Here is a 115343-nt window from a genome sequence, read left to right on the forward strand (position 1 = left end):
AAATGAAAAGTACCTACTACCTTCTTCTGATAAGTTAAAACCAGAAGTTCCATTAGTACTAGATAAGTTAGGTGTAAACTGGAAGCAAGCAACCTTTTATAAAACTGTCGTAAGCGACCTATCTCATCTTGAGAATGTTTTTTATGATATACTTGTTTTTTTCAGCCCTAGCGGGATAGAATCTTTATTTCAAAATTTTCCCAATTTTAAACAGAATGACACACGTATTGCTGTTTTTGGAAATACGACAGTAAAGGCCGCAAAAGAAGCTGGGTTAGAAATCAATATTATGGCTCCCACACCAGATACCCCGTCGATGACGATGGCGATCGAAAAATATATAAAAGAAGTGAACAAGAAATAACACCTCTTTTCACAACACATAACCCCGCTTCTCTTCTTGAGAAGCGGGGTTATTCTTTTTTACGCTTTCGCGAAAGCAAAACCACACGTCTTAAAGGCTATGTAAAACCCTCACAAAGTTCTATTAACATCTTGATCTCTATAAATAGCTTGCTCTTATTTTAAAAGAAAAGCTATTGACCTTAACGGAGAAAAATTTAAGGAAATAATGAATGATGATAACTTTACCAGCTTTTATGGCACTTAAGATCGTCTGGAAGATAAACTTAAAACAGCTCCCAAAGGATATGATAGAGATCATAAACACATTGATCTTTTAAACTCTAAGAGCTTTACGGTTTACCACGATCTTACTACTGAAGAGGTAACAAGGTGAAAAATTTATGCAAATCACAGAAAAAGGGTTCAAAATATTACAACCCTTTTTAAATTTTCTCGGTGAAGCGATGGAATAACAAACGGTAACTCAATCCTAACGATTACTCATTTAGACTCCATAAGCTCTTTTACCATTTCCTTAAGCTCCTTAATTTCATTTCCCTGTTGTTCAATAAGTTCGTGCTGTTCTTGAATCGCTTTTATAATGATAGGAATCGTCTCAGTATAATTTATGCTCAACGACTTTGCCTTATCATCTCCTACAGACACGAGTTCTGGCAATAACGCTTGAAGTTCTTGTGCCAAGAAGCCATAATGTGTTTTATTATTATCTTCAAAAATGTAATTATACTCGTATACCCTCAACTTATTAAGCATGTCAGATCCGTGAGAAATGGCTTTAATGTTTTTCTTTAATCGCTTATCTGAAGGTGTAAAGGCGGACACCAAGTAAAGGTTGTTCCAAAAATTTCCGTTTCGGCCTAAGTCTTTTACTTGACTTGCTACTGGATAAAAGGCAAAATCACTAAATATATAATCAGATTGCGCACCGCCACCACTACCAATGCTTATTCCTAAGCCACCATCTACGTCATCATCGTTTGTATGCACACCACGTGTGTACATCCGTCTATAATGACGATCAAAACGACCTAAGTCTAATGCTCCTGTTACAAAAGGGCTTGTAGCATTTACAGATGGCCATAGGGCACTATTTGAAAAACCAAAACGCGTAGTGTTATTAAATCTAATCACAGTTGTGCCGCTTATCGACGAATTATTTACAACAAACGTTCCTCCTCCGCTTACAGGCTCGGTTAGCAATTGCGCATTAAAATTATCATTAGAAATATTAATACCGTCAGAAGATAGTCCAGCCGCATTAATATCCAATTGTTTTGAGGGAGCAGCTGTATTTATTCCAACTTGTGCAAAAATACCGGTAGTAAAAATTAAGGCACAAAATGACAGCCTAATACTTTTTGTAATGTTACTTCTCATAATTTGGGGTAATTTAGTTCAAAATATAAACGAAAAAATGCATTAGGCGGTTTTCTAAATGAAGAAAAAAAGTTCTTCATATTTTTAAAAAAGGAAAAACATACAAATCCTAATCTCATTTATTTACCAATAGTCTACACTTAAAGTAAAAACTTACAAACTGTAGAATTTTGCTTAAGAAAATCGTTCAAGTAAAAATGACAATTAGTTATACTAACAAAGAGAAAAGAGAGCAATTACAACTTTGACGTGACATACAGCAGGTCATAAATAGAAGGTAGACTCAATATCATTGACCATTTTTTTGAGAGCTTAAACTAAAAAATTTTAGTTAGATTTCTATTTCGAAGATTTGAAGTTGCCTTTATTACCCTTATGGAAAAGCGTACCCTTTTCAACCTCGACTAAATAGAATTGTTTTATCAAAATCCCCAACTCTGCAAAAAATAAAAGTAGTACACTACAATTTCATCCATTAAAAAACCCTCTCCAGTAAATGAAAAGGGTTTTAATGTTGACCCACTAGGGCTTACCGCGACTGCGCTCGACATAAACTTCTCGCCCTAGTGTGCACTATGCTTGATTTTCAAATATATTTAAAATAAAAAATCCCGATCTTTTTCAAGATCGGGATTTCGTTGGCCCACTAGGGCTCGAACCTAGACTCTTCGGTACCAAAAACCGACGTGTTGCCAGTTACACCATAGGCCATCCTTGTGTAATGCGGGTGCAAATTTAACCGAATCTTTCTTTTTGCCAAACGTTTTTAGAAAAAAAATCGCATTTAACAAATATTTTTATCACCATAAGCGTTCCCCAAAAAAATATAGTGCAAATCACGCCTAATCCGTAACTTCGCCACATTGCAAAAACAACCCTTATGACAGACTTCAACTTTACGAAGTGGAATAAAATAATAGGATGGGTCGCTTTCTCCATAGCGCTCATCACATTCTCGCTTACCGTAGAGCCCACAGCCAGTTTCTGGGATGCGGGAGAGTACATATCTACATCTTCTAAGCTGGAAATAGGACACCCACCAGGAGCACCGCTCTATCAGATTATGGGCGCTTTTTTCTCAAACTTTGCTCCAGATCCAAAGTATATAGCACTTGCAGTAAACTTTATGTCTGTTATCTCAAGTGCTTTTGCGATTCTTTTTATGTTTTGGTCACTTACGTACCTCATCCGTAGGATGATAGTAAAAAATAAGGAAGTAATCACAGCACAAACCGAAAAAGCCATCCTTGCCAGTGCATTTGTAGGAGCAACAGCTTTTACATTTACAGACAGTTTCTGGTTTAACGCCGTAGAGGCCGAAGTTTATGCAGGCGCCATTTTTATAATGTCCCTTCTCTTTTATCTCGGACTCCTGTGGGAACGCGATATGCACAAGCCTCGCGGTAACCGCTGGTTGATACTTATTTCCTTTGTCGTAGGATTATCTTTTGGGATTCACTTTATGGGACTTTTGACGATTCCAGCCATCGGGTTTCTGTACTATTTTAAAAACACAGAAAAAATTACGGTCAAAAATTTTATCATAGCAAATGTGGTCGTGGTGGCCATCTTGATGTTCATTTTCAAGCTACTACTACCTTATACGCTCTCATTTTTCGGATATCTGGAAGTATTTTTTGTAAACAGTGTTGGGCTACCTTTTAATAGCGGGACCATTATTGCGGGACTGATTCTTATTGCGGTTTTTTATTATGGGATTACGCTTTCGCGAAAGCGGAATTACCCCATCGCAAATACCCTACTCCTCTGTACATTGTACATCTTCATAGGTTTTTCTTCTTGGATGATGTTGCCCATACGTGCAAACGCGGGAACGACCATAAACGAAAATAATCCAAACAACGCTCGTGAGCTTCTCGCCTACTATAACCGCGAGCAGTATCCTGAAACACACCTGTTCTACGGACCTCAATTTACCTCTGACTACGCAGGACTAGATGCTGATAACCCGTACAAAGACGATAAGAAAAAGTACGAGCAGAATAAGCGTACAGGAAAATATGAAGTAGTGAACGAGTGGAAAAACACCGGTCAAAACTTAGATGACTCGCAAAAAGGTTTCTTGCCTAGAATGTGGAGTCCAGAAAATAATGTGAACTATTTACAATATACAGGACCGCTTGCATTTACTATAAAACCGGAGTATGCTAATAATCCTGATTTACAAAATGCTGTTTCCCGTTTTCGAAAAGCTTTTGCAGAGGGACGTGTAGATCTAGAAGGTTATGATGCATTTTTAAAACAATACGGACAGGAATATCTGGATGTAGAGAAACCATCCTTTGGGGCCAATATGGATTTTATGTTCCGTTTTCAGTTTTCTTATATGTACTGGAGGTATTTTGCGTGGAACTTTATAGGCCGTCAGGATGATATACAGGGAACGGGTGATAATTTTCACGGGAACTGGCTTAGTGGGATAGATTTTATAGATAGTATGTTTATAGGTCCTCAAGAGAACTTACCTTCTGATGCGCTTGAAAACAAAGCACGCAACACCTATTATTTCTTACCATTTTTACTAGGACTATTTGGTTTTATATTCCAATTATCAAAGGACAAACGCAATTTCTGGGTAATGCTGGTGTTCTTTCTCTTTACGGGAATTGCCCTAAAAATCTACCTGAACGAGCGACCTTTTGAACCTCGAGAACGAGATTATGCGCTCGTAGGCTCCTTTTACGTTTTTGCGATGTGGATAGGCTTTGGAGCATTTGCGCTCTATGAAAGCTTTAGCGAATTCCTGAGCAGAAAAATTGCACTTCCCATAGTCACCGTACTTTGTTTACTGGCGGGACCTATCCTACTTGCCAGCCAAAACTGGGACGACCACGACCGCTCTGGCCGAAAGACTGCCCTTGCAATGGCGCGTAAATATCTGGATTCGGTCGATGAGAATGCGATACTGTTTACCATAGGTGATAACGATACATTTGCCCTTTGGTACCTTCAAGAGATAGAAGAATACCGCACCGATGTGCGTGTAGTAAACACCAGCCTCTTTAACACAGATTGGTATATAGACCAGATGAAACGTCCGGCCTATGAGAGTGCTCCTATCCCTGGACAATTGCGCCACGACCAGTATGTAACAGGAACTCGCGATGCGATTTGGTATGTACCCGTAAGTGACTCTACAGATATTAAAACGTGGCTTAACTGGGTTGCGAGTGATGACCCGAGAACTAAGGAAGAACTGCGCAACGGACAATCTGTAAGTACTTTCCCAAGTAAAAACATCCGTATTCCTGTAGATAAGGAGTCTGTGATGAAGAACAATATCGTCGCTGTAAAAGATGCAGATAAGGTTGTTCCGTACATCGATATTGAGCTTAAAGGAGATATTCTGTACAAGAACCGTCTCGTGATGCTGGACGTGATTGCAAACAACAATTGGGAACGCCCTATTTACTTTACTGGTGGAAGTTTTGGCGATGATGATTACTTATGGATGAAAGACTTCCTGCAACTGGACGGTGTTTGCTACAAACTTGTACCTATCTATACCCCTGTAGACCCTAGAAATCCTTATGATATGGGTCGTGTAGATTCCGAAAAGATGTATAATATCGTGAAGAATTGGTACTGGGGTAATAGCGGTAGTGACGACATTTATCACGACCGTGAGACCAGAACGAACGGCATCACCTACCGTGGCAATATTGCACGCCTAGTAGAACAACTTTTAAATGACGGCGAACCAGAAAAGGCAAAAGAAATGCTGGATCTTGCTATGGAAAAAATGCCGGTAGATAAATTTGAATTCTACACACTCCTTGAACCTTATATTTCTGGATATTATGAAATAGGAGAAAAAGACACAGCGCGCAAAATATGGACAGATGTAGCCCGCAAGTATCAAGAACAACTCACGTATTTGAGCTCTGTATCAGAAGAACGCCAAATTCAATATGCAGAAGAAATCTATACAAATATTGAGCGTTACCGTGGTCTTCTAGATCTTTTAATCATTAGTGGTGATGAAGACCTCGTCAAGGAAAAAGCAGATGAGTTTAATAACTATCTCAAGCTATTCTCCCTCTTTTACGACGATGAAGACATAGAAGAAATTGAGCGTTCAGAAATGCTAGAAACATTAGAGCAACCTACTATCCCTATCCCGTCAGATACGCTGGGAACGCTAGATACAGCGACAACAAATTAAGATGAACTTCTTCATCCCATTACCTGTACGGGTACCACGATTTATAAAATGGTGGTACCCGTCTTGGTATATTTGGGACAGGAAAACAAATAAAAAAACGGTCTATCTCACCTTTGATGACGGTCCTATTCCAGAAGTGACGGAGTGGGTTTTAGATACGCTTTCGCGAAAGCGTATACCCGCAACATTCTTTTGTATAGGAGATAATGTACGCAAGCACCCCACTATTTTTAAGCGCCTCATCGCCGAAGGTCACAGCATAGGCAACCACACTTTTAATCACCTAAAAGGCTGGCAAACCGAAGATAAAACCTACCTCAAAAACACCCATCTCGCTGACCTGGAAATGCGAAAACACGTTGATATTACTCCCAGTGAACTCGCCACAAACCTCTTTAGACCTCCGTACGGAAAAATAAAGCGTGCTCAAGCCAAAGCGCTTAAGAAATTAGGCTACAAAATCATTATGTATCGCGTGGTCGCTTATGATTGGGAATCAACCATCACACCAGAGCAATGCTTAGAAAATGTAATTAAGAACACGAGAGATGGAGATATTATCGTTTTTCACGACAGTGTTAAGGCCTCTGAAAATATGAAATATGCCTTACCTAAAGTTATTGACCACTTTTTAGAGCACGGATTTACATTTGAGAAACTCTGAAGAAGTCGAAGTTGAACTCGAACCTGAACCTGAACCTGAACCTGAAGGTAGACATGAAATTTTTAAAATTGGAATCAGTCATTTCGACAAAGCGTAGCGCCGAGAAATCGCATTACAGTGAGCAAGTTTGAATGAGCTACTCTTCTTAGCAAGATTCCTGAGCCAGATTATGGGATTTCTCCTATCGTCGAAATGACCACAATTTTGTCATTTCGACAAAGCTTAGCGCCGAGAAATCACATCACAGTGAGCAGGTATGAGTGAACAAGTTTGACTTAGCTAGGTTATGCGATTTCTCCTATCGTCGAAATGTCTATAGCCCGAACCCTGAGCGTAGCCTAAGGGTCGGTTTCATTAGGAAGTATATTCCTGCATAATCCCGATAAGCGTGTTTGCGTCTTGTTCACCGCTCTGGCGCCATTTCATTTCGCCTTTTTGATAAATCATAAGCGTGGGAAGTTGCTTAATGCGTAAGGCTTCGGCGAGTTCGTTATTTTTATCGACGTCTATTTTTATGACTTTTCCTTTGTCACCTACAGCGGCCGCAACGTCTCTTAAGACAGGGTGCATTGCAACAGAATCTTCATTCCACTCCGTATAGAAGTCCAGTAATACGGGGATATTGAGGTCTATAAGTTCGCCAAATTTTGACATAATACTCAGGTTATTAATTAACCGTCAGACGGTTATGTGTATCAAATATAACTTTTTTTCTTCACTAGGCAGTTGCACCGCCTTTTTTGAGTTCGATTACTGTAATCTCTGGCCAGATGCCCACGCGTCCTGGGAATGCGAGATATCCAAAACCTCTATTCACATTAATATATTGTCTAGAATCCTCATAAATTCCTGCCCAGTATTTGTAGCGCCACTTTACAGGGCTCCACTTAAACCAGCCCGGAATCTCAATCCCAAACTGCATCCCGTGGGTGTGACCGCTCAGCGTTAAATGAAAATGATCCGGATGATCCTTAACCTCAAACTCCCAATGTGAAGGGTCGTGGCTCATTAATATCCTAAAGTCGTCTTTGTTTAATCCTGTGATTGCCTTATTTAAATCACCCGCTTTTTTAAAACCGCCTGCACCCCAATTTTCTACACCTACAATGGCCAGTCGCTGTCCGTCTTTTTCGATAAAGCGGTGCTCGTTAAGCAAGAGGTTAAAGCCCATATCCTTTTGTATGGTTTTGAGGTTGTCTAGATTTTCGACCTTGGCCTCAGCGCTTTCCCAATCTACATAATCGCCGTAGTCGTGGTTTCCTAGGACGGAAAATTTACCGTCTTTAGCTTTCAACCTACCAAATGATTCCTTCCATGGCTCCATCTCGCTGGCAAGGTTGTTTACCATATCCCCAGTAAATAGAATGGCATCACTTGCTTGCTCGTTAATAAGGTCTATTGCATAGTCTACTTTTTCCTTGTTATCAAAACTCCCACTATGGATATCGCTTATCTGCGTGATTTTATAGCCGTCAAATGCTTCTGGCAAATCGTCAAAGGTGAGTGTATACTTCAGCACCTTAAAATTGTATCTTCCTACAATCACTCCATAAAGAATAGATGCAAAGGGTATCGAAGCAAGACCCAGCGCGAGCTGACTCACAAACTTTCGGCGTGAGGGAAAATAAAATGAATCACTGTTGCGCTCCTGCCTGCCGGCAGGCAGGTTCGCGAAAGCGGACTTAAAAAACCTGAAAATATCTTCCCCAAACATCGTTGCAATAATGACCAGCTTACAAACGATCAGAATGACGAAAGAGACGATAAAAAACTGAGTAAGCACACTCATATTGCGTCGTCCACCTGTAGAAAACTGATACACCATCCCACCAATTATGAAAACGGTAATTAAAAAGTATAGGATGGTGCCCCACCGGCCTTTTACCATAAACCTAAAGGCTTGAAAGGCATAAATATCTAGGGCGAGAATTATGGCAATAAAAATGAAAAATCTAAGCACGAAAATTATAGTTTTAACAAAAATAAGTCTGTGAGTATTGTAAGCGGGCGGTTTCACGTTTCTTTAACGGTGGCTCGCGGTATTTCTTAGACGTAAAGGTATGGCAATTGTTACGCAACGGCTATTTTTGTAGGGTTATGCTTAAGATTAAGGAGGTACTTTTTCATATTTCGCAACGGTTTACGCTGGGGCCTATTGACCTAGAAATTGCTCAAGGTGAACACGTTGCGCTCATAGGTGAGAGTGGTTGTGGGAAAACGACGTTGCTTCAGTTAATTTACGGACTATACGATTGGGACAGCGGTTCCATAAGCTGGAACGGTCAAGAGGTTACGGGACCTAAGGAAAACCTTATCCCTGGGATGCCGTATATGAAGTATCTTGCGCAAGATTTTGATCTGATGCCATTTACCTCGGTGGCGGAGAATGTGAATAAATTCTTGTCCCGATTACAACCTGAGGCTAGTTTGCAACGCACGGACGAGTTGCTGGAGGTGGTGGAGATGACCGCTCTTGCAAAAGCTAAGGTAAAAACCCTCTCTGGCGGTCAGAAGCAACGTGTCGCCCTCGCACAGACCCTAGCTCGCGAACCTGAACTTCTCCTGCTGGACGAACCTTTTTCACACATAGACAACTTCAGAAAAAACAAGCTCCGTCGGAGGTTATTTGACTACCTAAAAAAACAAAATATCACCTGCATCGTCGCCACCCACGATAGTACGGACGTGCTGGCCTATATGGACAGAACTATCGCAATGCGTGGCGGAAAAATAATTGCTCACGACAAAACGGATGTGCTTTACAATAATCCTCCATCATATTATGTTGGATCTCTCTTTGACGATATCAACGAGTTGCCTCGATCTTGGTTTTATGAGCATTTTGAGGGCGACGAGACTGTGTTGCTCTATCCACATCAGATTGCCGTTGTAGAAAATGGGATTTCGCTTACTGTAACTGATATTTATTTTATGGGGTCTCATTATCTTATTGTGGGAAATGCAGACGACAGGACTGTTCTTTTTAATGCTCAGAAATCTTATCCTTTACAGACCGTTTTGCATATTGGGTTGAAGGGGTAGGTTTGAGTTTAGGCTGGAATTGAGCAGTTGTTAACATCCCATACTAGCCTTTACTTTGACAGGTGATTTTTTAGGTATTGGCAAATACAGCAAAAAACCTTTTCATTATGCCTTCCTCTCGCAAAAGGTCGTAGGAGGCAAGAAGTGGTGACTTTTTCTGAAATAAGCCAATTTCCACTCCCTTTAGGGCGGGAAAAATGGAAATTGGCGACTGGCAAACTAGCAAATATTGAAAAAATCGCTTCCAACCACTTCCCTAACTCAAAAGTCTACTTCCCTCATTGGCTGTTTTTGTGAGTGGTGTTGATGTCTAGTTTTGAACACATCAACACCAACCAAATATGAAAATAGCACTACACTTACTCTTTCTTTTCTCTTTAACCACAATGTTTGGACAACGAGGAATCGTATCGGGCACCCTGGAGGCAGATGGTGGTCCACTCCCAGGCGCAAACGTGATTATCAAAGGTACAAGCATTGGTACTCAAACTGATTTTGACGGCAATTATAGCATTGAGTGTCAAGTGGGCGATACGCTCCTCATCACCTTTGTAGGTTATGACACTAGAGAAGTCCTGGTAACGCCAGCGCTATTAGGTTTTGAGGAAATTCCATACTCTGCTCCTCGTGAAGCAGTCCCGATGATTAAATCGATTGCATATAGCGATGCTGTTCAGAGAGCTAGTGACTCTTTACATAGTATTCCCAGTCTCAACTCATCTCCTTATATGTATACTAAAAGAAATGGCTATCGGTCATTTAGAGGAATCAAGAGTATTAAACAAAGTAAGAATATCGTCACACTTAAATATAGCGATGGTGAATTGTATGTTGATGGAACGTACAAGGGCAGTATGCAATTGCGAACTATTACTGACAAAAACTTACCTAGCAACGGCATAAATCCATATGCTTCTGTTTTGAGTACCAATCATAGGGTAAATACTTCTATTTGGGACAATAATATAAGAGGCGGATTGAGTTTAAATTACGGCATAGGCAATGATAATTACCTAAGCACCGTATTCCATAACGAGGGTATTTCTGCTAACTTCAATACACAAGGGTCTTATAAAATCCCGTTGCAGATTCAGCTGGGGTATAACTCGGCGACAGATAATCTGGCAAATCTTAACGGGTATCAAAATTTGCTTCTCGGTCGTCAACTTACAAACGCGCAATTTCAGGAAAATCCGCTACTAGCTTTAAATGGTAATGAAAGTATCTCGAAGAGCAAAAACTTTAGAACGGCTGTAAGTGCAGAAAAATCTTTTGGATTAGATTTCAAATTGATAGGAACACAAAGCCTTGTGATTTCTGATAGGGATGAAGAGTACAGACTCAACGCTGGCAGTTTTGGCTATGAAAGCGATTATCGTTCAGGTAAAAGATTTAATAACCTACAGAGCAATACGGCATTGACGTTTCAGACAAATTTTGAAATTTTAAATAGCATTGGAGTAAACACAACTTCAAAAATCCAATGGCAACATTCAGAAATAGACTATGATTTTAATGAAGTGGGCAATGAAAATCCGCTCAGAACATCGCAGGAGCTCAACCAAGGTATTTTTGAAATGCAACACAATATCAATTTAGATTATAACAATCACGTCTTCCTAAACTTGACCAATACGAGTATTGCAAGCACGCGACAAGCGGGCGCACTCCTAGTGCCCCAAGTCTCAATCTCGGCGGTACCCACGGAGATCTGGTATGGACTAGACAACGGCTTTATAGATTACATTAATGTGAGTGCTCGCTACGGCGAGACGGTGAGCGCCTCGGGACTGTTTTATGACAATTATGCTCATCAATCCTTGCTACTGGAAGACACTCAGGCTTTACAACTTCTAAATAATCGGGATTTATTTTATCCAGAAGATTTGGCTTTGGAGAGCGGTCGTTCTTTTGAGGTGGCGACGGAGTTTCGACTTTTTTACAATCGCTTAAGGCTTGGTTTTACTTACGAAAACAGAAAGGATGATCACGGTATTTTTCCAGTACGTTTAGGTGATGGTTTTGTGTTGGATAATTTGGCAAATACTAGAACGAAAGGCTTTGACATTTCGCTAAGAACAATCAATATAAATGGATACGATGATAGTGCGAGATGGACTACTGAGGTTACGCTTTCGCGAAAGCGCACAAAAACAAGTTCCCTGCTCAACGGCTCAGACCGTGTTTCCATCGCAGGATTTTCTAATGTAAATGCAAATCTTATCCCTGGAGCTTCGGCTGGAGTTATTGTTGGAACGGCATTCGAAAGAAACGATAATGGAGTAATTGTAACCGACAGTCAAGAAAACCCAGTAATTGCCGAAGGGGTGCGCATCATAGGAGACCCGACTCCCGATTTTATTCTTGGCATCACTAATCATCTAGATATTGGTCGTTGGAATGTTGCGCTATCTGTGGATTACCAACAGGGAGGTGACATCTGGAACGGCACTCAAAAAGCGCTCAACAATTTTACAGACGCTGATGAATCTTACGTTGAGGAGGCCACTTTCATCAACATAAAATCACTTTCGGCAACCTACGAACTTGTCGATGAGAAAAAGTGGAATAACAGCGGGCACTTGCCATTTTTTAATTCTTTTAAGATAAGTGTGTTTGCAAACAATCTTGCGACCTCTACGGCATACAGAGGCGCCACCCCTTACAGTTCGGCTTTTGACAATCAATCTGCTATGGGAATTCAATATTTTAATACGCCACTTCAGCTAGAAACTGGCTTTTCAATCATCGCAAAAATATAATTTTATGAAAACTATACTTTACATCTTGCTTTTAGCTTTTGGTATTTCGATGTCCGTTTCTGCCCAGCAAGAATTGGCACAAACCAAAGCCCCAGACCGTGTAGAAAAAACCTATCTGCACACCGACCGTCCATTTTATTTTCCGGGGGAAACGATTTGGTTCAAGGCTTACATCACAAATGCCCACCATAAAGTCACTACCCTAAGTGACGTACTTTACGTAGAACTGGTTTCGCCAGAAGGAAACGTCGTGCGCACCGATGATTATAAGATAGGTACGGGATATTCCTACGGGCAGTTCGAGCTAGATAAGAACTGGGTGGGTGGCATCTATACTATAAAAGCCTACACAAAGTGGATGAAAAATAATGGAGAGGAGTCCTTCTTCTCTAAAAAAATCACGATACAAAAAGTAGTGCAACCTAGACTTCAAATGACCTTTGACTTCATAAAAGAAGCCTACGGTCCTGGCAGTAATGTCCAAGCCAAAGTAAAACTCGAAGACCTAGAAAACAACCTCCTTAAAAACAAGCAATGCAATTACACCCTATCTATAGACGGGAAAGTTAAAGTTACCGAACAGGGCACTACAGATAATGATGGGATGCTCTATCTCAATGTGTCCCTTCCTGAAGGTTTAAAAACAACGGACGTAATAATCAATGTGACCATACCCCACGAGGGGAATACGGAAGCTATCTCGAGAAGTGTCCCTGTGACTCTAGATAACATTGACCTACAATTCCTTCCAGAAAGTGGAATAATGCTAGCCGATTACAAGAACACCATTGTCTTTAAAGCGCTCAATGCCTATGGAAAACCTGCAGACATTAGCGGTGTGATAAAAAACAACGCAGGTCGAGTGGTTGCAAATTTCTCGAGCTATCACAATGGGATGGGAAGTTTTGACTTAACACCTCAAGCTGGTGAAACCTATACTGCTCATATCACCGTTCCATTTGTTTCCAAACAAACGTACGTGCTACCTGAGGCGCAGAACAACGGTATTACGATGCACCTAGAAAAAATCTCTAACAAGAAGGCAACCTTTACGATAACCGCCAGCAAGGCGTACGACATAGAATTGTGTGGAAGTGACGCGCAGGAAACGATTTTTAGCAATGGATATTCCTTGAAAAAAGGGAGTCAGCAGGTGGAGGTTCCTATTTTCGCTTTCGCGAAAGGGATTACCAAATTTACCTTACAGACCACGTCTGGAGACCATATCGCAGAGCGTCTCGCTTTTGTCCACTATGATCAAAAACTAGATATTACCATTACCCCAGACAAGGAAACCTACGGCACCCGCGAAAAAGTAGATGTGCTCATCACCACTAAAGACCAGAATGGCAACAACGTGCCCGCAAACCTTTCGGTTGCGGTAGTGGACAATAAACTACTAAGCTTTGCCGATGACCGTCAGGATACTATAGAGTCCTATTTTCTGATGTCTAGCGAACTCCAAGGTAGTATCTACAAACCTAACTTTTACTTTAATCCAGAAGAGAAAAAAGCATCTCGAGCGCTCGATTACGTATTGCTTACCCACGGTTGGAGATCTTATATGACTGAGAAGCCGTTTGATATTCTTGAAGCTACGCACAAACCTGAGCAACTGTATTTGCAATCTGGTATCGTAGTTAATATGAACGACAAGCCTACAAAGGCCGAACTACTTTTATTTGATGCAAACACGGACCAAGTACTTCCTTTTGCAACAGACGAGAACGGAAAGTTTATTTTTAAAATGGAACAAAGTGCATATCGTACTTTGATTGCTTACAATAATAAAGGCGACAAGTTAAAGATAAAGCTGGATCCCTCACACAATGTCCAGACTTATAATGATTTTCGCAAGAGAATAGCTGTTGAAGCCGTCGTCGAAGAAAATGAATTACAAGAAGTAAAAAAAATCGCCAGACCTAACGCAAAACCTATCGTCCAACAAGCTCAAAAAATAACAAATGCGTCTGTTACGCTCAATGGAAGCAACACTTTAGAAGAAGTTATTGTAACTGCTCAGGGCATTAAACGAGAAAAGAAAGCATTGGGGTATGCTGTAACAAGGGTAGAAGCAGAAGCTCTAGATGAGCCAGCTCAAGACCTTGGGAGAATGCTTCAAGGGCGTGCACCAGGTGTAACCATAAATAATCAGGACGGAGCTTCTGGAAGTGCCTCACAAATAATAATTCGAGGCTACAGTTCTATCAACGGAAGTAATAAACCATTATTTGTCGTAGACGGTGTTCCCTTTACTGATGAAGGTAACGGTGTAGACGGCACATTATTAGATATTCAGCCAGATTCCATAGAATCTGTAAGTGTTTTAAAAGGTCTTTCGGCAACAATGCTATATGGCAGTCAGGGTCGTAATGGTGTCATCATCGTAAACACCAAAAATGATGCGTTTAAGAACAACCATTACAAGAAAAAAATAGGAGGAGCAAACTTTAAGAATTATGCTGTACAGCATTTTTACAATTATCAGTCACGCAACTTTAATAGCGCTAAGGAATTTTACATTCCTAAATACGACAGCAAGAAATTGCCAAAAGAGCGCACAGATTTCCGCTCTACGATTTATTGGAATCCGGTCGTACAGACCGATAAAAATGGGATTGCAACTTTTGGGTACTACAATTCAGACGCCACGACATCCTTCAGCATTATTGCCGAAGGTGTGGACGCCACAGGCCAGTTAGGTCGTAAAGAACAAAGCTACAGCGTGACAAAACCATTGAGTATCGATTACAAAATGCCCGCATACCTGTCCGTAAATGACAAAGTCACGCTTGCGATTACCGTTAAAAATTCAACTACGGAAGATGTTTCGGGTGCTTTAGAGATTGAACTTGCTGATGAGTTCGCTTTCGCGAAAGCGCACAAAACCCAAAAAACCACCATTCCTGCCAATGGATTTAAAGTCATCCCAGTAACCGTTATTCCAAAGCAACAGGTGGTTGATGCATTATTAAGTGTAAATTTTATAACTGACACTTATAGCGATTTCTTAACCCGAAAAGCAACGATTATAAGTCCATATTTCCCGACGCAAATATCTATTTCTGGAGCCAAAAGCGAGCAGTACGTTGTGGATATTAACAACATAGTTGATAGCTCACTAGAAGCAGACTTTACCGTTTACACAGACATCGTGGGTGACGTGATGAATGGTATTGAGTCACTCATAAGAAAACCTTCCGGTTGTTTTGAGCAGACCTCATCAAGCACCTATCCCAACATTATGGTACTCAAGTACCTAAAAGAATCTGGCAAATCGAACACCGACATCGAGCAAAAAGCCTTAGGTTTTATCGCCGAAGGGTATAAGAGACTGATTTCATTTGAAACAAAAGAAGGCGGGTTTGAATGGTTCGGAAAAACCCCACCGCACGAAACGCTCACGGCTTACGGCATTCTGGAGTTTACCGAAATGAAAGAAGTGTATCCAGAAGTGAGTCAGAAAATGATAGACCGCACCGTACAATGGTTAATGAGCAGAAGAGATGGTGAAGGCGGATTTTATAAAAGTCAAAGAGGATACGACAGTTTTGCAAGTAGTCCGGAGGACGTAGCAAACGCTTATATCGTGTATGCCTTGAGTACTTCAAAAGTGGACGTAAATCTAGACAAGGAATATCAAACTGCACTAGCCAATGCACTTAACAGCAACGACAGCTATAAACTTGCACTTATGGCTAGAGCTTCAAAAGCACTCAACAAAATGAGCGATTATGAGAAGCTGATGACAGTAATAAAAGCGAATATTTCTGAGTATTCGTTTGATAAATTACCTGTAAAAAACACGATTACTCGTTCTTACGGCAATGACAAACAGACGGAGACCCTAGCTTTTACCATTCTCGCATTGTTGATGGAAGATAATCGAGACGATGCCCTTATCGCGCAGGCAGTAGAACAGCTTTTACTGGCCCGCCGTCACGGAACCTTTGGGTCTACACAGGCAACAGCAATGTCACTTAAAGCACTCATCGAATACACCAAAACGCAAAAACAAAAGCTCGTACAGTCTAAAGATACTGTGACCTTGGTTATTAATGGCAAAAACCTAAAAAATACGCTTACCATTTCAGACAATGGAAAAGTCCAGATTGCAGGGATTGCAAAATATCTCAAGGAGGGAAAAAACACCATCGGTATTCAATTTTCTAATGCAGAAAATACGTTCCCATACGGCCTCGACCTTAACTGGAAGAGCACGCTACCCACTTCGACAAGTGATTGTCCGCTGGAGCTTGAAACGGTCATTGGGGACTCGGCAATTGCGGTTGGAGATAACCTGAGAATGACCACAAAGGTTACCAATTTAAAAAATGATGGTCTTGGAATGGTAACCGCCATCATCGGACTTCCCTCTGGTGCGAGTGCACAGCCATGGCAACTCAAGGAACTTATCGAAACAAACAAAGTTGCCTTCTACGAAGTTTTTGACAATAACATTGTTTTGTACTGGCGCTCCTTCGAGCCTAGCGAATCCAAAGTCATCAACCTAGATTTAAAAGCCGAAGTTTCGGGAGATTACACCGCTCCGGCTAGTTGTGCATATTTATACTATGGAGAGGAATTTAAAATTTGGAAGAAAGGGGTTACTGCTAGTATTCAGTAGATACGTTTGGTTGGTGTGAAAGAAAGAGGAGGCTCATTTTATGACCTCCCCTTTTGATATTACTATGGCAATAAATCTTTCTCAATAAACAGAGGTAATGGTAATATCGCTTTCGCGAAAGCGTACCACATCCCCTTTTTTCTTACCCAACAGTAATTGTCCCATAGGAGAAGAAAGCGCCACCGCGTAAAAGGGACGTCCATCCACTTTAATCTCACCTGCCGAAACAGCAATAAAAAAACGATTTGTAGTCGTGTGCACCACACTCCCCAATCGCACATAATCACTTTTTACCTTAATATCTACCTTAGAGAGTGCTTCTTCTATCTTACCGATTTCCTTAAGCTGTTCTCCTGCTTGCTCACGATCTATCTGCAACATTGCACGTCCTGTCTCGTGCTTATCTCCTGCAGAGCTTTTGGTCTCGTCTTCCAGCGACTCCATAATATCGGAAATTACGTTTTCAACCTTGGTGCGTCTATTTGCAATATGTAAATGACATTTTTCTAGTAATGCAGATTTTATTTCTAAGTGGTTCATAAGTTGTGCAGAACAGTTTTAAGATGTGAATAGCCCTGTTATACGTTAAATATCAAAATAAGTTACAGGCTAAAAAAATAAAAATGAGATTAGAAGTTATAAATAGAACACTTAGCCCTTCGGATTCTGAGCGTTGCCGAAGGCCATATCTGCCAGCTCCTTCCCTACTAGACTTCCTATAGCTACGCCCATACCGCCTAATCGAACTCCGCAATAAACGTTTGCCGAAAGTTGCTTTACAATGGGTTTCTTTTGGTTTCCCACTCCCATTATTCCGCTCCAGCGGGAGTCGATTTCATAGGATATGTTTGGGAGAATGACCTCGCTGAGTAGACGTTCTAATTTGTTTTGAATGATTTCAGTTTCTCCAAATTCGGTAGTTTCTTCGGTTTTAAAATCTAGGTTTCGGCCACCTCCGAGGAGGATGCGGTTGTTTATGTTTCTGAAGTAATAATAACCTTTGTCTAGGTGAAACGTTCCTTTAATTTCTAAATTCGGAACGGGCTTCGTCACAAGTACTTGTGCCCTGGCAGGTTTTACTCTTGGAATTTCTAGGTTGCGTGCAAATCCGTTAGTTGCAATAAAGAGATTTTTGCTTTTGAAGGTAAAGCGCTGGGTTTGGATTGTCACCCCATCATTGGTTTCATCATACGACTGGACTTCTGTACTGTTGAGTATCTGGATGTTTTGCTTTTGAGCTTGGGCAATTAAGGCTTGCATCATTTTTCCTGTATCGATTTGTCCTTCGTATTGGTTATAAATACATTCGGGCAAAACATTTTGAAATGAGGACGGTGCTTTCTTGATAGCATATACCGGCGCATCAAAAAGCGGTTGCAACAGTTCGTTTACCATTTCTAGCTTGCTCACACAGGTCTCAAACAAGTCCTTATCATCTTCCGTAAAAATCTCGTAACCGCCCAACTCTTGATAGTCTATCACCTCATCGCCCAGTCTATCCCTTAAGATTCCCAGCCCGTGGATGCGCTGTTTTACGAGGGCGACTACCTCGGCTTTTGTGTGGGTGTTTAGGTCGTCCAAGATTTCGGAGACACTTCCGAAACAGGCAAATCCTGCGTTTTTTGTGCTGGCTCCTTGTGGTAAAATGCCTTTTTCTAGGATGAGGATTTTTGCGCTGGGGAAACTTTCGCGCAAGCGTAACGCACAAGTTAATCCTACGATACCGCTTCCTACGACCGTAAAATCGACACGGGACAACCACGTTTCTTGCTCCCAATAACTAGGCTTCATAATCATCTTTTTGTAAAAATAAGATTCTCGGTGTTAGTCTCTGTCATAACATTCGTCTAAACGCTTATGCTTATCAAATTACTCACTCTTTTTTTTCTGTTTTCAGCTCCCGTTTTAGATGGAGGCTCCAAATCCTATGAAAAGCTGTATGATGACGCCGGAAATATTACTGCCGAGGGCTGGAAAATGGGCGAAATGCGGGTGAAATACTGGAAATTCTATCACCCCAATGGACAAGTTGCTTCTAAGGGGCATTACGAGAAAAACAGAAAAAATGAATACTGGTATTATTACAATCCTGAAGGCAAAATCATAAAAGAAGGTCATTACGATAAAGGAACGGCCGAAAATTGGTGGATTTTTTACGACCTTGCGACGCGCGAAAAACGCAAAGTGCAATTTAAAAATGGACTACGCAACGGTTTCTGTCTTGTTTATAAAAACGGTAGCCTCAAGCAAGTAGAACGCTATAAAAATGACAAAAAAAATGGTGTCTGGAATGATGTCACAAGTTTTAAACGGGATAACCCAGATGTTTCATTCTAGCCAGCCCAACTGTTAATGACACCCATTATAAAAGTTATCATCCCTGCCTACAACGAGCAGGATTCCATAGGTCACGTGCTGCAAGACATCCCGCACATTGTGCAGGAAGTCATTGTGGTGAGCAACGCTTCTACCGATAATACTGAAGAAGTCGCTAGGGCAAACGGCGCAACTGTGTTACAAGAAAACAATCGCGGTTATGGCTATGCTTGTTTAAAGGGGATGGCGCATATTGCGAGCTCAAACCCAAAGCCAGACATCGTCGTATTTCTAGATGGAGATTATAGCGACTATCCAGAACAGCTCACCGAAATTGTGGCACCCATTATTGAAAATGACTACGATATGGTAATCGGGGCGCGGGATAAACGCTTTCGCGAAAGCGGGTCAATGACCGTCCCACAAGTTTTTGGAAACTGGCTTGCGACGACGCTTATGACACTATTTTTTGGGGCAAAATTTACAGATTTAGGCCCTTTTAGAGCGATGAAATATGAAAGCCTCCTCGCGCTGGAAATGGAAGACAAAACCTACGGCTGGACGGTCGAGATGCAACTCAAGGTTCTAAAAAAGAAAATGAAATACACCGAAGTTCCCGTAAGATATCGCAATAGAATAGGTGTTTCCAAGGTTTCTGGGACGGTAAAAGGCGCTATCTTTGCCGGCGTAAAAATCTTGGGGTGGATCTTTAAATACAGCTTTAAAAAATGATTTTAGAAATCGCCATTATCGTCATTTATACCATCTCGCTGGTCATTATTTTTGCCTACAGCCTCTCGCAGTTGAACCTCTTGTTCAACTATTTAAGAGCGCAACGCAAGAAAGATGATGCACCAAAATTCAACTTTAAAGACCCTGAGCAAATTCCGCTCGTGACCATCCAGCTCCCTGTCTATAACGAGCTATATGTGATGGAGCGATTGCTGGACAATATTGCTTTGCTAGAATATCCACCAGAAAAGCTGGAAATTCAAGTCCTGGACGACAGTACGGATGAGTCTTTTGACACCACACGATTACATATAGACCGCTTGCGCGAAAAAGGGCTCGACATCAAGCACGTTACTCGCGATGACCGTTCGGGATTTAAAGCGGGAGCACTCAAGGAAGGGCTTAAAATTGCCAAAGGAGAATACATCGCAATTTTTGATGCAGATTTTCTTCCAGAGCCTAACTGGCTCAAGCGTACCATTCCCTATTTTAAGGATAGAAACATCGGTGTCGTTCAAACCCGCTGGGGACATATAAACAGAGATTATTCTTTGCTAACTAAAGTTCAGGCCTTTGCGCTGGATGCGCATTTTACACTCGAGCAAGTAGGAAGAAATAGCGAAGGGCACTTTATTAATTTTAATGGCACAGCCGGCGTATGGCGTAAGCAATGCATTCTGGATGCCGGAAACTGGGAAGGTGATACCCTGACGGAAGACCTCGACCTGAGCTATCGCGCCCAACTCAAAAACTGGAAATTCAAATATCTGGAAAACGTAGAAACCCCTGCCGAGCTTCCGGTGGTGATAAGCGCTGCGCGCTCACAGCAATTTCGATGGAATAAAGGTGGAGCCGAGAACTTTCAGAAAATGTCTAAGAAAGTAGTGAAAAGTAAAAATATTTCTACAAAAACCAAGGCTCACGGGTTATTACATTTATTAAATAGCACGATGTTTCTCAATGTGCTCATCGTGGCATTATTGAGTATCCCAATGCTCTACATTAAGAATGAATATTCCCACTTAAAGCCGTACTTCTATGTGATGAGTTTCTTTGTGGCGAGTACCATTATTTTCTTTGTGTGCTACTGGTATATGTTTAAGAGTATTTATGGCGGTGGCTTCAAACAGTTCATAAAATATATCGGGATGTTTTTTACATTCTTCAGCATCGCGATGGGATTCTCATTGCATAATTCTATTGCCGTGATTGAGGGGCATTTAGGTAAGCGAAGTGATTTTATAAGAACGCCTAAGTTTAATATTAATTCGCTCAAAGACTCTTGGAAAGGCAACAAATACTTAAAGAAAAATCTTTCGGTCAATGTGATTTTTGAAGGTCTTTTGATGCTCTATTTTGGTTTTGGAATGTACTCTGCTTTTGTGGTAGGAGATCAAGGAGGAGATTTCGGACTTTTTCCGTTTCACTTGATGCTTTTTGCGGGATTTGGTTTTGTATTTTTTAAGTCGCTTACGAGTAAGGCATAATTACAACGGAGATTTCTCACTCAAATACTTCCAATACCTTTTAGGCACGTGTCTAAGGTGTAACCTCATATTCTTACGGGAAGTGATATTCGTGCTTTTAAAGTAATTTTTCCAAAGGTCTTGATACAGCATTTCCTCCTCAGTAAAATACATCGGGGCTTTGAGACTGGAGTTTATGTCTCGTGAGATTTCGAGATCTACAGTTTCTAACTTATGTAGATCATAATAAATTCCATAGTTTCTATTCAGGTCATAAATGAGCCACTTTTGGTCTGCATAACGATTTTTAAAGTGTGAAGCATTGAGCGGTAGGACATTAAAATCTGGTTCGACGGTGGCAAAATAGATATTATCCCGTGTCTTTCTGAACCGTACAAAAGCATCCATTCTGTGCTTTTCTCTTCCCACCTCCTTTACAATCTGATTGAGCTTGAGCACATCAAGATCAGAAAAGTCATCTACCACATTGCGACCATTAAAGCCTTTTCTGATAATTGCTTGAAGTAAGCGTTCCATCTCTAATTTCTCACTTAAAAATGCACGATATATAAGTCTGGATGCTGGTTTACCGATTTTAGTTAGAATACCTTTCCAGACACGGTCTGCCTTTGTCATATCCGTCCAGACTTTAAACGTCTCGTCAAAAAGGTTTTCTGAAGCGAACTGCTCTCTCTCAATTTTGGCAATGGCAGGCCTGCGCTCGTATATCTCAAAAATTGCAGTGAGATATCCCTCAAAAGTACCATCATATATGAAACGCTCTACCATAGCTTATACAGGCAATGCGGGATTATCAAATAGATTGAGTTGTGCGCTATAATTTCCCCGAAACTTGGAGGAGCTGTTGCTCAATATCAAACTCTTGAGTTGCGCTGGAGTGCGATCTTTAGATTCAAACCTTGAGGAATCACACACAAGAAAGTACTGTGCTCTATTCATTGAGATACCAATAGCTTTGAGGTTATCCCAATTCAACCGTCTGTAGCGTCTGGCATTTATAATTTTATGGACAGATTTCATCCCGATGCCCGGAATACGGGCAATCATCTTTCGGTCTGCGCGGTTAATATCTATGGGGAATTTATCCAGATTACGGAGTGCCCAACCCAGTTTTGGGTCGATGTCCATATCTAAATTCGGATTTTCTTTATTTAAAATCTCCCGCACATCAAATCCGTAAAACCGCAGTAACCAGTCCGTCTGGTATAACCTGTTCTCCCGCATCATAGGCACCTCTGTCCCGATGGAAGGCAACCGCTCATCATAACTTATGGGAATATAACCCGAATAGTATACCCGTTTCATATTAAACTGCTTGTAGAAATATGCACTTGTGTACATAATCTGTGCATCTGTCTCTCCGCTTGCACCTATGATCATTTGGGTACTCTGACCGGCCGGAGCATAAACAGGTGTACTCTTAATGAGCTTTTTCTCGCTTTTGTACTGGATGATTTCGTTGCGCACCTTTTTCATTGGCTTGATAAAATCTTCTCGATTTTTATCTGGCGCTAGTAATTTGAGCCCTTTCTCTGTTGGAATCTCGATATTTACAGAAAGTCTATCTGCATATAAACCCGCTTCTCGCATTAATTCATCACTTGCGCCAGGAATAGATTTTAAGTGAATGTAACCGTTAAAGTTTTCTTCCTCCCGTAATTTTTTCGCCACAGCGACGAGCCGCTCCATCGTATAATCGGCATTTTTAAAAATACCGCTGCTCAAAAACAGTCCTTCGATGTAATTGCGCCTATAAAAGTTAATCGTAAGATCGACCACTTCCTGAACCTTAAAAGCCGCACGTTTTACATCGTTACTTTTACGCGTCACGCAATATGCACAATCAAAAATGCAATGGTTGGTTAGCAGAATTTTGAGCAGAGAAACACAACGACCATCTTCTGTATAGGTGTGACAAATCCCCATCCCGCTGGAATCTCCTAAGCCTTTATTCTTGTTCGTGCGCTTGCTTCCGCTAGAAGAGCAGGACACGTCGTACTTGGCCGCATCGGCAAGGATATTGAGTTTTCTTTAATTCTTTCAAAGTTCACAGCAGGGATTTTATTCAAAATTATGGAATATTTCCTAATTAATGCGTTTTATCCAAATGATTGTGAACGCAATTGATGGTTTTTAATGCCGCTTTCCTTGAGACAAGTTCAGGATAAATCGCGAAATAAATTTGAGATAAATCGCGAAAGCGTATCCCCTATTATTCGACTATCCCTTTGTATTTTTAAACCAAACTCCGAAATATGTCACAACCCAACCACCTCAAAGTAGCCCTCGCCCAGATCGCACCCGTGTGGGGTAATCAAAAAGCGACGCTCGAAAAAATAAAAACCTCAATCATCGAGGCTTCGGAAAATGGAGCGGAGCTTGTCATTTTTGGAGAAGGGCTTTTGCCGGGATATCCTTACTGGCTCTCCTTAATGGACGGTGCTGCTTGGGATAAAAAAGAAGTCAAAGAATTGCACGCCCATTATGCGCGCAATGCGGTGGATATTGAAAGAGGGGATTTAGAAGAAGTTTGTACGCTTTCGCGAAAGCATAATATCGCAATTTATCTAGGCGTCATTGAGCGTCCTCAAGATCGTGGCGGTTCTAGTCTATATTGTTCCTTAGTTTATATAAATCAGGAAGGTGAGATACAATCTGTACACCGAAAGTTACAGCCTACCTACGACGAACGCCTCACCTGGGCGCCTGGTGATGGTCACGGTTTACGTGTGCATCCGCTTAAACAGTTTACCGTAGGCGGACTCAACTGCTGGGAAAACTGGATGCCGTTGCCACGTGCAGCGATGTATGCACAAGGCGAAAATCTACATATTGCTGTATGGCCGGGAAGCGACTACAATACAAAAGACATCACGCGATTTATCGCTCGGGAATCCCGCTCCTACGTCATATCCGTCTCCAGCCGAATGGCCATCGCTACCGATTTCCCCAAAGACACACCTCATCTAGACACCTTATTAAAAAATGCTCCAGAGCGTTCCTCAAATGGAGGTTCCTGCATCGCTGGTCCAGATGGGGAATTTATTCTCCCTCCAGATACAACCTCAGAAGGGCTAATTTACCATACCCTAGATTTTAACCGCGTGTATGAGGAGCGTCAAAACTTCGATCCATCAGGACATTATTCTCGTCCTGATGTGACACAGCTTACCGTTAATCGTGAACGGCAGACTACGGTAAAGTTTGAAGAGTAGCTGTTATAGTCGGTAGTTTCGATACGATTTTATCTTTCGCTCAGGCAAAAGACAAAATCACTCGACCGCTTTGAAATCGAAAACGAAAACGAATTTGAACTGGAAGATGTAATTTAAGAATTAAATTAAGCCATTCTCCTTTAAAAAAAATTGAGCTTATTGAGCTACGTTCCTGAGTTTGTTTATGCGATTTCTCCTATCGTCGAAATGACCAATCAAATCGTCATTTCGACAAAGCAAAGCGCCGAGAAATCGCATTACAGTGAGCAGGTTTGAGTGAGCAACTATGCTGAGCTATATTCCTGAACTATACTACGCGATTTCTCCTATCGTCGAAATGACTAAAATTTTATCATTTCGACAAAGCGCAGTACCCCAAAGTATAGGGAGTCAAAATGAACGGTTTTTTTCAAATCCTTTGCTTTGTTTCGGTCTCCGTAATAATCATCGGGTACATATCTTTAATACGGTTGAGTTGTGATTTTACTTTTTCCAGATTTCCGTCGTAAGAGCCAGCTTTTACCTGCGCTTGGATTTCTGTGAAGTCCCAGCCGTATAATTGTTGCGATGTTCGATCACGCAAGGTGTTGTAAGCACTTGTTATGATGTTCTGTACAGCAATATAATCACCGTATTTTGTATCACGATTTGATGTGATTGCAATAACGGCCTTTTTTGGATGATCAGATGATGTCGCGTCTCGCACGCCCTCACAATAGTCACAGAATAAATCTGAAGATTCTTCGATTATCCCACCGTTATCTATAAAGTCTATTGCTTGTTGAGCTAATTCACTCACAGGCAACAATTCCTGATTAACAAGTAATTCTCCATCGCTATTAATATTTACAACCATAATATTGCGCATACTCACTTGACCTTCATTTTCAGTTTTATCTGGTGGGAGTTGTCTAAAAATTCCTTTGTCTTTATCTATGGTCGTGGTGACCAGAAAGAAAATCAGTAATAAGAATGCGATGTCTGCCATAGAGCCAGCATTCACTTCGGAAGTGTTACGTCTTGCCATAATTAAAAGGTTTTAAATGTTGAACACTTAAAGGTCATCAAGGTCTGTGCCATTAGGGTTTAGCGTTGTGGTTTTTACGCTTTTGCGATTTATCTCGAATTTATTCCGCGAAAGCGTAACTATTACCATTCACTTTACCTTCTTATATTCTCAGAACACATCATACTAAATGCTACCTTTGCACCAAATATCAAGTATTTATGTCAAGAGGAGGAGAACGTAACGGAAAACAAAAACCGTCAGGTCGTGGTGATGCAAAAGGTCGCTCTAAAAGTAGTGCCCGTGGGAATGCACCCATTAATAAAAAAGGCAATCCAAAAAATGCCGAAACAGCAAAGAAAGCAACGACGTCTAAGCGCGCTGCAGATGGTAAGATACGTCTAAACAAATACATTGCAAACTCGGGAATGTGCTCCCGTCGTGAGGCAGATATGTACATCTCTATAGGGAACGTGACTGTAAACGGGCAAGTTGTAAACGAGATGGGATATAGAGTTAATATGGATGATGATGTACGTTTTGACGGACGCCGTATCAATCCAGAACCTAAGACGTATATATTACTAAACAAGCCCAAAGGATTTGCTACCACAACAAGTAATGAAAAAGGAATGACCGTTATGGATCTTGTTGCAAAAGCAACTACTGCAAGAATTAAACCTATAGGTAGACTGGGACGTAATGCTACTGGATTACTTCTTTTTACAAACGATGAAGCAGTCGTAAGCAAGTTTACAAATTCCAAAAATGGAGTGACTAAACTATACCACGTTGAGCTTTCTAAAAATCTCAAAATGGCAGACAAGGATCGTATTCTTGAAGGGCATAAGGTAGAGGGGAAAACGATACAGGTGGAAGAGCTAAGTCACGTAGAAAATGCCAAAAAGAGTGAAGTGGGAATTAAAATAAAGCACCGTGGTCATAGTGTAATACGCGAGCTTTTTGAAAGTCTAAACTATGAAGTAATACGGATAGACTGTGTGGGTATTGCAGGTTTGACAAAGAAAGACCTTCCTAGGGGACATTGGAGGCATCTTACTAGTCAAGAAGTAAACAATCTCGCAATGCTCTAATTATTAGTCTATGGAGTATCGCTTAACCATCGTAGTTCCTGTTTACAATGAGGAGGACAATCTTCTAAGAGTCGAAGCTGAATTTTTGAAATATTTTAAAACCGCAGTCGCTAAGAGTAAAGTACTCTTTGTTAACGACGGTTCAAAAGATAATAGCCAGCATATTATTGAAGAAATTTGCTCACGTAATAGTGATTTTGAATTTATCTCTTTTGTTGAAAATCGAGGCCTGAGCGCTGCTATTAAAGCTGGGTTTGATAACACAGACACGGAGCTCGTCGGGTACATCGATAGCGATTTGCAAACTGCTCCAGAAGATTTTAATATTCTGATTAAGGAAATAGGCACTTATGATCTGGTTACGGGTGTACGTGCAGACCGGAAAGATAGCTTCGTTAAGAATATGTCTTCTAAAATTGCAAATGGTATACGCCGCTCCTTTACTCACGACGGGATGGATGATACAGGCTGCCCACTTAAAATAATAAAAACGGACTACGCACAACGTATCCCGATGTTTAAAGGGTTACATCGTTTTCTGCCAGCGATGATCTTATTGCAGAACGGAAAAGTAAAACAAGTTCCGGTACGTCACTTTCCTCGTATTGCTGGGGAAGCAAAATTTGGACTTTGGAATCGCTTATTAGGACCTCTTATGGACTGTTTTGCATACTTATGGATGAAAAAAAAATACATAAACTATAACATAGGCAAAAGTAGTCGTGGATAAACTTTCCATCATTGCGGTGATTGCACAATTGCTTTTTGGAGCGAGGATGCTCTCGCAATGGCTACTTTCTGAGAAGCAAAAAAAAGTGGTCACGCCACTTACCTTCTGGTGGCTGAGCCTTTCTGGTTCTTTTGTGCTCTTTATATATGGGTATCTGAGAGTAGATTTCCCCTTAATGTTAGGGCAAGTTCTTGCATACATCATCTACATAAGAAATTTACAGATTCAAAAGCAATGGAATATCTTACCCAAATGGACACAACTATTTGTAGTAGGAATCCCCATTGCCATTGTTATTTATGGCTACAACAACGGCAAATTTGACATCTCCGCCTTATTTTCTAGAGAAGAGATGCCCCAATGGCTCTTAATACTAGGAATCGTAGCACAAGTGCTATTTACACTCCGATTTGTTTATCAATGGTTTTATGCAGAAAAAAATAAAGTTGCCACATTACCTTTAGGGTTTTGGCTATTTTCCTTTACGGGTGGCTTACTTTCACTCGCATACTTTACCTTAAGAACTGATTATGTGATGGTAATTTCCTACGGACTAGGTACTTTTATTTATACCCGCAATATTTATTTATATTTCAAGTCACAATAGTGATTAAACTACTAGAAAAACGCCCTATCCTTACTATCATTAGCTTGGTAGCATTACTGATTTTTCCTATTCTAGATATACTTGAGGTGAGTATTATGGAGGCTCGCAATTTTATTTCGGCAAGGGAGATGCTTGTAGATAGCAATTGGGTACTTACTACTATGAGCGGGGAAGCAAGGTATCAAAAACCTCCCTTACCTACTTGGCTCACGGCAATTTCGGCAAGTGTCTTTGGATTAAAGAATATTTGGGGATTACGACTTCCTGCGGCACTTATGGTAATGCTTCTGGGAAGTATGGTTTTTACGCTTTCGCGAAAGCTAAAACTCTCCAAAAACCAAAGCCTAGGTAATGGATTAATCGCTGTAACCTCGTTATACGTCGTGCTCATCATCTTTGAAGCTCCGTGGGACATTTACGCACACGCCTTTATGCTTACGGGTATTTACTTTCTGGTCAAAATCTTAAACGCCGAGAGAAACTCGATTCTAAATACTATTTGTGCTTCATTATTCATAGGCTGCTCGATTTTAAGTAAAGGACCAGTTGCACTATATGTACTTTTGCTTCCTTTTATATTGAGCTATATAGCCATTTATAGAAAAAACGCAAGCTCAAAAACGTGGTCGTTAAGTATTTTAAGTATTGTCTTAGGTTTATTTATAGGATTTAGTTGGTACTTATATGTGCGCTACGCAGATCCAGCGACATTTAGTCGAATGGCTGAGAATGAGACAGGCAACTGGACCAGTTACAACGTGCGCCCTTTTTACTACTATTGGAGTTTTTTTGTTCAAAGTGGCGTATGGACATTACCTGCGTTTATCAGTCTTATATATCCTTATCTAAAAAGCCGAGTTTCTGATCTTAAAGCATATCAATTTACTTGGCTCTGGACGATTCTGGCGGTTGTATTATTATCTATTATCCCTGAGAAGAAGTCTCGTTATTTAATGCCGATTTTAATCCCGCTGGCCATAAATTGCGGGTTTTACGTAGATTATTTAATGCGCAAGTTCAACGGATTAAGAGATAGGAAAGAAACGATTCCTGTCTATTTTAATTTTGGGTTACTAGGTACAGTATTTCTTTTATTAAGTGTTGCGGGAATTGTAAGTCCATTCATACTTGAGGGTGTGTCTTGGTGGCTTTTGCCATTATCGATAATTTTGATTTTTATCTCCGTTATACTACTGCGTAGTCTTATTAAAAAGAATTTTGAATATGTTTTTATGTTTTCACTCTGTGCCTTAATTATAAGTCTCTTTTGTTTTACTCAGGTTCAAAAGTTTGAGATACCTTGGCAGGAAACATCAATAAATAATAACAGCTCCAACACCGTAGCCACTTTTGAAGCGTTTGAAAGTAAAGAAAAGCTTCCCATTTATATTTTTGACGTAAAGTCTCCAGAAATGATTTGGGCATCTGGAAGAATTTTACCTCAAATCTATGACGATAAAGCAGTACTGCTACCCCCAGAAGATAAATTTTACCTACTCGTTTTTGAAATAGAGTTCTCAGAAGTAAGTAAAACTCTTCAAGGATATGAGACAGAATACCAGTTTACAATAGACCTGAATAAAGTCCCTAAAACTTCCCGCAACTATACGGGCAGAAAAAGAGCAGAAGTCTTTAAAGTAGAAAAGTTAGATAGATAGCGCAACATCATTTGGTTTTCTAAAAAGCTCCCAAAAAAAGTATCCTATTACAAGGGCATATTCTGTGGCGACGAGCCATAGATTTTCTTGAAATCCGCCATCAGTATACGCACTATAACTAAGCATTATCGTAAAACTCCAAACCAGCGGAAATCTATATCTGGTAAATACGCAAAGTAACAAAGGAGTCGCCACATACCACGGATGCACGGTTGTAGACAGTAGAAAATAAAAAGAAATCCCAAAAAGCATTGAAGTAATCATTTGGCTCATCGTTACATTCTTTCTAAAAAATGCCAGAAGTATCAAAAAAATTACTACAAAAATGGGCAATTTAGGCCCTACATCCCAGATAATATTCCACCCCACAAGTTCATAACCTATCCACCTTATGATATAATAGACACTCGCGTTAAACTCAAAATTCTTGAACCAAAGCGCAATCGATGCGCCAAAATTTTCGGCAAACTGACCTGTTAGAAAAGGGAGGAATGTCAGGAACACTGTGAGTATTACTATGAGGTAAAAGTAAATGAGGCGAGGGAGGTTTTTTACGCTTTCGCGAAAGCGGTATCCCCAAGGGTAAGAGCTTCTAAAGTGTGATTTACGTATCCCTCCACCTTCCGTTAAGAAGTACTGTAAAAACAATGGCAGTAATAGCAACGGAATAAGCTTGGTCGAAACTGAAAGCGCCAGCACAATCGCACTTAAAACCCATTTTCCTTGCGCCAAAAGATATAGTGACCACACCACAAAAAACAACATTACAGATTCAAAATGAAGATTTCCTGTCATCTCGATGATGATGAAAGGATTAAGCGCATACCAAAAGATATGGTACGGTTTCATCCCCAGACGCTCCAGCAATTTTTTTCCAAAGTAAATAATCCCAACATCTGCAAGAATAGTGGATATTCTAAAGACCATAACAGACCCAACGATGCTCTTGCTAGAAACTAAAGCCGCAATACTGAACAAAAGCTGGTTGACTGGAGGATAGTTTGTAAAGTGTTTCCCGTTAAGCATTCCCATCCCAGCATACAATTCCTGTGCTTGGGCAACGATTGAGAAGTTCCCAGCGTCTATATAACTGAGCGGTGTTGTGAGATAAGGATTTAAACCCTGAACGAGCAAACGCCCATCCCATATAAACCGGTAAAAATCTTGTGATAAGTTAGGAATCGCAGGAATAAAAACCAGCCGAAATAGTATGGCTAAACCAGCAACTGCCGAGAACCCTGCTCTCCATTTTTTAAGGTAAAGAACAAATAAAAAGAAGAGCCCTCCATAAAGTGCAAGGAGTTGAGGAAAATCTGCTCGCTTTAGGTTATAAGCAAAAATTACATAAAAAACACAACTAAACGTTGCAAATAGTATAGTAAATCTGTGTTGCTTAAAATGAGAGAATAATTGCAAATGATGCGTATTTAAGAATTTGTCCCTATTTGAGACTGCAAATTACAAATTACTAAAATGCCGAGGCTAGAAAATTCTGTTAAGCACAACACTTGCATCTAGTAGGATGATACAGAAGACTCCCGCCACAATGATAAACTTTAAAATATTATGAAGAATTATATAATGTGTCCTAACCTTAGATTGCCAGAGAATTCCTAAAAAAATGAGCAATAAGACCACACTTCCATAAAAATAAAGGTTCATATACCCTATAGCAAAATGATTTATTAGAAAGTAAATGGGAATAATTGTTAATCCCGCGAGGGCGGTAAGCAACCATTTTGAAGTGAGCACACCGTAAATCACAGGAATGGTCCTGTAGTTTTGGGCTAAATCTCCTTTCAAATTTTCAAGATCTTTTACCATTTCTCTCATCCCAATAACTAAAAACAAGAAACTCCCGTGTACAAAAATTACCGGAGCCTGATTACCGTAATAAATAAAAATCGCAAAGAAAGGAATAACTGCCAGCGTTGCGGCCACAAGATTTCCGAGCAAGGGTACCTTCTTGAGCTTATGAGAATAAAACCAGATTCCAAAAATATACAGTGAAAAGAAAACAACTGCTCTAAAGGAAATAGCGCTCGCTATAATAACAGCACTGAAATTCAGGACAAAGTAGACCGCAAGCTTCGTTTGCTGGCTCACGAGCCTATCCAGCATTGTTTTAGTAGGCCTATTGATCAGATCTTTCTCAGAATCGTAGAAGTTATTTATGATATAACCGCCCGCGATGGTCACTGCAGATGCCAGAACAAGCAAGAATAAATAGGGATCAAAAATTACATCCCGCAATGGTAATTCTGGAGCAAGAATGAAAATAGATGTAAGGTATTGAGCCAGAACGATTACAAGAATATTGTAACCCCTCACCACCGAAAACAAACTAAATATCTTGAGAAGAAGGCGTTTGTTTTTTCGCGAAAGCATAAAAAGCCTTTTAATTCATAGCTAACTAGAAGTTGTAAACGACCTCTAGCTTATAATCTTTAAGCGCAGCTTGTGCCTTATCGATATCCTCCGTAAAACCGAGCATATAACCGCCTCCACCAGAACCACATAGCTTGAGATAATAATCGTTAGATTCTATCCCTTGTTTCCACAATTTATGGAATTGTGCCGGTATCATAGGCTTAAAGTTATTAAGCACCACTTTAGAGAGTTGCTTCACATTGCCAAAGAGTGATTTTACATCGCCCTTAAGAAAATCCTCCACGCAGGCATCCGTATGTTTTACAAATTGATCCTTGAGCATCGCTCTAAAACCCTCTTGCTTCATACTTTCCATAAAGATATTTACCATAGGAGCAGTTTCTCCTACAATACCGCTGTCTAAAAGAAAAACAGCACCCTTTCCCTCTTTTTGAGATGGGATCCCAGCAGGTTCTATATTGTCTTGACTATTAATTAAAATAGGAAGGCTTAAATAACTGTTAAGTGGATCTAATCCAGAAGACTTACCGTGAAAGAAAGACTCCATAGCGCCAAAAATAGCCTTGAGTCGCAACAGCTTTTCCCGAGTTAGATTTTCTAAAACCGTAATCTTATCCAGAGCATATTTATCGTAAATAGCGGCAACCAGTGCACCGCTACTCCCCACACCATACCCCTGAGGGATGCTAGAATCAAAATGCATACCTGCAGCTACATCTGCATTGAGCGTATCCATATCAAAAGTTACTAAACTTGCATCTAAATCCTTGAGATATGTCGCAAACCTAGCGAGATTCTCGTTGGATTTTTTAGCTTCGGCTGTTTCAGCATCTTCTGTTTTGAGAGCTCCGTTATAAAAGTTATAAGGAATGGCAAGACCTTTTGAGTCTTTTATAATACCATATTCTCCGAAGAGAAGGATTTTAGAATAAAATAGGGGTCCTTTCATATAGGCAAAATTAACGTATTATTCTTAAAACACGACCGCTGTTACAGGGATTAGCCTAGATTTAACGTAAAACAATCGCTTTTTACAAGCACATAAACGCAATTTAAAGATAAGAATTATAAATTAGCACCTGTATGTCCTCACAACCATCATCGCTCAACCGTATCGTGACTGCCCTTTTCTTAGCGGCCATTCTGGTGGCTGTATCCTTACCGAGTAGTTCGACATTAGAGCCTGGAGACACACAATGGCTATATCTAAGTTGTATAAACATCATAGGGCTCGTGGTGCTTTTTACGCTTTCGCGAAAAATATCTTGGCATAAAAACAAGCTCACAAAATATTTCTTTTTGAGCTTTTTAGGTTTTCTATTTTTTTCTTGTCTATCACTTATCACAGCAATTAACGTTCCCGAAGGTGTTCTCGCCATCGCCAAAGTTGCAACAACACTCGCAACAATAACCATTATCTATGGTCTTGCACAACTACAGAGCACATCCCTGATTAAAACTGTAGCTCCACTGCTCGCCATTTATATACTATTTCTTGCCATTCCCGTAATTTGGATATTCTTAAAAGATCCTACAATTGCCCGTAGTACCGCACTACTAGCTCCTGCAAAATTGAATTTCGGGAATCGCAATATAACGGCAGCGGTTTTAACCTGTTGCATCCCTTTTTGCTATTATGGATTAGGAATTTCTTATAATAGAGCAAGGTGGCTTTTTAAAATTCTTTATGGTACGGGCCTTATTCTCGGACTAACAGCAGTATTCTTTATTGCCTCCCGAACATCCTTTGTTTCATTAATTACGCTTGGGTTTATTGCCATAATCAGCGCAATGTACCAAGCACATAAAACAAAGTTTTCAAAGCCTCAGTTACTAAAAAGACTTGCAGTCATCATTACTGTTCCGTGCATTCTACTATTTCTTGTGCTACAGACAAATAAAATCACACCAGATACTCCAAATACAATAAGCCAACTACTCATAACTCCGGAGACGACTAAAGATGTGCAACAGCCATCACTTACAAATGACGAGGTGGGGAATGACAATGCCAGGCTTATGTTTTATAAAATTGCCTTAGACGACTTTAAGCAAAATCCCATACTCGGAGTAGGTGCTGGAAACTGGAAACTTTCTGACAAAACAAAATTTTACAAAACCTTTAATCGTAATACCATTCTGAACCCGCAACGGGTGCATAATGACTTTTTACAGGTACTGGCAGAGATTGGGGTTTTTGGGTTCTTATGTTTTGTAGGGCTTTTTACAATACTATTTCTTACTATTATTCGGCTGATTAAAAGTGAAGACGAGACAGGTCTTGGGTTTTTACTTTTGGCGGGTTTGTCGGTATATGCTATCGATGCTTTGCTCAATTTCCCGATGGAGCGACCGCAGTTGCAAGTTTTCTTTGGATTGCTGAGCGCGATGGTATTGGGAGGGGTTACGCTTTCGCGAAAGCGTAAAAAAGAACATTTCATATCTACCCAAACATCTTTAGCTGTTTTAGGAACGGTTTGCCTACTCTTACTCGGCGCGACTTACGTAGACTATTTAAAATTCGAGGATTCACGTAACGACCGCTACGTACATTCAGACTACAAGTTTAAGGACTTTCTTAACGGAGATAAATTCACCCTTTCTTATGATGCGGCCTCTCAATTACTGGATGGATATTTTGACATTAATGGTGACGGAACAGCCCACGACCATATTTTAGGAATGTATGCGATGAGTGAGGAAAAGATGGATAGAGCGCTGTATCATTTTGACAAATCAATAAAAGTCGCGCCGTATGGCTACAACTCGCATATGCTCAAAGCGATCATTTATAAAGACAAGAAAGTAAATCTGGACAGTGCGGTGTATTATGCAAAAGAAGGAGTTGCACATAGACCGTCATTGCGTAATAATTACACAGTATTGCTCAACACCTACAAACTGCAAAAGGATACTTTAAACTATCTGTCCACCTCTGAAAAATATCTGGAATATTACCCTAGCGATGTCAATGTATGGAGACAGCGAGCACTGCAAACACTTTCTAAAACAAAGGATTTTACTAAAACCCTTGAAATAATAAATAGCGGATTAAAAGCAAATCCAAAAAACCCTGTGCTTTCAAATCTTGAGGAGCTCGTTATTTCTAAAAAACCAGGAGCTGTGGTAAAAAGGACAAATCAACAGCGACTCAACCTGGCATTAGGTTATGCGAAGCAACGAAAATATATTCTCGCCAATAAAGAATTGGCCCTTATTCTAGAGAACGACCCGAACCACTATCTTGCCTTGTTCAATTTAGGCTTTAACGCATCAAGACAAAACCTTCATCAAGAAGCCATAGCTTATTATACTAGAGCAATAGCAACTGGACAATATAAAGATGGAATTGCCGAGTATAATCGAGGCCTAGCTTATGAACGTTTAGGATTAAAAGAAAAGGCTGCTCAGGATTATCGAAAGAGCAAATCCCTAGGATATAGGGTCGCACAAAGACTTCCTGCCAGCAAACTCAACCCTAACTAATATACCTTAGCTTGAACTTCTATAATTGCACAGCTCCCTTTCCTGCAAAATCTTCGATAAATTCTTGATCCTTGCAGTATTGAGAAAGCTCCCCTGCGATAAATGCGAGAACATTTTCCTTTTCACTTTTAGGGTATAGCACATGTACGTTTGCTCCCGCATCCAGAGTAAAAGAAACCTTTGAACCAGACTGTGCTCTATACTCCCAGATTTTATTGATGATCTCAAGTGTATTAGGTTTCATTAAAATGAAGTAAGGTTGGCTGGTCATCATCATTGCATGCAATGTGAGGGCTTCACTTTCTACAAGCTCTATAAAAGCATCCAGATCACCAGTTTTAAAAATTCCTTTTAGCGCTTCTAGATTGTCATTTGCCTGTGTAAATCGTGCCTCGGCGTAGGCGTGATTTTTCATAAGACCGTGGCCTACAGTACTACTTACTTGCTTTTCACCTTTATCCACAAGGAGAATAGTATCTTGGTACTCCTTAAAAACCTCGTGAATTTCAAAAGGATATGGTGTCCCATACAACTGGCTACTACCTTCTATCTCCGCATGTGTTCCCCAAACGATTAAAGGTCCTCCTATACTCCTACTAGCGCTTCCAGAGCCGAGTCTTGCTAAAAATGATGCCTTTTTCTTAAAAAAGTCATCCGCCATATCGGGTTGCAATCCCTTCTCAATGGTCATCAAACATAATGCGAGCGCACTCATTCCAGAAGCAGAGGATGCAATGCCAGAACTGTGAGGAAAAGAATTAGAAGTCTCAATGGAAAATTTATAATTCTTTATAAAAGGTAAGTATTGCTCAATGCGTGTAAAAAAACCCTCAATTTTCTCTCTGAATTCTGGCGCGGGATTTCCGTCTAGAAAAATTTCAAAGGTCGTCTTTGCAAAGGGATTCTCAACAGGTTCGTAGTTTAGAGTCGTTACGGTATGGCAATTATTTAAGGTAAAACTTACACTAGGATTTTTGGGCATTTGCTCGCCGTATTTTCCCCAGTACTTCACAAGCGCTATATTACTGGGAGATTGCCAAGTCACACTGCCCGAGGATGCCTTAACGTCGTATCCTTGTGGAAGAAATTGTTCTACCGTCATCTAGTTAAATTTTACACAAATATACCGCATTAGACTGCGCTAGACGAAAGGTTAAAATGCATTTTTTTACCTTCGATGTTTTTAGCATTACTATGAAAAAAGGACTTAGAACAAAACTACTCATCGCTATTGGGATTTGCTTGCTCGTAGGACTCATTGGTTCGATGGCAACCCAAACGAGTGTTTCTGGTTGGTTTGAAACCTTAGAAAAACCATCTTGGAATCCGCCCAGCTGGCTATTTGCACCTGTGTGGACATTACTTTATATTCTTATGGGAGTCGCAGCAGCACTAGTCTGGAACAAAGGTTTCCATCAGAAAGGAGTTCAGAAGGCACTGTATATCTTCGGCTTTCAGCTTCTTCTCAATGCGTTTTGGAGTATTATCTTTTTTGCTTTGAGAGCTCCTTTATGGGCATTGGTAGAGATTGTGATTTTATTTATAACCATAATTCTCACTATAAAAGCTTTCAAACCTATAAGTAAAACAGCAGCTTACTTATTGATTCCCTATACACTCTGGATAGCATTTGCAACATTATTAACCTTAGAAATCGTGAGGCTCAACTAGCCATTTCAAGAAGTTTGGACATCGTACGATAATTACGGGCAGTGGCATTTACATTAAGTTTGCGCTCTATAATATTCCCTGTAAGTTTTGCTCTTCCATATCCGTTTGAGGCAAAGAAATAGACGCATCTGGACGTGATATGGAATTCTTCATCAGCATAAACTTCAGCGTTGAGCGTTGCTGTTTTTTCTTTGGTCGGCGGGTTGTCCAGTAAGATAAAATAAGACTTTTCTTTCTGTTCTTTTGGGAACGGACAATCTAAGATTATTTTTTGAAGAGTCTGCAGGTCGAGCACAAGGGTCAAGACTTCGAAGTTGTAGGACTGTTTGATTTTTTCTTTTATTGCTTTCGCGAAAGCGGACACATCACCCCCACAACTCTCGAAAACCACATTGCCGCTTTGAATGTGTGTCTCCACATTTTTAAATCCCAATTCTTGAAAAAGTACTTTGAGGTCTGCCATTAGTATCTTCCTGTGACCACCTACATTTATGCCTCTAAGCAGGGCGATGTATTTATTCATTTTTTATCTCATTGCGTCGCATAGGCATCGTGTCTATAAGGTCAAAGAATCGCTGTGGTTCCTGAACCGTACTACTCTCAAACTTCACGCCTCCATCCAGACCGACTAAGAAAACTTTAAACCCCTTAAACTCTTCAGTAATGTCCACAAATTTTACTTCACCAAAATCTGTGCGCTCTCCTTCATTAGTATGTTCAATAAACACCAACTTATAATCGTCAAATTTAGATTTGACTTCCTTGAGCTTCTTAGCTTGAGATTGCGCTTTCTCGTCGTCAAAACTGGGAGCATAAACGACAATCGCTCTTTTTTTCCATTGTAGCGACTTAAGATTCTGGGATATCATTGTCATAGGAGCAAAGATTAAAAGGGTTAAAAAAAATTTCACAGTTTCTTTTTGTTTACGATAGCCTGCGCCACGATGTAACCGCCCGTCCACGCATTCTGAAAATTAAAACCACCTGTAATAGCGTCTATATTAAGGACTTCTCCTGCAAAATACAAATGTTCACACACTTTGCTTGCAAACGTCTTAAAGTTCACCTCCTTAAGGTCTACACCGCCAGCGGTTACAAACTCTTCTTTAAATGTACTTTTCCCGCTTACGCGAAAGATGCCACTCGTAAGTTCATTACTCAAGGACAACAACTGAACTTTGTTCAAATCTGCCCATTTCATGTCATTTGAAATACTCGATGCCAAAAGTAAGTTTTGCCAAAGTCTTTTAGGCAACTCAAACTGTGCGTACGTGTGCGGTGACTGCTTTGCAAACTTTATTTTGAGTTCGCTCAGAGCATCCATTGCATCCTCTGGAGAAAAATGCACGAGCCAGTTTACCTTTACGTCAAAATTATATTTGGTTGCCGCGAGTTCCTGAGCTCCCCACGCAGATAACTTTAAGATTCCTGGTCCACTCATTCCCCAGTGTGTAATGAGCAATGGCCCCTGTGATGCGAGTTTTGTTCCCATTACCTCAACCGAAGCTTCGGTTGCCAGCCCCATTAAATCTTTTATTCTGTTATCTTTTATATTAAAGGTAAATAACGATGGTACAGCTGGAGAAACAGTATGCCCCACAGATTGTAGCAGTTTCCAGACTTTAGGATTACTCCCAGTCGCAATGACAAGGTCGTCACATAGAAAGTCACCTTGAGTAGTTGATATTTTCCAATGAGAAGAGGTACCTATGTATTCAAACTCCTGAACAGAATGATTCTTAAGTACAGAAATGCCTAAATCTTGCGAATCTTTAAGAAAACAGTCAATAATAGTCTGTGAACTGTCAGAAGTTGGGAACATCCTTCCATCCTCCTCAATTTTTAGTTCTACACCGCGCTCTTCAAACCAAGCAATGGTATCTCCAGTCATAAATGTGTGAAAAGGCCCAAGCAGCTCCTTCTCTCCCCGAGGATAGTTTTCCGACAAGTCTTTTGGCACAAACTCTGCGTGCGTCACGTTACAACGACCACCGCCAGATATCCGGACCTTAGTCAATACTTCCTTGCCCCGCTCTAATATCGAAACGCGCAAACTCGGGTCACTAGACGCTACATTTATCGCCGTAAAAAAACCAGCCGCACCACCTCCTATTATAATTACATCGTGTTTATTCATTATCGGTACTGGGGACTACAGGAAGTTCAAACTCTATCTTTGATTTCGGTTTATAAATATTGAATTTCCAAGGTGCGAGTGTTACCTGAGTAAAGCCCTCCATTTTAAGCTCATTACCAGTGAGTGCGTTTACGAAATCACCTTTAAAATCAAAATATGCCGTAGCGTTCTTACCAGAAAAATTTCCTACAAATACAAGTTGCTCATCATCTTTATCTCTGGCAAAACTCAAAATTGAGCCATCCTTTTGATCTATCTTAATAAGTCCCGCGTTATTCTTACCGCCGTGCAGAGCCGGATTGGTATTTTTTAATTGCCCTAATTTCTTTAGAAGTTCAAAGTAGGTTCCTCTATTTTTCGGTATACTATCTTTTTCAAAGAAAGCCAGTCTATGGTCAAGGTCGTATTCCTGTCCACTATATATAAGAGGCATTCCCGGCAGCATATAAGTAAGCGTTGTAAAAATTTCTTTATTCTCGGGCATACGTTCACCCAACGTCCCTGCCCAAGAATTCTCATCGTGATTTGTAACGAAATACATATTAATGTCGTCCCCGCCCAGCGTCTGATCGTATTTTGCAAGTAACGTCCAGAAATCTACAGTAGAGCGTTCCTCTTTTGCCATAGCATTTAAGAGATGGTGCATCTCCCAGGCGTAGTGCATATCAAAACCATTTGCCATTAAATCGGGCTGTTCTGCCTCGGCAAGCATAAAAATAGGCTTGACTGTTTTCAGAGTGTCCACAGCTTCTGCAAAAAACTCTACTGGAACCTTATGCGCAACGTCCATACGGAAACCATCTAAGTCGTGCTGTGTGACCCAGTATTTAAGATCTGCAATCATCTGCGCTTGCATATCCTTATTATTGTAATTCAAATCGGCAACATCTGTCCAACCGAAGGATTCACCTGTATCTGTATTTATAGGGTCTACAATCTCTCCTTTATCATTTGTAGTGTACCATTCTGGGTGCTGGGTAATCCAAGTATGGTCCCAGCCAGTATGATTAGGAACCCAGTCTAATATAATGGCAATGTCGTTTTTATGCGCTTCGGCAATCATTTCATCAACATCCTCGAGTGTTCCAAACTCAGGATTTACTTCCCTGAAATCAGAAACTGCATAATAACTTCCTAATGAACCTTTGCGTTTTGTTTCGGAAATGGGGAAGATGGGCATTACCCAGATTATCTTGACGCCAAGTTCTTTGAGCACAGGAATATCCTTTGTGAACGCATCAAAGGTGCCTTCAGGCGAGTACTGTCTAATGTTTGCCTCATAAATGACCGCTTTCTCTTCGGTTGCGTGGTTAAACGGTGTTAACGATTTTGTTTCCGCTTTCGCGAAAGCGGACTTCTCATCAGCACTATTCTTACAACTGAAAATGAGAAAAGACATCACTGAGATGTATGCAATTTTTTTAAGCATTTTTATGATTTTTTATCCTATACGAAGATACCAAATGTTAAGAACGAAAAGCACCTCACTTTCATTTCCATTCTCATATCGTGAATTTAAAACCTAAATTATTGTGTAATTCTAACTTTAGCTGTATTCTATTGTGTATATTATAGGTAAATACGACTTGAAAACACGAAAACGTTTTCGTAACTTTATCGTTGTAGTGTAGTTGGCTTAACACAATTTTTACATAAATTTAACCCTTACATATGGCTCATAATGTCATATAATTAAACTAAGCAAACTAATTTTAAACAAGAATCTTATGAAGAAAGTATTACTTAAAAGTATGCTACTCCTCGTTGCAACCCTCTTTGCTGGCATTTCGTATGCTCAGACGGTAACTGGAACAGTGACTGAAGAAAATGGTCCGCTTCCAGGAGCTAATGTAGTAGTTAAAGGCACCTCTAACGGTGCAACTACCGATTTTGACGGTAATTACACCTTAAACGAAGTACCAAGTGATGCTGTACTAGTTTTCAGCTACGTAGGCTATGCTTCTCAAGAAGTGGCAGTGGCAGGCAGAAGTGTTGTAAATGTTGCTATGGCATCAGACAATGCACTTGATGAAGTTATACTTATAGGGTATGGATCAACAACAATTAAAGATGCAACTGGATCTGTTACCGCAGTTACTTCAGAGGATTTTAACCAAGGGGTTATTTCTTCTCCAGAGCAATTAATCGCTGGTAAATCTGCCGGAGTTCAAATTACAGAAACATCAGGTTCCCCTGGAGCTGGTATTAATATTAGAATACGTGGTGCAAGTTCTGTACGAGGAGGTAATGATCCTTTATTTGTAGTTGACGGAATTCCACTTTCTGGAGGTGGAGCGCCTGCGCCAGGTGGACTTGGAGTAGGAGGAGGAGATGCTAGAAACCCTCTTAGCTTTCTTAACCCAAACGACATCGAAAATATTTCCATTCTAAAAGATGCCTCTGCAACAGCGATTTATGGAGCGAGAGCTGCTAATGGAGTTGTAATCATTCAAACTAAAAAAGGAAAAGGACGTAAAGGCGTTTTTGAGTTAAATACGTCTGTAAGTTCTGCGTTTGCAAGAAAGAAGTACGATCTTCTTGATAGAGAGAATTTCTTAGATGCTATTGAAAAATTCGGTGGAGATAGAGAGGCTGCTGACTTTGGTTTTGATAATGATTTCCAAGACGAAGTACTTAGAAATGCATTTTCTAGAAGAACAGACTTAGCCTATTCGAAAGGATTTGAAACTGGAAACGTTCGTATAGGAGGAAGTTATAGTAATCAATTTGGTATTATTGAGAACTCTGGACAGGAACGTATCACTGGAAGACTGAATGCTACAAAGCGTTTTTTTGACGATAAACTTACTATCGATTTCACAGGAGCAATTTCAAGAGTAAATGATCAGGCACCTCCACTTGCGGCTACTGCTGGATTTAACGGAGATTTGTTAGGTTCTGCGATTATCGCTAATCCGACTTGGCCTGTAGATAGCACATTTAACCCTCAGGGTGGTGCTAGAAATCCATTGAACTTGCTCGATAATTATGATGCTCGATCTAATAGTGAAAGATATCTAGCAAACATAGCAGGTACTTTTGATATTACTGAAGAATTAAGTGCTAGAGCGGCTTTTGGGTACGATGAAAATGATACGCAAACGACCGCTATTTATACTTCGGATGTTTTTGGATTTCAAGGTATATCTGGGGACGGTCGAGGGCAAATAGCTCGCTTTAAAGAGATCAACAAGCTCTTGGAAGGAACACTCAATTACAAGAAAGAATTCGGAAATGTAAATCTTGATTTACTTGCTGGATACTCTTATCAACAATTTAATCGTCAAGGTTTTAATGGTGAAGGTTGGGGTTTCCAAAACAGCAATCTTAATAATATGCGTGATGCATTATTTAATGCCTATGACGAATTAGAACGTGCTGCTGGATCATCTGCTCAGATTTATGGTTACGATGGTAACATTGCCGTTTCTCAAACTCTGAACACAGAAACAGAGCAAGTGGAGCAAACAGATATCACAAATAGTTTTGATCGTCCTGTGCGTTCATTCTTTGCAGATGAATTTTCTAATGCAGACGAGATTCAATCATTCTTTTTTAGAGCGAATGCATCCATATTAGACAAGTATTTGATAACTGCAACGGTTCGTCGAGACGGTTCGTCAGTATTTGGTCCAAATGAAAAATATGGTAACTTTCCTTCTGGAGCTATAGCCTGGAAAATTTCTGAAGAAGATTTTGTAGGTGAGAATGTATCTACTCTAAAACTTCGTATAGGTGCTGGGGTTGTAGGAAACTCTCAAGGTCTTGGTTTTGCCAGATTCTTACAGTTAAATACAATCGGAGGACCATCGATTAATAATGACGGTGATCTACTTCTTGGAGCACTAACTAGTCAAGGTGCTTTTAATCCAAATTTGAAATGGGAAAATACTGTTGATTACAACCTCGGTTTGGATTTTGGTTTCAATAATGATAGACTAAATGGAACATTCAACGTTTATAGAAAAGAAACGAATGACCTACTCTTTGAAACGCAGTCTGCCTTCCCTGGAAGTGGTCCTCGTGTATTTCAAAACCTATCGCAGTTTACTGTTATAAACCAAGGTGTTGAATTTGCCATAAATTATGATTTTGTACAAACTGAAGACGTAACATTTTCTGCAAACTTCAATATTGCCTATAATGACAACGTAGTGGAGGGTGCTCCAGGTGATATTAATACAGGTGAAATTAGAGGACAAGGATTAACTGGAGCTTTCTCACAGCGTTTAAGTAGTGGACAACCTTTATTCTCTTGGTTTATGCCAGTATTTGAAGGATTTGATGATGATGGATTTCCTATTTATGAAGATGTAGATGGTGATGGATTAGGTGATGCCGCACTTGATAAGAAATTCGTAGGAGAAAATGCTTTACCAGATGTTACTGGAGGTTTATCTCTAAATTTACGTTACAAAAGATGGAATGTTGGAACTTATTTCGTAGGTCAATTTGGCTTCTCGGTTTACAATGCAACTGCAAATGCTTTCTTTACTGCTGGTAATCCTACTAGTGGTAGAAACACAAACTTTGATGTACTTAATAGTCCTGAATCGGGAGGATCCTCAGCAGATGTTTCTACAAGATTCTTAGAGAAGGGGGATTTTGTAAGACTTCAAAACGCGACGGTTGGTTACGACTGGCCTTTAAGCGGTGATGGTTTTATAGATTCTCTTAGACTATCAGCAACGGCTCAGAATCTATTCTTAATTACAGGATATAGCGGTCTTGATCCTGAAATTACTTCGAACACTGGAGATTTAGGTAGTGGGGTTCCTACTCAAGGAATTGATTATTCTTCTTTCCCTAGGCCGACTACGATAACATTAGGCGTTAACGCCAGATTTTAAAAAAAAAAGAAAAATTATGAAAACACAAATGAAAAAAATAAGTGGATGGGGCCAAATACTATGCCTCACAGCGCTTTTCGGAATGTACTCCTGTACAGATTTAGAGGTCGAAACACCCGATTCTGTAGTGGTAAATCAAGGTGATGAAGCTGGGTTTCAAGGTATTTCAGACCCTTCTTCCTTTGTTGAAAATTCTTTTAACAGTCTTAGAGGACTAATAGGTGATCAAGCAAATTTATTTGCATTATCTGAGGTTACTACTGATGCCGCCCTTATTCCAACTCGTGGAGGGGATTGGGGTGATAATGGTCTGTGGAGACAATTACATCAGCACAACTGGAATTCAGAACACCAATTTTTCCTTAATGTATTTAGAGACTGGAACAACTTACATTTTCAAGCTACACAAGTTTTAGATCCATTAACAGACGCGGATGCTGAAACTAAGGCAAATGCTTCTTTCTTGAGAGCGTTGGGTATGTTTGTTGTCGTTGATAATTTCAGACAAGTACCCGTAAGAGACCCGAATACAGATGACACTGTAGCTCCAGAAGTTTTACTCCCTTCTGATGTGCTTCCTATGATTGTAAGTGATTTAGAATTTGCAATTACAAATCTTCCAAATATTAATCCAGGAGGAAACAATGTCCGTCCAGGAAAAAGTGCTGCTAGATACTTGTTAGCCAAAGTTCTATTAAATAAGCACGTATACTTAGAGACTACACCTGACAACGCTGACATGAACCGTGTAGTAAGCCTCGTAGATGCAATTCAGGCTGACGGTTATGGTTTAGTAGACGGATATTTTGATATATTCAAACAAGACCTAGATAATGAGACTATTTGGTTCATTGATACTGCCGTTGGAAATAGAATTTGGAATGGTCTTCACTACAACTCCGCTCCAGTGATAGCAGGTGGTGGTTGGAATGGTTTTGCCACATTATCAGAATACTTTGATTTATTCGAAGGAAATCCTGACATTAACGTAGAAGGTAGTGGTCAAGAAGAGCGTCGTGGTTTTGTACCGACTGCTGGATTACCTATAGGCGCTGTCCCAGGTGGTAGCGATGCGAATGACAATGGCATTGCCGATGGTAGTGAAATAGGAAATGGATTTTTACTTGGTCAACAATACAATGAAGACGGTTCGTTGACTCTTGACCGACAAGGGGCGCCTCTTAAATTTACAAGAGAATTTGTGGACGGAAATGGAGCTCAAAGTTTGATTAACAACGGAGAGGAAACTGGAATCCGTGTAATAAAGTATAATCCTCGTTTTGGTGGATTTACTAACCACGAGATATTCTTTAGATATTCTGATGCCCACTTAATGAAAGCAGAAGCGCTATTGCGCAGTGGTGGAGACGCTACTCCTTTAGTTAATGAACTTAGGATTTTAAGAGATGCTAGTCCTTTAGGCTCTGTAACGGCACAAGAACTCATAGACGAAAGAGGACGTGAGCTTTATATGGAACTATGGCGTAGAAATGACCTTGTTCGCTTTAGCCAATACACTAAAGACTGGGAATTCAAAGTACAGAATGCAATAGATAATCCAATTAGAAACGTATTCCCGATTCCTTTGAGTCAATTAGTAGCAAATCCTAACCTAGTTCAGAATCCAGGTTACTAGATTATATTTTGAATTAAGCTTAAAAAGAGGGTTACTTGTTAACCCTCTTTTTTATATTTATACCCTACCCTAATCTCAATTTAATTGCTGTTCGAACGGTACAAAATATTACTACTTGCTCTATTCCTTATTACTTCTTGCAAGGAAAATGTAGATGAAGTATTACGCTTTCGCGAAAGCGTAACCACAAACATTACCTTCTCTAATACTATTGAGAACACCACAAATCTTAACATCCTTAACTACCTCTATTTCTATAACGGAGCTGGAACTGCCGTTACCGATTTTGACGGGGACGGCTTAAAAGACATCTACTTTACCTCAAACGCCCGTGCGGATGAACTATATCTAAATCAAGGAAATTTAGAATTTAAAAATGTCACTTCCACATCAGGAATTTCTAATGTTGAAGGATGGACAACCGGAGTCACCATTGTCGATATTAATAATGATACTAGACCAGACCTCTATATCTCTAAAGTAAGTGGTCATTTGGATTTAAAAGGACACAACTTACTTTACATAAATCAAGGGATCCAAAATGGAAAACTAACTTTTACCGAAGAAGCCAACAAGTACGGACTTGATTTTTCAGGATATGGTACGCAAGCAGTTTTCTTTGATTATGATTTGGATGGTGATTTAGACGCCTATCTCCTAAATCATTCTGTACATCCCAACAGTAATTACGGTCGAGGTACCAAAAGAAAAAAAGTAGATTCCCTAAGTGGAGATAAATTGCTTAAAAATGATAATGGCACTTATACCGATATTTCAAAAGATGCAGGCATCTATCAAAGCATCATAGGCTACGGCTTAGGAATAAGCGTAGGCGACCTAAACGATGACGGCCACCCCGACATTTATGTAGGTAATGACTTTTTTGAAAACGACTATCTGTATATTAATCAGCAGGATGGTACTTTTAAAGAGGTAAACAGTTCTGAGGGAGCACTAGGACACTCCACCCATTTCTCGATGGGCAACTCCATTGCAGATTTGAACAATGATGGTTTACAAGATATTTTTTCGGTAGATATGTTGCCAGATGACTTAAAAACGCTTAAAGCTTCTGGGACAGAATACCCCTACCCCACATATCAAAATCAATTGCGTAGTGGTTACCAGCCACAATTTATGCAGAACACCTTGCATCTCAATAGGGGGAACGGTACATTTTCAGAAACCGCTTTTCAGAGCGGTATTTCAGCGACAGAATGGTCGTGGGCACCACTTACTGCAGACTTTGACAACGATGGAAATAAAGATATCTTCATCACAAACGGTATCCAAGGAGCTACTAACGATATGGATTTCATTAATTTCATATCAAATGAAAGTATCCAAAAAAGACTAGGCGCAGGAATGAAGGCCGAAGATTTAAGCTTCACCAAAGAACTACCCCAAAAGAAAACCCCGAACTACCTCTTTAAAAACAAAGGAAACGGAACCTTTGAGGATGTTAGTAATACTTGGATGAAGACGAAGCCTTCTTTCAGCAACGGGGCTTCTTATGCCGATTTGGACAATGACGGGGATTTGGACATTATCATCAACAACGTAAACGAAAGAGCGACTATTCTAGAAAACAGAACGACAGAATTAGACAGTATAAACAATTATCTGAATGTCTCTTTTTCAGGCCCAGATAAAAACCGTCTGGGAATAGGCGCAAAAGTTATTGTATATCATAAAAAAGAACAACAGCTTTTTGAAAACTATACAACAACCGGTTATCTCTCTGCGGTCGCTCCAGAGATTCACGTAGGACTAGGCGCAAAAGACAAAATTGATTCGCTCAAAGTGATTTGGCCAGACAAGAAATACGAGACCATTGCAAATCCAGAAATCAAGACAAGCCTCACAGTTTCTTATAGCAATGCCTCTGGAAACTACTATAAAAACAAGCAAAGCACTTCACAAAACCTAATCTCTAACACCTCGATGTCATTAACTTACAATCACGAGGACGGAATTTCATTTGAATTTGATCGCGAGCCTTTAGTTCCCTACGCCAGCACAAATCGTGGTGGTAAAGTGATTGCTGGAGATTTAAATAATGACACTCTAGATGACCTCATCACGCTGGGTGCCAAAGGTCAAGAAACAAAATATTGGCTACAAAACGCCGACGGTACTTTTGTCGAAAAGCAATTTAAAAATGACGCTTCATATCTCATAAATGAAGACATAGACGCAATTATTTTTGATGCGAACGGAGATAAGCTAAACGACATAGTCATCGTAAGTGGAGGTAACGAAATTAAAAGCGGGGAAGCGCTACAACCTCGTCTTTATCTGCAACAGGACGGTACATTCACTTTACACTCTTTAGCCTTTCAAGGTGCCGAAATGAATGCCTCTTCCGTTACCGCAGTAGATTATGACAATGATAGTGACTTGGATGTCGTGATAACGTCTAACGCCATCCCACAATCGTTTGGTGCCAAGCCTAAACAGTTTGTATTCAATAATGACGGCAATGGAAATTTTATAGATGTGTCAGAAACCTTCGGTAAAGCATTGCGCAACATAGGTAATGTACAGCATATTTCTTGGGTAGATATGGACGGCAACGGATTTCAGGATGCGATTGTTTCTGGACACTGGATGCCTATCACGATTTTACTCAATGATGGGAAAAGGCTTGAGTCACTTGAGAATGCGACCTTACCCAGCACAAGTGGCTGGTGGAATACGCACGAAGTGGCAGATTTTGATAACGACGGTGACCTCGATATCTTTGCTGGAAACTGGGGGCTTAATACTCGGCTCACCGCTTCTGCGGAGGAACCGCTTAAGTTGTATCGTAACGACTTTGACGATAATGGGAAAATTGACCCCATTCTCACCTATTTCTACAAAGGAGAGGAAACTGTTTTGGCCTCAAAGGATGAACTCGTAAAACAGCTACCCTTTATAAACAAGGAGTTTTTGAGTTATAACGCTTTCGCGAAAGCGGAACTAACCCAACTATTCCCCGTAAAAAAACTAAAATCTGCCGAAATTAAAGAAGTGCAAACCCTAGCCTCAGTATACATCGAAAATCTAGGCAATGGCGATTTTAAAATCACTGAATTACCATTCCTTGCACAAGTTTCCTCTGTATACGACTTTCTTGTAGAAGACTTCAATAAAGATGGTTTTATGGACGTTATCCTTGTTGGTAATGACTATGAAATAAGCACCCAACTCGGTAGGTTAGACGGGTCTCAAGGCTTACTTTTGCTCAACAATAAACGTGGCTTTTTTGAAGCAAAAGAGAAGCAAGATTTTAATATTTCTGGTGCTTCAAGAAGCATCAAAAAAATCACGATTAATGACAGCACTTATTATGTTGTCGGACGAAATAATGACACACCGCTTTTTTTAAAGAAAGAAGAATAATTTATGAACTTACAGAAAACGTTTTGCCTCCTAGGCGCTTTCACTATACTACTTTTCGTTTCTGGTTGCGATGCTGATGCTCCTAAGGAAACGGCAGTTGCTCAAAATGAGGACACCTTATTTACTCTAATGCCATCAGACAGTACGGGAATAGACTTTTTTAATGCCATTAAGAATGAAAAGAATTTCAACATTTTTAAATACCGCAACTTTTATAACGGCGGTGGGGTTGCTATAGGCGACATAAACAACGATGGTCTGGCGGATATTTATATGTCTGCAAACCAGGGTAAGAACCAATTATATCTTAATAAGGGAAATTTCCAGTTTGAGAACATAACCGAAAAAGCTGGCGTGGGCGGGAACAAACCGTGGTCCACTGGAACGCTAATGGCAGATGTTAATGCTGATGGGTTGCTAGATATCTATGTAAGCAATGCGGGTAATCTGGAAGGAAACAATCACGATAATGACCTCTACATAAACAACGGGGACTTGACCTTTACGGAAAGTGCCGAAAAATATAATCTTGCCAAAACAGGTTTCTCCACCCACGCTACATTCTTTGACTACGATAAAGACGGAGACCTAGATGTGTACATTCTTAACAACAGTAATATTCCTGTAAATAGCTTGGGCTACGCAGAGCAACGCGATAAACGCGCGCAGGACTGGGAAAATGTGCCGGATATCTTCCGAGGTGTGGGAGATTTATTAATGCGCAATGACGGCGACACCTTTACTGATGTGAGTGAGGAAGCAGGGATATATGGAAGTTTGATAGGTTTCGGTCTCGGTGTGATGGTTACAGATATTAACAATGATTTGTATCCAGATATTTATGTGTCTAACGATTTCTATGAAAGAGATTACCTCTACCTAAACAATCAAGACGGCACGTTTACCGAGGATATTAAGAACTGGACGTCGCACCTAAGCCTCTCTGCAATGGGCGTAGATTTTGCAGATGTGAATAATGACGGCCTCCAAGACGTATTTATTACAGATATGCTCCCCGACGGCGAGGAAACTGTAAAATCTGTAATGGAGTTTGATGGTTATGATGTCTATAAAACAAAACAGCGTAAGGATTTTTACCAGCAGTTTATTCAGAACACATTGCAGATAAACAATGGCAACGGTTCCTTTTCTGAAACCGCCTATTTCAGTGGCGTAGAGGCTACCGACTGGAGCTGGTCTGGTGTACTGTTTGATATGGATAACGACGGCTACCGCGATATTTATGTGACAAATGGTATCAATCACGATCTAACAGACCTGGACTTTGTAGATTTTTTTGCAAATGATATAATACAGAAAATGGCACTTACGGGTAAAAAGCAAGCCATAGATTCAATAATCAATAAAATGCCACAACGCCCCGTTCCCAACTATGCCTTCCGCAACAATGGTGATATCACATTTACAAATAAGGCAGACGACTGGGGTTTGGGAATTAAAAGTATGTCTAACGGCGCCGCTTACGGAGATTTAGACAACGATGGAGACCTGGACCTCGTGGTAAATAATGTAAATATGGATTCCTTTGTGTACCGGAATAATACACAAGAAAAAACGGACAATAATTACCTCCAGCTCACATTTCAAGGACAAGATAAGAATCCATTTGCAGTGGGAACTTCGGTAAGATTGTATTACGATGGCAACAGCTATTTACAGGAATTAATTCCCTCACGTGGTTTCCAGTCTTCAATGGATTATAAAATGACCATTGGTCTGGGCGAGACTAAAAAAGTTGATTCGCTCCGCGTGATTTGGCCCAACGATGCCACACAGTTACTCAACAATGTGCAAGCAAACCAACTGCTCACAATGAAGCAAAGCGAGGCGACTCAGACCTACATCCCGCCTTCAAAAAAGACAAAAGCACTTTTTACGGAGTTACCTAATAATAACCTTGTTGCTCACAAAGAGAACAGCTATAACGACTTTGACTACGAGGGGCTTATTGCAAAGCAACTCTCGCAGGAAGGTCCTTCTCTGGCCGTAGGCGATGTGAACGGAGACGGCAATGACGATATTTATCTGGGCGGCGCGAGTGGTCAGCCTGGACAATTGTATATGCATTCTGGCGACGGAAAATTGAAGAGTGTTACTATTCCCGCTTTCGCGAAAGATGCCTCCCTCGAAGATACCGCTTCCATATTTATAGATGTAGATAACGACGGAGATCTAGACCTAATGGCAGGCTCCGGCGGAAACGAAGTAGGCAAAAACGTAAATTATCGTCCTCGACTCTACTTTAACGACGGAAAAGGAAATTTCACAAAATCCGCAACCGAACTACCGAGCGCTTTTCAGAACATATCAGTTCTAGCACCTTATGATTTTGATGCAGACGGAGACGTAGATGTATTTGTAGGGTCGCGAAGCGTTGTAGGTGTTTACGGAGTAGACCCAAAACACTCCTTCCTAGAAAATGACGGAAAGGGTAACTTTACCGAAAGTGTAGAACGTGTCGCTTTCCCGCTGAAAGATGCAGGGATGATTACAGATGCAAAATGGCTGGACATAGACGGAGATAATAAAAAAGACCTACTCACCATTTCAGAATGGGGCACGCCTCAAATTTTCCGTAATAATGGCCGAAGACTTACAAAAATGAAATCCTCGCTAGACAGCCTACACGGCTGGTGGAACGTGCTGGAATTAGAAGATCTGGACAAAGACGGGGACTTAGACCTGATTATTGGGAACGAGGGAACAAACCTACATTACAAACCAATGCCCGAAGCACCGCTCAAGATGTACATCAACGATTTTGACAACAACGGAACCATTGAGCAGATAACGACATTTAACCAAGACGGAAAGGACTACCCTATTCACCAGAAAAAGGAACTTACGGCGCAACTTGTAAAGCTTAAAAAACAAAATTTGAAAGCATCAGAGTATGCCACAAAAACCATTCAGGAACTTTTCCCAGCGAGTGAATCCTTCAACAACTCAATCGTAAAAAAAGTTGAGACCGGAGCTTCAGTAATTGCAATAAATGAGGGCAACGGAAACTTCACGATTAAAGAACTCCCCTATCGTGTGCAACTTTCCTGCGTTTGTGGGATTACCTGCACAGACGTAAACAATGATGGGAATACAGATATCATCCTAGGCGGAAACAACTTTGAATTTAAACCTCAATATTCCCAACTAGATGCAAACTACGGAAGCGTTCTTTTAGGAAATGGAAAGAATGAATTTGCGTGGCAAGACTACGGTCAGAGTGGTTTTTACGTGCGTGATGAAATCAAGCATATCTCACAATTCAAAGACAAGAACGACAATACCTTCTTTATGGTAGCTATTAATAATCAGAAACCTAAGATTTTTAAGCGCAATGATTAGACGGCTAACTATTGGACTTATCCTTATAGCATTTTGGAGTTGTGACAAAGAGCCAGAGCTCTTTACAAATCCGAGTGCCCAAGAAACAGGCCTCGACTTTGTAAATACGCTTACAGAAAGTGACGACCTCAATATTCTAGACTACCTCTATTTTTATAACGGTGGTGGCGTCGCGGTAGGAGACATAAATAATGACGATCTACCCGATATTTACCTCTCGGGAAACCAAGTGAAAAACAAACTTTACCTCAACAAAGGGAATCTTAAGTTCGAAGATATTACAGCTACTGCTGGTGTCGCCGGAAATAGTGACTGGAATACAGGAACCATTATGGGCGATGTAAATAATGATGGACTTCTGGACATTTACGTGTGTGCCGTTGTGGGAATAAACGGTTTTGGGGGACACAATGAACTTTTCATAAACAACGGAGACAACACCTTTACAGAAAGCGCAGGGAAATACGGACTCGATTTTGACACTTACAGCTCTTCTGGAGCATTTTTGGATTATGATGGAGATGGAGATTTGGATTTGTACTTGCTCAATCACGCCGTGCACACACAAGATTCCTTCGGCAAAGCAGATTTAAGATATACGCGCAATTATGAAACGGGCGATCGTTTAATGCGCAACGACGGTGGCACCTTTACAGATGTGAGCGAGGAGGCAGGAATAATTGGCGGTATAAACAGCTACGGTCTAGGCGTCGCCATTGCCGATTTTAACCAAGACGGACGACCTGATATCTACGTGGGAAACGATTTTCACGAGGATGATTATTATTACTTGAATCAAGGGAAGGATAGTACGGGTGTAGTACGCTTTCGCGAAAGCTTAAAAGACCACTTTGGCCACACATCGCGTTTCTCTATGGGTAACGATGTGGCAGATATCAATCATGATGGCTGGCCAGATATGATTTCCTTAGATATGCTCGCCGAAGATGAAAAAGTACTCAAGGCCTCTGAAGGTGACGATCCTATCCAAACCTTAAAACTCCGCACCGAACGTTACGGTTATCACTACCAGTTTACGCGCAATATGCTTTATGTAAATCAGCAAGGATACGATTATCAGGAGACGGCATTGTTGAGTGGAGTCTCTGCAACAGACTGGAGCTGGAGCGCCCTTTTTGCCGATTTTAATCAAGATGCACAGCAAGATTTGTTTATTTCAAACGGTATCCCAAAACGCCCTAACGACCTGGATTACATCAACTTTGTATCCAGCGACCAAATTCAAAACAAAATAAGCAACACAAAACTGATGGACCAAAAGGCCATCGACCTGATGCCTCGTGGTAATGCGCATAATTACGTTTTTGAAGGGACGTCTTCTCTAAAATTCAACGATAAGTCTAAGGCTTGGATTAAAAACGACACACTAATTTCTGGTGCCACGGCGCTAAGTGATTTGGATAATGATGGTGATATTGACATTGTGGTAAACAACCTAAATAGCCCTGTAGCTGTATATGTGAATAAGACGAATGAGCAAGCAAACTACCTAAAAATTAAACCCAAGTATTCAGATAGAAATCCATTTGGGATAGGGACAAAAGTGATTTCCTATCATAAGGGCATCAAGCAGTACAAGGAGTTGTACACCGCTCGTGGTTTTCAGGCATCTTCGGAGCCTCTAATACATTTTGGCTATGGCAATGACAACACGGTCGATTCTCTGCGCGTGATTTGGCCCGACGGCACCACACAGCTATTGAAATCGGTTGCTACGAACCAAACGCTCAAGATTAAGCCTGAGAACAACAAACAATTTGATTATACTACCTTAAAGCCTGAACATTCAGCGCTTTTTGAAAAGGTAGATGGAAATCTAGGGCTCAATTTCAAGCACGAAGAGGATGATTATCTGGATTATAACAGGCAAAAACTCATTCCGTATCAAATTTCCGACCGCGGACCTGCTGTTGCTGTGGGTGACCTAAATGGTGACGGAAAAGAGGATATTTTCTTTGGTAGTTCGAAGTTTAAGGACTCTCAGGTTTATGTGCAACAGGATTCTATTGGCGAAGGTGGCGCTTTCGCGAAAGCGTACAAATCATCATTAGCTACAAACAACGTTACCGAAGATGTCGTAGCCACCATTGCAGATTTTAACGGAAACGGTAAAAACGAACTGTTTTTAGGAACAGGCGGTGGCGATTTTTACAATAGGGCAAAGGCGCTTAAGGACGTTTATTTTTCTGTTCAAGATTCGACATTAGTCGCTCAGCAACTTCCTGAGATGTTTGAAAACGCTTCTGTGATCGCACCCTATGATTACGATAGTGATGGTGATATAGATGTTTTCATCGGGAATCAAGCGGTCACTAATGATTTTGGGGCAATGCCTACCTCCTATTTGCTCGAAAATGACAAGGGACAATTTATGATAGCTGATGCTAGCGATTTAAGCAATCTCGGGATGGTGACAGATGCCATTTGGAATGATTTTGATAACGACGGAACTAAAGATTTAATTGTCGTGGGAGAATGGATGGCACCTCAGTTTTACAAGAATACCAATGGCAAACTTACTCGAGTAAATCTTACAAAGGAGAAACTTAAAGGCCTCTGGCAGGCGATTGTTCCATTTGATATCGATGGAGATGGTGATACCGATTATATTCTGGGCAACTGGGGAGAAAACAGCAAGTTTACTGCAAGTGAAGATGTTCCATTACGTATGTATTACAAGGATTTTGACGATAATGGGCAAACAGAAACTGTGGTTGCGACTCAAAAAAATGGGAAATACCATCCGCTTGAAGATTTTAATAATCTCTCCTCACAGATGGTAAGCCTGCGCAAGAAATTTAATACGTACTCCAGTTTTGCAGGGAAATCTGTAGAAGAAATCTTTGAATCAAAAGAGCTCAAAGATGCTCAAATCCTTGATGTAGAAACGTTGAAATCAGGGTTCTTGCGCAATGATAATGGTGCTTTTACTTTTATGCCTTTTGGTTTAGAAATGCAAGTGTCGCCCATAATGGCTTTTTGTACATTTGATTTTGACGGAGACGGCAAAGATGAAGTCCTAGCAGGTGGAAATTACTTTGGCGTAAAACCCTATCACGGTAGGTTTGATTCTTTCTCTGGCGCATTGATTAACACGGAGACTGACATTATCTCAGGACACCGACTTGGCTTGGATTTTGCACAAAAATCACTACGTCATTTAAACATTATTAACGTTAAGAAACAACCATACTTGCTCGCAACATTTAATAACGACAGCTCGCAGGTATATCGTTTAAAGAAATAATACAATGAAACATTTATATACGGTAGGCATAGCAATACTGCTCTTAACCGTTTCTTGCAAGGAAGCGCAACCTATTGAAATCACTCCAGATAACTTTCACGCATCTATAGATAATGTGACGAAGGTCATCATACACGATATTTTTTCTCCGCCAGTAGCAAGTAGGATTTATGCTTATCCTAATATTGCCGCTTACGAGATTTTAGCCAGCAACAACCCAGATTTCCAGTCGCTGGCGGGACAGCTCAATGATTTTACCGCCATACCTCAACCAGAAGCAGAGACCACGATAAATTATGACCTCGCCGCTCTTGTCGCTCATATGCAATTGAGCAAGCAACTCATTTTTTCTGAGGATAAAATAGAAGTCTATCGAGATAGTCTTTATAATGTTTGGCGCAATCAAAACGAAGAAGAATTTACGACTTCAGAGGCTTACGGAATGAAAGTAGCTGACCACATAAGCAAGTGGATAGACAAGGACAATTACAAGCAAACGCGCACGATGCCCAAGTTTACGGTACAGGCAGATGAGCCATCGCGCTGGCAACCTACACCACCAGCTTATATGGCAGGGATTGAGCCACATTGGAATAAGATTAGACCTTTTGTTATAGAAGCTCCAGACCAATTTAAACCTGTTCCTCCTCCGGCCTTCTCGATGGAAGAAGATTCAGATTTTTATAAAGAACTTAAAGAAGTATATGACATCAGTCAGGACATTACGGCAAAGGGTGACGAGACTGAGGAAATTGCCATTGCTCAGTTTTGGGACTGTAATCCTTATGTTTCTGTGACCAGAGGTCATTTGATGTTTGCCACTAAAAAGATAACGCCTGGAGGTCACTGGATAGGAATTACAAAGATCGCTTCAAAAAAAGCCGGCTTTGATAATATGAATACCTTGTACGCTTACGCGAAAACTTCTGTTGCAATGGCAGATGCTTTTATAAGCTGTTGGGATGAGAAGTATCGTAGTAACCTCATACGCCCAGAAACACTCATAAATGAGTATATAGATGATAGCTGGAAACCGATACTACAAACACCACCGTTCCCAGAATATGTAAGTGGTCACTCTGTGGTCTCTGGCGCCGCTGCCGAAGCATTGACAAGTATTTTTGGAGACAACTTTTCTTACAATGACGATACAGAAACCCCTTATGGAATTCCTGTACGCAACTTCCCATCTTTTAGAGCAGCCGCACAAGAAGCTGCCATAAGCCGTATGTACGGAGGAATACATTATCGTGCAGCAGTAGACGTAGGTCTTAAACAGGGACAAGACCTCGGGAAATATGTAGTGAACAACCTAGAAATGAAAGTAAACAACGCACAAGCCTCGAACTAGTTGATTTATGAAAAAAGCGATCATTGCTATTGTACTTATTTTGGTTTTAGGAATTTTGGGATACCTTTTTGTTTATCCCTATAACTATCAAGTAAACTTTGAAGCCAAAACAAACCCAGGCACCCTAAATCAATCCATCAAATCGTGGAATTCCTCACTTGAAAACGGTGAGATTATCGCTCAAGATGGCTGGGAGCATTTGGAACAAAAAATCGTACAAGGGGATTCTACATATATCTATACTTGGGACATTACCCCAATTAATGATTCTCTTTCTAAGGTTAAAGTGCGTATAGACGATAAGGAAAATGATCTCCCTTTAAAGCTTGCAGTCCCCTTTAAAAAAACAGACTTCGAAATACGTACGAAGGCTACGGTTAAGGAATTTTTTGACTTAATGAATAGTCATCTTGATGAGATTCGAGTAACTATAGATGGAAAAAGTATTACACCTGCCACTTATGTTGCTTACGTACCCCTCAAGGGATTGCAGATCGAAAAAGCTAGAGGGATGATGCAATACTATTCCCTCCTTACGAATCGGATGATTAAGTATGATGTAGAACTTAATGGACCTCCCTTTGTCGAAGTGACCGAATGGAATACTAAAACAGACAGTATTCATTATAACTTTTGTTTCCCGATTAAATACGCTAAGGATCTTCCCGAAGACCCTATCATAAAATACAAACGGATCACATCAAAAGAAGCCATAAAAGCGACCTATAATGGTAATTATATCACATCAGATAGGGCTTGGTACGCATTACTACAATATGCAGAGGACAACAACCTCGAAGTTGAGAAAACCCCGCTAGAATCCTTCTTTAACAACCCAAATATGGGAGGCGATGAGCTTAACTGGCGCGCAGATATTTATATGCCGCTTAAAGCGAAAGAATAACCAGAATGAAAGGAATAGTACTCGATGAACAATACAATGGCGAGGATTTTACCAAACATCCTTTCAAAGCTACCGAGTACGACAACTGCACATTTATAGATTGTAATTTTGCTACAGTTCACGTGTCCAATAGTGTCTTTATGGAATGCTCTTTTGAAAACTGCAACTTTACAAACGCAAAATTTGGAGGAACGACGCTAAACGATGTAACTTTTAATACCTGCAAATTACTTGGTGCTGATTTTAGTGTGCTCAATGATTTTATGCTCAAGTTATTATTTGAAAACTGCAGTTTAGATTTAGCAAATTTTTCGGGTCTTAAATGTCCAAATACTCTATTTGAAGAATGCTCGCTTGTAGAAACTGATTTTACAGATGCAGATATATCAAACACTGTTTTTAAGGACTGCAACCTTACAAATGCCATTTTCTCAAATACTAATCTTGAAAAGGCAGATTTCAGAACGGCTATGCATTACACCATTGACCCTACTAAAAACAGAATGAAAGGTGCGCAATTCTCCCGTACAGAGGTTCACGGATTGCTAAATAATTTTGGAATCAAACTAGATTAGTTCTCTTTTTCCAAAGGATTACTTTCATACACCCTAACATAATCCACTTCATAAGTCTGAGGAAAAATACTGTTATTTATTTCTCCTCCAAAATTTCCTCCCACAGCCATATTTAATAGAATATAAAAGGGTTGTTTAAATGGATAATTCTCTTCTGTCTTTTCCTGAGGAGCAAATCGATATACCTCTTCATTATCTCTGTAAAATATGATGCGCTCTTCATTCCAATCGCAGGCATAAGTATGCCACGCACTATTATCTTCTAGGAATGTTTTCTTAGTATTTACTGTATTTCCGCTACTCGCCTTTGTGTGTAGTGAAGTAAACAAACTATCTGCATCACGTCCTACCCATTCCATAATATCTACCTCGCCACAGCGTGGCCAGCCTACTTGATCTATATTCTTACCTAACATCCAGAAAGCAGGCCAGAGACCTTTCCCTTTAGGAAGCTTGATTCTTGATTCTATATACCCATATTGGAAATCAAACTTGCCCTTAGTAGTAATTCTTGAAGAGGTGTAGATACTATCTTTAAGTTGTGCGTGAATTTTTAATGTTCCATCAGAAACTTCTGTGTTCTCTTTAGTATAGATTTGAGGTTCATTGTTTCCCCAGCCACACAAATCTGGACATCCATCTCCCAGCTTGTAATTCCAATTGGATTCATTTAAAGTTGTTCCATCAAACTCATCTGACCAAATCAAGGTGGACTCACTTTGCCTTTCTTGCTTACAGCTCGTGAGGACTAAAAACATAAGAAATCCTGAAACCCATTTCATCTGGCTACTGTGATCGTACATTTTTCTCCATTTACAAGAATCTCTAGGTCATCGCCACTATCGAGACTAAATGTCGACTTATTCTTAGCAACCTCAACCTTTACAACTTGACCTCTAAAATTCACTTTAAAGGAATACGAATGCCATGCATCTGGTATTTTCGGTTCAAAAGAAAGCTTGTTATTCCTTACGCGCATCCCGCCGAAACCTTCGACCACACTCATCCACGTGCCTGCCATACTTGTGATGTGCAAGCCTTCCTCAACTTCTTTGTTATAATCATCCAAGTCCAATCGTGAGGTGCGCAAGTAAAACTTGTACGCCTGTTCCATTCGATCCAACTTTGCTGCTTGTATTGCGTGTACACAAGGGGAAAGCGATGACTCGTGCACCGTAAACGGTTCATAAAAGTCAAAGTGTTTTTCAAGTTCTTCGGTTGTAAAATTATCTTCAAAGAAATAGAATCCCTGCAACGTATCTGCCTGTTTAATGTATGGCGACCTTAAAATCCTATCCCAAGACCATTTCTGATTTATAGGGCGTTGCGATTTATCCAGCTTATCAACGGTGACAAGCTCTTTATCTAAAAACCCATCTTGCTGTAAGAAAACGTCGTACTCCTCGGAATATGGAAAATACATCTGCTCAGCAGTAGATTTCCACGAGAGGATTTCGTCAAAGGACAGCTTGGTCTTCCCCGTGATGCGCTTCCAGTCGTCTTTATGGTTGTCTCTTAGTTCTTCCGCTTTCGCGAAAGCGTACTCCAGACACCACTTTGCTATATAATTTGTAAACCAGTTATTGTTTACATTGTTCTCGTATTCGTTGGGTCCTGTGACCCCAAGAATTACATACTTATTCTTTGCTTTAGAAAACGTAGCTCGCTGACGCCAAAATCTCGCAACGCCCACAATCACTTCCATTCCCATCTCCACAATGTAACTGTAATCGCCCGTGTAGCGCTCATAGTTGTGAATTGCAAATACCATAGAACCGTTACGGTGTATTTCCTCAAAGGTGATCTCCCACTCATTGTGACATTCCTCACCGTTCATCGTGACCATAGGATATAAAGCCGCACCATTCTTGAAGCCCAATTTTCCCGCATTCTCAATGGCTTTGTCTAGTTGATTGTAACGATAGGTCAATAAATTTCGGGCAACCTCTTGATCCTTAGTCGCCATATAAAACGGAATGCAATACGCCTCCGTATCCCAATAGGTCGAACCTCCGTATTTCTCACCCGTGAATCCCTTTGGACCAATATTAAGACGAGAATCTACGCCTGTATAGGTTTGATTGAGTTGGAAAATATTAAAACGAATTCCCTGTTGCGCCTTCACATCGCCATCTATCGTAATGTCTGCCATTGCCCAAACCTGCGCCCAAGCGTCTTTTTGAGCCTGCAACATCGCATCATACCCCTGAGTGATTGCCGTATTTAAAACTATGGTTGAAGCAGTCTGTAAATTTTCTTTAGCGTGATTTAGATCAGAAACGTACCCGCCAAATTTGTGTATCGTAAACGTCTCGCCTTGCTTCACATCCGTCTCGTACTCGTGACCGATATACGTCGTGGTCTCTTCCTTATGACCTATGGCACCCTGATAAGAGGTTTTAGTTTTATGCTTTCGCGAAAGCGTAATCTCTCTCCCGTCTATAAACAGACGATTGCGCATCATAGTTGTCACGTGAAAATTAGTTTTCATCGTGTGCGCTGTGATAAATGCCGCGTCTTCATCATCTGTCACCGAAAGTGTGTTCCAAAACTGGTCGTCCCAGTTTGAATCTTCATTTGTAACACCACTATCGAGATAGGGTTCAAAGATGATGGTTGCATCTTGATTGAGCGGTTTTATACTATACTTTATCGCTCCGACTTCATTCAACGCTAAACTCAAAAACCGCTGGGCTTTTACCGAAACCTCAACACCATTTTTTAAAGTTGCCTTAAATGAACGGTCTAACGTTCCGTACAACATATTAAGCTCCCGACGGAAATCACTCACAGAAACGCAGGTATGTAAATCCAATCGCTCACCGTTTACTTTTACCTTAATACCTATCCAGCTGGGCGCATTCAGTACTTTTGCAAAATATTCTGGATAACCGTTTTTCCACCACCCTACTTTAGTCTTGTCCGGATAATACACCCCACCGATGTAACTTCCCTGAAAGGTCGCGCCGCTGTACTCCTCTTCAAAATTTGCACGTTGCCCCATCGCCCCGTTCCCGAGACTCATTAAACTTTCTGAGGATTTTACGTGTTCTGGGTTCCAACCTTCTTCTATGATGGACCAAGGATTGGGTTTTATATATTCTAAGTGCATAGTGTTTTAGATATGAGATGTTAGACCTGAGATATTAGGGCAAATTTAAAAGGAAGGTATTTATCGTTCAATCAACTCCATTAAAAAAGCATCTGAAATTTCTGTAAAGTCTTGAAATACATAATCGGCTTCGTGGAGTACGTCTTTTTCGCCTATTCCTATACTCACCATTCCGGCACTATTAGCCGCTTGTATTCCGGCGATACTGTCCTCAAAAACGATACAATCTTTGCGCTCTATATTTAAAGCTTCACCGCCTTTTAAAAATACCTGAGGATCTGGCTTTGCAGCTGTCACATCATTACCGTCTACAATCGCCTCAAATTTATGGATGAGATTTAATTTTTTAAGAATAGGGCGTGCATTTTTACTGGCGCTACCCAAAGCGACTCCCTGCTCTTTTTCTAACAGAAAATCCAATACTCTGGGGATGTCAGGCAAAATTTCACTTTCGTCCATCTTATCAATATATTTAAGATATTCGGTGTTCTTCTGTACGAGCCAGATGTCTTTTTGATCTTCGGTTGCATCATAGTCTGCTAGGTCCAAGAGAATTTCCAGCGACCGTACCCGACTTACTCCTTTAAAGAGTTCGTTCTGTTCTTCGGTAAAATCAAAGTTCATTTCTTTAGCCAGATTTCTCCACGCCAGATAATGAAACTTTGCTGTATCTACTATAACTCCGTCTAGGTCAAAAAGGAATGCTTTTTTTTTCATTTCAATTCAATTTCCGCGAAGGCGGAAATCCCATCCAACCATTCGCATTTTTTAATTCGTTTTATGAATTACAAAAGCGGAAGTCTAGTTCCGCTTTTGTAATCTATGTTTTTTAACTGTTGTGACCTTTTTCGCGAAAGCGAAAAAAACAATCTTAATACTGAGAGGCTACTTCACTTTTCTGGTGCTCTCCCTTTCTATCAAACTGGTATTAATATATGAAGTCGTATACTCCTCTACTTCTACCTCTGGTCCTTCCAGTTTATTAATGAGCAACTCGGCCGCGCGACGCCCCATTTGTTCTCCGTGTTGACTCACCGTGGTAAGGCTAGGTGTAGCATATTTAGATAAATCTCCATCAGAAAAACAAACGATGGATACATCAGCTGGGATAGACTTACCATTTGTGTGCAATGCCTTTGAAGCCTCGACGGCAAAAAGTTCATTTATGGTAAATACGCCATCTATATCTTTACCTTTAAGGAAATGCTTGATCTTTGCAATGCATTGATCGTCACAAGAGTCAATATTATCCAGCTTTAAAATTAAATCTTTGTCTACTCGGATATCGTAAGACTCGAGCGCCTCGATATAGCCTTTAGTACGCAGTTTTCCTACGGTCACATAATCTTCGGTTGTGATGATAGCGATTTTTCTACATCCTGTTTTTAGGAGGTGAGTTACACCCATTTTTGCGCCTTCTCTATCGTCTACTAGGACTTTATCGCTCGGTATCCCATCTACCACTCGATCAAACTGAACCACAGGCATTCCTTGATCTATCGCTTCGGTGAGGTGGTGAAAGTCGTTTTTTTGCATCGTTTCCTTAGCTAGTGAGAGGATAAATCCGTCCGTACTTCCGTTTGCCAGTAATTCCATATTCATCACCTCTTTCTCAAAGTCGTTGTTAGAAAGACAGATGATAACGTTATAATTATGCTCTCTTGCCATTTGCTCCACACCACGTATTACGGTTGTAAAAAAGTGATGCACAATCTGCGGAATAATAATCCCAATGGTTCGTGTTTTTCGGTTCTTGAGACTTAGCGCAATGTTGTTAGGTTTGTAGTTGTACAACTTTGCAAACGCCTTGATTTTTTGGCGGGTATCTTCACTTATCTCTGCGCTATCTCGCAATGCTTTGGATACGGTAGAGATGGAAACGTCCAGTTCTTTGGCGATAAGCTTTAATGTAAGTTTTCTTTTCATAATCTAAGTTGTAAAAATACGCTTTCGCGGAAGCAAAACCATTAGGAGTACAATTTACTCAAATCCTTTTTGAAAGTAAAGCTAGCTATCAAATTCTTATCATATTGCAATGAGTAGGGTTAAAAAGATAACAGAGTTTTCTTCTATGCTTTTGCGAAAATAACATTGTAATCATTTGTAATGAGAAAAAATAAATACCAAAAAAGAAAAAAAAGTAGATATTTGAATATGACCAATGCATAATTTTCTTGCTGATAACACTCTCAAATATTATTATTCTCATAGGCGTAATTCAAGGATTTGTTTTTGGAGGTATTTATCTATTTTCAAAGAAATTTAGGAATAGGAGTACTATGTTTCTAGCCCTACTTATTATTACCTTCTCTTATAATAATCTTCAGTTTTACATTTCTGGTGCGGGGATACTTCCAGGCAACCTAATGTATGCGACCTTTTACATTCCTGTAGGGTCTTTGATACCCGTATTCATAATTCAGTATGTTCAGGAGTTTCTTAATTTTAAAGAAAATAAGAAAAGTAGGAGTAGCTTACTTTTGTACCTCCCATTCTCAATCTTTCTAATTCTTGCTATTGCATTAAAAATAGATTCTATAGGAAATGTCAATGCCGTTAGTAAACCTGTATGGCAAAATATAGGCAAAGTGCAAAGCTTATTCTCAATGGTTTACACACTTGCTCTAATTGCTATTTCCTTTATAAAAGTACGCAGAAGCATTCCTCATTTTAACAGAAAAAAGCAAAAGCAAGTTGCCGAATTAAGATGGTTACACACCATGCTATTTATACTATTTATACTCACCTTATTATGGGGATTAGCCTTGTTCAAGTATATCACAAATGTTTCTTTTAAAGGATATTTTACAGCCTTATGGATAGGACTCTCCCTAGCCATTTACTGGCTTGGACATATTGGGATTTATAAATATGGAATTCGTCAAGAACGAAAAAGTCTCAGCGACTTTTCTAAAAAACTAGATAGTAACTCAGATTCTCAAAAAGCAAGTAACGGTCACATCGCGAGCATACATGACATCGTGAAGACTAAAAAAAGATATCTAGATGCTACCTTTTCTTTAGAACTTCTCGCACAGGAGCTACAACTAAGCACAAGCCACCTCTCTCGAGTTTTTAATAATGAAATGCAGACAAGCTTTTCAGACTATATAAATGCTCTTAGAGTAGAAGAAGCAAAGCGCTATCTTAAAAATCCAGAGTTTAAGAATTACACCTTAGTTGCGATAGGCTTAGAGGCTGGTTTTAACAGCAAGACTACTTTTAATACAACCTTCAAAAAGATGACTGGACAGACTCCTTCCCAGTTTAAAAAAGCAAACTAATTATGTTCCGTTTTTTGTGGTTTGCAAATATCCTGAACTCTTAAACAGCTAATTTACAATAGTTTCGATAGCATATCTAAAATCTCTTGATATGAATCGTTCACAAGTATTAGCAGGAGCACTCTGCATTATTATTTCTACATCTTCCTGCGATCGCGCTCAGGCAGTAAAAGATACGGAGGAATCACCAAGCCTATTAGGCTTAGTCCAAAACACCGAGCAAAACAATAATAGCACGAGACGTCCTATTAAGTACTTCCCCGTGCGGGATGCTCAACGTAATATGCTTATGGGTGTCTTACCCATTCCATCTGACTGGAATTTAAGCACCGCAGATGACAACATAACATTCTTAGAAAGCCCTAAAGGGGTAAAAGTTCTATACATCGCTGGCAACGAATTTTTATACTCTCAAAATCCGTATATCAATCAAAGTTTCCAGCAAATGGGTTTTGATACAAAACCACCGCAATCTTTTGAAGAGGTACTATCTCTTTTAAAAGAGCATGCAATAAAAAAAGGGGTAAACTATGTAAAACAATATCCACTTCCACAACTCGAAGCGGTAGACGCTAGCTTAGACAGACTTATATACAAGCCAGTACCAGAACAAAAAACAGCTCAAGTAGTAGCTACAGAATGGATAGATACAAAAGGCAACGCTTCTCTCTTAGTGTTGCATTATTATGTTGCACAAACTGAACAATCCCTCTATTGGGGTTATAGAATTGAATCTATGGAGGCGCCTCAAGACCATTTTAACACCGCAAAGAGAGATTACCTGAACACACTTATAAATACACAAATCAACCCACAATGGTTACAAACAATTAACGCCGAAAATCGTCAAAAATCACAACAGATGATGGCTAGCCATAACCAGCGTATGGAAGCACTACGAGCTCAAGGCCGGCAGATTATTGCCGCTGGAAAACAACACGATGCAATGACCTCACGTAATCACCAAAAATTTATAGACGGATTAAGGGATGAGATTAATGTCACAAGTCCTGCCACAGGGCAAACATATAAGGTGAATTTAGGCAGTAATCATTACTGGATTAATGACAGCAACCAGCTCATTACCAGCAATGATGCAACTTTTGACCCGAATCAAAACAACGATAGTCGTGGAGTTTGGGTGGAGGCACAAATAAATAATTGAGAATAGTGTAGCTGTTGTACGCTTTCGCGAAAGCGCACTATTAAACAATAAAAAACAATAATTATAACCATTCTAAAATCAACATTATGAAATCGTTCAAATTACTTTTTGCACCACTACTGGTATGTTTAATTTTTCAACTCTCAGCCTTTGCCCAAAAAACCTATACAAACGCTACAAATAATGACTCTTGGCACGACCCTCTTAACTGGTCTCCTCAAGGAATCCCTACAGCTGCAGATAATGTCATTATACCACAGGGCGAGATTATAAATATAGGTGACACGGGTGCCAGCGCAAATGCTAATTTTCTAACCGTCGAGGAAGGAGCAATTGTTACTAAATTCGGAAGCTTAGCATTAGTGACGCAAACAGGTGGAAATTTTGCGCCCGGAAGTGAGTTAAATGTTTTAGAAGGCTGGATAACCACCATTAATGGACCAATAATTATAAATGGTGAATTGAACAGCATAGGTATGCTTTCAAAAGGAATAAGCGGAAATAATTCAAATCAGTCCTCTGTTGAGATTACTGGGACAATGCAAATACAATCTCCTAGCGAACCATTTTTAATGAATCTAGTTACATTACACATTTTTCCTTCTGGGATATTAACTATTGAAGAAGGGTCAATAGCTAACGTTAGTTCTTCAAGGCTACTCAATCAAGGCATTATACAAAAAACTGCTGGCACAGAGACTTTTGAGATGGCAACACCCTTTGAAAACGATGGTGGAACTATAAATATAGATAGCGGCTCCGTGGAATTTACACGTCCTACAACATTTACAGATGGAGCATACAATGTAAATAGCGATGGATTTCTAAGCTGGGATAGCAATAATACCTACTTCTTAAATGGAACTTTAACGGGGCAACTGGACGGCCCGTTTATCATAAATTGTAATTCCGTAAGATTGTCTAATGGAGGTGAAAACTTTTTAGATTTTTCAGGCCCTGCGGTTATCGAGTGGATAGGCGGGTCGCTCGAAACGCAAGCCGCACCAGGCAGTATATTAATCAATAAAGTTTTGATGAATATTTCAGATACGGGTTTAAATGCACAAATAGCAGGTGGTGCGACCTTAAAAAATGAAGGCACCATAAACTTTACAGGTAGTCCTAACCTTCCCTTTGATATTGCTAGCAATTCTTTTTTAGAAAATACAGAACAAGGCCTTATTACAGTAGTTGATGATGTGGTTATAAGAGGCGCCGGATTTGTAAATAATGGAATTGTAGAAAAAATTTCGGGTTCCGGAGTTGCTCGCATCTTGAATTTAATAAATAATGAGTCTGGCATAGTACGCATCACGCAAGGCACTCTTGAATGTACAAATGGCTATGAAGGCAAAGGACGCTTAACTGGCGCTGGGGCGCTAGAGGCAAACCCCTTTGACGATATTGAAAGTAGGATTGCACCTGGAAACGACGGTCCAGGTACATTAACGTATAACAACGCAGGGTCTTTTGATTCTACCACAGATTGTATATATGAAATAGAGATAAATGGCTCTACCCCTAGTACCCAATACGATGTATTTGCCATTGAAACCACAAACCCTGTAGCAGAAATTAATGGCACATTTGATATTCAATTAAGTTATGCTCCCCAGGTAGGTGATGAGTTTGTAGTGATTACAGCTGGTACAATTACGGAGTGTAATCTACCATCACAGGTCTCTGGATTTTTTGGTGGCATGGAATACATTTATGATGTTATATGCAATACCGACAACGTGACCTTGCGCGTGATTGATGCTGTACTCAATATTACAGAAAATTCAATCCGAACTGTAAAAGTATATCCTAACCCTACTGAAAATCAATTTACAATTCAACTGGATACTACTAAGTCAAAAATAACAGCGACCATTACAAATATCCTCGGGCAGGTGATTAGTTCCGAACGATTTCTAAATACCGATACCTTACAACTTAGGCTAGAAGGTAGCTCGGGGATTTATTTTACCACCATAACAGATGACTTGGGTTTTTTAAAAACCATTAAAATGGTAAAAAGATAAAATCAAAAACTACCATGTAAACCGCTGTATAATCTACAAATACAGCGGTTTTACTTATATAATAAACAGTGTTCAACAGGGTGATTTAACTTTGCCTATATATTGCTATATTTAGGCAAATAAAATATATGCGCTCAGTTTACATATACACCATAGTCCTTTTTTTTCTATGCTCAGCTTGTAAAGAAGAAAAGACCTCTGTTTCAGACGAACAAGCAAAAGTTGAATTTTCTCAAGACCGCTTTCGCGAAAGCTACCGCCCGCAATACCACTTTACACCACCAGAAAAATGGATGAACGACCCGAATGGGCTCCTCTTCCATAACGGAACCTACCATCTTTTTTATCAATACTACCCAGAAGACATCGTCTGGGGACCGATGCACTGGGGACACGCCACCTCTAAGGATTTGATACAATGGGAGCACAAACCCATTGCATTATATCCAGATGAACTTGGATTAATATTTTCGGGTAGTGCTGTAATGGATATTGACAACACTTCGGGACTGGGCACTAAAGAAAACCCGCCTATGGTTGCCATTTTCACCTATCATTTAATGGCTGGAGAACAAGCAGGCCGTAAAGATTTTCAAACACAGGGAATTGCCTACAGCTTAGATGAGGGAGATACGTGGACAAAATATGATGGCAATCCTGTCATAGGGAATGATGGTATCAAAGACTTTAGAGACCCAAAGGTGATGTGGCACGAAGCTTCAGGCAAATGGATAATGTCTCTCGTTGCGGGAGACCACGCCAAGTTTTACAGCAGTTCCGACTTAAAGGACTGGAAGCTGGAGAGTGAATTTGGCAGAGAAAACGGCGCTCACGGCGGCGTTTGGGAATGTCCAGATTTATTTCCGCTACAGGTAGAAGGTAGCGACGAGCAACAATGGGTTTTGCTTATAAGTATCAATCCTGGAGCGCCCAATGGTGGTTCGGGAACACAATATTTTGTGGGTGATTTTGACGGAAAAAAGTTTACCACCACTCAAAAAGAAACTAAATGGCTGGACTACGGCACTGATAATTATGCGGGAGTAACTTGGAACGGTCTTCCCGACGACGAACGTACCTTTATAGGCTGGATGAGTAACTGGACCTACGCCAGAGATACACCCACAGAAGTATGGCGTAGCGCGATGACCTTGCCACGAAAATTGACATTGCACCAAAATGATAAAGGCTACTACCTAAAAAACTTCCCTGTTAACCAAATTGAGAATTACACCCAAGAACCTTCACTTCAAACCAATGGTAAGGCAAATGTTCTAACGGGAGAAGACTTCAACCAAAACCGCATAAACTTTGAAATAGATGAAAAACTGCAGGACTTTAAGGTAACCTTCAGCAATGAAGCCGGCGAAAAATTGCAATTAGGTTATAACGCCGAAAAAGCAAACTTCTTTGTAGACCGTACTGCATCTGGAAAAGTAGATTTTCAAGCCGATTTTGGTAAAGAGGTACACTTTGCACCTTCTATCGCAACTTCTGAAACCGAAAATACCTTTAGCATTTTTATAGATGCTTCCTCCGTTGAGTTTTTTGTAAACGGTGGAGCGGTCGTGATGACGGAGCAAATTTTCCCTACACAACCCTATACTTCCATAAGCTTTGAGGGTGATGTTACTTACAAAGACATTACAAGTTCAAAAATAGAGCGCATCTGGGATTGAAAAATACACCAATGAGACAATCACTTTTTTTAATCACCGCTTTATGTATTATGTTGGGGTGCCAGCAAAGAACATTAAGTCCAGAAGATGCCGTAACTCAATATTATAATGGCTTTGCCTCCGGCGATTACAACGAGGTGAAATCTGTGATAGACGATAGCATTACTCTTGTTGCGGGAGATTATGTGATGCCTTTTTCAAAAGAAAGCTACTACGAGCAGTTTAAATGGGATTCCATTTTTCAGCCAAAATATGAATTGGTGTCCATAGAAAAACAAAATGACGACATTATAGCAACCACAACGTTAAGCACTATAAAACACAAGTTTCTAAAAAATGACCCAATGTCTTGCTCCTATAAAATCTCATTTAAGGAAGGAGCAATATCCAGAATTCAAGAATTAAACTGCCCTGATGCAGATTGGAAAACTTGGGCGCAACGCAGGGACTCCCTATTATCTTGGATAAATCAAAACCATCCCGAGCTGGATGGCTTTATAAATGATTTGACAATGAGAGGTGCTCAAAACTACTTAAAAGCCATAGATTTATACACCACCAGAAAAAACACTTTACAAAATAAACCACTCTGAATTATTCCTAAATAGCCATACCAATGAAAGAAATTACAAAATGGAGTATTACTGTAGCCTTAGCGGGATTTTTATTTGGATTTGACACCGTTGTCATAAGTGGTGCAAACCAACCCATAAAAGATTTATGGAATATGTCTCCGCTCTTTCACGGGACATTTATTATGAGTATGGCACTGTGGGGTACGGTTGTAGGGTCACTCCTCGGCGGTTTTCCTACAGATAAAATAGGACGTAAGAAAACTTTATTTTGGATTGGAGTTCTCTTTTTTATCTCGGCCATAGGGAGTGCGCTTGCGCCAGACCCTTATTCCTTCTCGTTTTTTAGGTTTATAGGTGGTGTAGGTGTAGGTGTTTCATCGGTGGCCGCTCCTATTTACATTTCGGAGATTACGACCGGGGAAAATCGTGGTAAACTAGGCGGATTGTATCAGTTTTGTCTTGTTTTCGGTATTTTGATTGCCTTTGTATCTAACTGGGCGCTGGATGGCGTGGGCGGTGATAGTGACTGGCGCTGGATGCTCGGTGTCGAAGCGATTCCTGCTTTTCTATATACAGTAATGGTGCTAAAAGTTCCGAACAGTCCGCGATGGCTTGCGCTAAAGAAGAAGGATGATGCAGGTGCTCTCGAAGTCTTAAATAAAATGTATGAGCCCGCTTTCGCGAAAGCGCAACTAGCCGAAATAAAAGCAGACCTTAATCAGCCGAAATCTAGTGACAACCTGTTCCAAAAGAAGTACAGTCGTGTGTTATGGTTAGGATTTTTAATTGCATTTTTTAATCAACTTTCAGGAATCAATTTTGTCCTATACTACGCGCCCGAAATTTTAGAAAAAGCGGGACTGGGAGGTGCAGAGTCTTTATTCAACTCAATTGCAATCGGGATTGTAAATCTTGTGTTTACACTGATTGGAGTGCGATTGTTAGACAAACTAGGAAGAAGACAACTCATTATTATAGGATCCATAGGATATATATTTAGTCTTGTAATGGTCGGGATTTGTTTCCAGTATGACCTAGGCCCAGCAATGTTACTCACCTTTATTTGCCTTTTTGTAGCCTCGCACGCTATAGGCCAGGGTGCGGTGATTTGGGTATTTATCTCTGAGATATTCCCGAATAGGGTACGCTCGTACGGACAGTCTTGGGGTACGAGTACGCATTGGGTTTTTGCGGCCGTAATAACACTTATCACTCCGTTCTTTATAGATAAAAATGAAGGTATCCTTACAGACACGGTCTGGTATATTTATTATTTCTTTGCAGGAATGATGGTGCTTCAGTTATTGTGGGCCATCTTTAAAATGCCAGAGACCAAGGGCGTTTCATTAGAGCAACTAGAAAAAGAATTAATACCTGAAGATGAGTAAGACATTGAAAATAGCCTCATTTGGCGAAGTGTTGTGGGATGTATTTCCAGATAAAAAAAGACTGGGTGGAGCACCACTTAATGTGGCGTTACGCCTACATTCTTTTGGCGCAGACGTGTCTATGATAAGTGCTGTGGGAAAGGATGCTCTTGGCAAAGAAACTTTAGAGCTTCTAGAAAAAGAAAAACTGAACATTTCAAATATTCAGACGAACGATTTCCCTACTGGATCCGTACAAGTTACTTTGGACAAAGGTGGCTCCCCATCTTACGAAATACAGAGTGAAGTTGCTTGGGATAACATCCTTGCTACTAAAGAAGCTAAAACTGCGGTGCAGGATTGTGATGCTCTGGTTATAGGTAGTCTCGCTTTTCGCGAACCTGCCTCGCCGGCAGGCAGGAGCGTAAACCAAAACACGTTTCAAGAAATTATCGAACTTTCAGATTATACCATTTTTGACCTTAACCTACGACCTCCTTATTATGACCTCGATGTCGTGGGTGAACTAATGGAAGTGGCAGATTTTATAAAAATGAATGATGAGGAACTGGAACTTCTAGTAGTAACCCTAGGCATCGAAGAAAAAACTCTGGAAGATGAGCTCAAGGCGATTGCAAAGCTCACTAATACAACTTCTGCTTGTGTAACGTTAGGCTCAGAAGGGGCGATGCTTTTGCACAAAGGGAAAGTATATATTCAAGAAGGGTTTAGAATCAAAGTTGCAGACTCTGTAGGGGCTGGTGATTCCTTTCTTGCTGGACTCGTTTTTGGTCTTTTATCTGGGGAAGATCCTCAGGACTCGCTCACGCTGGCGTGCGCTATTGGTGCTTTGGTCGCTAGTAAATCTGGGGCAAATCCTGCGATTTCTCAAGAGGAAATAGACAAGTTGATTGGGTGGTAAGTAAAATTACGCTTTCGCGAAAGCGCAACCATCAAAAACACCAAAGGCATGAGCTCAAACTTTTAAATGAAAAAAGGGCACCAGCTTTATTGCTGGTGCCCTTAAAGTATTTAAATGAGATACTACAACTTATAATAGTTTATGTCGCAGCGTTAATCCTCAATGAGTGATTGGCGACCCACTAAGTTTAGGATAATATTGATTTTCTTAAATAGAGTTCCATCTCATAGCGGTTCTTGAGAATCAACTGATTAAGGAGTATTTGATCTTTATATGATTCCACTTTCTCTTCAAGAGTTACCCTTTTCACCTTCTTTTCTGACTTTGAAGACCCTGAAGCTCCGTCTTGGGAGGGAACTTTTAAAAATAATGAAGTAATATAATTGATCATGTTCAAAAGATTTAGAGTTGTGGCTTTGGACGTATCGATGCGCAACACCTAACAAGAATCTGAACTTTTTTTATCAAAATAAGTAAGAAAAATCATACACTTAAATTTTTTTTAGATTTGATAAAATTGATAAATATCTGACAAATAAACAATTACACTGCCTTGTAAATTAATTATTGTATTAGAGGATACCTACATAAATTATTGCTATTACAAATGTAATGTGTTATTTAAAAATGATAATAGCATAATACTTATCTTCATAAGGTCTTTTTCCTAAGGGTATACCTACGAATTTAAGCATCTTTCAGAACACAATCTTAACAAATTAAAAGCTAAAATTGACCAGTACAAGGGATAGCTTTTAACTGAACTTTCAATCTTGTATAATAATATTTAAACAATCTATTTACACTGCCAAACCATCTTCATATTTTTGTAATCGACAAATAGATAAAGTAGAGATGTACAGAACGCACAACAATGGAGCTCTAAGAAGCTCAGATATAGGAACAGAAGTCACACTTTCGGGTTGGGTACAAAAGTCCCGTGACAAGGGCTTTATGATTTGGGTAGACCTCAGGGATCGATATGGAATTACGCAACTCATTTTTGATGAAGAACGCACTCCTGAAGCAATGATGGAACAAGCAAGGACACTAGGTCGCGAGTTTGTCGTTCAAGTAACTGGAAAGGTTATAGATAGAAGCTCTAAAAACCCTAATTTGCCTACAGGTGATATTGAGATTTTAGTTTCTGAACTTACCGTTTTAAACACAGCAAAAACACCACCTTTTACCATCGAAGATGAGACAGACGGTGGCGAGGATCTACGAATGAAATATCGCTACCTCGACATACGTCGTAATCCTGTGAAAAACAGCTTGATATTTCGTCATAAAGTAACGATGGAAGTACGTAAGTACCTTTCTAATGCAGATTTTATTGAGGTTGAGACACCTTATCTTATCAAGTCCACTCCCGAGGGTGCAAGAGATTTTGTAGTTCCTTCTCGTATGAATGCAGGGCAGTTTTATGCATTGCCACAATCTCCACAAACATTTAAGCAATTGCTTATGGTAGGCGGAATGGATAAATACTTTCAGATTGTTAAATGTTTCCGAGACGAAGACCTCAGAGCAGATAGGCAACCAGAGTTCACGCAAATAGATTGCGAGATGGCTTTTGTCACTCAAGAAGATATCTTAAATCGATTTGAAGGATTGACTCGTCATTTACTCAAAGAAGTAAATGGTGTTGAGATAGGTGATTTCCCAAGAATGACATATGATGATGCGATGCGCAAGTATGGAAATGATAAGCCCGATATCCGTTTTGGGATGGAGTTTGGAGAGCTTAACGAAGTTGTCCAGCACAAGGACTTCGGTGTTTTCAACAATGCAGAGCTAGTCGTAGGAATCGCAGTTCCTGGAGGAAGCAGCTACACCAGAAAAGAAATAGATAAGCTTATCGATTGGGTAAAGCGTCCGCAAGTGGGTGCGCTTGGTATGGTATATTGTCGTGTGAATCAAGATGGAACATTTAAATCTTCGGTAGATAAATTTTACGATCAAGAGGACCTTGCAAAATGGGCAGAAGCGACTAACGCAAAACCAGGAGACCTCATCTGTGTACTCTCTGGAGTGCCAAATAAAGTACGCGCACAACTAAGCGCACTTCGTATGGAACTTGCAGAAAGACTTGGCTTACGTGATCCTAAGGTGTTTGCTCCGCTATGGATAATTGATTTCCCGCTTCTAGAATTAGATGAGGAAACAGGTCACTACCACGCTATGCACCATCCATTTACTTCTCCTAAACCAGGACAAATAGAATTACTAAGTACAGACCCTGGAGCTGTAAAAGCTAATGCTTATGACCTTGTCCTTAACGGAAACGAAATAGGTGGAGGTTCTATTAGAATACACGACAAAGAAACGCAGGCATTAATGTTTGATTATCTCGGGTTTACTCCAGAAGAGGCTCAAGCGCAATTTGGATTCCTGATGGATGCCTTCCAATACGGAGCACCGCCACACGGTGGTCTCGCTTTTGGACTAGATAGGCTAGTCGCTATATTGGGAGGTCAAGAAACGATAAGAGATTTCATTGCGTTCCCTAAAAATAATAGTGGGCGTGATGTGATGATAGATGCACCTGCTCCAGTAGATCCAGAGCAACTCAAGGAATTGAGTCTCGCTCTAAATATTCAAGAATAAAAATGGAGACCTTTTAATTAGCATTAAAAGGTCTTTTTATTTGCAATGAAAAAAAAGAAAGTCATAAAAATAGTAGGGTGGTTTGCGCTATCCAGTCTGGTAATCACACTAAGTGTTATTGGATACATCTATTATTTTACCAAATACAAGTTCATACCTTCAGAAAATGTTTTTACAGAAAGTGTAGCCTATATTGACCGGGCCACAGCACTAGGCGACCCCAACTTTAGAGCCTGTGATGAAGAACATATTTATGACTACTACAATCCACAACGGGCTACATATAGCAAAGGCAAGAATGGACTACGTGATTTTATAATGTCTCATTATGAAAATAGAGCCTATACGGACTCTGGTTATCTAAATATTCGATTTGTGGTAAATTGCAATGGTGAAGCTGGTCGATACGTGATACACGAGAACAATTTAAACCTTGAACCTATAGTATTTTCTGAGGATTTAGTTAATCAACTCTACGATATAACAACGCAGCTAAAAAGATGGAACCCGAATGTGATACGCGAGGAAAAAAGAGATAGTTATATGTATATATCCTATAGAATAGAAAATGGTGAGATTACAGAAATACTTCCTTAGCGTCCTTCTGGCGACGGTTCTTACGGGTTGTGCCACGAAAGAAGAAAAAGTCCAAGATGCCTCAGATTTCGGTTTTCACTTTTATCAGGGTAAGCCACAGCATATGAATGCCTTCGCCTATGCTCTAGAACTTGACAGCACTAAGGCCGAAAACTGGCGCGAACTCTCCGTAACGTACCTCAAAAGAGGTATTCCCCATAAGTGGAAGGACTATTATGATAAAGCTGTGCTACACGATGCGGAGACTTGGCAGCCCTGGAGAGGCTACTTATACCTTTGGTTTTATCGAGATTACGAAAAAGCCATAGCAGACTTTAACGCAAGTGACACGCTCACACCAAATTTCATAGACGCTCCTCAAGGACATAGTGTAGATTACTGGAGAGGCATTGCTTACTTAGGATTGAAAGATTATAAAAATTCTATAGCATACTTTGACAAACATATTCTTAAAGAAACTACAGAAACAGGAGAAGATTGGGTAGAACTTGAAGCATTTTTATATCGAGGCATTGCGCATATTGAAAACAATGACCCTGAGAGAGCCCTTACAGATTTTAATAAACTCATTCATTATGCAAATAATGAAACTGCAGACGGATATTTTTATAAGGCTAAAGTTCTCAAGTCGTTAGACAGTATTCCCCAAGCTCAAGAAAATGTTGAAATAGCCATAGAAAAATTCAACAAAGGATATTTTAACAATAGACCTTATGTAGAAACTTTGTATCAAATATACCTTGAGGACCTTACAACATTAAGAGATGAGCTCAAAAAGTAAGAACTTAGTAATCAGAAAAATAAGACGTTACTCTCTAGTCATTATTTTTTTCGTTGTAGTCGTACTAGCGATTTACGGAGTACGATTAACCAACTCAACAGATCCAGAAACATTAGTGAGAGGACACCGCTTTGTAGGCGCAGCGGTTGTCGGGCTCTTTTTTGTGTGGATGCCTACATTTATTTACCACCGCTGGAAAGGGAGAGATCTTAAAGATTATATGCTCACCGAAGAGAACATACTGAAGATGAAAGACTTCAACGATCGCAAGAAATAAGTAAAACCTAATAGGTTAAAGAAAAATTTACATAAGACAAACCTTACGTAAAGAATAAAAACGTAAGTTTGCGCTTTATTAATTACTTATTATTTACAATGGAAGGAACAGTTAAATTTTTCAATGAGTCAAAAGGTTATGGTTTTATAACTAACGACGATACTGGTAAAGACATCTTTGTACACGTTACAGGTCTTAACGGTGAAACTATCAACGAAGGAGACAAAGTTGAGTACGTAGAAGAAGAAGGAAGAAAAGGAATGACGGCTGCACAAGTACGTGTACTGTAATGATATAGATTTTTTTACGATTACAGAAAGCTCGCTCATAGCGAGCTTTTTTTATGTTGATTCTTATTAACTAAAAGATTTGAAATCTTCTTTACTACGCTTTCGCGAAAGCGTAACACCAAAAAACTTCCCTTTTAATTCAAGTTTCTTCTTTCTATGAAGAAACGTTTCATAAGCTGCTCTGCTTCTGCAGAAAGAATACCTCCTTCAATTTTGGTTTTAGGATGCAATGTTGTCCCCATTACACCGCAACCCCGCTGGTCATCTAAAGCACCATAAACGATGCGAGAAATCTGACTCCAATAAAGTGCGCCAGCGCACATCTGGCAAGGCTCTAAGGTCACATACAAGGTACAATCCTTCAGGTATTTCCCTCCTAAAAAATTTGCTGCACTCGTGATAGCCTGCATTTCTGCGTGCGCTGTCACATCATTGAGTCGCTCGGTGAGATTATGGGCTCTGGCAATTATGGTATTCTTTATCACAATCACCGCTCCCACAGGAATTTCACCTAACTCAAAAGCAGTTTCGGCCTCTTGAAGTGCTTTTTTCATAAAATAAGTATCATCGTAGGGTTCAATCATTGTAAAGTATTTACAAATCAAAAATACAGAATCAAGACGTACCTTTGTACTATGTTTACCGGAGTTCTACATACCATCCAATCGCCAGAAGATTTAAGAGCCTTATCTCCCAAACAACTGGAACAACTCCCCGCCGAACTACGCCGATTTATCATCGATATAGTTGCGGTAAAGGAAGGACATCTAGGTGCAAGTCTAGGTGTTATAGAACTTACTATTGCCCTTCATTATATATTTAAAACTCCAGAAGACAGATTAATTTGGGACGTAGGACATCAAGCTTATGGTCACAAAATCCTTACAGGACGACGTGATTCCTTTGAAACAAATCGCCGTCTAGATGGTCTGAGCGGTTTCCCAAAAAGGAGCGAGAGCAAATACGATGCCTTTGGGGTTGGACATAGTAGCACGTCTATCTCAGCAGCACTAGGAATGGCACTTTCTGCACAAATAGATGGAAATGATGAAAGACAACATATTGCGGTTATAGGTGACGCTTCTATTGCAAGCGGGATGGCCTTTGAAGGACTTAATCACGCGGGAGTGACGGACGCAAACCTGCTTATCATTCTTAATGATAATGCCATAGGAATAGACCCGAGTGTAGGAGCTCTAAAAAGATATTTAACAAATGTTAAGGAAGGGACAGCGCGCGAGGAAAATATCTTTGAGGCATTAAACTTTAATTATTTTGGACCAGTAGACGGGCACGACTTACCAAAACTTCTCGAAATTCTCGCAACCCTAAGAAAGATAAAAGGCCCAAAATTTCTACACGTAATTACAACTAAAGGAAAAGGACTTGCACAGGCAGAGGCAAATCAAGTGCAGTATCACGCTCCAGGAAAATTTAACGCGACCACTGGGGAACTTAATCCAAAACATAGCGTTAACCTACCTCCAAAATATCAAGATGTCTTTGGACACACTATTGTAGAACTTGCGAGAGCTAATCGCAGCATTATTGGCATTACACCTGCTATGCCCACAGGATCTTCACTCAAGTATATGATGGAAGAATTTCCGGATAGAGCACTAGATGTAGGAATTGCAGAGCAACACGCAGTAACACTTGCCGCAGGAATGGCGGCCGAAGATAAAATCGTTTTTTGTAATATATATTCTACTTTTTTACAGCGAGCATATGACCAAATCATACACGATGTCGCACTACAGAATCTTCCCGTAATTTTCTGTCTGGATCGTGCAGGATTGGTAGGGCAGGACGGGGCGACGCATCACGGGGCCTTTGACCTTGCTTATTTGAACTGTATTCCAAACCTCATCATTTATGCTCCTAGCGATGCTATCGGGTTACGTAATATTATGTATACTTCACAACTTGGGCTCAACCATCCTATTGCGATACGCTATCCTAGAGGTCGTGGTCACATTCTGGACTGGCAACTTCCTTTTCGTCCTATACCCATAGGAAAAGGAAAATGTATAAAAGCAGGGGGCACGATTGCCATTATCTCTATAGGGACTGTTCTCCAAAATGCTATTGAAGCCTCGATTGCTTTTGGAGACCAAGTAGGAATATATGATATTGGATTTTTAAAACCTTTAGATACCAATCTTTTAGATGAGATATTTGATCATTACGAAGCTATAATAACCATCGAGGATGGAACCATTCTGGGCGGTTTGGGAAGTAGTGTTGGGGATTACGCTTTCGCGAAAGCGTTCAAAGGAACCATTAAAAAACTAGGCATTCCCGATAAATTTATTGAGCACGGTACAACAGAAGAACTTTATGAGCTCGCAGGCATTTCCAGTAGAGCTATCTCCGAAAATTTAAAAATTCTACTGCAATAAAAAAGGGAAGTCTTTCGACTTCCCTTTTGATTATTTATTAATCGTTATACTTACTCGATGATAAGCTTAGTCGTTTGTGAAGCGCTAGCTCCATTAATTTCTAAGATATAAATTCCAGTAGATAATCCTTGCGCTTGAACATTTACTGTTCCCTCAAGAGATACTTTCTGGTTAAATACCTGACGACCATTAATATCATAAATCGTTACAGAACCTTCTCCCTGAGCTTGAGCGATGCTAATATTAATATCACCGTTAGAAGGATTAGGATAAACTTTAAAGATATTTGTATTTACATCTGAAACGCTCAGATTACAATTTATAACGTCAGAAGGTGGTGTGTCAAAAGCTTCAACCTGGTCAGTACGACTAGCCGAAGATCCTTGAGAAGCACTAAATCCTAAACCTCTTGCTGCAAATAAATCCCAAAGCATACATTTCACAGCGGTTCTATCTTCCTCTGCAATATCCTCATTAATGTCTACAGCTGCGATAATCGCATCTCTAGCAGTTACAAACCCAGCACCACAAGGTTGAAGTTTTAAACCGTCCATTACTAATTGTAAGGCAATATTATTTCCTCCTGTACCTCTATAGATATCATCATCAAAACCATATTCATCTATTAGTGCCCAAGTCATATCCCACAACATAGTCGCCCAAACGGTTCCTATTCCGTGAGGCTGAGAGATTTGTGCTGCATTGTTAGTATCTCCATAGGTAAGGTCATTTATTACACGATCTACACTATATGCTGCTGGTCGGATTCCTTGACCTGATATAGGCTGCCCTACAGCAAAAGTACCTACTCCTCTTATATCTTCGGCAGTATCACCTTCTTCCATAGTAAAAAGAACTCCAAAAAAGTCTGACCAACCTTCTCCCATTTGCTCTGCATTACCCAAACAACCTGTTGTGTTAGGTCCTCCGGCAAGTCTGTTAGAAACTCCATGTCCATACTCGTGAGCAATAATTCCGTTATCAAAACTTCCATCTTTCTCTGAAGGAAGTGGAGCACTCACGGTTATAACAACATCTTCTCCCTCAGCAAGAGCAGCTAAAAGAGCATCTCCCTCAGATTGTGAAATCATTCCTGAAGGTATTGTTACCGTTGCGTCATTACCTCCTAAATTAATGACTGGGTTAGCTACGTTGTTTATTACAATTGCGGCAATCGCTCCTGCATCTTGCGCTGCTTTAACCTTAATTGTAAAGTTACATTCTCCTCTTTTTACAACGGCAATTTTCCCATCCAGATCTGCAGCATTTGTAAGGGGATCACAAGCATCATTTTCATCTCCTGTAGTATCATCATCTATAGCTAGAGCGAGTGAACCTGTTAAACCATCAACAGGAAAAGGTTCTCCGAAAGCAGCACTTGACAACCCATAAACTCCAGCTACAGATTCAGGAGAATCTACAGTCATTGCGGGTACAGATGAGGCATCAAAAATAAACATCTGCAATAATCCAGGTTGTCCATCTGGGGATGGAAAGAAGTTTGCATTATTTGTAGATGAAGAATCTTGAGCGTCTGCAAAAATGGCATCATTTGCTCCTGCTACTCCTGTGTAATTAGTTTGCTGATACGCCCCACCTTCTTCGTCTAGACCGTAGTGATAAAGTATGTCGTGTGTAATATTTACATGATAGAATAGGTTCGTGTTAGAAGCATCAGAATACGTATCTGGTGTACCTGTCAAGTCAAGATCAAAATCAAAAATAAGATCATCCCCTCCATCTGAAGGTGTACCACTTGTTCCTCCGTTAGAATCATCACCGTAACGGGCAAAGGTATTATTTCCTCTTGTAGCGGTGAACTCTGCTCCTTCTTCACCATTTACATCATGCCACCCAAATGGAGACGCGTCTGCATCTTGAGGATTTGTTATAAGTGCACGTTCACCGTGCGAAGGACTTTCTACAGGGAGTGGATAGACGCGGTATTGCTCGCCAGCTAAGGCTGCTGGAGCAATTTCATTTCTAAACAAAGAGAAATCACTCTTCTCGTCTGCATGTAAAACTTCACCTTTCTGGTGTACGTGTGCTGAGTTGCTGTCAAATGAGCAACGTAATACAAGATCTTTAGTTTCAAGAATTGCTCCTGTGCGAGCGTCTACAACGGTATTATAGAGATAATCCCCAGATGCAGGCAAAAGAGTAATATCCCAAGCTAGTTGCAATACATCCTCATTAATGTAGTAGACAAGTTTTACTGGCACTTCGTTCATAGCCACTCCACCCTTACTCAAAACGAAATCTGTATTATTAGAAGACTCAATAATTTCAAAATTTGGAGATCCTAGTGAAAGTCCAGCTACCATTTTATTTGCAGCAGCAATTGCTCCGAAAGAAGGAGTGCTTCCGTTTACTCTACTTGCAATATTCTTTTCAAGATTGTCGCTAGCATAGAATACGACTCCATTTTTAAAGGCGACGTTTACACTTGCATGTCTCACGGGAATACCATTAACTGTTTGTGCAGCATATACGTGAGTTAGTTTACTCTGTTTAGTATAGACTTCATCAGTAATTCTCAAATCACTAACATCCTCAGCCGAAACATTATACCTAGATACATTCTTTTGATAATGAGATGTGATTAATTGTTGATAATCTTGAGCCAGAGTCACACCTGAGATGGCGAGCAATACTAATAAGCTCAGTAGTTTGTAAAATTTTTGCATTTTTTCTTAGTTTTAATAGGGTTCAAAAAGTATTTAAATTTATGGCAATTATAATGAAAGTACAATGTTTGATTAAAAATTAACAAGGACAATTACTGATTTACACTCAATCCTCTCAATTTCTGAAAAATACGCAATGATTTTCCGTCGGTCATTACTGAAATTGCATTACATACTTGCATTAGTTGTTTATATAACAATTCAGTTTCATCAATTACTACCTCATCAAAGAGTTTTATGATCAATCTATCGTAGTGAGTCGTATCATCACCTATTGCATTACAACGTGCGTCGAGTAAGGCAGAAAGTATTTCGTACCCTGCGATCTCTTTTTCTACCACTTCTGGGCTTTCGTAGATGTTTGAAATGCTAATTTTTATGACGTCTGCAATTTGAGCTTCATACTTGGATTTATCTAGTAATGCTCTTGCAAAAGTTCCCTCAAGAATAGCCGTTTCGTGCGCCATAAAAATTTCTACGACCTCGTCTATTAAAGTTCCAATAGCAAGTGCTCGCAAGTAGCCTACTCGCTCTGACCTTGTTGTAAGTGCAGAGTAATTTTTCTTATTCATATGGGGTACAAGCTTGAGCAAATATTCTAGGGCTTTTTCTTCAGGGATTAGCCCTAAATTTATTCCGTCTTCAAAGTCTATAATGGTATAACAAATGTCATCTGCAGCTTCTACTAGAAAAGTTAGGGGATGTCTGGCGTAGCTTACATTTTCTCCCGAACGAGTCTGAACAAGTCCAAGCTCTGCTGCTACTTCCTGAAAAAGTGCCTTATCTTCCTGAAAAAAACCAAATTTCTTATCTGCTATGTGAGAAGTTGGTTTTTTGGGTAGCGATTCCTTTGGGTATTTCATAAAAGCGCCTAGTGTCGCATAGGAAAGTCGGAGTCCTCCCTGAGCGCCAGGTTTAGAATGCGTGAGAATTCTAAACCCATTTGCATTTCCCTCAAAAGAGCAAAGATCCTCATACTCTTTAGGTGATAGTTCAGACTGAAAACGCCTTCCATTTCCGTTTTTAAAATAGTCGCCTATTGCCTTCTCACCACTATGACCAAAAGGTGGATTCCCAATGTCGTGCGCCAGAGCAGCGGCAGCAACGATAGCCCCAAAATCATTAAAACGATACCCATGCACCTCTGCCAGATGTGGGTATTTTTCCAGAATACGCTTTCCTATCTTACGCCCGAGTGATCTTCCCACAACAGAGACCTCCAGACTATGCGTGAGTCTTGTATGTACAAAATCTGTTTTAGAAAGTGGTATAACCTGTGTTTTGTCCTGCAAACTCCTGAAGGCAGATGAAAAAATAATTCGATCATAATCTACCTCAAATCCTAGTCGCGTTTCATCTTCTTCTGCTCTTAGGCGTTTGTTTGTATCGCCTTGCTTTTTTAGAGATAAAAGCTTTTCCCATTGCATCATATTTCCAATACTTTGTTAGTTCGGGAAAGATAGTGCTTTTTCAATTTTTTCTTTCATTGTTGCGCTTTCGCGAAAGCGTAAAAAAACAAAAGCCCCAGGGCAGGAGTTTGCGTGGCCTCCTTAATGTTTAGTTTACATTCACGTTACTTGAATGTAATACAACTATAACAATGGGGTAACATAAAAACGTGCTTACTGGCCGTTTCTTTGCAAAAAGAATTTATCCCTAAATAATGAAACATTTTTTTACTCTTATATTATTTCTTTCGGCCGTTATAGCCCAAGCACAAAACGGAACTATTACTGGGTCGCTTTCAGATAAAGAAGCTGCTGGACAACCGCTTCCCTTTGCAAATATCCTCATCAAAGGAACATCAAAAGGAACAACCTCCGATTTTGACGGAAATTACATTATAAATAACGTTGAACCTGGAACCTACACTATTGAATTTTCATTTGTAGGATATCAATCTGTAGAAAAAACTAATATTGTTGTAACTGCCGGAAACACGACCGTTGTAAACCAAGAAATGAGTGCCGGAGCACTACTAGACGAGGTTATCGTAAAAACAACGGTGCGTAAAGAAACGGAAGCTGCATTACTTTTAGACCAGAAAAAGGCAACAACTATAAAACAAAGTATAGGTGCTCAAGAACTTGCTCGTAAAGGTGTAAGTGACGCAGCTGCTGCGGTTACTAAGATCTCTGGGATATCAAAACAAGAAGGCGGTGGCGGTAATGTATACGTGCGTGGTCTAGGAGACAGGTACCTGAATACTACTTATAATGGACTGAGTCTTCCTGCAAACAATATCGAGAAGAAGAATATGGATCTAAACCTATTCTCTTCTGACGTTATACAAAATGTAGGAGTAAGCAAAACGTATGCTGCAAACTTTTATGGAGACTTTGCCGCGGGTAATGTTGATATTGTGGCCAAAGAATATACTGGAGATTTCTTTCTAGACGTAGACTTAGGTACGTCTATAAATACTAATGCTGTAGGCTCTAATTTTGTAAAGAGTGAAGGAACAGGATTCTTTGGTTTTTATAATAGATATCAAAACGACCCTTATGCAGTCATCCTTTCTCACGGTGTAGATGCTATAGATGCAAACGCAACTACTGGTCTTTTAGGTAGCATATCTGGAGGTAAGTCTTGGGATGTAGGAGAGGAATCTAGATTAAGCGTTTTTGCAACAGCATCATTCGGCAATAATTATGAATTTAGAGAAGGGCCAGCAGTAGATTATACTACAGTAGAGAAAAAACGCTTTCCCAACTCAGAAGAATACGAGTATAGTCGTAATACAACGGCTATGGCAAATATCGTTTACCGAATCAATGGAGATCATAAAATAAAGTTTAACTCCCTATTTATAAATGATGCCACGGATCAAGCAAGCTACTTTGGAACCAAAGGACTCGGGATAAATCGTGACGCTATTTTAAATACTGATAAAGGGTTTTACCAGTCTAACATTCAGTTTGAGCAGGATATGATTTTTGTAAATCAGATTACGGGTACAAACAGCATCAATGAGAAATTAAAACTAGACTGGGGCTTAGGATATAATAAGGTATTTGCACGTCAGCCGGACCGTAAGCGTATTTCTGTGGAGCGTTATGACCTAGAGCTAGACGGTGACCCAAATACTAACGCAACCTTTTTTAGCAACATAGCCTTTGACAACCAGCGTTATTTCCAAAACATAGAAGATGATGAGCTGAATGCGCGCATTAACTTTAACTATGAGCAGTCTGAAGACTTGAGCTTTAACTTTGGGTATAATGGTCGTACCAAAAAGCGTGTATTTGATAACATACGTTACGGTTATGATTTTATACAGCCTAATACAGAAGTAGGTGATGTTAGAGACTTAAATGGTGTCTTTGCTCCTGAGAATATAGGAACAGTATTTAATACGGTTGTTTTTAATGCTCTTGATCCAGCAAATGGATTAGGAAACAATAACCTACCTGGTCGTACTGAAAACACTTATGAAGGTAATCTTATGGTGCACGGCGTTTTTGGAGAAGCCGTTTATCAATTAAATGAGAAACTCTCTCTTGTTCCTGGATTGCGTGTTGAACTTTTTGATCAAGATATTACGTACGACGTAATTAACCTCCCTCCTACAGACCCTGGTTTTAGAGAGGCGAGTGAGGTATTCTTTTTACCTAGCTTAAATGTGAAGTACGCACTTACTGAGGATCAAGCATTACGTTTCAGCTTTAGTAGTACAGTTTCAAATCCAGAATTTAAAGAGGTTGCACCTTTCGTATATGAAGACGTTACACAACGTATAGGTGGTAACCCAGACCTTCTAAGCGACCCTGCTTTTTCTAGAATTTATAACCTAGATGTAAAATATGAATGGTTTATGGAGCGCGGAGAGATATTTTCTATAGGCGCTTTCGCAAAAGCAATTAATGACCCAGTAAACCTCGTAGTTGCAAATGACGCAACGGGAACACAGCGTTTCTTTAGAACGGGAGACAGAGCAGACGTGTTAGGATTTGAACTAGAAGCAAGAAAAGGGCTTCTTGTAGATGCTGAAGATGAGAATATTTTATCTGCAGGTCTTAATGCAACATACACATATACAACGCAGGACTTAAAAAGCTCGCAAGGTATATTCTCTACCACATTTGACAGAGACTCTGACCAGCTCCAAGGAGCTTCTCCACTGCTCTTAAACGCAGATTTGAGCTACAGCCCAACATTTGGTGAGTATAAACCAGTAGCAAACCTTGTATTCTCTTATTTCTCAGACCGTATAGACGCATTAGGATCAGGGCAGTTAGGAAATATTATTGAAAAAGGAGTGCCTACCATAGACTTCGTATGGAAGAATACCATAAATGAGCATTTTGAAATTAATGCGAGCGTAAAGAATTTACTAAACCCTACTATCGAACGCGTACGTGAAATCGATGGCGGTGATATTGCTTTATCAAGTTACAAACGTGGTCTTAACTTAGGACTACAACTGAAATATAAATTTTAATTAATCCAATCAAAACGAACAATTTAAAATTCAAAATTATGAAAGCAAACAAATTTCTTTTAGCAATTTTTGCGGCAGCTACATTATTTGTAGGCTGTTCTGATGATGACACGGCAGACATCACCATTAATCAAAACGGAGGAGATAACGGAAACCCTGTAGACCCTACAGATCTTACTATAGGTGGTACACTTTCTGAAGATCTAGTTCTTGCAGCTGGAACAGAATACACACTTACAAGTGCGCTTATTGTACCGGATGGTTTTACACTAACTGTAAATCCTGGCGCTGTAATCAAAGCTACTACCGGTGCAGATGTTTATGTTGCTGTATTACAAGGCGGAAAAATAATGGCAGAAGGTACTTCTTCTAACCCGATAGTTTTTACTTCTAACTCTGCTACTCCTAATGCAGGAGATTGGGGTGGTCTTATTATATTAGGAAAAGCACCTATAAATTCTGTTACTGGTGGGAATGCTACTTCTACATCAGAAATAGGTGGATTACCTTACGGTGGTAGTGCTGTTAATGATAACTCTGGAATCTTAAGATACGTACGTATCGAGTATTCTGGAGGAGCGGCAGATGCATCTTCTGAGAATAACGGATTCTCATTTTATGGAGTAGGTAACGGAACAACTATAGATTTTATCCAAGCTTTCGAAGGTAAAGATGATGGCGTAGAATTCTTTGGAGGAACTGTAAATGCTTCTCATATCTCTGTAGTAGGAGCTCAGGATGACTCTGTAGACTGGACAGAAGGTTTTACGGGAACGCTTACAGATGTTTACATCGAGCACAGACAGTCTCACGATAAAGGAATAGAAGGAGATGGTTTTAATACAGACATAGGAAACAACTCGAGCCCTATTTTCTGGTCTTCTCCATCTATAAATAACCTTACTATAAATGGTAATGGATCTACAAATGAAAACGAAGCCATTCGTTTAAGAGCTGGGACTCGTGCATTATTTAACAATGTCTTATTATCTGGATTTGCCGAAGGTTTTGACCTAGACGACGAGGATGGTGAGAATTTTACAGGGGAAGGTGTAACAAATGGAGATACTGGTGTTACAGATATTAGCTTTGAAGACGTTATTGTAACACTTAAAAATGATACAGGCGCTACCTTTGACGAGACTACATTCTTTACAGGAGTAGGTAACGGTACTGGTGCAGACTACGCTTCTTGGAGCGGTGGATGGACACGTAACTAAAAGAATACGCTAGATACAGCGTAAGATTTAGCCAATAAAAAAGGTCTCTTTCAATGAAAGAGACCTTTTTTAGTTCAAGTATATGAGGAATTATACTTGTATGCTTTCGCGAAAGCGTAACCCTATTTATTACTCACAACACGCTCACCTTCATTTTTCCAAACGTTTACTGAGGCGATCTTAGAGTTCGAGTATTGTACTTCTTTAAGTGTATTGTCATCACTCCAAAAAAACCAAGTTCCTACTTTTGCCCCTTTATCATACTGAGCAACTGCAAGTTTCTCTCCATTACGATTATAACTTACCCACTCACCAGTAATGACTCCTTTTGCAGTAAAGAAACCTTGCTGACTGATAGTGCCATCGTCGTGATATAATGTTGCCTCTATAAGGTCACCATTCTGAATATATGTATCTTTTTTTACTTTTTCTTGAGCTTGTGCCACGTTTACTACGATCACCGCTACTAAAATCATCATCAACTTTTTCATAATATTTGGGTCTTTATCATTAAACTTAATGCTAAGTTAATCTAAAGTTTACATTTACACAAGAATTACGTAACAATTACATAACATTAAATTTACATTAAAATTATAATAATCTCTTTTTCAGGTTTTTATGTGTCTATTTTTAACAATTTAACTCAAGTTAAAATAGTAACATCTGAACTTATTTAATTACAATCGCCCGCTGATGCAAATTCTTAAACGGGTTTGTGATGACCTGAAAAAAACAGCTATCTTCGATGCATTATAACCTTATGGTAACATTCCCTTGTTTAGAAATTTGGAATTTTGCCCTTGGCTTTAAAACGAGCTTTCTTTTATGGAGAATATGTACATTTTTATGATTATTGCTCTCGCAATACTCGCCATTGCAGATCTTGTTGTAGGTGTTAGTAATGATGCCGTAAATTTTCTGAACTCGGCTATAGGTTCTAAGGCTGTAAGCTTCAGAACAATTATGATAGTAGCTAGTGTTGGAATTGCTTTTGGAGCACTCTCCTCTAGCGGGATGATGGAAGTAGCCCGTAAAGGTATTTTTGATCCCAGTCAGTTTTACTTTAATGAGATTATGATCATTTTTATGGCTGTAATGATCACAGACATTATCCTTCTCGACATTTTTAATAGTTTGGGAATGCCTACTTCTACTACTGTTTCTATAGTATTTGAGCTTCTAGGGGCGGCAGTTGCAATGTCTATAGTAAAGATTTCCAATAATAATGACACATTACTTGAAATAGGGAATTATATAAATACGGACAAGGCAACAGAGATCATACTAGGTATCTTGCTCTCTGTAGTCATTGCATTCTCCGTAGGTGCAATTGTACAGTTTATCTCAAGATTATTATTGACATTCAATTTTGAGAAAAAAGCGAGTTGGGTGGCAGCTGTCTTCGGCGGTGTAGCGATTACTGCTATTGCTTATTTTATTATTATTAAAGGACTTAAAAGCACTAATATCCTTCCTCCAGAGTTTTCATCTTGGGCAAATGAAAACTTACTACAATTTCTAGGAGTAAACTTTATCTTATGGACTGTACTATCAGGAGTAACACATAAATTTTTTAAAATCAATGTATACCGTGTCATCATTATAGTTGGAACCTTTGCCCTCGCAATGGCTTTTGCTGGCAACGACCTTGTAAACTTTATAGGCGTTCCGATGGCTGCTTATAATGCCTTCTTAAGTTGGCTCGCTGAGTTTACAGCAAATGGGACGTTACCCTCCGCCTTTAGTATGGAGAGTCTGGCAGAAAAAGTTCCTACACAACCCTATCTTTTATTAATCGCTGGACTCGTAATGGTACTAACTTTATGGTTTTCAGAAAAAGCGAGACGTGTGGTCAAGACTTCTGTAGACCTTTCCCGTCAGGATGAAGTAAAAGAACGTTTTGAGCCCAACTGGCTTTCTCAAAAATTAGTGCGTGGTGTGATTGTTTTAGGTACCGGAATAAATAAAGTGATGCCAGCAAGCTCTTCAAATTTTATAAATCAAAGATTTGAAAAATCCACCACTACAGCTACAATTCCAAAATCTGAAGTCCCTGCTTTTGATATGGTGCGTGCAGCTGTTAATCTAGTTATTGCAAGTGTTCTTATTTCTGTAGCTACGGGATTAAAACTGCCATTATCCACCACATATGTGACCTTTATGGTTGCAATGGGAACTTCTCTTGCAGACAGGGCTTGGGGAAGTGAGAGCGCTGTATATCGAGTCGCAGGTGTGCTAAACGTGATAGGTGGCTGGTTCCTAACGGCTTTAAGTGCATTTTCTGCCGCAGCTATACTTGCATACCTCATGTATTTAGGTGGAAATTATGCAATCATCGCGCTTTTCTTTCTTGCACTTATAATGATCGTACGTAACTATTTGAGCAGTAAAAAAGATAGTCTCAAAGCAAAAGCTCAAGAAGACCTTAAAAAAGCCGAAAGCATTACTATAGCTGGTATTATAGAAGAAAGTGCAGATAATATTGCAAAAACAGTTTCTAGAACAAATAAAATCTACACTAATGTACTCAAGGGTCTTTCTAAGGGAGAAGTAAATAGTCTTAAAAAGAGTCGTAAATGGGTAGAAAAACTCAATAAAGAGATTGACGAATTACGCGGTAATATCTTTTACTTCATTAAAAATTTAGAAGAAACTAGCGTAAGAGGTTCTAACTTTTACATCCAGATTCTAGGATATCTCGAGGATATTACACAGTCCCTAGACTATATTGCAAAGGCAAGTTACAAGCATATAAACAATAATCACAAGCCATTGCGCTTTAATCAGATACGAGACCTTCAAGAAATAAACAACAAATTGAACGCTTTCCTAAGCGAGACAGAAATTGCTTTTAAGGATCGCAACTATTACAAAATAGATATTCTTATAGGTAAAAAGCAGGAACTCTACGACGATGTTAAGGATAAAATCCAGAAACAAGTGGAGCGCACACGTTCTGAGGAATCCAGTCCGAAAAATACCACGCTATACTTCGGACTATTATTAGAAACAAAGGACCTTATCGAGGAAATTATGAACCTACTAGAGCTTTATAGCACAGAGCACAAAAGGTCCTAATTTAGGAACTAATTTTATAACTATAAGACCCAATACTATACGTATCGGGTCTTCTTATTGTGCAGATGGGTTCGCTTTCGCGAAAGTAAAATCTTAAACCAATCAAGAAAGCGCATTTTTTTTGAGCAGAACTACTTTATTTTAAGAGTCCTGTGGTAGATATTTAGATGTAAAAGCGATAAGTAAAGGTTTACTCATTAAATGAAGTTCAATATCGGTTTAAACTTGTCTGCTGGTTAAAATTCAATATACAGATATTGCTAAATCTATCATTAAGAAACAATCCACCATCCGTTAAACAACTCTAAAAATTAGTGTTAATCTTCCTTAACGACTATCAGAAAAATACGTCCTAAACGTAAATTAGTATTAAACCAATTAATAGAACAGCAATGGCAGATATCATAAAAGACGAAAACGACCCAACTGAAGAATACTTACTACAAGACAACAAAAAGACTAAAATAGGAGCAGGAATAATAATAATTGCCCTTGTCATACTCATAGCTGCAGTAGCAGCGACAGCATTTTTTCTAGGCTTTTAGAATATCCTCAAACGTAAATTACAAATAAAAAAAGCCCTGATGTTTCAAGAACATCAGGGATTTTGTATAAGTATGATTTTCGAGTAAAATTCAAATTTAAAGCACGTCCACTACAACAGTTACATTCATACTTGCGGTTAATGTAAACGCAAGAGGAGCATCAGCCACCTCTCCAGAGTATGTAACGGTTGCCTGAGGATTATTGCGCAACGCAGTCGCAATAGTATTTAAGGCAGCGGTATCTGCCACAGTAAAAACCTGAGAGCCTGCGTCACTTGGCGTAACAGCAGCGAGAGAAATAGTAGTTGAACCTACAGAGAGCTGAGCGCTTGTAATTCTTGCCCCAATCCCTACTACATTAGAAAATCTATACGTAAGCGAATTAATCGTCACCTCTTCTATAGAACTTAAATTATCTGCAACATCATCATCTTCTGCAAGATTAAATGTTGCCGTCTCCGTAAAGGATTGTAATTCATCATCACCAGCTTGTACTGCAACGTCAAACGATTCTGTCATTGTAAAAGTGGTGTCGATTTCTGTGAGCTCATCAACATCATCGCAGGCGATAAATGTCGAAAATAGTAAGATAGCAAAGATTGATTTTAAAGATTTCATTTTTTACTTGTTTAGTTATGAGATGCAAAACTCTAAAATACAATTGATTAAAGCAACAGGCATTTGCCCCTAAAGCTAAATAATTTACTTGACTCATCATTTTAGAGCGCTTCTTTCTGAAAGCTTCTTTAAAGCGAGGGACAACTATTTTGGCCTCATCGTAGATCACTTCATTAATATACAAATCACTAAACGACTAGTCATTCTTTTTAACAAAAGAGAAATATAAGAGTTACGCTTTCGCGAAAGCGTAAAAAATCCCAAACTCCATAACTGGAATTTGGGATTCTATAATTTTACGATTCCCGGCTACGCGGGAGTGTATTTAACCTTCTAAACTTGCGGCAAGATACTCACGGTTCATTCTCGCGATGTTTTCTAGAGAAATTCCTTTAGGACACTCTACCTCGCAAGCTCCTGTGTTTGTGCAGTTTCCAAAACCTTCTTCATCCATTTGCTTTACCATATTAAGCACACGGTTTGTAGCTTCTACTTCACCTTGAGGTAATAAGGCAAACTGGCTCACTTTTGCACCAACAAAAAGCATTGCACTCGAGTTTTTACAACTTGCTACACACGCCCCACAACCGATACAAGTAGCTGCTGCAAAAGCGTTATCTGCATTTTCTTTTTCAATAGGAATTGAGTTCGCATCTTGCGTATTTCCAGAAGTATTTACAGAAATAAATCCTCCAGCGTGCTGGATACGGTCAAAGGCAGAACGGTCTACCATAAGATCCTTGATCACAGGGAAACCTGCTGCTCTAAAAGGTTCTATGGTAATGGTATCACCGTCTTTAAATTTACGCATATGTAACTGGCAAGTCGTCACAAGTCTATCAGGACCGTGTGCCTCACCGTTTATAAACATAGAACAAGAACCACAAATCCCCTCACGACAATCGTGATCAAAAGTCACAGGTGCATCTCCTTCGTTGATAAGCTTATTATTAAGCATATCCATCATCTCTAAGAAAGACATATCACCATCGATACCATCGATTGTGTATGTTACTAGTTGTCCTTTAGCTGTGGCGTTTTTCTGGCGCCAAACCTTTAGTGTTAGTTTCATAGTCTTTTCTTATTTATAGCTTCTTTGTTTCACTTCAATATTCTCGTAATTGAGATCCTCTTTATGCAATACTGCATCCTTTGGCGCTCCTTTATATTCCCAGGCAGATACGAACGTGAAGTTTTCATCATCGCGCAACGCCTCTCCCTTTTGAGGTCCGTCCAATTCTACAGACTCCTCACGGAAGTGACCTCCACAAGATTCTTCACGCGTAAGCGCATCCTTAGCAAATAATTCTCCTAGCTCTAGAAAATCTGCAACTCGTAGTGCTTTTGCAAGCTCTTCATTAAATTCATTTTGCTCACCAGGAACACGAACTTCTTTATAGAACTCAGCTCTCAAAGCTGCAATCTCATCGATTGCGCTCTGTAGGTCTGTCGCATTACGAGACATCCCACATTTGTTCCACATAATTTTACCTAGCTTTTTGTGGAAGTAATCTACAGGTTTAGTCCCGTTATTATTTATTAAGGCATCTACCTGACTTCTCACATTTTGCTCTGCTTCTTCAAACTCAGGTGTATCTGTAGGAATTGGCCCTGTACGAATGTCGTGTGCTAGGTAATCTCCTATAGTATACGGTAATACGAAGTATCCATCTGCCAGACCTTGCATAAGCGCAGATGCACCTAAGCGGTTTGCACCGTGATCTGAGAAGTTTGCTTCACCGATTGCATAGAGTCCTTCTACAGTAGTCTGTAAGTTATAATCTACCCAAAGACCACCCATGGTGTAATGTACCGCTGGGTAAATCATCATCGGTGTATTGTATGGGTCTTGATCTACAATTTTATTGTACATCTGGAAGAGGTTACCGTACTTAGTTTTTACAACTTCTTGACCTAACTTTTTAACTAGTGCTTTGTCGTTAGCATCTAAATGCTGTACGTAGGCTTGCTCTTTCCCATAACGTTCGATTGCTGCAGCAAAATCTAAATACACTGCTTCACCAGTTTTGTTTACACCAAATCCTGCATCGCAACGCTCTTTTGCCGCACGTGATGCTACATCACGAGGAACTAAGTTACCAAAGGCTGGATAACGACGCTCTAAATAGTAATCTCTATCTTCTTCCTTAAGTTCAGTTGGCTTTAATTTACCTGCTCTGATTGCCTCTGCATCATCTTTCTTTCTAGGCACCCAGATACGACCGTCATTACGCAATGATTCTGACATCAAAGTCAGTTTAGACTGGTGGTCTCCAGATACTGGAATACACGTAGGGTGTATTTGCGTGTAACACGGATTTGCAAAATACGCTCCACGTTTGTGCGCTTTCCAGGCTGCTGTTACATTAGACCCCATAGCGTTGGTAGATAAGTAGAATACGTTACCGTAACCACCTGTTCCTAGTACAACTGCGTGAGCAGAGTGACGCTCTATTTCTCCTGTAACTAGGTTACGGGTAATAATACCACGAGCTTTTCCGTCTATTTTTACTACGTCTAGCATCTCGTGACGGTTGTACATTTTTATTTTACCACGACCTATCTGGCGATTCATCGCAGAATAGGCTCCAAGTAAAAGTTGCTGTCCCGTCTGTCCTTTAGCGTAAAACGTACGACTTACGAGTACACCACCAAAAGAGCGGTTATCTAACAACCCTCCATAATCACGGGCAAAAGGAACGCCTTGAGCCACACACTGGTCAATGATATTTGTAGAGACCTCAGCTAGACGATATACGTTTGCCTCACGCGAGCGGTAATCACCACCTTTTACGGTATCGTAAAATAATCGGTAGGTAGAATCACCATCTCCTTGATAATTTTTTGCTGCGTTTATTCCTCCTTGTGCTGCAATAGAGTGCGCACGACGAGGTGAGTCTTGAAAGCAAAATGCTTTAACGTTATAACCCAGCTCTGCGAGCGTTGCCGCAGCAGATCCTCCTGCAAGTCCTGTACCTACCACAATCACATCTATAAGACGTTTGTTTGCAGGGTTTACAAGGTTAATTTCGTTTTTATGCTTCGTCCACTTATCAGCTAGTGGTCCTGAAGGTATTTTAGAATCTAATGCCATAGCTTTATTTTTTTAGTGAGGAATTTGATTAAAATGCAGATATACTGCAATTAGGATAAATCCTACGGGAATAGCAACTGACCAAACTTTTGCAAATTTAGACAGTGCTTTAGAGTATGAATTATTAAATCCTACAGACTGAAATGTAGATGCAAAGCCATGCCATAAATGCAGCGCTAAAAAGACAAAAGAAATTACATACAATCCTACTCGAACTGGACTTTCAAACTTGTGTACTGTTTCTGCGTAGTAGCGAGTGGGGTCCTCTGGAGCAAACTCTACATACTTGTGTATCATTTCTGGAATCCAGAAATCGTAAAAGTGTAATCCTAAAAATGCTAAAATGGTTATACCAGACAATATCATATTGCGCGATGTCCAAGGAGCATTTGCACTACCCTTATATTCAACATACCCTACAGGACGTGCTTTTCTATTTTGCAATTCTAGGACAAATCCCATAACAAAGTGAAATACAACCCCAAAAATTAATATAGGTTGCAATACAAATTGAACTAGCGGGTTTGTACCCATAAAATGCGACCAGGCATTAAACGTATCTGGAGCAATTACCGCAGTACTATTTATCACAAAGTGCTGTGTAAGAAAGACAACAAGAAAAAGACCTGACAGCGCCATAGCTACCTTTCGGCCAATCGAAGATTTTAATAATCCGCTCATTTAAATTTAGGTTTGGAATAATCTACACAAAAATACGGCGCAAACGTTTTTTTAACAACAATACTAAGCAGTTATTCCATTTATTTAGAATGATTATAAGGAGTTTTGGGTGTTTGTTCAAGGTATTTAGGATTCTTATTCAAGAAAAGGCCAAAGCGCTGAACAGTTTCAATTATTATGAAAGATTTTTAGATATAAATTGGGAATTTTTTGCTTTCGCGAAAGCGGAATAACGCTGCTCCAATCTTTGTCAAATTTATCTCGTAAAGAGGCTTACAATAAAAACCCGGCAAAAGAGAGGCTTTTGCCGGGTTTCACACTTAACTTATTTTGAGCAGCGGTTATTTAACCTCAAGCTGGGTGCTCGCTGCATTAGAATCGTTACCACTATCTAAAGAAATTGTGTATTTGCCTTTAGGTAGGTAATATTTCCCATTCTTTTGCTTTTGAATATCGAGTTCGCTATTTGCTTTTTCGAGGGTCTTCTTGCCTTTTTCAGTTATGGTTAGGTCATAATTAGCAACACTAATCCCTGTATTCGGAATAAGCGGAATGCGCTGAAGCTCCTTTCCTTCTTCATTTTTTACAACAAGACTAAACTTACCAGAATATCCCGTGTAATAATTAACCACTACAGACGGTTCGAAGGGATCGCCCCACATGCTGAAGCTATTACCCCATCTTCGGGAGGCCTGTACTGGGAGAATATCAAAAAGCTGCACATTCTTGCTCATATCTATACTTTGGATAGGGCTTATATTTGCTCGATAAATGCTTCGGCCGTGGGTTCCTAGTAGCAAGTGGTTTTCTCGCTTTTGGATTTTCATATCGTGTATGGCAACGGCTGGTAGTGGTACTGTAGACTCGTCTGAGACCGCTTTCGCGAAAGCGTGATACTCCCCGCCATTATTTATACTCACATAAGCACCGTTATCTGTACCCACGTAAATGATATTGTCTTTTTTAGGATCTTCAACGATTACGTTTACAGGCGACATTGGGATGTTGCCCGAGATATCCTTCCAGGTTTGTCCGTAGTTGTCAGACATATACACGTATGTTTTAAAATCATCCCAACGATAGCCATTTAGCGTAGCATAAACGCGCTCTTTTTTATGCTCGCTGGCAACTACTCGAGAGACCCATAAATCTTTAGGCATTGTGCCTGAAATATCTTGCCAAGTTGCTCCTGCACTTTTGGTTACATAAATCTTCCCGTCGTCGCTTCCTGTGTAAATCAACCCAAACTGGAATGGGGATTCAGATATTGTTGTGAGTGTCCCGTAGGCTACATTACCATCTTTAGCACCATTTGTAAGGTCGTCACTTATCGCTACCCAGTCATCTCCTTGATTCATAGAGCGCATTAATTTATTACCGCCTAAGTAAAGGATGTCTTGATTGTGCGGGCTTAATAAAATAGGAGTTTGCCAATTAAAACGATATGGTTTCTCCCCTAGCTCGTGTTTAATATCAAAACGCTTGAAGTCTTCTGTCTCACGGTTTATGCGGAAATAATTCCCAAACTGGAATCCTGTATAAACAAGATTTGCATCTCGACTATCTACCTGTACTTGCATACCATCACCGCCCATTATGCTTTCCCAAGGGTACTGACCACTTTGCTGCCACTCTTTATTTTCTCTAGCATCGCTGGGCCCGACCCAAACACCATTATCTTGTAAGCCACCGTAAATATTATATGGCTCCTCATTATCTACCTGAATGCTATAAAACTGGCCTACTGCAGGTTGATTTGCCTTTATCCAGTTTTCACCATCATCATACGTTATATTTACTCCACCATCATTACCATTTATGAGGTGTTTCTCGTTTTTAGGATTTATCCATAAAGCGTGATGATCCGAGTGCACGTTCTCTGCCGAGATACTGGTAAAGCTTTTTCCGCCGTCCTTAGATTTTACAATGGGAACGCCGTAAATGTAAATGTCTTTATCATCATTTGGGTTTACATTAATTTCTCCAAAATAATATCCATAGCTATAGTACAAATCATCTATATAACCTTCGTGTGTCTTTTTCCAAGTTTTTCCAGCATCGTCAGAGCGATACACCTCTGCACCTACAACTGGCGTGTCAAACAATTGGGTATTTGCCGTTTCTAGATATGTTGCAAGGTCAATAGGCTTTACATCGCCCTGACGTACCATAGACTTTACATTTGCCGCACGGTATTTTTCCTGAAAACCATTTGTTTTTAAATATGCGTCTAGTTTCTTGTCTTCTAGCTCAAGAAAATCTGACGATGACATTGTTTTAAAATCGTCCTTAGAAAGTTTTCCAGAATTATCATTCCTTTTATTATCGTCCTTACGGCGAAACTGACTATCGTGCACCGCATATACTGTATTCTCATCGTAAACTGCGAGACCTATGCGTCCTACACCGTCTCCAGATGGAAAACCACTCATTTTTTCCCAAGTGTCTCCACCGTCTATACTTTTATAGATTCCAGAACCAGAACCTGCTCCTTGAAAATCCCAAGCCTTACGATCTTTATCCCAGGCAGAGGCATACATCAGGTCAAAGTTATTTGGGTCACAATCTATATCTATAATTCCAGATTCACTATTTACAAACAGGGTTTTCTTCCATGTTTTTCCTCCATCCGTTGTTTTATAAATACCTCGCTCCTCATTTGTAGAATACAAGTGACCGAGTGCACCGACAACAACCTCATCAGGATTTGCAGGATTAATTAAAATCCTGCCTATGTGATGAGAGTCTGTTAGTCCCATATTTTGCCACGTCGCTCCATTATCTGTAGACTTTAAGAGTCCGATTCCAGCATAACTAGAACGGGAGGCGTTGTTTTCTCCAGTTCCTACCCAGATGGTTCCGCTGTTCCAGTCTACGGTTACTTCACCTACATTTTGTGTAGGTGCATTGTCCATTACTGGTGTAAATGTTGTCCCATTATTATTTGTATACCACAAACCACCACTTGCATATCCTACGTAAAACTCTGATGGCACATCGGGATTTACTGCCAGGTCTACTACACGACCACTCATAATGGAAGGACCTACATTTTCAAATGGCAGATTCTTTACCATTGAGCTTTGTAGCGACTGCTCTTTTTGAGTTATTGCTTGTATTTGTTGTGCGGGAGATGTGGCGGGTTGCTGTGGGTACGCTTTTGCAAAAGCAAAAAACACAGCACTCGTAATCAGTAAGTGGCTTGATTTCATTTTTTGGTTTAATTTTTATTGGAAATGGAAAGTACTGAAAAGAGAACTTTTAAGAAAATTTTTGGATTTTGTTTAACAGCATCAAAAGTGGTCCAAAAACAAAAAACCGAGTTAGCTTATCGCGTAACTCGGCTTTTCCCCCTAAACTTTAACTATAAGCTCTCCAGCTCACAGCTTTAAAATGTAGTTGAGAATCCTAAAAAAAGGATTTTTATTACCCAACAAACTCAATATTTAATCTTGAAGAAAATTTCTTTCCTTCCTAACACAATATAAATATGAGCAATTAAAACGTACAAAATGAAGGAAATTTCCGAAACGACGATTTGGGTTTCTGAAATGACTGATTGAAATAGAAATGAACTTATTGATTTTGCATTAGGGCTAAAAAATCATCTCTATTATCCTTAGAGATGGATACGGATTGTCCATTTTCCATCCTCACATAGCCGCCATCAGATTTTATATATTGTTTAATAAATCTGATGTTTATTAGGTAGGAGCGGTGTGGTTTATAAAAAAAAGGTAGGTCCTGGAGTAAATTTACAAAGTGCTTAAGCGGCTTACTTATAACTATCGTCTCTCCATCTCGCATCGCGATATTTGTATACATTCCATCTGCTTCAAGGACAACTATATCTTCTATCTGTTCAAAGCGTATTCCATCTGCCACAGGGAGTGCGATTTTTTTAAATCCCTCAGATTTCATTTCATTTTTAAGCTCCTCGAGTTTTTGATTAATGTTAGATTTCCCTATAAATTGTATGGCGCGAGCAACCGCGGTTTTTACTTGTGAGGGTCTTACAGGCTTTAAGATATAGTCAATAGCCGCGAGTTGAAATGCCTTAATGGCATACTCACTGTATGCAGTAGTAAATATAATTTCAAATTGAAATGCGTCTTTATCTATAAAGTTTACAATTTCCAGTCCTGAGTGTTGTGGCATTTCAATATCAAGAAATACTATTTCTGGATGATGTTCCTTTATTAAAGCTACTCCAGAGCGCAAATCCTCTGCTTCATAAATAGTTGTGATTTCTGGACAATGCTCTTCTAATAATACTCTCAAGACATTACGCGCCCTTTTCTCATCGTCTATAATAATAACATTCATCTTTTTTCTTTATAAGGTATGGTAAGGACCACTCTAGTTCCTGCGGGATTATTTTCGGTATCCTTCAAATCGTAAAAAACGACGCCTACATTTTTGTGCACATTTTTATTAATAAGTTGCAGTCTCTCTCTTGTTGCTTTTGTGGCAAAGGCCTTATGTATTTTATCTCGTTTCTCCTTAAGCTCTATAGCCTTTGCCCGACCTATCCCGTTATCTTCAATGATACATAAGATTGCATTTTCTACATCTAGACTTTTGGCAAAAGAAATAGTTAATCTCCTATCACTTTTTTTATGCAATAATCCGTGTTTAATTGCATTCTCAACATAGGGTTGCACCAGCATCGTGGGAATCCTAAATCCTTCTGGATTATCAACGGCTGTACTATCAATTTTATATTCTAGTTTATCTTCAAATCTTAATCGCTCAAGTTCAAGGTACATATCTAGAGATTCTATTTCCTCTGCAATGGTAATAGATCCCTTAGAACTATGATCAAGATACGTGCGTATAAGGTCTGCAAATTTCCCCAGATAGTCACTTGCTTCTTCTTTTCGGTTAAGGACAATATATTCTTGAATAGAATTGAGTGCATTAAAGATAAAGTGAGGATTCATTTGTGACCGTAAATTCTCTAGTTTTAAATCCGTAATTTGCTTTTCAACAGCTAGCGTTTTAAGCTGCTTGTTTTTTATGCTTTCGCGAAAGCGTACTCGCCTCCACACCAACCAAACGCTCAAAGTTATACCCGCCATATAAAGTAAAATCAAAAACCACGACTGTTTCCAGAATGGAAGTTTTACACTAATGGCTATCTCCTGAATCTGACTCAAGGGGGCTGTAGGCGCCGTACGTGATCGTACTTGAAAAAAGTAGTCCTTAGGAACTAAACTAGCATACTCTACAGACCCAGATTTACTATCTAACATTTTCCAATCGTCGTCAAAACCTACTAATCTATATTCGTACTGAATACTCTCACCAGACTTGAAACCATTTGTATGAAAAGATATCTGTACTCTATTTTTATTAAACGGTACATTGTATTGCTCTGCAAGCGGCACATCTTTGTCATCTATACTGACATTAGTAAAGTATACTTGGGGAGCTTCGAGAGGGTCAAAAATTTCTGTGCGCTTTACCACGTAGTAACCATCCTCTGTTGTAAACAGAAAAGAATCGTCAAACATGGTAATGTCCACTATTCTATAAGTGAGCAATCCATTTCTTTTTTTAAGCGTGCGCAGAGAATTATCAATAACGTTAAAGTATTGTATGCCATCATCTGTTACAATCCAGAGGTGGTCGCCATCAGAGCGCAATAGTGTGATGTCATTTGAAACCAACCCATCCTTTGTCGTATAGTTTGCAATAACATCGCCATCTACTATTTTCATAAGGCCGGCATTGTAGGTGCCCGCCCAGAGTGCAAGGTCGTCTGTTTGGGCAATACTCGTTGCAAGAATAGATTCTATACCATTTCTAACAACCTTAGGCTCAAGAAACTCATCATATCTCCGCAAATTATCAATATAAGCTACGTAATTATCTTTTTTCTTTAAATCATGAAAGGCGGTATAAGCTCTCTTATTATTTAACGTAATATCCTCTTTTATCTTAGCATCTTGACCTATAGTGATGAGCGACGCTCGATTATAAGCTGCATTAAGAAGTACGCTATCGTTAATTCGAGAAAGAGACTTTGTACCTGTATATGCTACAGTTTTCTTTAGTTCTTGAGTATTATGATCCAGCACGCTAGATACTGTCCATTGTGACAAGTAGCTTAAATTCTTTGCTTTACTGTAGACAATGTCATTTACTGTAATAGAGTCTTCAAGCTGGATAAATTGCTCGGTAAGATTTTTTCTTATATTATGTTGCACCAAATGTCCTCGGGCTGAGCCAAAGAGGACTATGCTATCATTCAGTTTTTCGATAGCTGTAATTTTTTCTACCCTAGGTACTTTGTATTTTTTCAGATTAATATTTGGAATTATGAATACCCCGTTATCCAAGGTCGTAAACCAGTAGCTGTGTTCTCTATCCTTAGTAAATTTAGTAACGTACTCTTTTGACAAGTACGTATTATCTATCGTAAAGGTATTATTTACGATGATACCCTTGTGTACTCCTTGATCAGTAAAAACCCATAATGCTCCCTCGTGTTCTGTAATATGAGGTATTGCCCCTTCTAATATTATATCTGGCAACTGTATAGATTCAAGAGTACCTGCATCGTAATCTACTCTTACGATAGCATTCCCAGCGAGAGCGCGCGTGACGTGATATTGCTCTCCCTTATAAGCAAAAAAGAAATTTTTAGTTCCTTTACCTCCTACTCCTTTGATCTCCAGTAAAGTCTCTATCTCAAATGCATCAGACATAACCCCAACACCATCGCTAGATGATAAAAATATCTTCTCATCTTGCAAAAATGGCTCGCTATAATTTCCAGGCCCCGTATAAGTCTCTTGCAGTTTTTGGGTCTTTAAATCTATACGCAACAACTTATCAATAGCGTAAACGTGCAGTTCATCTTTTCGAAATTTAAAATTTGCTAACTCCCCGTTGAGCTGCGATCGTAAATCTGCAAATACTTGGAGTCGGTCGCCGTCGACATAAAGAAACTGACCTGCAAGATTTGTGCACCACAAATCACCTGAAGGATCTAGAGTAAGATAGAAAACGGATCTACCACGCTGCTCGGGGCTTGTAAATTGCTTGAACTCCTGTCCGTCATAACGATACAAACCCTTATCTGCGGCTAACCATATAAACCCTTTATCATCTTCTAATATATCATAAAACTCGACATCCGGTAACCCGTCCTTATCATCTAGATGAAAGATGGCAGGCTCTTGAGCAACGCTAAGGGTGCTTAAAAGCAATAGCACTATAAAAAAGTATGTTCTCAAAAAAGTATATGTAAGAAACTACAATATATACATCTCTGGGGAAATGTAGTTTTTTGCTTTCGCGAAAGCGTAATATTAAACAACAACAGTCTCCCAAGAAGATCCTTACTTTTTATTTTAAAGCAAAAAAAACCGCCTCAAAATTTGAGAAATTTTCCCAAACTTAGAGGCGGCAGAACTAATTATATTATCAGTTACTATTTCTGGAAGTTCACTTTTCCAGTTTCCATATCATATACAGCAGAAACTATTTTAATTTCTCCACGATCTTCCATTTCGGCCATTTTTGGGGATCGCTTTCTAATGTCCTCTACAGTTTTAATGGCATTTGCATTAATTACTGTATTTGTAAATGGGATATTTTTAGAAGAAATCTCTCCATTAGGTTCGATACCCTCTAATGATGGTTTAATCTCGTTTAATAGATCCTCTAGAGCGGTCATTCCCATAGAGGCCGCATCAGTATTATCTATTGCATGCTTTACAGCTCCACAGGCAGTATGACCCATTACGATTACGACTTTAGATCCTGCTACAGCAGTAGCAAACTCCATAGATCCTACGATGTCCTTGTTTTCAATATTTCCCGCGACTCTTGCTACAAAAATATCGCCTATTCCCAGATCAAAAACATCTTCAACCGGTACTCGGCTATCTACACAAGAGAGTACAATAGCCTTAGGATACTGTCCTATCATCGCCTGACGACGTTGTGCAGAGTGATCACGTTGTGTAAGATTGTTACTCACAAAATTCTCGTTACCCTTTTTTAATCTCCCTATAATTTCATCTGGAGACATATCTGCCTGCTCCTCTGCCGTCATTATACTCGCAATAGGAGATTGCTTTATTGTGTCCTCAGCGACAACATTTTTTTGGTTGACATCTTCACTTGTTTGATTACAAGATGTTAAGGAAATAAGTAATGTACTTAATGCGATTAACTTTATTTGTTTTTTCATTTTTCTAGGTTTTAATTGTTGTTATTGTTTGTTTTTGTATTAAAAATTGTGGTGGAAACTGAATTGCAGTTGTCCCTTTCCTATATTTACTGACTCCTGATGCATCCATCCTAGCTGCACTCGCATACCCTGTTTAATTACATAACCTGCTCCTAGGTATGTTCTGTTTCTATCAAAAATTTGAACCTCTCTATTGTCTCCTATATCTGTCTGACTATTTATAAAAATCTCATTGTACAAGGCTGCATAAAATGTGTTTTTATCTAGAGCTTCTGAGTTTAAAGGAATATTTAAGAACAAATTATAGCGATATCTGGTTCTAAAATCTTGATCCTCTACAAATCGTTGCTCGTATCTAAATCTATGTGTTAATAAAATCCTGCTCCCGACTTTATGGGGCAAAAGCGCTTCTTGGTAAATTCGATTTTCAGAGGTCCTATTGTCAGATTCCCCAAAAGCTCCAGACGTAATATTTGCATAACCTAAGGTGAGCAAGACGTTAGACTTTTCTGGTGTGTAGGTCAATCCAGTTCGGATAAGTAATTGTTCTAGGTCCCCACCCAGATTCCAGTTTCTATATTGTACGTCCCCTTGAATCCCAAATTGATTGTTATCAAATTGTTTATTAAAAAAGTACATATACCAAGCGCCTGTTTGAGACTGGTCCACTTGAGCTTTTACCTGTCCAATCATTAAAAATAGCAGCAATAATAATAGTATTTTCCTCATATTCGATTATTTCTGTTTCAAATATAATAGTATTACTACTATTTATAAATGTAAAACTTCTATTTAACTGATTTTTAACTCATGGTTGATTATTAACGCAGGTAACTACAACTTTGCTTTTAAACTGGAATTAAGTTGTTGCGCTAAGTTATTATGACTTACTTGTGAATTAGAACATTCAGAGCTCATTCATATAAAAGGTTCTGTTTTTAATTTCCTTTTTTTATAAAGCGTATTCAAATTTGTACTTTTGAAACAAAGCATTTTATTTTATGAAATACCATCCTATAGACAATAAACTATTTGTAAAAAACAGAAAGAACTTTATGTCGGCTATGAGACCGTCAAGTCTCGCTGTTTTTAACAGTAATGACATGTATCCTATTTCTGCAGACAGTGCGATGCCGTTTGAGCAGCATCGCGATATTTTTTACCTAAGTGGAGTAGATCAAGAAGAATCCATTCTTGTTCTCTTCCCTGATAGTCCTAAGGAAAAACATCGCGAGATTCTCTTTCTTAAGGAGACTAACGACCACATAGCAGTTTGGGAAGGCGAAAAACTGACTAAAGAACGAGCACTTGAAGTTTCAGGAATAAAGACTGTGTACTGGTTGCAGGATATGGAAAAGGTAATGTTCGAATTAATGACCCAATGCGATACCGTATACATCAACACTAACGAGCACTACAGGGCATCTGTTGAGACTCAAACTCGTGAAGATCGCTATACAGACTGGCTCAAGAAAAAATACCCTGCCCACACTGTTGCAAAGAGTAATCCAATACTACAGCGTTTACGCTCTGTGAAGGATAAAATAGAAATTGATCTCATGCAACAGGCTTGTGACATCACAAATAAAGGTTTTCGTCGCGTATTAGATTTTATAAAACCCGGAGTGTGGGAGTATGAGATTGAAGCAGAATATATGCACGAATTTTTAAGGAATCGTTCTAAGAAATTTGCCTATACTCCAATCATTGCTTCTGGAAATAATGCCAACGTTCTCCATTATATTGAAAACAACCAGCAATGTAAGGCTGGGGACCTCATCTTAATGGATGTAGGAGCAGAGTATGCAAACTATTCCAGCGATATGACACGGACCGTTCCGGTAAGCGGACGTTTTTCTGATCGCCAGAAAGAAGTGTATAACGCGGTTCTAAGAGTAAAAGATGAAGCTTCAAAGATGCTCGTTCCTGGTAATTTATGGGAGCCATACCACATAGAGGTAGGAAAATTAATGACTTCAGAACTTTTAAACCTTGGCCTATTAGACAAGGCAGACGTGCAAAACGAAAACCCAGACTGGCCCGCATATAAGAAGTATTTTATGCACGGCACTTCTCACCACATAGGCCTAGACACCCACGATTATGGTCTCTTGCATGAACCAATGCAGTCTAACAATGTGTTTACGGTGGAGCCTGGTATATATATTCCAGAAGAGGGTTTTGGTATCAGACTAGAAGATGACCTTGTAATTCAAGAATCTGGAGAACCTTTCAACCTTATGCGCGACATCCCGATTACGGTAGAGGAGATTGAAGATCTCATGAATTCATAAACCCCATTGATATTTAGTTTCTATAATTGCGCTTTCGCAAAATATAAAAATCCCGCTCTAGGCGGGATTTCTTTTTTTTAGTTTGAAATGTTAATCACAACCTATATCAATTCTCGCTTGTGCATCATTTGCAGGAAAGCAAAATCCAGAATTTACCTCTTCTGGCACATATCTAACCAGATTAGAATCTCGTAAGCTACGCTCAATAAATACCGTCAGATCATTCATTTGATTTTCTGACAATCCCAAGTTTCCAAACTGACTTGCTAGCTGGCTGGAAGGAACATTTGTATTTTGAGGTGCCCCATTATTTTTATAACGCACAACATCCAGAACAGAAGAAAAAGAGGAACCGTGTCCGTAAAACTCTGTATCTACAAGATTATATAAGGTGGGCGTTTTAAATTTATAGTCATCTTGAGGATTTCCTGTAAAACTTCCTCTTCCCCGAGTGACAAGGGACATATCTACATCTGGTTTTACAATAGCATCTGGCGCATTATCAAAATCTGCAAAGCCCATAGCGTGAAAACTGCGATCCTTTAATGCTGGTCCCGTATGACATTGCACACATTTTCCTTCATTCATAAATACGATAGCACCTCGTTTCTCTCGATCACTCATTGCTTCTAAATCTCCCTTAAGATATGCCTGCCAGGGCGCCTCGTTAGAAAGCAATGTTCTATTATATGCAGCAATGGCTAATGCCGCTGTTTTTCTAGAATAGCGTTCTTCCTCTGGCACATCGCCAAAGGCTGCATCAAACATTACTCGATAATTAAAAGTGTCTATAAAATATTCGTCTATGAGGAGTCTGTGCTCATCCTGTCCCTGCATTGCCTGAACTTCAATCCCCTGAAAACCCTCAAAGTTTTCTGGTATTAAATCCCATCCAGCCTCAGTTCCAGCATTTGTCCCAGTACCACCAAAACGCCCATCCCAAAGCGCCACGTCTTGATAAGCGAGATTTAATAAAGTAGGAACACGTACAGGTTGCACATCTAGAGAATCTAATGGCATTTCTAAATCGGCAAGACGACCTTCTCCTTTAAGCCCAAAACCTATTCCTCCTTCTCCTACACCCTGGCGGCGGCCAGATGCAAAGGCAGATGCCACGGGATGACAAGTAGCACAAGCATATTGAAATTTACGATCATTCATTTTGGGCTTACCTCCCATTCCTGTCTCGTGCAGTAAGAGCCTGCCTAAATCTACTTTATCTTGAGTAATGGGATTTAAAGGGTCTTGTGGTATGGAATTATAATCTCCCGATTCTGGCAAGGTAAAAAAACCAGCTCCCTCACCATTAGAAGCTACATCAATACTTCTTTCTAATAACAAATCCAGTTCAGATTCTTGAATTGTAGTATAATCATCATCTACATCCTGATTACAGGAGCAAAAGATTAGAAGTAAAAAACTGAGAAGAAGCGTAGTTTGTTTCATAGCGCCATCATATTTATTCAAATTAATGAAAACTAGACGGGACCAACAAACATAAGTCGGCACAAATTTAAAAACTTACAGCATTTTTAAACTTTTTTGAGGACAAATTGACTAAGCTATATAATAGCATTTATTTCTCTGGACGCTAATTAGTTAGTAAATCCACCTTTAAAGTTTTGGCTTGAAAGCAATATTGAACAATATGAAAATAGTCACAGCAGGTAACAGCCACCCCAATCCTACGGATCCAAGAGGAATTGTATTTTGAACAGATTGCATATGATCACTAAAACCTACAGACGATAGAAAGTCTGGAATACTGAAAATAATGGTAGTGATTACGGTGGCTTTAAACGCTTTTGCAAAAGCGTATTTCCTAGGAAGCACATTGAGTAAAATGAGCACAATCGTGATGGGGTAAATAAACATCAATGCAGGAACAGCAACTACAATAATAGAGTGAACGTCTAGCTGCCCCATACCGACACCTAGTATACAGCCTATCACAGCTGTAATTTGATACACCTGCTGTCTATTACCAAAAAGTCCCTTAAAAAAATCTGCAGTTCCTGTGATAATTCCCACGGCAGTAGTAAAACAAGCTAAGCTTACGAGTACTCCTAAAAATACTGTTCCTACATTCCCCAATGTATCTTTGCTAAGTAGTTGTAGAAGCGCTGTACGGTCGTCAGTTTCTATTTTGGTTCCGTATTGTGCGCCTAACGCGATGAGCCCTCCATAGATAATAAGTAATCCTAGCCCCGCGATAAGCCCTCCCTTAGCAATAATTAACCTTCGTTGCTCAAACGTACCGCCTTGCATACCAAGTGAAATCACGATTACACCTCCCACAACAACACCGCCTATGGCATCAAAGGTTTGATAACCTTCCAGTAGTCCGCTGGATAATGTATTATCAAAAGCCGAAGCACGCAATGGCTCATAATCACCTAATAATCCTACACATATAATAATGAGTAAAATTATGATGATTAAGGGTGTGAGATATTTACCAATGAGATTGAGAATCTTAGACCGATTAAGAGCAAATATCAGTACGAGAATAAAGTAAATGGAGCTCAATGCCAGCGGTGACATATCAAAATAAGGCGCTATTGACATTTCATAAGTAACTGATGCGGTACGTGGAGCCGGTAAAGCGACAGAGATCGCATAGACTATGAGACAATACACCAACGCAAAGAGCGGTGACACCTTGCGAGCAAAATCCATCATCGTTCCTTGCAATCTTGCGTGTCCATAAATGGCAAGTATAGGGACAACAACTGCAGACAGAGCAAACCCTAGCAAAACTAGAAACCAAGAGGACCCAGCATTATAACCCAACATAGGAGGTAATACGAGGTTTCCTGCCCCAAAAAACAACGAAAAAAGCGCAAATGCTGTTATAAATGTACGTTTGGTCAGTCCCATAGTTTCGATGATATTTGCGTTTCAAGATAAAGGAAAATGATTATTCAGCACAAAGGAGCTTCTATTTTTTATACAGACCAAGGCGCTGGTAATGCTATAGTATTGTTACACGGGTTTTTAGAAAATAGTACGATGTGGGAACCTGTTATTAATGAGCTTAAAGATAACCACCGCGTTATTTGCATAGACCTCTTAGGTCACGGAAAGACAGAATGTATAGGCTATGTGCACACTATGGAAGATATGGCAGAGGCTGTTCATACAGTTATTGGCATATTGCAATTAAACGATGTTACGTTAATTGGTCATTCTATGGGCGGTTATGTGGGTTGCGCTTTCGCGAAAGCGTACCCAGAAAAAATCATTAAACTTTGTTTACTTAACTCCACCCCTAATCCTGATGATAATGAACGTGTTACATTAAGGAGAAGGGCAAATAAGATGGCCCAAACTCAATACGCACAACTTGTCCGAATGTCTTTTACAAATTTATTTGATCACGAGGCACAAAGAGCTAACCGTAGCATAATTGATGTTGCTTTAAAAGAAGCTCTTAAAACTCCGTTGCAAGGCTATCTAGCGGCAAATGAGGGAATGGCTATACGACCTGATTATGGTAACTTCTGGATAAACACTCCTATAATTACAGCAATGATTCTAGGCACAACAGATTGGATAATTGATGCTGCGGCTCATAAAGAAGCATACGAAAGAGGTACAAATTACTTCAAAATTATCGAAGGTGGTCATATGACTCATATCTCTAATACAGCAGAAACAATGTATGCGCTTGCAAAATTCATTTCTTACTAACAATGAATGATATCTCGTTGTAAATAAATTAAAAGCAGAAATATGCTACTGATTCCGAGTTTTTAGGGACCGAAAAATATTGTGAGTATTTAGGCAAATTGATTTAAAAATGTTAAAATTTAGTGTATTTCATCGTTAAATTTGTGTATTTCAAAGATTATACGTTATTTTGGTTCATCCCAAATCCCTAATAATTATGAATTCACAAAGTACTACGGAACAGACCTACAGCCCATTTGCTAATCTACAATGTAAATTATTTGGGCATAAGTATCGTATTATAAAACGTTATGAGTCTAATATAAAGGAATTTGAATGTGCGCATTGCCGCAAGCAGTTTACTTTAGACGGCTACGGACACTACACACCGCTTACTCCTAAACTTCGCCGTATTAATGAAGTTTATGAGAATTTTTATACACGTAAACTAGCCAGGTAAATTACTCATTATCACTCATGGCATTCCAACCCCTTGCAATTAGAGGAATCTTAGTGTTGCCACGGGTAATGAGATGCATTCCTTCTTTCTCCTCTGTCATGTGGCCGATTATAGAAAAATTAGGGTTTGCCTTAATCTTAGGAAAATCTGCTTGTGCGATTGTAAAGAGCAACTCGTAATCTTCTCCACCACTAAGCGCAATCGTAGTGCTATCTAACTTAAATTCTTCGCATACGCTTATCACCTGCGGATCTAGCGGAATTTTATCTTCGTAAAGATTACAACCAACGTTAGACTGCTTACACAAGTGTAAAATTTCTGAAGAAAGTCCATCACTTACATCAATCATCGCTGTGGCCTTTACACCTAATTCTTTAAGCAGCGGTTTAATATCCTTACGTGCCTCAGGTTTAAGCTGCCGTTCAACGATATAGGAATATTGCTCAAGGTCTGGCTGGTTTTTTGGGTTGACCTTAAAAACTTCTTTTTCTCTTTCTAGTACTTGTAATCCCATATAAGCGGCACCTACATCTCCAGTTACAACAAGGAGATCATTAACCTGTGCTCCAGATCGCTTAACAATATCATCAGCAACGCAATGTCCGATAGCGGTTACACTAATAACGAGACCTACTTGTGACGATGTAGTATCTCCACCTACAAGATCTACTTTATAATTAACACAAGCCGCCTGAATACCTGCATAGAGATCTTCAAGTGCTTCTAAAGGAAACCTATTGGACACCGCTATAGAAACCGTAATTTGACTTGCATTTGCATTCATTGCATATACATCAGAAAGATTGACCATAACTGCTTTATACCCTAGATGCTTAAGGGGCATATAACTTAAGTCAAAATGAACACCCTCGATAAGCAAATCTGTAGTGACTACTACTTGCTCATCTGGAAACTTTAAAATTGCGGCGTCATCGCCCACACCCTTTATTGTAGTTTCTTTTGTAATTTTAAAATGCTCTGTAAGATGATCTATTAAACCGAATTCTCCGAGCTCACTCAATGATGTACGACTTTGATTTTTATTCTCTAACATAAATGCAAAGGTAGCCAAGATTATTTCTCCTCTCAACTTAATGAACAGGATTGTCCTCCATCCATTGTAATCGTTTTGATTTTAACAGCTCAAACAAATGACTATTATTACTTTTGGGTGAATTATTATAAACGTCATCTAAGACCCACAGTTTCTTGTTATTATTCATTAATAATTAGGTATCGCAGTAGGAATCCTCTATGGATGATTGTTATAATAGTAGCGCATTTATTTTCTAATACAACTCCCTCGACAATGAAAAAAATTTTACAATTTGCATTTATATTGAGCTCCGCTAGTTTCTCCTTAATAGCCCAAACTCCTTGCGAAGACAACCTAGCTGCCGGATTTCCTTGCGAAGGGTATGACTTACAGGCCAGAATTACCCCTGCTCAAATGGATGCTTCTCTTGCAAACGACTCTTGGGGTTGGACAGACCCCGAATCAGGAATTGAGTATGCCCTCATAGGTTTAAATAACGGAACAGCATTTTTTAATCTAGAAGATCCTACTAACCCATTATATTTAGGAAAATTACCTACACATACTATAAATAGCACCTGGAGAGACATAAAAGTTTATAGCAACCACGCCTTTATTGTTAGTGAAGCGTCAGGTCACGGTATGCAAGTGTTTGACCTTACACGTTTGCGCGACGTATCTACAGAACAAACATTTACTGAAGACGCTCATTATGATGGTTTTGGAAAAGCTCATAATATAGTGATTAACACAGATAGTGGCTATGCTTATGGTGTGGGTACCCAAACATTTAGTGGAGGTCCACACTTTATCAATATTCAGGACCCCCTTAATCCAGTAGGAGAAGGCGGGTATGCCGATAATGCATACAGCCACGACGCACAAGTAGTGACCTATACTGGACCAGATTCTGATTATACAGGACGCGAGATTTTGATCGGAAGCAATGAGAATGAAATTGCTATCGTAGATATTACGGATAAGTCAAATCCAGTAGAAATCTCTACAATAGGATATTCCAATATAGGATATGTACATCAAGGATGGTTCACAGAAAATCAGCGCTATTTTCTTTTGGGAGACGAGACTGATGAGCTCTTGTTTGGATTTGCCACACGAACCATAATTTTTGACTTTAATGACCTAGACAATCCAGAATTACATTTTGAATTTGAAGGCAATAATACTTCTACAGATCATAATGGCTACGTTGTAGGAGACAAATACTATTTAGCAAGTTATAGAGCGGGGATGCGCGTTTTTGATATTTCGGACATTGGTAATGAATCGATGACAGAGATTGGATATTTTGACACTTTTCCACCTAATGATGCTGTAGGAACATCTGCATTATGGAATGTCTACCCCTTCTTTAGAAGTGGCAATATTGTCCTAAGTGGAGATTCTGGATTTACGCTAGTACGTGACCCAGACTTTTTAGGAATTGAAGACGAAACTCTAACGGCAGACCTATCCGTATATCCTAATCCGGCGACCACTTTAGTTAATTTACAGTTCAACAAACCTCTTGGAAGTGTCAGTATCTACAATATTTTGGGTCAAGAAGTACTGCAAGTATCCTCTCAAGAAAATAAACTACAGCTCAATACTTCAGATCTGCCTTCTGGCGTTTATTTTGTGCAGGTCGGTGCACTCACACAGCGTCTTATCATAAAATAGAGGAAGATAAATTCCCTTATAAAGAATCACTATGTACAAAGTTATACAGAGAATGTTGTTGTTTACGCTTTCGCGAAAGCGTTTACACCTCCTTTCCCTATTTCTCATTTTTGCCGTTGCCTGCTCTGATGACGAGTCACCCACTCCAGATACCGAAGAAATAGAAACTACCGATGATAACGGAAGTACAGAAGAACCAGTTGATATGCTGGAAGTTGCATTTATAAAAACCTACGGGGGCTCACAGGCAGATTCTTTTAGGGATGTGATTGCGACTAGCGACGGCGGATTTGCAACACTTGGGTTTTCTCAAAGCGTAGATGGCGACATTATAGACAATTCGGAACAGGTCAATATGTACTGGATGGTAAAGACAGATACAGAAGGAGCTATACAATGGTCCAAAACATACGGCGGAAACAACGATGATCGTGGCCAAAAATTAATACAAACTCAAGACGGAGGATATGCTTTAGCAGGTTTTGCTCAAAGTTCAGATGGTGACATAACGTCTAATGAAGGTTTTTATGACCAATGGGTTGTAAAACTAGATGCTTCTGGAAACGTACAATGGGAACGCAACTTTGGATTTTCTGGTTCCGATCAAGCAAATGCTATCGTGCAAACCTCTGATGGGGGTTATTTTGTAGCAGGTTTTCTAGATGTAAGTGCTTCTGATGGCGAGGGAAATGACGGCCGCCACGGTGTGGGAGAATTTTGGGTGCATAAACTAGATGCAAATGGCAACCTAATCTGGAGAAGATTCTTTGGAGGAAGCAACAACGATAGAGCAAATGATGTTGTGGCAACAACAGATGGAGGAGTCATTATGGTAGGCTCATCTGAGAGCGATGACTTTGATATCACAAATCCAAAAGGCAGCTATGATTTCTGGGCCGTAAAAATAGATAGTAATGGTAATCTACAATGGCAAAAAAACTACGGCGGTAGTGAGACAGACACCGCCTATGCAATTACAACAACAGCAGATGGAAATTATATCATCGCGGGAGACACCCGTAGTGCAGACGGAGACATCACAAATTTTAAGGGTACTGCAGATGTTTGGATTGTAAAAATTAATAATCAGGGGGATTTGATCTGGGAAAAGACTTTGGGTGGAACCGGTTTTGATGCGGCCAGAGACATTATACCACAAGGGAATGGTTTTGTAATCACCGGGGCCTCCAGAAGTGAGGACGGTGATATTACAGAAAATAAGGGCCAGAGCGATATCTGGGTGGCCCAACTAGATGCAGATGGTGATGTGCAATGGCAAAAAACGCTAGGCGGTTCTGGACTTGACTTCGGGTATGGTGCTGCCGTATCACAAAATGGCTCAATTATGATCGCTGGAGATGGTAATAGTAACGACCAAGACATTACGGGAAGCAACGGTAGTATAGATGGTCTTTTAATTAAAATTGAATAAATCTTGCCTCATGAAAAAAATATGCCTTCTCATATTATCAACTTGTATACTCTTAAGTTGTGATAGCGACGATAATACAAACAGAGAACCTGGTTCTTTAGAATTACGTTTTGAAAATAAAATAGGCTCAGAAAATCTGATATTAGGAACACCATTCACAAACTCGAGCAACGAGCAATATGTAGTTAACGAATTAAAATATATCATCTCAAATATTACG

General features: G+C 39.8%; 83 protein-coding genes, 1 tRNA gene and 1 pseudogene (2 of these 85 cut by a window edge). 48 read left to right on the forward strand and 37 right to left on the reverse strand.

What is annotated here, in order from left to right; genetic code table 11:
- Nucleotides 1–364: the final stretch of a uroporphyrinogen-III synthase gene (locus tag EAX61_RS09505; RefSeq protein ID WP_121917456.1), read on the forward strand. The gene continues 383 nt to the left of window position 1, outside the view; 364 of the gene's 747 nt are visible here — the last part of the coding sequence; its start codon lies off the left edge, out of view; the stop codon is at nucleotides 362–364.
- A 252-nt stretch (nucleotides 365–616) separates the two neighbouring features.
- A complete protein-coding gene (locus EAX61_RS16750; protein ID WP_121917536.1) occupies nucleotides 617–739 on the forward strand; it encodes a DUF2461 family protein in 123 nt (40 codons plus the stop codon).
- Between the two features lie 107 nt (nucleotides 740–846).
- On the opposite strand, the gene EAX61_RS09515 is transcribed toward EAX61_RS16750, so the two are convergent.
- The gene (locus EAX61_RS09515; protein WP_121917457.1) at nucleotides 847–1743 is read right to left on the reverse strand and encodes a tail fiber domain-containing protein; all 897 of its coding nucleotides are present in this window, start codon (nucleotides 1741–1743) and stop codon (nucleotides 847–849) included.
- A 638-nt stretch (nucleotides 1744–2381) separates the two neighbouring features.
- Nucleotides 2382–2454 (reverse strand) — tRNA-Gln (locus tag EAX61_RS09520).
- Nucleotides 2455–2623: 169 nt separating this feature from the next.
- Here EAX61_RS09520 and EAX61_RS09525 point away from each other — a divergent pair.
- Nucleotides 2624–5929: a glycosyltransferase family 117 protein gene (locus EAX61_RS09525; RefSeq protein WP_121917458.1), complete on the forward strand. Its 3306-nt coding sequence runs from the start codon at nucleotides 2624–2626 to the stop codon at nucleotides 5927–5929.
- Between the two features lies 1 nt (nucleotide 5930).
- Entirely contained in the window at nucleotides 5931–6593 is a 663-nt protein-coding gene (locus EAX61_RS09530; RefSeq protein ID WP_121917459.1) for a polysaccharide deacetylase family protein, read from the forward strand.
- A 354-nt stretch (nucleotides 6594–6947) separates the two neighbouring features.
- On the opposite strand, the gene EAX61_RS09535 is transcribed toward EAX61_RS09530, so the two are convergent.
- Together EAX61_RS09535 and EAX61_RS09540 are read right to left on the reverse strand one after the other, a co-directional pair.
- The gene (locus tag EAX61_RS09535; protein ID WP_121917460.1) at nucleotides 6948–7247 is read right to left on the reverse strand and encodes a thioredoxin family protein; all 300 of its coding nucleotides are present in this window, start codon (nucleotides 7245–7247) and stop codon (nucleotides 6948–6950) included.
- Between the two features lie 64 nt (nucleotides 7248–7311).
- A complete protein-coding gene (locus EAX61_RS09540; protein ID WP_121917461.1) occupies nucleotides 7312–8553 on the reverse strand; it encodes a metallophosphoesterase in 1242 nt (413 codons plus the stop codon).
- A gap of 137 nt (nucleotides 8554–8690) precedes the next feature.
- Here EAX61_RS09540 and EAX61_RS09545 point away from each other — a divergent pair, with 137 nt between their 5' ends.
- The 3 genes from EAX61_RS09545 (at nucleotide 8691) to EAX61_RS09555 (ending at nucleotide 17024) form a co-directional block, all read left to right on the forward strand.
- On the forward strand, nucleotides 8691–9635 hold the full coding sequence (locus EAX61_RS09545) for an ABC transporter ATP-binding protein (RefSeq protein ID WP_121917462.1): 945 nt from the start codon (nucleotides 8691–8693) through the stop codon (nucleotides 9633–9635).
- A 341-nt stretch (nucleotides 9636–9976) separates the two neighbouring features.
- Nucleotides 9977–12397 carry a carboxypeptidase-like regulatory domain-containing protein gene (locus EAX61_RS09550; RefSeq protein WP_236642021.1) on the forward strand — a complete coding sequence of 807 codons (2421 nt, stop codon included), beginning with the start codon at nucleotides 9977–9979 and terminating at the stop codon, nucleotides 12395–12397.
- 4 nt (nucleotides 12398–12401) lie between these two features.
- Nucleotides 12402–17024, forward strand: coding sequence for a TonB-dependent receptor plug domain-containing protein (locus EAX61_RS09555; protein WP_121917463.1), 4623 nt, complete (start codon nucleotides 12402–12404; stop codon nucleotides 17022–17024).
- A gap of 81 nt (nucleotides 17025–17105) precedes the next feature.
- Here the strand turns inward: EAX61_RS09555 and EAX61_RS09560 are convergent, their stop codons facing one another.
- On the reverse strand, nucleotides 17106–17564 hold the full coding sequence (locus EAX61_RS09560; protein WP_121917464.1) for a GreA/GreB family elongation factor: 459 nt from the start codon (nucleotides 17562–17564) through the stop codon (nucleotides 17106–17108).
- Between the two features lie 111 nt (nucleotides 17565–17675).
- Entirely contained in the window at nucleotides 17676–18815 is a 1140-nt protein-coding gene (locus EAX61_RS09565) for an NAD(P)/FAD-dependent oxidoreductase (RefSeq protein WP_121917465.1), read from the reverse strand.
- Between the two features lie 66 nt (nucleotides 18816–18881).
- Between EAX61_RS09565 and EAX61_RS09570 the strand changes: the two genes are divergently transcribed.
- The 3 genes from EAX61_RS09570 to EAX61_RS09580 are packed head-to-tail and all read left to right on the forward strand — an operon-like array spanning nucleotide 18882 to nucleotide 21559.
- On the forward strand, nucleotides 18882–19361 hold the full coding sequence (locus tag EAX61_RS09570; RefSeq protein WP_121917466.1) for a toxin-antitoxin system YwqK family antitoxin: 480 nt from the start codon (nucleotides 18882–18884) through the stop codon (nucleotides 19359–19361).
- 15 nt (nucleotides 19362–19376) lie between these two features.
- The gene (locus tag EAX61_RS09575) at nucleotides 19377–20072 is read left to right on the forward strand and encodes a glycosyltransferase family 2 protein (protein ID WP_121917467.1); all 696 of its coding nucleotides are present in this window, start codon (nucleotides 19377–19379) and stop codon (nucleotides 20070–20072) included.
- Entirely contained in the window at nucleotides 20069–21559 is a 1491-nt protein-coding gene (locus EAX61_RS09580) for a cellulose synthase family protein (protein ID WP_121917468.1), read from the forward strand. Before EAX61_RS09575 ends, EAX61_RS09580 begins: the two co-directional genes overlap by 4 nt.
- Here EAX61_RS09580 and EAX61_RS09585 read toward each other — a convergent pair whose 3' ends face one another.
- Both EAX61_RS09585 and EAX61_RS09590 read right to left on the reverse strand, forming a co-directional pair.
- Entirely contained in the window at nucleotides 21560–22327 is a 768-nt protein-coding gene (locus EAX61_RS09585; RefSeq protein ID WP_121917469.1) for a TIGR03915 family putative DNA repair protein, read from the reverse strand.
- Between the two features lie 3 nt (nucleotides 22328–22330).
- A pseudogene (locus tag EAX61_RS09590) lies at nucleotides 22331–23610 on the reverse strand (putative DNA modification/repair radical SAM protein).
- Nucleotides 23611–23814: 204 nt separating this feature from the next.
- Between EAX61_RS09590 and EAX61_RS09595 the strand changes: the two are divergent.
- Nucleotides 23815–24774, forward strand: a complete 960-nt coding sequence (locus EAX61_RS09595) for a carbon-nitrogen hydrolase family protein (protein WP_121917471.1) — start codon at nucleotides 23815–23817, stop codon at nucleotides 24772–24774.
- 409 nt (nucleotides 24775–25183) lie between these two features.
- Here the strand turns inward: EAX61_RS09595 and EAX61_RS09600 are convergent, their stop codons facing one another.
- Complete coding sequence (locus EAX61_RS09600) at nucleotides 25184–25801, reverse strand: ExbD/TolR family protein (RefSeq protein ID WP_121917472.1); 618 nt, start codon at nucleotides 25799–25801, stop codon at nucleotides 25184–25186.
- Between the two features lie 200 nt (nucleotides 25802–26001).
- Here EAX61_RS09600 and EAX61_RS09605 point away from each other — a divergent pair, with 200 nt between their 5' ends.
- The 4 genes from EAX61_RS09605 to EAX61_RS09620 are packed head-to-tail and all read left to right on the forward strand — an operon-like array spanning nucleotide 26002 to nucleotide 29869.
- Complete coding sequence (locus EAX61_RS09605) at nucleotides 26002–26874, forward strand: pseudouridine synthase (protein ID WP_121917473.1); 873 nt, start codon at nucleotides 26002–26004, stop codon at nucleotides 26872–26874.
- A gap of 10 nt (nucleotides 26875–26884) precedes the next feature.
- Complete coding sequence (locus tag EAX61_RS09610) at nucleotides 26885–27604, forward strand: glycosyltransferase (protein ID WP_121917474.1); 720 nt, start codon at nucleotides 26885–26887, stop codon at nucleotides 27602–27604.
- Nucleotides 27597–28211, forward strand: coding sequence for a lipid-A-disaccharide synthase N-terminal domain-containing protein (locus EAX61_RS09615; protein WP_121917475.1), 615 nt, complete (start codon nucleotides 27597–27599; stop codon nucleotides 28209–28211). The genes EAX61_RS09610 and EAX61_RS09615 overlap by 8 nt, the downstream gene beginning before the upstream one ends.
- Entirely contained in the window at nucleotides 28211–29869 is a 1659-nt protein-coding gene (locus EAX61_RS09620) for an ArnT family glycosyltransferase (RefSeq protein WP_121917476.1), read from the forward strand. The genes EAX61_RS09615 and EAX61_RS09620 overlap by 1 nt, the downstream gene beginning before the upstream one ends.
- On the opposite strand, the gene mptB is transcribed toward EAX61_RS09620, so the two are convergent.
- The 3 genes from mptB to EAX61_RS09635 form a co-directional block, all read right to left on the reverse strand.
- On the reverse strand, nucleotides 29858–31285 hold the full coding sequence (mptB, locus tag EAX61_RS09625; protein ID WP_201739441.1) for a polyprenol phosphomannose-dependent alpha 1,6 mannosyltransferase MptB: 1428 nt from the start codon (nucleotides 31283–31285) through the stop codon (nucleotides 29858–29860). The two genes, EAX61_RS09620 and mptB, sit on opposite strands and share 12 nt — an antisense overlap.
- A gap of 66 nt (nucleotides 31286–31351) precedes the next feature.
- Nucleotides 31352–32257, reverse strand: a complete 906-nt coding sequence (locus tag EAX61_RS09630; RefSeq protein WP_121917477.1) for a geranylgeranylglycerol-phosphate geranylgeranyltransferase — start codon at nucleotides 32255–32257, stop codon at nucleotides 31352–31354.
- A gap of 25 nt (nucleotides 32258–32282) precedes the next feature.
- A complete protein-coding gene (locus EAX61_RS09635) occupies nucleotides 32283–33209 on the reverse strand; it encodes a mevalonate kinase family protein (RefSeq protein ID WP_121917478.1) in 927 nt (308 codons plus the stop codon).
- A gap of 134 nt (nucleotides 33210–33343) precedes the next feature.
- On the opposite strand from EAX61_RS09635, the gene EAX61_RS09640 reads away from it, so the two are divergent.
- Nucleotides 33344–35746 carry an O-antigen ligase family protein gene (locus EAX61_RS09640; protein ID WP_121917479.1) on the forward strand — a complete coding sequence of 801 codons (2403 nt, stop codon included), beginning with the start codon at nucleotides 33344–33346 and terminating at the stop codon, nucleotides 35744–35746.
- 19 nt (nucleotides 35747–35765) lie between these two features.
- Here the strand turns inward: EAX61_RS09640 and EAX61_RS09645 are convergent, their stop codons facing one another.
- The gene (locus tag EAX61_RS09645; RefSeq protein ID WP_121917480.1) at nucleotides 35766–36848 is read right to left on the reverse strand and encodes a diphosphomevalonate decarboxylase; all 1083 of its coding nucleotides are present in this window, start codon (nucleotides 36846–36848) and stop codon (nucleotides 35766–35768) included.
- A gap of 92 nt (nucleotides 36849–36940) precedes the next feature.
- Here EAX61_RS09645 and EAX61_RS09650 point away from each other — a divergent pair, with 92 nt between their 5' ends.
- Complete coding sequence (locus EAX61_RS09650; RefSeq protein WP_121917539.1) at nucleotides 36941–37417, forward strand: TspO/MBR family protein; 477 nt, start codon at nucleotides 36941–36943, stop codon at nucleotides 37415–37417.
- Here the strand turns inward: EAX61_RS09650 and EAX61_RS09655 are convergent.
- The 4 genes from EAX61_RS09655 to EAX61_RS09670 are packed head-to-tail and all read right to left on the reverse strand — an operon-like array spanning nucleotide 37410 to nucleotide 40983.
- Nucleotides 37410–37940, reverse strand: a complete 531-nt coding sequence (locus tag EAX61_RS09655) for a DUF1697 domain-containing protein (protein WP_121917481.1) — start codon at nucleotides 37938–37940, stop codon at nucleotides 37410–37412. The two genes, EAX61_RS09650 and EAX61_RS09655, sit on opposite strands and share 8 nt — an antisense overlap.
- On the reverse strand, nucleotides 37933–38328 hold the full coding sequence (locus tag EAX61_RS09660) for a DUF4174 domain-containing protein (RefSeq protein WP_147448357.1): 396 nt from the start codon (nucleotides 38326–38328) through the stop codon (nucleotides 37933–37935). The genes EAX61_RS09655 and EAX61_RS09660 overlap by 8 nt, the downstream gene beginning before the upstream one ends.
- A complete protein-coding gene (locus tag EAX61_RS09665; RefSeq protein WP_121917483.1) occupies nucleotides 38325–39554 on the reverse strand; it encodes a BaiN/RdsA family NAD(P)/FAD-dependent oxidoreductase in 1230 nt (409 codons plus the stop codon). Before EAX61_RS09665 ends, EAX61_RS09660 begins: the two co-directional genes overlap by 4 nt.
- Nucleotides 39547–40983: an alpha-amylase family glycosyl hydrolase gene (locus EAX61_RS09670; RefSeq protein ID WP_121917484.1), complete on the reverse strand. Its 1437-nt coding sequence runs from the start codon at nucleotides 40981–40983 to the stop codon at nucleotides 39547–39549. The genes EAX61_RS09665 and EAX61_RS09670 overlap by 8 nt, the downstream gene beginning before the upstream one ends.
- Before the next feature lie 298 nt (nucleotides 40984–41281).
- On the opposite strand from EAX61_RS09670, the gene EAX61_RS09675 reads away from it, so the two are divergent.
- The 8 genes from EAX61_RS09675 to EAX61_RS09710 all read left to right on the forward strand — a co-directional run bounded on the left by EAX61_RS09675 (nucleotide 41282) and on the right by EAX61_RS09710 (nucleotide 58888).
- Nucleotides 41282–44404, forward strand: a complete 3123-nt coding sequence (locus tag EAX61_RS09675) for a SusC/RagA family TonB-linked outer membrane protein (RefSeq protein ID WP_121917485.1) — start codon at nucleotides 41282–41284, stop codon at nucleotides 44402–44404.
- A gap of 16 nt (nucleotides 44405–44420) precedes the next feature.
- Complete coding sequence (locus EAX61_RS09680) at nucleotides 44421–46040, forward strand: RagB/SusD family nutrient uptake outer membrane protein (RefSeq protein WP_121917486.1); 1620 nt, start codon at nucleotides 44421–44423, stop codon at nucleotides 46038–46040.
- A gap of 84 nt (nucleotides 46041–46124) precedes the next feature.
- A complete protein-coding gene (locus EAX61_RS09685) occupies nucleotides 46125–49427 on the forward strand; it encodes an FG-GAP-like repeat-containing protein (RefSeq protein ID WP_121917487.1) in 3303 nt (1100 codons plus the stop codon).
- Between the two features lie 3 nt (nucleotides 49428–49430).
- A complete protein-coding gene (locus tag EAX61_RS09690) occupies nucleotides 49431–52790 on the forward strand; it encodes a VCBS repeat-containing protein (RefSeq protein WP_121917488.1) in 3360 nt (1119 codons plus the stop codon).
- Nucleotides 52783–56058 carry a VCBS repeat-containing protein gene (locus EAX61_RS09695; RefSeq protein WP_121917489.1) on the forward strand — a complete coding sequence of 1092 codons (3276 nt, stop codon included), beginning with the start codon at nucleotides 52783–52785 and terminating at the stop codon, nucleotides 56056–56058. Before EAX61_RS09690 ends, EAX61_RS09695 begins: the two co-directional genes overlap by 8 nt.
- A 4-nt stretch (nucleotides 56059–56062) precedes the next feature.
- A complete protein-coding gene (locus EAX61_RS09700; protein WP_121917490.1) occupies nucleotides 56063–57409 on the forward strand; it encodes a vanadium-dependent haloperoxidase in 1347 nt (448 codons plus the stop codon).
- Nucleotides 57410–57416: 7 nt separating this feature from the next.
- Nucleotides 57417–58313: a GyrI-like domain-containing protein gene (locus EAX61_RS09705; protein ID WP_121917491.1), complete on the forward strand. Its 897-nt coding sequence runs from the start codon at nucleotides 57417–57419 to the stop codon at nucleotides 58311–58313.
- A 5-nt stretch (nucleotides 58314–58318) separates the two neighbouring features.
- Nucleotides 58319–58888, forward strand: a complete 570-nt coding sequence (locus EAX61_RS09710; protein ID WP_121917492.1) for a pentapeptide repeat-containing protein — start codon at nucleotides 58319–58321, stop codon at nucleotides 58886–58888.
- On the opposite strand, the gene EAX61_RS09715 is transcribed toward EAX61_RS09710, so the two are convergent.
- The 4 genes from EAX61_RS09715 to EAX61_RS09730 form a co-directional block, all read right to left on the reverse strand.
- Nucleotides 58885–59691: a glycoside hydrolase family 16 protein gene (locus EAX61_RS09715; protein ID WP_121917493.1), complete on the reverse strand. Its 807-nt coding sequence runs from the start codon at nucleotides 59689–59691 to the stop codon at nucleotides 58885–58887. The two genes, EAX61_RS09710 and EAX61_RS09715, sit on opposite strands and share 4 nt — an antisense overlap.
- Complete coding sequence (locus EAX61_RS09720; RefSeq protein WP_121917494.1) at nucleotides 59667–62000, reverse strand: glycoside hydrolase family 65 protein; 2334 nt, start codon at nucleotides 61998–62000, stop codon at nucleotides 59667–59669. The genes EAX61_RS09715 and EAX61_RS09720 overlap by 25 nt, the downstream gene beginning before the upstream one ends.
- A gap of 60 nt (nucleotides 62001–62060) precedes the next feature.
- Nucleotides 62061–62717: a beta-phosphoglucomutase gene (pgmB, locus tag EAX61_RS09725; RefSeq protein WP_121917495.1), complete on the reverse strand. Its 657-nt coding sequence runs from the start codon at nucleotides 62715–62717 to the stop codon at nucleotides 62061–62063.
- Nucleotides 62718–62885: 168 nt separating this feature from the next.
- Entirely contained in the window at nucleotides 62886–63926 is a 1041-nt protein-coding gene (locus EAX61_RS09730) for a LacI family DNA-binding transcriptional regulator (protein WP_121917496.1), read from the reverse strand.
- A 353-nt stretch (nucleotides 63927–64279) separates the two neighbouring features.
- Between EAX61_RS09730 and EAX61_RS09735 the strand changes: the two genes are divergently transcribed.
- The 12 genes from EAX61_RS09735 to EAX61_RS09795 all read left to right on the forward strand — a co-directional run bounded on the left by EAX61_RS09735 (nucleotide 64280) and on the right by EAX61_RS09795 (nucleotide 77574).
- On the forward strand, nucleotides 64280–65284 hold the full coding sequence (locus tag EAX61_RS09735) for a helix-turn-helix domain-containing protein (protein WP_147448358.1): 1005 nt from the start codon (nucleotides 64280–64282) through the stop codon (nucleotides 65282–65284).
- A gap of 91 nt (nucleotides 65285–65375) precedes the next feature.
- Nucleotides 65376–66449, forward strand: a complete 1074-nt coding sequence (locus EAX61_RS09740) for a hypothetical protein (RefSeq protein ID WP_121917498.1) — start codon at nucleotides 65376–65378, stop codon at nucleotides 66447–66449.
- 86 nt (nucleotides 66450–66535) lie between these two features.
- Entirely contained in the window at nucleotides 66536–68476 is a 1941-nt protein-coding gene (locus EAX61_RS09745; protein WP_121917499.1) for a T9SS type A sorting domain-containing protein, read from the forward strand.
- Between the two features lie 128 nt (nucleotides 68477–68604).
- Nucleotides 68605–70155, forward strand: coding sequence for a glycoside hydrolase family 32 protein (locus EAX61_RS09750; protein WP_121917500.1), 1551 nt, complete (start codon nucleotides 68605–68607; stop codon nucleotides 70153–70155).
- Nucleotides 70156–70166: 11 nt separating this feature from the next.
- The gene (locus EAX61_RS09755; protein WP_121917540.1) at nucleotides 70167–70748 is read left to right on the forward strand and encodes a hypothetical protein; all 582 of its coding nucleotides are present in this window, start codon (nucleotides 70167–70169) and stop codon (nucleotides 70746–70748) included.
- Nucleotides 70749–70771: 23 nt separating this feature from the next.
- Complete coding sequence (locus EAX61_RS09760) at nucleotides 70772–72118, forward strand: sugar porter family MFS transporter (RefSeq protein ID WP_121917501.1); 1347 nt, start codon at nucleotides 70772–70774, stop codon at nucleotides 72116–72118.
- Nucleotides 72111–73019, forward strand: a complete 909-nt coding sequence (locus EAX61_RS09765) for a carbohydrate kinase family protein (protein WP_121917502.1) — start codon at nucleotides 72111–72113, stop codon at nucleotides 73017–73019. Before EAX61_RS09760 ends, EAX61_RS09765 begins: the two co-directional genes overlap by 8 nt.
- Before the next feature lie 855 nt (nucleotides 73020–73874).
- A complete protein-coding gene (aspS, locus tag EAX61_RS09775) occupies nucleotides 73875–75629 on the forward strand; it encodes an aspartate--tRNA ligase (protein ID WP_121917504.1) in 1755 nt (584 codons plus the stop codon).
- A gap of 45 nt (nucleotides 75630–75674) precedes the next feature.
- Nucleotides 75675–76226 carry a hypothetical protein gene (locus EAX61_RS09780; protein ID WP_121917505.1) on the forward strand — a complete coding sequence of 184 codons (552 nt, stop codon included), beginning with the start codon at nucleotides 75675–75677 and terminating at the stop codon, nucleotides 76224–76226.
- Nucleotides 76198–77007 (forward strand): tetratricopeptide repeat protein, encoded by an 810-nt coding sequence (locus EAX61_RS09785; RefSeq protein WP_121917506.1) that lies wholly within the window; start codon nucleotides 76198–76200, stop codon nucleotides 77005–77007. Before EAX61_RS09780 ends, EAX61_RS09785 begins: the two co-directional genes overlap by 29 nt.
- Nucleotides 76991–77284 carry a hypothetical protein gene (locus EAX61_RS09790; protein WP_121917507.1) on the forward strand — a complete coding sequence of 98 codons (294 nt, stop codon included), beginning with the start codon at nucleotides 76991–76993 and terminating at the stop codon, nucleotides 77282–77284. The genes EAX61_RS09785 and EAX61_RS09790 overlap by 17 nt, the downstream gene beginning before the upstream one ends.
- A 98-nt stretch (nucleotides 77285–77382) precedes the next feature.
- Entirely contained in the window at nucleotides 77383–77574 is a 192-nt protein-coding gene (locus tag EAX61_RS09795) for a cold-shock protein (RefSeq protein WP_121917541.1), read from the forward strand.
- A gap of 134 nt (nucleotides 77575–77708) precedes the next feature.
- Here EAX61_RS09795 and EAX61_RS09800 read toward each other — a convergent pair whose 3' ends face one another.
- Nucleotides 77709–78158 (reverse strand): nucleoside deaminase, encoded by a 450-nt coding sequence (locus tag EAX61_RS09800; protein WP_121917508.1) that lies wholly within the window; start codon nucleotides 78156–78158, stop codon nucleotides 77709–77711.
- Nucleotides 78159–78209: 51 nt separating this feature from the next.
- Here EAX61_RS09800 and EAX61_RS09805 point away from each other — a divergent pair, with 51 nt between their 5' ends.
- Nucleotides 78210–79976 carry a 1-deoxy-D-xylulose-5-phosphate synthase gene (locus EAX61_RS09805; protein WP_121917509.1) on the forward strand — a complete coding sequence of 589 codons (1767 nt, stop codon included), beginning with the start codon at nucleotides 78210–78212 and terminating at the stop codon, nucleotides 79974–79976.
- A gap of 50 nt (nucleotides 79977–80026) precedes the next feature.
- On the opposite strand, the gene EAX61_RS09810 is transcribed toward EAX61_RS09805, so the two are convergent.
- Together EAX61_RS09810 and EAX61_RS09815 are read right to left on the reverse strand one after the other, a co-directional pair.
- Entirely contained in the window at nucleotides 80027–82663 is a 2637-nt protein-coding gene (locus EAX61_RS09810) for a T9SS-dependent M36 family metallopeptidase (protein ID WP_121917510.1), read from the reverse strand.
- Nucleotides 82664–82755: 92 nt separating this feature from the next.
- Complete coding sequence (locus EAX61_RS09815) at nucleotides 82756–84090, reverse strand: deoxyguanosinetriphosphate triphosphohydrolase (RefSeq protein WP_121917542.1); 1335 nt, start codon at nucleotides 84088–84090, stop codon at nucleotides 82756–82758.
- A 236-nt stretch (nucleotides 84091–84326) separates the two neighbouring features.
- Here EAX61_RS09815 and EAX61_RS09820 point away from each other — a divergent pair, with 236 nt between their 5' ends.
- Nucleotides 84327–87104 carry a TonB-dependent receptor gene (locus EAX61_RS09820; protein WP_121917511.1) on the forward strand — a complete coding sequence of 926 codons (2778 nt, stop codon included), beginning with the start codon at nucleotides 84327–84329 and terminating at the stop codon, nucleotides 87102–87104.
- 38 nt (nucleotides 87105–87142) lie between these two features.
- Nucleotides 87143–88324, forward strand: a complete 1182-nt coding sequence (locus tag EAX61_RS16335) for a multidrug transporter (protein ID WP_147448359.1) — start codon at nucleotides 87143–87145, stop codon at nucleotides 88322–88324.
- 122 nt (nucleotides 88325–88446) lie between these two features.
- On the opposite strand, the gene EAX61_RS09830 is transcribed toward EAX61_RS16335, so the two are convergent.
- A complete protein-coding gene (locus tag EAX61_RS09830) occupies nucleotides 88447–88815 on the reverse strand; it encodes a toxin-antitoxin system YwqK family antitoxin (RefSeq protein ID WP_121917512.1) in 369 nt (122 codons plus the stop codon).
- Between the two features lie 337 nt (nucleotides 88816–89152).
- Between EAX61_RS09830 and EAX61_RS09835 the strand changes: the two genes are divergently transcribed.
- Together EAX61_RS09835 and EAX61_RS16550 are read left to right on the forward strand one after the other, a co-directional pair.
- Nucleotides 89153–91405, forward strand: coding sequence for an inorganic phosphate transporter (locus tag EAX61_RS09835; protein WP_121917513.1), 2253 nt, complete (start codon nucleotides 89153–89155; stop codon nucleotides 91403–91405).
- Nucleotides 91406–91797: 392 nt separating this feature from the next.
- On the forward strand, nucleotides 91798–91950 hold the full coding sequence (locus EAX61_RS16550) for a hypothetical protein (protein WP_201739442.1): 153 nt from the start codon (nucleotides 91798–91800) through the stop codon (nucleotides 91948–91950).
- A 96-nt stretch (nucleotides 91951–92046) separates the two neighbouring features.
- On the opposite strand, the gene EAX61_RS09840 is transcribed toward EAX61_RS16550, so the two are convergent.
- From EAX61_RS09840 to EAX61_RS09880, 9 genes are all read right to left on the reverse strand, one after another.
- Nucleotides 92047–92568, reverse strand: a complete 522-nt coding sequence (locus EAX61_RS09840; protein WP_121917514.1) for a hypothetical protein — start codon at nucleotides 92566–92568, stop codon at nucleotides 92047–92049.
- A 325-nt stretch (nucleotides 92569–92893) separates the two neighbouring features.
- Nucleotides 92894–93640 (reverse strand): succinate dehydrogenase/fumarate reductase iron-sulfur subunit, encoded by a 747-nt coding sequence (locus tag EAX61_RS09845; protein WP_121917515.1) that lies wholly within the window; start codon nucleotides 93638–93640, stop codon nucleotides 92894–92896.
- Between the two features lie 9 nt (nucleotides 93641–93649).
- Complete coding sequence (locus EAX61_RS09850) at nucleotides 93650–95662, reverse strand: fumarate reductase/succinate dehydrogenase flavoprotein subunit (protein WP_121917516.1); 2013 nt, start codon at nucleotides 95660–95662, stop codon at nucleotides 93650–93652.
- 12 nt (nucleotides 95663–95674) lie between these two features.
- Nucleotides 95675–96343 carry a succinate dehydrogenase cytochrome b subunit gene (locus EAX61_RS09855; RefSeq protein WP_121917517.1) on the reverse strand — a complete coding sequence of 223 codons (669 nt, stop codon included), beginning with the start codon at nucleotides 96341–96343 and terminating at the stop codon, nucleotides 95675–95677.
- A 341-nt stretch (nucleotides 96344–96684) separates the two neighbouring features.
- Nucleotides 96685–99555, reverse strand: coding sequence for a VPS10 domain-containing protein (locus EAX61_RS09860; RefSeq protein ID WP_121917518.1), 2871 nt, complete (start codon nucleotides 99553–99555; stop codon nucleotides 96685–96687).
- Nucleotides 99556–99919: 364 nt separating this feature from the next.
- Nucleotides 99920–100669 (reverse strand): LytR/AlgR family response regulator transcription factor, encoded by a 750-nt coding sequence (locus EAX61_RS09865; protein ID WP_121917519.1) that lies wholly within the window; start codon nucleotides 100667–100669, stop codon nucleotides 99920–99922.
- Complete coding sequence (locus EAX61_RS09870; protein ID WP_147448360.1) at nucleotides 100666–103587, reverse strand: sensor histidine kinase; 2922 nt, start codon at nucleotides 103585–103587, stop codon at nucleotides 100666–100668. The genes EAX61_RS09865 and EAX61_RS09870 overlap by 4 nt, the downstream gene beginning before the upstream one ends.
- A gap of 197 nt (nucleotides 103588–103784) precedes the next feature.
- Nucleotides 103785–104549: a carbonic anhydrase family protein gene (locus EAX61_RS09875; protein WP_121917521.1), complete on the reverse strand. Its 765-nt coding sequence runs from the start codon at nucleotides 104547–104549 to the stop codon at nucleotides 103785–103787.
- 39 nt (nucleotides 104550–104588) lie between these two features.
- Complete coding sequence (locus tag EAX61_RS09880; RefSeq protein WP_121917522.1) at nucleotides 104589–105278, reverse strand: DUF2490 domain-containing protein; 690 nt, start codon at nucleotides 105276–105278, stop codon at nucleotides 104589–104591.
- A 272-nt stretch (nucleotides 105279–105550) separates the two neighbouring features.
- On the opposite strand from EAX61_RS09880, the gene EAX61_RS09885 reads away from it, so the two are divergent.
- Complete coding sequence (locus tag EAX61_RS09885; protein WP_121917523.1) at nucleotides 105551–106843, forward strand: aminopeptidase P family protein; 1293 nt, start codon at nucleotides 105551–105553, stop codon at nucleotides 106841–106843.
- A 90-nt stretch (nucleotides 106844–106933) separates the two neighbouring features.
- Here EAX61_RS09885 and EAX61_RS09890 read toward each other — a convergent pair whose 3' ends face one another.
- Together EAX61_RS09890 and brnQ are read right to left on the reverse strand one after the other, a co-directional pair.
- Complete coding sequence (locus EAX61_RS09890; protein ID WP_121917524.1) at nucleotides 106934–108289, reverse strand: cytochrome-c peroxidase; 1356 nt, start codon at nucleotides 108287–108289, stop codon at nucleotides 106934–106936.
- A 168-nt stretch (nucleotides 108290–108457) separates the two neighbouring features.
- The gene (brnQ, locus tag EAX61_RS09895; protein WP_121917525.1) at nucleotides 108458–109723 is read right to left on the reverse strand and encodes a branched-chain amino acid transport system II carrier protein; all 1266 of its coding nucleotides are present in this window, start codon (nucleotides 109721–109723) and stop codon (nucleotides 108458–108460) included.
- Between the two features lie 36 nt (nucleotides 109724–109759).
- Between brnQ and EAX61_RS09900 the strand changes: the two genes are divergently transcribed.
- Both EAX61_RS09900 and EAX61_RS09905 read left to right on the forward strand, forming a co-directional pair.
- Complete coding sequence (locus tag EAX61_RS09900) at nucleotides 109760–110536, forward strand: alpha/beta fold hydrolase (protein ID WP_121917526.1); 777 nt, start codon at nucleotides 109760–109762, stop codon at nucleotides 110534–110536.
- 196 nt (nucleotides 110537–110732) lie between these two features.
- Nucleotides 110733–110975 carry a DUF1660 family phage protein gene (locus EAX61_RS09905; protein WP_121917527.1) on the forward strand — a complete coding sequence of 81 codons (243 nt, stop codon included), beginning with the start codon at nucleotides 110733–110735 and terminating at the stop codon, nucleotides 110973–110975.
- A 1-nt stretch (nucleotide 110976) separates the two neighbouring features.
- On the opposite strand, the gene thiL is transcribed toward EAX61_RS09905, so the two are convergent.
- Nucleotides 110977–112029 carry a thiamine-phosphate kinase gene (thiL, locus tag EAX61_RS09910; RefSeq protein WP_121917544.1) on the reverse strand — a complete coding sequence of 351 codons (1053 nt, stop codon included), beginning with the start codon at nucleotides 112027–112029 and terminating at the stop codon, nucleotides 110977–110979.
- 255 nt (nucleotides 112030–112284) lie between these two features.
- On the opposite strand from thiL, the gene EAX61_RS09915 reads away from it, so the two are divergent.
- The 3 genes in view from EAX61_RS09915 to EAX61_RS09925 are tightly spaced (at most 31 nt apart) and all read left to right on the forward strand, a layout consistent with a single transcriptional unit that may run on beyond the window.
- Complete coding sequence (locus tag EAX61_RS09915; RefSeq protein ID WP_121917528.1) at nucleotides 112285–113691, forward strand: choice-of-anchor B family protein; 1407 nt, start codon at nucleotides 112285–112287, stop codon at nucleotides 113689–113691.
- Nucleotides 113692–113722: 31 nt separating this feature from the next.
- Nucleotides 113723–115123 carry a hypothetical protein gene (locus tag EAX61_RS09920; RefSeq protein ID WP_147448361.1) on the forward strand — a complete coding sequence of 467 codons (1401 nt, stop codon included), beginning with the start codon at nucleotides 113723–113725 and terminating at the stop codon, nucleotides 115121–115123.
- A gap of 10 nt (nucleotides 115124–115133) precedes the next feature.
- Nucleotides 115134–115343, forward strand: partial view of an MbnP family protein gene (locus EAX61_RS09925; protein WP_121917530.1) — the beginning only. Its footprint extends 543 nt past the window's final position; the window shows 210 of its 753 coding nt (coding positions 1–210); it begins with the start codon at nucleotides 115134–115136; its stop codon lies beyond the right edge, outside the window.

This window comes from Dokdonia sinensis, from assembly GCF_003688895.1.
GTDB classification, from domain to species: Bacteria; Bacteroidota; Bacteroidia; order Flavobacteriales; family Flavobacteriaceae; genus Dokdonia; species Dokdonia sinensis.

Bases quoted from the DNA above. Each gene is read 5' to 3' on its own strand.
- EAX61_RS09640 (WP_121917479.1), top strand. From the start codon at position 33,344: ATGTCCTCACAACCATCATCGCTCAACCGTATCGTGACTGCCCTTTTC.
- EAX61_RS09710 (WP_121917492.1), top strand. From the start codon at position 58,319: ATGAAAGGAATAGTACTCGATGAACAATACAATGGCGAGGATTTTACC.
- EAX61_RS09585 (WP_121917469.1), bottom strand. From the start codon at position 22,327: ATGGTAGAGCGTTTCATATATGATGGTACTTTTGAGGGATATCTCACT.
- EAX61_RS09720 (WP_121917494.1), bottom strand. From the start codon at position 62,000: ATGCACTTAGAATATATAAAACCCAATCCTTGGTCCATCATAGAAGAA.
- EAX61_RS09765 (WP_121917502.1), top strand. From the start codon at position 72,111: ATGAGTAAGACATTGAAAATAGCCTCATTTGGCGAAGTGTTGTGGGAT.
- EAX61_RS09555 (WP_121917463.1), top strand. From the start codon at position 12,402: ATGAAAACTATACTTTACATCTTGCTTTTAGCTTTTGGTATTTCGATG.
- EAX61_RS09920 (WP_147448361.1), top strand. From the start codon at position 113,723: ATGTACAAAGTTATACAGAGAATGTTGTTGTTTACGCTTTCGCGAAAG.
- EAX61_RS09745 (WP_121917499.1), top strand. From the start codon at position 66,536: ATGAAATCGTTCAAATTACTTTTTGCACCACTACTGGTATGTTTAATT.
- EAX61_RS09915 (WP_121917528.1), top strand. From the start codon at position 112,285: ATGAAAAAAATTTTACAATTTGCATTTATATTGAGCTCCGCTAGTTTC.
- EAX61_RS09580 (WP_121917468.1), top strand. From the start codon at position 20,069: ATGATTTTAGAAATCGCCATTATCGTCATTTATACCATCTCGCTGGTC.
- EAX61_RS09515 (WP_121917457.1), bottom strand. From the start codon at position 1,743: ATGAGAAGTAACATTACAAAAAGTATTAGGCTGTCATTTTGTGCCTTA.
- EAX61_RS09755 (WP_121917540.1), top strand. From the start codon at position 70,167: ATGAGACAATCACTTTTTTTAATCACCGCTTTATGTATTATGTTGGGG.
- EAX61_RS09670 (WP_121917484.1), bottom strand. From the start codon at position 40,983: ATGCTTAAAAAAATTGCATACATCTCAGTGATGTCTTTTCTCATTTTC.
- EAX61_RS09815 (WP_121917542.1), bottom strand. From the start codon at position 84,090: ATGCAATGGGAAAAGCTTTTATCTCTAAAAAAGCAAGGCGATACAAAC.
- EAX61_RS09840 (WP_121917514.1), bottom strand. From the start codon at position 92,568: ATGAAATCTTTAAAATCAATCTTTGCTATCTTACTATTTTCGACATTT.
- EAX61_RS09905 (WP_121917527.1), top strand. From the start codon at position 110,733: ATGAATTCACAAAGTACTACGGAACAGACCTACAGCCCATTTGCTAAT.
- EAX61_RS09900 (WP_121917526.1), top strand. From the start codon at position 109,760: ATGATTATTCAGCACAAAGGAGCTTCTATTTTTTATACAGACCAAGGC.
- EAX61_RS09890 (WP_121917524.1), bottom strand. From the start codon at position 108,289: ATGAAACAAACTACGCTTCTTCTCAGTTTTTTACTTCTAATCTTTTGC.
- EAX61_RS09785 (WP_121917506.1), top strand. From the start codon at position 76,198: ATGGTGAGATTACAGAAATACTTCCTTAGCGTCCTTCTGGCGACGGTT.
- EAX61_RS09735 (WP_147448358.1), top strand. From the start codon at position 64,280: ATGTTTCTAGCCCTACTTATTATTACCTTCTCTTATAATAATCTTCAG.
- EAX61_RS09575 (WP_121917467.1), top strand. From the start codon at position 19,377: ATGACACCCATTATAAAAGTTATCATCCCTGCCTACAACGAGCAGGAT.
- EAX61_RS09690 (WP_121917488.1), top strand. From the start codon at position 49,431: ATGAACTTACAGAAAACGTTTTGCCTCCTAGGCGCTTTCACTATACTA.
- EAX61_RS09600 (WP_121917472.1), bottom strand. From the start codon at position 25,801: ATGGCAAGACGTAACACTTCCGAAGTGAATGCTGGCTCTATGGCAGAC.
- brnQ (WP_121917525.1), bottom strand. From the start codon at position 109,723: ATGGGACTGACCAAACGTACATTTATAACAGCATTTGCGCTTTTTTCG.
- EAX61_RS09885 (WP_121917523.1), top strand. From the start codon at position 105,551: ATGAAATACCATCCTATAGACAATAAACTATTTGTAAAAAACAGAAAG.
- EAX61_RS09565 (WP_121917465.1), bottom strand. From the start codon at position 18,815: ATGAAGCCTAGTTATTGGGAGCAAGAAACGTGGTTGTCCCGTGTCGAT.
- EAX61_RS09525 (WP_121917458.1), top strand. From the start codon at position 2,624: ATGACAGACTTCAACTTTACGAAGTGGAATAAAATAATAGGATGGGTC.
- EAX61_RS09665 (WP_121917483.1), bottom strand. From the start codon at position 39,554: ATGAATAAACACGATGTAATTATAATAGGAGGTGGTGCGGCTGGTTTT.
- aspS (WP_121917504.1), top strand. From the start codon at position 73,875: ATGTACAGAACGCACAACAATGGAGCTCTAAGAAGCTCAGATATAGGA.
- EAX61_RS09635 (WP_121917478.1), bottom strand. From the start codon at position 33,209: ATGAAAGGACCCCTATTTTATTCTAAAATCCTTCTCTTCGGAGAATAT.
- EAX61_RS09750 (WP_121917500.1), top strand. From the start codon at position 68,605: ATGCGCTCAGTTTACATATACACCATAGTCCTTTTTTTTCTATGCTCA.
- EAX61_RS09875 (WP_121917521.1), bottom strand. From the start codon at position 104,549: ATGAAAAAACAAATAAAGTTAATCGCATTAAGTACATTACTTATTTCC.
- EAX61_RS09810 (WP_121917510.1), bottom strand. From the start codon at position 82,663: ATGCAAAAATTTTACAAACTACTGAGCTTATTAGTATTGCTCGCCATC.
- EAX61_RS09550 (WP_236642021.1), top strand. From the start codon at position 9,977: ATGAAAATAGCACTACACTTACTCTTTCTTTTCTCTTTAACCACAATG.
- EAX61_RS09850 (WP_121917516.1), bottom strand. From the start codon at position 95,662: ATGGCATTAGATTCTAAAATACCTTCAGGACCACTAGCTGATAAGTGG.
- EAX61_RS09780 (WP_121917505.1), top strand. From the start codon at position 75,675: ATGAAAAAAAAGAAAGTCATAAAAATAGTAGGGTGGTTTGCGCTATCC.
- EAX61_RS09740 (WP_121917498.1), top strand. From the start codon at position 65,376: ATGAATCGTTCACAAGTATTAGCAGGAGCACTCTGCATTATTATTTCT.
- EAX61_RS09705 (WP_121917491.1), top strand. From the start codon at position 57,417: ATGAAAAAAGCGATCATTGCTATTGTACTTATTTTGGTTTTAGGAATT.
- EAX61_RS09645 (WP_121917480.1), bottom strand. From the start codon at position 36,848: ATGACGGTAGAACAATTTCTTCCACAAGGATACGACGTTAAGGCATCC.
- EAX61_RS09655 (WP_121917481.1), bottom strand. From the start codon at position 37,940: ATGAATAAATACATCGCCCTGCTTAGAGGCATAAATGTAGGTGGTCAC.
- EAX61_RS09700 (WP_121917490.1), top strand. From the start codon at position 56,063: ATGAAACATTTATATACGGTAGGCATAGCAATACTGCTCTTAACCGTT.
- pgmB (WP_121917495.1), bottom strand. From the start codon at position 62,717: ATGAAAAAAAAAGCATTCCTTTTTGACCTAGACGGAGTTATAGTAGAT.
- EAX61_RS09595 (WP_121917471.1), top strand. From the start codon at position 23,815: ATGTCACAACCCAACCACCTCAAAGTAGCCCTCGCCCAGATCGCACCC.
- EAX61_RS09880 (WP_121917522.1), bottom strand. From the start codon at position 105,278: ATGAGGAAAATACTATTATTATTGCTGCTATTTTTAATGATTGGACAG.
- EAX61_RS09715 (WP_121917493.1), bottom strand. From the start codon at position 59,691: ATGTACGATCACAGTAGCCAGATGAAATGGGTTTCAGGATTTCTTATG.
- EAX61_RS09545 (WP_121917462.1), top strand. From the start codon at position 8,691: ATGCTTAAGATTAAGGAGGTACTTTTTCATATTTCGCAACGGTTTACG.
- EAX61_RS09845 (WP_121917515.1), bottom strand. From the start codon at position 93,640: ATGAAACTAACACTAAAGGTTTGGCGCCAGAAAAACGCCACAGCTAAA.
- EAX61_RS09855 (WP_121917517.1), bottom strand. From the start codon at position 96,343: ATGAGCGGATTATTAAAATCTTCGATTGGCCGAAAGGTAGCTATGGCG.
- EAX61_RS09805 (WP_121917509.1), top strand. From the start codon at position 78,210: ATGTTTACCGGAGTTCTACATACCATCCAATCGCCAGAAGATTTAAGA.
- EAX61_RS09730 (WP_121917496.1), bottom strand. From the start codon at position 63,926: ATGAAAAGAAAACTTACATTAAAGCTTATCGCCAAAGAACTGGACGTT.
- thiL (WP_121917544.1), bottom strand. From the start codon at position 112,029: ATGTTAGAGAATAAAAATCAAAGTCGTACATCATTGAGTGAGCTCGGA.
- EAX61_RS09675 (WP_121917485.1), top strand. From the start codon at position 41,282: ATGAAGAAAGTATTACTTAAAAGTATGCTACTCCTCGTTGCAACCCTC.
- EAX61_RS09560 (WP_121917464.1), bottom strand. From the start codon at position 17,564: ATGAACCACTTAGAAATAAAATCTGCATTACTAGAAAAATGTCATTTA.
- EAX61_RS09865 (WP_121917519.1), bottom strand. From the start codon at position 100,669: ATGAATGTTATTATTATAGACGATGAGAAAAGGGCGCGTAATGTCTTG.
- EAX61_RS09535 (WP_121917460.1), bottom strand. From the start codon at position 7,247: ATGTCAAAATTTGGCGAACTTATAGACCTCAATATCCCCGTATTACTG.
- EAX61_RS09570 (WP_121917466.1), top strand. From the start codon at position 18,882: ATGCTTATCAAATTACTCACTCTTTTTTTTCTGTTTTCAGCTCCCGTT.
- EAX61_RS09820 (WP_121917511.1), top strand. From the start codon at position 84,327: ATGAAACATTTTTTTACTCTTATATTATTTCTTTCGGCCGTTATAGCC.
- EAX61_RS09830 (WP_121917512.1), bottom strand. From the start codon at position 88,815: ATGAAAAAGTTGATGATGATTTTAGTAGCGGTGATCGTAGTAAACGTG.
- EAX61_RS09790 (WP_121917507.1), top strand. From the start codon at position 76,991: ATGAGCTCAAAAAGTAAGAACTTAGTAATCAGAAAAATAAGACGTTAC.
- EAX61_RS09835 (WP_121917513.1), top strand. From the start codon at position 89,153: ATGGAGAATATGTACATTTTTATGATTATTGCTCTCGCAATACTCGCC.
- EAX61_RS09695 (WP_121917489.1), top strand. From the start codon at position 52,783: ATGATTAGACGGCTAACTATTGGACTTATCCTTATAGCATTTTGGAGT.
- EAX61_RS09650 (WP_121917539.1), top strand. From the start codon at position 36,941: ATGAAAAAAGGACTTAGAACAAAACTACTCATCGCTATTGGGATTTGC.
- EAX61_RS16550 (WP_201739442.1), top strand. From the start codon at position 91,798: ATGGCAGATATCATAAAAGACGAAAACGACCCAACTGAAGAATACTTA.
- EAX61_RS09605 (WP_121917473.1), top strand. From the start codon at position 26,002: ATGTCAAGAGGAGGAGAACGTAACGGAAAACAAAAACCGTCAGGTCGT.
- EAX61_RS09860 (WP_121917518.1), bottom strand. From the start codon at position 99,555: ATGAAATCAAGCCACTTACTGATTACGAGTGCTGTGTTTTTTGCTTTT.
- EAX61_RS09760 (WP_121917501.1), top strand. From the start codon at position 70,772: ATGAAAGAAATTACAAAATGGAGTATTACTGTAGCCTTAGCGGGATTT.
- EAX61_RS09610 (WP_121917474.1), top strand. From the start codon at position 26,885: ATGGAGTATCGCTTAACCATCGTAGTTCCTGTTTACAATGAGGAGGAC.
- EAX61_RS09630 (WP_121917477.1), bottom strand. From the start codon at position 32,257: ATGCTTTCGCGAAAAAACAAACGCCTTCTTCTCAAGATATTTAGTTTG.
- EAX61_RS09795 (WP_121917541.1), top strand. From the start codon at position 77,383: ATGGAAGGAACAGTTAAATTTTTCAATGAGTCAAAAGGTTATGGTTTT.
- EAX61_RS09680 (WP_121917486.1), top strand. From the start codon at position 44,421: ATGAAAACACAAATGAAAAAAATAAGTGGATGGGGCCAAATACTATGC.
- EAX61_RS16335 (WP_147448359.1), top strand. From the start codon at position 87,143: ATGAAAGCAAACAAATTTCTTTTAGCAATTTTTGCGGCAGCTACATTA.
- EAX61_RS09800 (WP_121917508.1), bottom strand. From the start codon at position 78,158: ATGATTGAACCCTACGATGATACTTATTTTATGAAAAAAGCACTTCAA.
- EAX61_RS09530 (WP_121917459.1), top strand. From the start codon at position 5,931: ATGAACTTCTTCATCCCATTACCTGTACGGGTACCACGATTTATAAAA.